Here is a 115,343-nt window from a genome sequence, read left to right on the forward strand (position 1 = left end):
CCGGCACCGACCGCACCGGTCCACGTGAACTCGGTCCGACGCGCACCGTCCTGCGCGGGCTGGTCGAGCCACGAGAAGTTCACGGCGCGGTTCATCGCGCGACCTGCTGCCCATTCGACGTGCGGGCAGAGCGCGCGGGGTGAGGAGTGCACGTAGAGCACTCCTGTCGTCGTTCCGTTCACGGTTCCTCCGATACGTCAGGTGCGACTTCCCCATCGACCTGGTGCGGAGGATCCTGACCCGAGGGGCCACGGAACCATCGGTATGCGATTGTGATGTCCCGACGGGACACGCCCATTATGCAGCGCCACGCCTGGGAACGGCAAGGACCCGACCGGGTTCAGTGCAGGACGGCACCGCTCGCGTCGACCGGGTGCCGCTCCCCCGCCGTGATCGGCACGGGGACACGGTTCTCCTCCGGAGGGATCAGGCAGGCGTACTGGTACGAGAACGCGCACGGCGGCAGGACCAGCAGGTTCCAGTCGAGCTCGACCGTGGACTCGGCGCCGGGGTCGTCGAGGTACAGGAACCGACCCATCGAGTAGCTGCTGCTCGGGTCGTCCTCGGCCAGGGCACTCGTGGCGTCCTGCACGATGAGCTGCAGTCTCGCGACTCCGCGGAACGCGGCCGACCGGACAGCGACGAACCGCACCGTGGCGCCATCAACGACGGTCTCGACGTGTCCGGCAACCGGCAGGGCGTCGCCGGCGGCGTCGCGGACGCTGCCACGGGCCTCCTGACCGTCGTCCACCAGCGGGACGTACGTGCCGGACGTCACCCGGTCGCCGGACCGCGCGAAGCGGGCGATGTGCGCGAAGCGGGCGATCGCCTCGGACGACGGGTCCCAGACACGCAGGGTGTCGCCGGTGACGGTGCCGGCGAAGCCGTCCGGCAACGCGACGGTGGACGGGACGACGGCGGTGTCCCCCGCGACCAGGACCGTCCCGTCGACCGGCACGCCGTCCACGATGACGCCGTCGGACGCCTCGGCCGTGACGGTGAGTCCGCCGGGCGCCGGAGCCCAGGTGCCGGGGACCGGCCAGACCGGCTGCGGGTGGTCGACGTGTTGCGCGTTCACCAGGGCGAGCGGTCCGCGAGCACTGCGCGCCCAGCGGTCACGTTCGTCGACGTGCTCGGCGAAGGCGGCGACCGCGGCGTCGGCGGTCGCGCCGTCGCCGCGCGTCACGACTGTTCCTGGCGGGGGTAGATGACCTTCTGCACGATGATGATGACCGACGCCGCGACGGGCAGGGCCACGAGTGCGCCGAGCACACCGCCGATGGTGCCGCCCGCGACGGCGGCGATGACCACGAGCGCACCGGGTACCTGGACCGCTCGCGACATGATGCGCGGCGAGATCAGGTAGGCCTCGACCTGCATGTACACCAGGTAGTAGATCGCCGCGGCGAGGGCGGTCGCCGGTGACGCGAAGAAGCAGAGCAACGAGATCACGATCGCGGCGGCCAACGTGCCGACGAGCGGGATGAGCGAACCGAGGAACGCGAACGACGCGAGCAGCACCGGCAGCGGCGCCCCGATGATGAGCAGGAAGAAGAAGCTGAGGATGCCGTTGATGAGCGCCTGGGACACCTGCCCGACGACGTAGCGACCGACCGCCTGCGTGATCTGCTCGCTCACGTCGATGAAGTTCTGACGACGCGACGCCGGGACGAACCGGTACGCCGCACGCTTCATGCCCCGCATCGACGCGAGGAAGTAGAGCATCAGGATGATGACGATGAGCGCCCCGGTGACCCCGGACAGGATCCCGCTGCCGACCGCCAGGATCCCGCCGCCGACACTGAGCAGGTTGCCCGGCTTCTCGACGAAGGACTGCAGCGACTGCAGCGCGTGGTCGATGTCGAACGACCCGGCGAACTGCTTCGACAGGTCCTGCACCCACTGCTGCTGCGAGATGTCCTGCACGATCTCGGGGAAGTTCTGGATCAGGTTCGACGCCTGGTCTACCAGGATCGGCACCACCGCGAACACGATGCCGGCGAAGGCCCCGAGCACCCCGACCACGACGATCGTGATGGCCGCCCACCGCGGGATGATCCGCTCGAGGAACGACACGAGCGGGTCGATGCCGAGCGCCAGGAACAGCGCGACCCCGATGTAGACCAGGACCGTGCTCAGCTCGTTGATGATCGACCCGGCGAGCAGGGCGACGAGGACCCCGATGGCGCCCATGAACCCCAGCCGGAACGCGTTCACGCGCACGCCGGTACCGCCACGGGTCACCTCGAAGGTGACGTTCGGTGTCGGTGCGTGGTCGTCCTGCGACGTGTCGCGCTTCCTTGGCATGTGCACGTAGGGCGGGCGGGACTCGAACCCGCGGATCGTTCGGTTATGAGCCGACTGCCTTGACCAGCTTGGCTACCGCCCCTCGCCGGAGGCCCTCAAGCCACCGGCTCACCACGATACAGCGACTCGAACGTCGACAGCGTGCGGTTGATGTCGTGTGCCTCGATCATGGCCAGACTGCGTTCCCGCATCGCGACGTAGTCGGACTCCGGGGCGGTGAGCACCGTCGTGAGCTTCGCTGCCAGGTCGTCCACGTCGCCCGGGGTGAACAGGTACCCGTTGCCGTCGATCAGGTGCGGGAGCGCCATCGAGTCGGCTGCGACCACGGGGAGCCCGGACGCCATCCCCTCGAGCGAGGAGATGCTCTGCAGCTCGGCCGTCGACGGCATCGCGAACACCGTCGCGTTGGTCAGGGCCTCCTGCTTGCGCTCGTCCGAGACGAAGCCCAGGAACCGCACGCGGTCCTCGAGCCCGAGCTCCTTCGCCAGTGCGGTGAGCTTCGGGATCATCTCGCCGTCGCCGACGATGGTCAGGGTCGTGGCCAGCTCGGCCGGCAGCAGCGCCACGGCACGGACCAGGACGTCGAGGTTCTTCTCCGGGGCGACCCGGCCCACGAAGACGATGTCGTTGTTCACCGGGCGCCCCTCGCGCGCGACGTAGCGGGACGCGTCGATGCCGCACGAGATCGCCAGGACCTGCTGGCCGGCGATGGCCTTCCGCAGGTAGTCGGCGGCCAGGTTGGTCGGCGTCGTGATCGTGTCGGCCAGCCGGTAGGTCTTGGCGGCGTCGCTCCACGCGATCTTCAGCGCGAGGGGCAGTGTCCACTTGCCGAACGGCGTGTACTCGAGCAGGTTCTCCGGCATGAAGTGGTTCGTCGCGATGACCCGGATGCCGCGGTCGTTCGCCTCGTGCACGATGCCACGACCGATGACCACGTGCGACTGGATGTGCAGCACGTCGGGCTTGACCGCGTCGAGGATCGGGGCGGTCCACTTCCGGACGCTCCACGGCCACACGAAGCGCAGCCACGGGTGCAGCGGCCACTTGTACGACTTCAGGCGGTGCACGACGAGGGTGACGCCGTGGTGCTCCTCGTCGAAGGTGCCGTAGTGGCGGCTCGACGCCGGGGCCACGATGTGCACCTCGTGCCCGCGCTCGGCCAGTCCGACGGCGAGCTGCTCGGCGAAGGTCGCGGCGCCGTTGACGTCGGGGGCGAAGGTGTCCGCTGCGATCAGCACGCGCAGCGGTCGGTGACCGCCCGTCGCACCCGTCGGTCCGGCGGTGGCGGTGGTGGCGTCTCCTGACACGGCTGAGTTCGTCCTCTCGTGGGCGATGGCTGGTCGGCTGTGACGCTATCGCACCAGGATCGACGGTCGCGTCAGCCGCGCGGATGAGCGCCGCGACCACCGGGCGCCGAGCGCCGAGCGCGCCGCGGCCGTCAGGTCCGGGTCTGGGGGTGGTGCTTGGCGAGCAGGAACACCCCGGTGATGGCGATGCCCGCGGCGACCACGAACCCCGCCACCGCGAACCACGGCGCCCCCGTTGCCTCGCCGAGCACGATCACGCCGATGCCGACCGCGACGATCGGGTCGATGACGGTCAGCCCCGCGATCACCAGGTCGGCCGAGCCGCTGGAGTACGCGTTCTGCACGAAGTACCCGCCGAGCGACGCCGCGACGACCACGCCGACGATGGCGAGCACGGTCAACCAGTCGAAGGTGTGGTTCACGAACCGGTTCAGCACCACCTTGGCCAGCGTCGCCACGAAGCCGTAGAGCACGCCGGCGCCGACGATGTAGTACAGGGCGTTCCGGCGCTTGGCGACCAGGCGGAACGACACGAGCACCAGCACCAGCACGACCGCCAGGATCACCAGCACGGTGACGAGCTGCTGGCGGGTGATCGCGCTCTCGTGCCCGACGAACGCCGCGATCCCGACGAAGATGCCGACACCGATGATGCACGTCCACACGGCACGACGAGCACGACGGCCGAGCGGGATCCCCGACGCACGCGACGAGAACCACGTCGTGATCACCAGCGCCACGGCACCCAGCGGCTGCACGACGATCAGCGGCGCGAACGTGATGCTGATGAGCTGCAGCACCACCGCGATGCCGAGCATGAGCGTGCCGAGCACCCAGTAGCCGCTCGAGACGAGCCCCACCACGTGGCGGACGCTCAGCCCCTTCGACTGCCGACCGAGACGCGCTTCGACCCGCTGCACCCCACGGCTCTGGAACTGCGCCCCCAGCGACAGGAACACCGCACCGACCAGGGCCACCGGGATCATCAGCGCCTGGAACGGCGTGAGGTTGCTCACGGCGTCGGGCAGCTGGAGGTCCGTCGTCACGCGTCGAGGCTACCGTCCCCCGCCGGATAACCTGGGTGAATGGCCGTTCTCCCGATCCGCATCACCGGCGAACCCGTCCTGCACGAGCGTGCAGCCGAGGTCACCGCGTTCGATGACGACCTCCGTTCCCTCGTCGCCGACATGCTCGAGACCATGGACCTGGCACCGGGCGTCGGCCTGGCCGGACCGCAGGTGGGCGTCGGCAAGCGCCTGTTCGTGTACTCCTACACCGACGACGACGACGTGCTGCACCGGGGCGCCGCCGTGAACCCCGTCCTGTGGACCACGCCCCCGGTCCCCGAGTCCGTCGAGGAGCTCGACGAGGACGAGGAGTCCGAGGGCTGCCTGTCGATCCCGGGCGAGCGCTTCCCGCTCCGCCGCTCCGAGGGCGCCCTGCTGCGCGCCTCCGACGAGCACGGCACCCCGTTCGAGGTCGAGGCGCACGGCTGGCTGGCCCGCATCTTCCAGCACGAGTACGACCACCTGGACGGCTGGCTCTACGCCGACCGTCTCGTGCACCCCTACGGCAAGCAGGTCGCCAAGGCGATCCGCAAGAGCAGCTGGGGCGGCCCCGGCCAGTCCTGGCTGCCCGGTCGCGACCACCCCGAGGGCTGACGCCCGTCCCGCGGCCGTCGGTCGGTCGTGGGTCAGGCGGTCGGTCTGGAGGCCCGGGTCAGCCCCGGTACGCCGCCAGCGCGTCCCGCAGGCGGTCGGTCTCCGGGTGGCCCGGGCAGTACCGCAGGAGCCCCTCGGCCACGTGGGCACCGCGCTCGTCGGCGACCGCCGACGTCCACGGCGCCGAGTCGCGCACCGCGCAGGCGCTCGCGAGCTCGACCAGGGTCGCGTCACCGCGCGCCGCCGTCACCGCGGACTGCTGCTGGCTCGACGGCACCGAGCCGGTCAGCCGCTTCGCCGAGCAGTCGGCACGCGAGGCTTCCCACACCGCTGCGTAGGTCGTGTAGCTCGCGCGGTCAGCGCCGTCCCCGCCGCAGACGAACGCGAAGACGACCGGTGACGCGCCTGAACCCAGTCCGGTGTCCGAGCTCGTCGGGTCCTCGGACGCATCGGTGTCCGGACCGACGCTGCTGCAGCCGGTGAGCACCGCCGTCACCGCCACGACGACGCCCAGCAGGGCGGATCGAGGGGAACGAGAACGGGGCACCTGTGAACGCTAACAGCATCCGCCGGGTACCAGCCGCACGAGCGACGTCGGTCAGGGTGTCGGGCCGGTGACCGTGATCGTCGCGCGCTGGTCGAGCCGACCACCGCGGTCGGCATCGGTGCTCATCCGGCAGCGCACCTGGGTGGTGCCGACCGGAGCCTGCACGTCCTGTCGGACGCAGCTCGTCGACGACACCCCGCGCGGCAGGTCGAGCCGGATGGGCACGGTCACCGGCTTGCCGTCGGGGCTCTGCAGCGTCCGGTCGGCGAGTTCCAGTGGCGTCCCCGTGACGGTCAGACCGGCCAGCTTCGCCTTGCTCAGGTCGATGCCGTCGATCTGCGCCCCGCTGATGTCGGCGACCGTCAGGTCCGCGCTGCCCAGGTCGGCGTCACGCAGGTCCGCCCCCCGCAGGTCCGCGCTGTACAGGTCGACACCACGCAGGTCCGCTCCGCGCAGGTTCGCCCCCTGCAGGTCGGCGCCGTAGAGCACGCTGTCACGCAGGTCCGAACCGCGCAGGTCCGCGCCGTGCAGGTCGGCCAGACGCAGGTCGACGGTGGCGAAGCGCACACCGGCGAGGTCCTGTTCCGGGCAGGTCGTCACGGCACCCGGCTCGGGCGCCGTGCGGACCGTGCACGAACCGATCTGGCGTTCCCCGGCGCTGGTCCCCCCGGTTCGCGCGAAGGCCGCGACGCCGATGACGACGAAGAACAGGATGGTCAGGGCAGCCACGACGACGCCGCGGAACCGTGCGGCGCGGTTCACGAGCGCACCCCCGTGAGCCACTGGGGCAGGACGTCGCGGGCCCAGCTCGAGTACCAGGCCGCCGAGTTGGCGTACGGGAAGAAGGCGCTGATCGGGTTGTAGAAGACGAAGAGCACGACACCCACCACGATCACGACGACCCACGCCACGGTGGCTGCGCGTCCGTGCAGCCGTCGGATCCACGAGGCGAGACCGAGCAGCACCACGGCCGCGATCATCGGCAGCACCGGCAACAGGTAGCGGCCCGAGAACGCGAAGTCCTGCCGGAGGTTCACCGCGGTCGCGGCGTTGAAGCACAGCACCGCCACCGTGTAGGCGACGGGGACGGCTGCCAGCCACCACATGGCCGCGTTCCGGAGCACCCGGCGCATCTGGGTCATCGCGATCGCCACGGCACCGACGCTGGCGACGGCGCCGAACAGCACGACGGCGGTGTTCGGGCGCCAGGGCAGCGACGGACCCCAGAAGAAGAAGAGCGACCGGAAGTAGGTGGTGATCCACATCCAGAGGAAGGAGACCGGCCGGAACGGTTCGAGCGTGCCGGCGGCGACCTCGAGGTCGTGGGTCCGGACCGCGTTGTAGTTCCGACGGAAGATGCCGAAGTTCATGCACGCGTCGCGGCTGTGGATCTCGGCGCAGTCGGGGTTGAGTGCCCGGTAGACGAGCAGGTTCACACCGAAGCGCTCGAGCACCAGGGCGAGCAACGCGCCGCCGATCACCACCAGGACGACGGACCGCCACGGCCGTTCGCGGAAGCCCGAGACGGCTCGACGCACGGGGTGCCGGAGCCACGAGAAACCGTCGACGCGGTACCGGAACAGCACGGCGAAGAAGGCTCCGGCCAGCACGAGCGGCGCCTGGGAGTACTTGAACATGAGCGCCAGCATCGCGGTGACGACCAGCCACGCGAGCGTCCGCAGTCCACCGCCACGGGCGACCTTGACCGCGACGGCGGCGAAGAGGAAGAAGGCGGCCATCGACGGCGCGTCGTAACTGATGGTGGCGGCCTGCCAGGCGTAGCGGCCGGTGGAAGCGGTCACCACGGTGGCGAGCAGGCCGATCGCCGTCGGGACCCCGGCGTTCCGGAACATCGCACGGAGGGCGTACAGACCGGCCCCGGCAGCCAGGACGTCGATGCTCCGCAGCACCATCACGGTCTGTTCCAGGTGGAGCCCGAGCGCCTGCGTCCCCTTCGCCGGGAACGACATCAAGTAGTAGTAGAGGTACGCCGGGAACCGCGTGACCTCGCCGAGCCACAGCTTCGACGCGTCGACGTCCTGCAGGAACGGGCCGGCGTTCCACGGGCGAGCCGCGTAGAGCATGATGTTGCCGATGTGCCGACGCTCGTCCGGGGCCGCCGAAGCAGGGACGTGGATCGTGACGGCGAACAGGAAGCCGACGAGCAGGAACGCCACGAGCACGACCACGAACGCGGTGCGTGAGGACAGCACGCGGTTGGCCCGGTCCAGCAGACCCGTGGACCGGTCACCGGTCACACGTCCGGTGGCGGACTCGTGGGTCAACGACATCGAACAGTGGCCTTCCGTGGTTCTGGGTGCGCCCGCCCAGGCTAGCAGCGCGCCCCGCTGGGCCCGACGAGGGCATTCGGACCGTCGGGAACACAAAAGGTCCTCACCCCGAGGGGTGAGGACCTGTCGCTCCCCGAGTTGGACTCGAACCAACAACCTGCCGGTTAACAGCCGGCTGCTCTGCCAATTGAGCTATCGAGGATCACTGTCCGCTGGCGAATGACGTGCGAACAACGGGTAACAGCATAGCAGGACCCTGAGGCCCGCCACCGCATCGGACACGCCGCCCGGGCGCGCCGCGCGGTGGGCGCCCGGAGTCAGTACCCGGCGACCGGGTCGACGACGCCGACGAAGCCCTCGCCGGCACCCCCGAGGAAGGCGGTGGTGTTGAGCCGGACGCGCTCGGCGAGCAGGGGCGCGACCATCTCCGGGGTGTCGGCCTGGTGCGGGGTGATGACCGCGCCGGGCTCGGACCAGAGCGGGTGGCCGTCGGGCAGCGGCTCCGGGTCGGTGACGTCGAGTCCCGCCGCAGCGATCTCCCCGGTACGCAACGCGGCGACCAGGGCATCGGTGTCGACGAGTCCGCCGCGCGCGATGTTCACGAGCCGAGCGGACGGCTTCATGAGCCGGAACTGCCGCTCGCCGAAGAGCTTCGCGGTGCCCGAGGTCATCGCCGCCGCGATCATCACGACGTCGGCGTCGGGCAGGACCTGGTCGAGTTCGTCGGTGGTGACGGTCCGAGCGGCTCCCGGGACGGGGTCGGGCGAGCGACGCACCACGGTGGCCTCGACGTCGAACGGCGCGAGCAGCCGGAGGTACTCGAGCGCGATCCCGCCGGCACCGATGACGACGACGTTCCGCCCGTACAGCGAGACGCCCTCGGGCTCGGTCGCCCACGACGACGCACGGGCACGCTGCTGCAGGACCCGCAGCGTGCCGAGGGTCAGTGCCAGTGCGTGCTCGGCGACGGGCTCCGCGTAGGCGCCCTTCGCCGAGGTGAACAGCACGCGGTCGCCGTGCTCCTGGATCAGGTGCGCGAAGGCGTCGACGCCGGCGAACGGCAGCTGGACCCAACCGACGCCGGGCACGGACGACAGGGCGTCGGCCAGGCCGGACGGGTCGTGGGGGTCGAGCCAGACGATCCCGCGGGTGTCGGCGTCGAGCGGCGCGACGGTCCCACCGGCCGCGGTGACGGCGTCCACGTGCAGGTCGGTCGGCTCGGGCAGCACGGCGACGGGACCGGCCTGCGGGGCCTCGACCGGCAGCGGCGCACCCGAGGTGGGGACGACGGCACGGTGGCCGCGCGGGCCCTGGGTCGGGGTGCTCATGCGTTCTCCTGACGGTCGGTGCGCGGGCCGGTGCCGGCGGCGAGCGGACGGCGCGGCGCGGACGAGCGGCGGGCCGTCGTCGGCGTCGGACGGCGCTTCACACCACGCGCCGAGGTCGACGCGAGGGTCTTCACGTAGGGGTCGACGGGGTTGTCGAGGACCTCGTCGAAGGTGCCGAGGCCGACGAGCCGGGCATCGGCCATCACGGCGACGCGGTCGGCCAGCGCACGGGCCTCGCGCAGGTCGCTCGACACGACGACGGCGGAGAACTGTCGTCCGCGCTGCAGGGTCGCCAGGGCCTCGAGCACCGACTGCCGCACCAGGACGTCGACGCCGCGCGCGGGCTCGTCGGCGACCAGCAGCTGGGGTTCGAGCACGAGCGCCTTCGCCAGCGCCACCCGCTGGCGCTGACCGCTCGAGAGCTCCCACGTGTTCAGGCGCATCGTCCCGAGCGGCAGGTGCACGGCGTCGAGCAGCCGGGCCACGATGAGCCCTGCTTCACGCCGGTCGAACCGGCGGTCGCGTGCGTAGATCGGTTCGGCGACGGCCTCGCCGACGGTCAGGTCCGGGCTGAGCCGGTCTGCGCCGTCCTGCGGCAGGTAGCCGATCCGGCCGCTCAGCCGTTCGAGCTTGCGCGACGAGGGACGCAGGCCCCGGGTCTTCTGCCCGAGCACGGTCAGCTCGCCGCCGACGATGTGTCGGCGCAGCGCACCCTCGCCCTCGCCGTGGGATCCGAGCTGACCGGCGATGGCGGCGGCGAAGGTCGACTTGCCCGACCCCGACTCGCCGAGCAGGGCGAGGATCTCCCCCTGCCGCACCGACAGGCTCACGCCGTCGACGGCCCGGATGGACTCGCCCCCGCGTCCGCCCCGGTACTCGATCGACACGTCGTCCGCGACGACCGCCGGTCCGTTGACCGCGATCATGGGTCCCCTTCCACGCCGCCCCCTGGCGACGGTTCGCGACGGGCCGCCCTGGCAGGCCCGTCGTGCGTACAGCAGTGGAGGTGACCACCCTGGAGGCGCGGCGTGCGTCGACGACGTCGGCCGGGCCTCCGGGGCGGGTCACGTCGGGTCAGGACCCGACGTTCTCCAGTCGCTCCAGCGTACGCCGTCGCTCCGCCTGCTCCGCTGGGTCGGGCACCGGCAGCGACGCGAGGAGTCGCTGCGTGTACGGGTGCTGCGGGGCGCCGAGGACCTCGGCCGTCGTGCCCGTCTCGACCAGGTCGCCGCGGTAGAGCACGGCGATCCGGTCGGACAGCGCGCCCACGACCGCGAGGTCGTGGCTGATGAACAGCGACGCGAAGCCGAGGTCCTGCTGCAGTTCGAGGAAGAGCTCGAGCACCCGAGCCTGCACCGAGACGTCGAGCGCGCTCGTCGGCTCGTCGGCGATGAGCAGCTTCGGCCGGAGCGCCAGCGACCGGGCGAGTGACGCGCGCTGGCGCTGCCCACCGGAGAGCTCGTGCGGGTAGCGGTCGCCGTACGCTGCCGGCAGCTGGACGGCCTCGAGCAGCTCGTCGACCCGCTTGCGCGCGGCGCGGGGGCTCGAGACCTCCTTGTGCACGACCAGCGGCTCGGCGACGCACTCGGCGATCGTCAGCAGCGGGTTGAACGAGGTCGCCGGGTCCTGGAACACGAACCCGATGTCCTTGCGCAGGTGCTTGAAGTCGCGTTCGCGGTACCCGAGCATCTCCGCACCGAGGACCGTGAGCGAGCCGCCCGTGACCTTCGTCAGACCGGCCATGGCGCGGCCGATGGTGGTCTTGCCCGAGCCGGACTCCCCCACCAGGCCGAGGACCTCACCAGGACGGATCGCCAGGTCGATGCCCTTGACGGCCTTGAACGCCGGCGAGCCGAGCCGGCCGGGGTACTCGATCTCGAGCCCCTTCGCCTCGACCAGGGGCGTGACGTCCTCGGAGATCGCGGCACGCCGGGCCACCCCGGTCGACGCTTCGAGCCGCGGCACCGCTGCGAGCAACCGCTTGGTGTAGTCGGCCTGCGGCGTCGCGAAGAGCGCCGTCGCCGTGGCCTCCTCCACGATCTCGCCCTGGTACATCACGGCGACGCGGTCGGCCAGGTCGGCGACGACGCCCATGTTGTGCGTGATGACGACGATCGCCGTGCCGAACTCGTCGCGGCACCGGCGCAGCAAGTCGAGGATCTCGGCCTGCACCGTGACGTCGAGCGCGGTCGTGGGCTCGTCGGCGATGATGACGCTCGGCTCCAGGGCCAGGGCGCTCGCGATCACCACGCGCTGCTTCTGCCCACCGGAGAACTGGTGCGGGTAGTGGTCGACGCGGGTCTCGGGGTCGGGGATCCCGACGCGACCGAGGTAGTCGATGGCCCTCGCCCGTGCTTCCTTCCTGGACACGCCGCCGTGGGCACGGAGCCCCTCGGCGATCTGCCACCCCACGGTGAAGACCGGGTTGAGCGCGGTCGACGGTTCCTGGAACACCATCGCCCCGGCCGTTCCGCGCAGGCTGCGGAGCTTCTGCGCGCCGACGCTCACCACGTCGGTGCCGTCGAGCAGCACCGCGCCGCCGAGCGTCGCCGTCTCCGGCATCAGCCGCAACATGCTGCGCGCCGTGACGGACTTGCCGGAGCCGGACTCGCCGACCAGGGCGAGGACCTCGCCGGGGCGGACGTCGAGGCTGACGCCCTTGACCGCGTCGACGGCGCCGCCGTCGGTCGCGAAGGTGACCGTCAGGTCGTCGACGACGACGACGGGTTCGGTGGTGGTGTCGCCCGGTTGCAGGCGGGTGGTCGGGGTCATGCGCCCGTCCCTTCCGTGTCGTTCCGCGTGTCGGGCGCTGCGTCGGCGTCGGGCGATGCCTTGCCGTCGGGGGTGTGGCGCGCGTCGCGCGCTGCCTCGGTGCCGCGCGCGTCGCTCGTCGACACCAGCTGCTTCAGCCGTCGGCGTGCACGCAGGCGGGGGTCGGAGATGTCGTTCAGGCTCTCGCCGATGAAGGTCACGCCGAGCACGAGCACCACGATCGCGACACCCGGGTACACCCCGGTCCACCAAACGCCGCTCGCGACGTCGGAGAGTGCGCGGCTGAGGTCGTAGCCCCACTCGGCGCCGGACGTCGGGCCGATGCCGAACCCCAGGAAGCCGAGCCCGGCCAGGGTCAGGATCGCGTCGCTCGCGTTGAGCGTCAGGATGAGCGGCAGGGAACGCGTCGAGTTCCGCAGGACGTGGCGCGTCATGATGCGCCACGGGTTCGTGCCCATCACGCGCGCCGACTCGACGAAGGCGTCGTTCTTCAGCCGGACGGCCTCGGCACGGACCACGCGGAAGTACTGCGGCACGTAGACGACGGTGATCGAGATCGCCGCGGCGATGATGCCGCCCGAGTAGCTCGAGTTGCCGCCGGAGATCACGATGGACACGATGATCGCGAGCAGCAGCGACGGGAACGCGTAGATGGCGTCGGCCACGACCACCAGGACGCGGTCGAGCCAGCCGCCCAGGTACCCGGAGACCATGCCGAGCAGGACGCCGACGATGATCGAGACGATCACGGCGACGATGACGACGAGTACGGCCGTGCGGGCGCCGTAGAGCACGCGGCTGAACACGTCGAAGCCGCCGACCGTGGTGCCCCAGATGTGCTCGGCGCTCGGTTCGCCAGTGCGGGGGAAGCTCTCGCCGTCCGCGCCCTGCAGCTGGCCGAAGCCGTACGGGGCGAGGAGCGGGGCGAACACCGCGACGAGCAGGTACAGGGCGCAGATGACGACGCCGACGATGAGCATCGCGCGCTGCCAACCGGTGCTCTTGCGGAGCTGGACCACCACCGGGAGCCGCTTCCAGAGCGGCTCGTGGCGGTCGACGAGGGTGGTGTCGGCCATCGTCAGAACCTCACTCTCGGGTCGATCAGGGCGGCGACGACGTCGACGATGAAGTTGGTCACCGCGACGATCACCGCCAGCATCGCGACGATGCCCTGCACCGCGACGAAGTCACGGGCCGACAGGTACTGGTTGAGTTCGAAGCCCAGGCCGCGCCACCCGAAGGTCGTCTCCGTGAGCACCGAGCCGCCCAGGAGCATCGCGATCTGCAGCCCCATCACGGTGATGATCGGCACGAGCGCCGGACGGAACGCATGGGTGCGCACCAAGCGCGACTCGCGCACACCGCGGGACCGGGCGGCGTCGACGTACTCGGAGCCGAGCGACCCGATCATGTTCGCGCGCACCAGGCGCAGGAAGATGCCGGCGGTGAGCAGGCCGAGCGTCAGCGCGGGCAGGACGGCGTGCTGGAGCACGTCACCGATGACCTCGGCGTTGCCGGTGCGGAGCGCGTCGACGATGTAGATCCCGCTCGCGCCGGGGATGCCGTCGAGGATGAGCGACACCCGGGTCGACGCGCGGTCGCCCAGGGGCAACCAGTCGAGCCACACCGAGAAGACGAGCTTGAGCAGCAGGCCGCCGAAGAACACCGGGGTGGCGTAGGTCAGGATCGCCAGCGCACGGAGCAGCACGTCCGGCCACTTGTCGCGGGTGTACGCGGCGAGCATGCCGAGCGGGATGCCGAGCACCAGCGCGACGATGAGCGCGTAGAACACGAGCTCCGCGGTCGCGCCGCCGTACGTGACGATGATGTCGGTGATCGGACGGTTGTCCGTCGACGAGGTGCCGAAGTCACCGCGCAGGATGTTGCCGAGGTACTCGAAGTACTGCACGAGCACCGGTCGGTCGTACCCGGCGGCGTGCAGGCGTTCCTGCAGCTGGCTCGGCGTGAGCCGGCCGCCGACCGACGCGGTGATCGGGTTCCCGATGACGCGCATCAGGAAGAACACGAGCGTCACCAGGATGAAGACGGTCGGGATGATGAGGAGGAACCTGACGAGGATGTACCGGCCGAGTCCGCCGCCACTGTTCTTGGCACTGCGTTGTGCCTGTGGCTTGGTGGGATCGGTGCCGTTCACGTCCTGCGTTGCCTCGGGAGTGCTGAGGGTCACGGGGTGGGTGCCTTTCGTCGCCGTTGCACAGGCACGCGGGCGTCCCTCGTGGGAACGCCCGCGGCCTGCACGTGGGGCTTGGTGCTACTTGCTCAGGGTGGCGTACCGGAACTTGAACGAGGCGTCGAGGGTCAGGCCCTTGACGTCCTTGCCGGCGACCGCGACGGACTTGCCCTGCAGCAGCGGCAGCGTCGAGATCTGGGTGGCCTCGCGTTCCTGGGCCTGCTCGATCAGGTCAGCACGCTTGTCCGGGTCGGACTCGGCCTGCTCCTTCGCGATGAGGTCCTGGATCTCCGGGTCGTCGTAGTGGTTCTGGACGAAGTTCTCCTTGGTGAAGAACGGCGACAGGTAGTTGTCGGCGTCGGAGAAGTCCGGGAACCAGCCGAGCTGGTAGACGGGGTAGGCGTCCTTGGTGCGCTCCTGGGCGTAGGTCGTGTAGACCGTCGACTGGATGTTGACGGTGAACAGGCCGGAGTCCTCGAGCTGCTGCTTGAGCAGCGCGTACTCGTCGTCCGACGCCGAACCGTAGTGGTCGGGCGCGTACTGGATGTCGAGCTGCACCTTGCCCGTGACGCCGGCGTCCGACAGCGTCTTCTTCGCCTTGGATACGTCTGCGCCGCCGTCGCCGTCGCCGTACATCTCCTTGAACGGCTGGACCGCGCCGGTCAGGCCGTCCGGGACCATCGAGTACAGCGGGGTGAAGGTGTCGTTGTAGACCTCCTTCGCGAGCTGGGCACGGTCGACGACGTCGGCAGCGGCCTGACGCACGGCCAGGGCCTTCGCCTCGTCGGCGTCGTCCTGCCCGGTGCCGAACGGCTGCGTCTTGAAGTTGAAGACCACGTAGCGGATCTCGCCGCCGGGGCCGTCGGTGACCTTGAGGGAGTCGTCTCCCCGCAGGTCAGAGATGTCGGTCGGCGTCAGGGAGCGGTACGCCACGTCGACGTCGCCCTTCTGCACGGCGAGCTTGAGGTCGGTCTCCTTGGTGTAGTAGCTGGCGGTGACCTCGTCGGTCTTCGCCTTGCCGAGCAGGCCGTCGTACTTCGGGTTCGTCTTGTACTGGATCGTGTCGTTCTCCTTGTAGGAGCTGATCTGGTACTGCCCGGCGAAGGCCTTGCCCTTGACGATGTCGTCGGCGCTGGTGAGCTTCGTGGCGCTGAAGACGTCCTCGTCGACGATCGGACCCGCGGGGCTCGAGAGCACCTGCGGCCAGGTCTGGTCGGCGTGGTCGAGGTTGAACACCACGGTGGTGTCGTCCGGGGTGTCGATGCTCTTGAGGTTGGCCAGCAGCGACTGCGGACCGTTCTCGTTGTTGATCTTCAGTTCGCGGTCGAACGAGAACTTCACGTCGCTCGACGTGAGCTTGTTGCCGTTGGCGAACTCGAGCCCGTCCTTGAGGGTGACCTCGTAGGTGGTCGGGTTCGTGAACTCCGCCTTCGTGGCGATGTCCGGCTCGACGTCCGGGCTCCCCACGGGTGTGTTCATCAGGAACGGGAACACCTGGTTCTGCACGGCGAAGGAGCCGTTGTCGTAGGAACCGGCCGGGTCGAGGGACGTGATCTTGTCCGTCGTCCCGATGCTCAGGCCGTTCAGTTCGGTGTCACTCACGCTGCTGCTCGCGCAGCCGGTCAGCACCAGCGCCGTCGCTGCTGCACCGGCGCCGAGCGCGATACCGCGCTTGCCCCACTTGGTCACGGATGCCATGTCCGCTGCCTCTCTGGTCATGATTGCAAGAGTCCTGTGCCGGAGGGTCGAACGTCTGTGTGCCCGGCCAGGAACGCTCATTGGTATCACCCTGTCACGGAACAGAACGAACCGGGGGCGATTTGTTTACACCGCTGTAATGCACGGGCTGATCGCGTGATGCATGATTCCGCCGGAGTCGAGCGGCGCGTCACGCACGAAAGTTGCGCGGTGCAACCTGGGTGTTCGGGCGATCGAGGTCGCACGGACTGCCGGTTGTTGGTCCGTCGTGCACCGGTTCGCGCGACCTCGTCGAGGTGCCCGCCCGCCCCACCCCGCGCGGTCACGTCCCGTCGGCCGGACCCCGCCCAACCGACGGTCTGCGACCACTCGACGCCTCACAAGCGGCACGTCCTGACCACGCAAGAACCTCCGGGGCCGCACGGACCGCCGCACGCAGGCCCGCCGCGCGACAGTTCGTGCGACCACGGCGACGCACGCGCGGCGTGTCGTGCGATCGGACGCGGGCACGTCGGCTCGCCCCGGCCACAAGCCGCGCGACGAGCGGCTAGGACGCCTCGGCGTCAGCGCGCAACCGCATCCGCTGCCCGTCGATGTCGACGAGCTGCCGCTGGATCTCGGCGCGACGCTCGGCCTGCTCGTGCGGGTCGGCCCGCTGCAGCTGCCCCAGCAACGAGGCCTTGCGGGCGAGCAGGTCGCGCTCGACCAGGGCCACGACGATGCTCCGGCAGTACGCCGCCAGGTCCTCCGCGTTGCGCGCTGGGATCGGCGCGAGAGCGAGCTCGTGGGTCAGGGTGCGCAGCGGCGCGGGCACGTCGGCGAGCAGCCGGTCGAGCCAGTCCCCCGCACCGATGACGTCGACGTTCGCGACGACGGCGTCCCGCACCGCGGCGAGCATCGGGGTCGAGAACGTGGCCGACGCAGCGAGTCCGAGCATCGGTGCCCCGACGGACGTGGGCTGCTGCACCATCGCCATCACCGCGTCGCGCTCCATGCGGCTGATGGGGTCGTTCGGCAGCGAGCGGATCCCGGCGACGGGCTCGTCGGGGGTGTCGGCTGCGTCGGTGCCGGTTCCGGCACGGCCGTCGCGCCCCGAGCCTGCGGACCGATCGTCCTGCCCGGACCCCGCACGGCGTCGAGCGGTCTCGACCGACCGACGGACCTCGGGGATCTCCATGCCGAGCCACCCGGCGAGTTCGCGCACGTAGCCCTGCGTCAGCGAGCGGTCACGGATACCGGCGAGCACGGGCGCGGCCGCACGCAGGGCACCGACGCGCCCCTCGACGGTCTCGAGGTCGTGGCCGTCCAGAGTGCGGCGGATCATGAACTCGAACATCGGGCGCTTGTTCGTGACCAGTCGGCGGATGGCGTCGTCACCGCGCGCCAACCGGAGGTCGCACGGGTCGAGTCCGCCGGGCGCGACGGCGACGTAGGTCTGCGCCGCGAAGCGCTGTTCCTCCGCGAAGGCACGCGAGGCGGCACGCTGCCCGGCTTCGTCCGGGTCGAACGTGAACACGACCTCGCCGTTGGCGTTCGGGTCGGCGCCCGCCAGGTCACCGAGCATCGGCCGCAGCACCTTGATGTGGTCGACCCCGAACGACGTGCCGCAGGTGGCGACCGCGGTCGTGACGCCCGCGACGTGGCAGGCCATCACGTCGGTGTAGCCCTCGACGATGACGACCTGCTTCTGCTTCGAGATGTCGCGGCGGGCGAGGTCGAGGCCGTAGAGGACCTGGCTCTTGTGGTAGATCGGGGTCTCGGGCGTGTTGAGGTACTTGGGGCCCTTGTCGTCCTCGAGCAGGCGGCGCGCGCCGAACCCGATGGTGGCTCCGGTGACGTCCCGGATCGGCCACATCAGGCGCCCGCGGAACCGGTCGTACGGCGAGCGGTCGCCCTGGCTGACGAGACCGCCGGAGACGAGTTCTTCCATCGTGAAGCCGCGCCCGCGCAGGTGGTCCTTGAGCATGTCGTAGGACTTCGGGGCGAAGCCGACGCCGAAGTGCTGGGCGGCCGAGGGGTCGAACCCGCGCTCCCCCAGGAACCGGCGGGCGGGGTCGGCGGCAGCCGTGGTGAGCTGCCCCGTGAAGTACTCGAGCGCGGCTTCGTTCGCGGCGATCAGCCGTGCGCGGGTGTTGTAGTCGGTGCGCGGCCCGTCGCCCTCTTCGTAGTGCAGGGTGTAGCCGATCTTCGCGGCCATGCGCTCGACGGCCTCGGCGAAGGTGGTGTGGTCCTGCGCCATGATGAAGCTGAAGACGTCGCCGTCCTCGCCACAGCCGAAGCAGTGGTAGCGGCCGACCTGGGGCCGGACGTGGAACGACGGGGAGCGTTCGTCGTGGAAAGGGCAGAGGCCCTTCATCGACCCGACGCCCGCGTGCTTCAGCGTGACGTAGTCGCCCACGACGTCGGCGATGTTGACACGCGAGCGGACCTCGTCGATGTCGTTCCGCGCGATCCTGCCAGCCACCCCTCGATCCTAGTTCGTGGGACCGACGTCGGCGGACCGGTCAGACGGCGATGTGGACCGGTTCACGGTCACCCACCACCAGACGTCGGTGCCAGGCGAAGGCGCCCTGGTCGGTCAGGCTCGCGACCTGGTCGACGACGGCGCGCAGTCGGCCGGCGTCGTCGTCCGCGGCGTGCCAGTCGGCGGCGAACCCCGGCTCCAGGTCGGACGCACCGGTGGCCGCCAGTGCGTCGAGCAGTTCGGTGAGCACGCGGCGCTGGTCCTCGTACACGGGCTGACGGTCGCCCTGGGTCATCACGAAGGCCGCGACGATGCCCTTGAGCACCGCGATCTCCCCGATGATCTCGGGTGGGGTGACGACCGACGCGGCGAAGCGCACGAGCGACCCCGAGGCGTAGGACTCGCGGGTGGCGGCCGTCGCGGTGCGCGCGAAGCGTCCGATCAGCTGCGACGTCAGGTTCTTCAGGCGTGCGGCGTCACGGCGGGAGCCGTCGTACGCGGTCATCCACAGGGGCAACGCACGCAGGCGGTCGAACGCCTCGAGCAGCTCGTCGCGGCTCAGGTCGTCGCCGACCCAGGCGTGCATGGCGGTCACGATGTCGTTCTCGCCGACGCGGTCCCCCAGGGCCGCGACGTCGATGAACCCGGCGACGACGGCGTCCTCGAAGTCGTGCACGGAGTACGCGATGTCGTCGGCGAGGTCCATGACCTGCGCCTCGATGCACCGCTGACGACGCGGAGCACCGGCGCGGAGCCACTCGAAGGCGTCGTGGTCGTCGTCGTAGAAGCCGAACTTGGTGCGCCCGGACGACGACTCCGACACCCCCTGCGCAGCGGGCCACGGGTACTTGCAGCTGGCGTCCAACGATGCGCGGGTCAGGTTGAGCCCGAACGGACGGTCGATGTCGGCGCCGGGCCGGACGCCGTAGACCTTCGGCTCGAGCCGCGTGAGCAACCGGAGCGTCTGCGCGTTGCCCTCGAACCCACCGATGCCGCTCGCCCAGGCGTTCACCGCGGTCTCGCCGTTGTGCCCGAAGGGCGGGTGCCCGATGTCGTGCGCCAGGCAGGCGGTGTCGACCACGTCGGGGTCGAGCCCGAGCGAGTCGGCGAGCTCGCGGCCGACCTGCGCGACCTCGAGCGAGTGGGTCAGCCGGTTGCGGGCGAAGTCGAGCCCCGCGGTCGGGCTGAGCACCTGGGTCTTGGCGGCCAGACGCCGGAGCGCGCTGGAGTGCAGCAGTCGGGCGCGGTCACGGGCGAAGTCCGAGCGGCGGCTGCCGTGCTCCTCGGGGAGCCAGCGCTCCGCGTCGGCCGGGCCGTACGAGGCGGTGGCGCTCATCCGCCGCTGTGGTGCAGTTCGGCGGCGGCCAGGACCTTGCGGAACTCGGAGTCGACGTCGCGGCTCTCGAGCCAGCGGTCGGGCAGGGCGGTGCGCTTGGGGTGACCGGCACGACCGCGCGGCCCCTCGGCGTCGGCACCCGGGTACGGCGCGTCGTGGTCGAGCTGGCCGAGGAAGTCGTCGATCTCCTGCAGGCTCGACGCCATCGCCAGGCCGGACCGGACGTCGCTGCCGATCGGGTACCCCTTGAAGTACCAGGCCACGTGCTTGCGGATGTCGCGGCAGGCGTGCTCTTCGTCGCCGAAGAACTCGACGAGCAGCTCGGAATGCCGGCGGAACCCGTCGGCGACCTCGCCCAGGGACGGCATGTAGCGCAGGCCCTCGCCACGGAACGCCGCGGCCAGGTCGCCGAACAGCCACGGGCGGCCGAGGCAGCCACGCCCGACGACCACGCCGTCGGCGCCGGTCTCGTCGATCATCCGGAGGGCGTCGGCGGCCGACCAGATGTCCCCGTTGCCGAGGATCGGGATGTCGGTCACCGTCTCCTTCAGCGTGGCGATCGCCGACCAGTCGGCGTGCCCGGAGTAGTGCTCGTTCGCGGTGCGGGCGTGCAGCGAGACCGCGGCGACCCCGGCGTCACGCGCGATGCGGGCGGCGTCGAGGTAGGTCAGGTGGTCCTCGTCGATGCCCTTGCGCATCTTGACGGTGACGGGGACGTCGCCTGCGGCGCGCACGGTCTTGGTGACGAGTTCGCGGAACAGGTCGAGCTTCCAGGGCAGGGCCGCGCCGCCGCCCTTGCGGGTGACCTTGGGCACCGGGCACCCGAAGTTCAGGTCGATGTGGTCGGCACGGTCCTCGCCCACCAGGATCGACGCCGCTTCGGCCACGGTGTTCGGCTCGACGCCGTACAGCTGGATCGACCGCGGAGTCTCGGACTCGTGGTGCTGGATGAGCTGCATCGACACGGGGGTCCGTTCGACGAGCGCCCGCGAGGTGATCATCTCGCACACGTACAGCCCGGCGCCGTACTCGCGGCACAGCCGGCGGTACGCCATGTTCGTGATCCCGGCCATCGGCGCGAGCACGACCGGCACGTCGACCTCGATCGGGCCGATGCGCAGGGGGCCGCCGACTCGCGAGGCGGGTGCTTGTGTGATCGTCATACCTGACCCATCTTCCCACGTCGGTGCACGCCGGTAGCGTTCTCCACATGACGACCGACGCCAGCACCCGGTTCGACGCCGACGCCCAGGCCCGTGGCCTGCCGGTCGAGGTGGTGGAGCGACCGGCCGCGGACTCCCTGCACCAGGCCGCCGAACTGCTCGGCATCGAACCCGGCGACATCGTCAAGACCCTGGTGGTGAAGCGCCACGACGGCGGGTTCCTGCTCGCCCTGGTGCCGGGCGGGCGCAGCATCGCCTGGAAGAAGCTGCGCACCGTCGTCGGGGTCAACAAGCTCTCGATGCCCGACGCTGCCACCGCGCTCGGCGCGTCCGGCTACGAACGCGGGACCATCACGCCGATCGGCGCCACGGGTGACCTGCCGGTGTACGCCGACGAGCGCATCGTCGGACGCAGGGTCGCCCTGGGCGCCGGACGCCACGGCGCGAGCGCCTTCGTGGACGCGGAAGCACTCGTCGCCGCCTACGGCGCGACCGTCGCGGACATCACCGACGAAGAACCGCAGCGCGACTGATCGGTCTGGCGACCGACGGATCGCGCCCCCGCACAGCCGTCGCGCCCCGCAGGGTCGGGGCACAACGACCGCACGGGGGCGCGGGACCACCGGCGCGCGACGCGCGACCGACGGAAGCGTCAGTCCGGCACCTCGGTCCAGTCGCCCTCGGCACCGGCGAACGAGCCGGCGTCGATCAGGCACGAATCACCGTCGCAGACCGGCGCACCGCCGGCCGTGACCAGCGTGAGCAGGCCGGGGCGCGCCTCCAGACCGGAGATCGCATCCGGGACCGACGGGGCGGACGGGAGGCCCGCCCCACCCCCGACGGTGGCCGTCGCGTCCGTCATCGGGTCGCCGCCACGTCCGCGCTCGCGTCGTCCGCAGCGCGCTCGGCCGCCGAGGCGACCTCGTCCGGCGTGGTCTCGCGGAGCGCGACCACCTGGCGGAGCACCTGCTCGAACGCCGAGGGGTCCTGGGCACCGGAGACGCCGTACTTGCCGTCGATCACGAAGAACGGCACGCCGTTGATCCCGTAGGCCTGCGCCTGGGCCTGGTCGGCACGGACGGCGGCGAGCTGGGCGTCGTCGCGCAGGGTGCTGAGGACCTCGTCGCGGTCCAGGCCGATCTCCGCCGCCAGGTCGGCCAGCGAGGACTCCTGGCCGACGTGCTCGCCGCGCTCGAAGTAGGCGGTGAACAGGCGCTCGACCATCTCGAGCTGCTTGCCGTGCTGCTTGGCGAGGTGGATGACCTGGTGGGCCTTCACGGTGTTGGTGTGGTGCATCGCCTCGAAGTCGTAGTCGAGCCCCACGCCTGCGGCGATGCCCGTGACCTGGTCGAGCATCTGCTGCGCCTGGTCGACGGGCATGCCCTTGTGGCCGGACAGGAACTCGGCCTCGGTCCCCTCGAAGTCGACGGGGGTGTCCGGACTCAGCTCGAAGGAGTGGTACTCGACCTCGACGGGACGGCCCTCGGTCGAGGCGCCGAACGCGGCCACACCGGCCTCGAACTTGCGCTTGCCGATGTAGCACCAGGGGCAGGCGATGTCCGACCAGACATCGACCTTCACGGAGTCGTTCATGCTGACCCCAACGCGCTCGTGCGCCGCGCATTCCCGTCGCCGGCAGCAGAACACCGGTGTTCGCAGGTCGAACACCCGATTGCGGGTGTGCAACGCACGAACACCGGTGTCTTGCGGAGCCGCGGAACCCCTACGCGCCGAGCAACCGCTGCGCGAGGTACCCCTGCAGCTGGTCGAGCGAGACGCGCTCCTGGCCCATGGTGTCGCGCTCGCGCACCGTGACGGCCTTGTCCTCGAGCGTGTCGAAGTCGACCGTGATGCAGAACGGCGTGCCGATCTCGTCGTGGCGACGGTAGCGACGGCCGATCGCGCCGGCGTCGTCGAAGTCCACGTTCCAGTTCTTGCGCAGGTCGTCGGCCAGGCCGCGGGCGACGGGCGAGAGCTGCTCGTTGCGCGACAGCGGCAGGACGGCGGCCTTCACCGGGGCCAGGCGCGGGTCGAGCCGCAGGACGGTGCGCTTGTCGACGCCGCCCTTCGCGTTGGGCGCTTCGTCCTCGTGGTAGGAGTCGAGCAGGAACGCCATGAGCGCACGGGTCAGGCCGAACGACGGCTCGATGACGTAGGGCACGTACTTCTCGTTGGCGGCCTGGTCGAAGAACCGGAGGTCCTGGCCGGACGACTCGATGTGGTTGTTCAGGTCGAAGTCGGTGCGGTTCGCGACGCCCATCAGCTCGCCCCACTCCGAGCCGGTGAAGCCGAAGCGGTACTCGATGTCGGCGGTGGCGTCGGAGTAGTGCGCCCGCTCGCCGTCCGGCACGTCGAAGCGACGCAGGTTCTCGGGGTCGATGCCGAGGTCGGTGTAGAACGCGACCGAGTCGGCGATCCACTGCTCGTAGTGCTCCCCCGCCTCGGCCGGCGGCACGAAGTACTCGATCTCCATCTGCTCGAACTCGCGGGTGCGGAAGATGAAGTTGCCGGGCGTGATCTCGTTGCGGAACGCCTTGCCGACCTGGCCGATGCCGAACGGGGGCTTCATGCGGCTGGTCGTCACGACCTGCGCGAAGTCGACGAAGATGCCCTGCGCGGTCTCGGGGCGCAGGAAGTTCAGGCCCTCTTCGGACTCGACCGGGCCGAGGTACGTCTTGAGCATCCCGGAGAACTCGCGGGGCTCGGTCCACTCGCCGCGGGTGCCGCAGTTCGGGCAGGCGATCTCGGCCATGCGGCCCTCGGGGTCGCGGCCCTTCTTGGCGACGAACGCCTCGATCAGGTGGTCCTCGCGGAAGCGGTGGTGGCAGTGCAGGCACTCCACGAGCGGGTCGGTGAAGGTCGCGACGTGGCCGGAGGCCTCCCACACCTTGCGGGGCAGGATCACCGCGGAGTCAAGGCCGACCATGTCCCCGCGGCCGCGGACGAACCGCTGCCACCACTGGCGCTTGATGTTCTCCTTGAGCTCCACACCGAGGGGCCCGTAGTCCCACGCGGAGCGGGAGCCTCCGTAGATCTCACCCGACTGGAAGACGAAGCCGCGGCGCTTGGCCAGGGCGATGACGCTGTCGAGACGGGAGGGCTGTGCCAAAGGGTGCTCCAGAGGTCGCCGAGCTGGGTGCTCGGTGCGGAAACGGTCCGGGCAAGACTACCGGCGATCGTCGGCCGGGAGGCCCGCCCCGCGTCCGCCCGCCGCGCTCACCTGGCCGACGTGGTCGGCCCCACCCCGCCGAGCGCGGCCGCGACGTCGGTCACGTCCGACTCGTCGTTCCACAGGTGGAACGCGATGCGCAGCCGACCGGCACGCCCCGAGGCGGTGAGCCCGGCGGCGGTGAGGGCCCGCAGGGCCGAACCGTCGGCGTCCGCGAACGTCACGATCGCCTGCCCGTCGCCCTGCCCGTCGCCCTGCCGAGGCGACCCCAGGGCGTCGCACAGCCGGTCCGCGAGACCGGTGGCGTGCCTCCAGACCGCATGCTGGTCGAGCGCGACCGCGTGCTCGAGCGCGGCCACGGCGCCGGGCCACGCCTGCCAGGCCGGGGAGACGTCGAAGCGGCGGGCGTCGTCGGCCAGGTGCATGGCGGGTCCGTAGCAGGAGGACCACACGTCCGCTCCCGCGTACCAGCCGGCCTGCACCGGGCGGAGCCGGCCGAGGGCGGTGTCGGAGAGCGTCATGAAGGCGACGCCGCGCGGTGCGCAGAGCCACTTGTAGGTGTGCGTGAGCGTCACGTCGAACGGTGCGGCGTCGACGGGCAGGACGCCGGCGGCCTGCGTGAGGTCGCAGAGGGTCAGGGCACCGACGCGTCGCGCGGCGGCGACGACCGGGTCGGGGTCTGTGACCACACCGGTGGCGGACTGCACCGCGGACCACGCGACCAGGGCCGTGTCGGGTCCGACCGAGGCGGCGAGCCGGTCCAGCGGGACGCTCCGGACCCGGATGCCGCGGTGCGCCTGCGCGAGGAACGGGAAGACGACCGAGCTGAAGTCGCCGTCGGGGACGACCACCTCGGCACCGTCCGGCAGCGCGTCGGCGACGACGGCGGCCATCACCGAGGTCTGCGAACCGGTCGCGACACGCTCCGCGGGGACGCCGACCAGCGCGGCGAAGAGCGTGCGGCCTTCCTCGACCAGGGCCCCGTACCGGGCCGGTGAGGTCTCCGCACGGGACCACGCGTCGAGGTCGGCTCGCTGGGCGGCGAGGGTGCCGCGGGTCGGCAGGCCAGCGGTGCACGCCGCCAGGTAGCCACGGCCGGCCGGGAAGGAGTCCATGCGGACAGCGTCCCGGTTCCCACCCCATCACACCAGGGCCGGCTCGTTGTGCCACCGATAACATTGCGTGATGGACGAGATCGATCCCCAGCTGCTCCGGGTCCTGCGCGCCGTGGCCGACGGCGGGTCGATCACCCGCGCCGCCGCCGCGATCGGGTCGAGCCAGCCCGCCGTCAGCCAGCTGGTGGCCCGGGCCGAGCAGCGCCTCGGGCACGCGCTGGTGCTGCGGGGCGGACGCGGGGCCACACTCACCCACGCCGGCCAGGTGCTCGCGGACCACGCCCTGCACGTCCAGGCCGCACTCACCGCCGCGCGCGAGGACCTGGACGCCGTCGGCGGGCTCAGCCGCGGTCGGGTGCGCCTCGCCGGGTTCCCGAGCGCGTCCTCGGCGCTCGTGCCCGCCGTGCTCGCCCGGCTGGCAGCGACGGCACCGGGCGTGACGACCTCGTACGTCGAGGTCGAACCGCCCGAGGCGCTCGACCTGCTGCGCGGCGGTGCGGTCGACGTCGCCCTCACGTTCACCTACGTCGGGGACGAGATCGGGTCGGCGCCGGACCCCGGGCTCGTCACCCGGGCGCTCGGGCGCGATCCGCTCGCCCTGGTGACGCCGGTCGAGCCGGGAGGCGCGGAACGACGCCGCCCCGTCGGCTCCACCGTCGTGGACCTCGCGTCCCACCACGACGCCCGGTGGATCGGAGGCTGCCCGCGCTGCCGAGGCCACCTGCTCGCCTCGTGTGCGAGCGCGGGGTTCACGCCGGACATCGTGCTCGAGACGGACAACGCGGCCGCGGTGGTGGGACTCGTCGCCGCGGGGCTCGGGGTGGCGCTGCTCCCCCGGCTGGCACTCGCGACGACGGTCATCCCCGCCGGCGTCGCGATCGATCCGGTGGACGACGACCTGGCCCGACGCGTCGAGGTCGTCGTGGCACGCGGGGCCGAGCGGGTCCCCAGCGTGCTGGCCGCGCTGGACGCCGTGCGGTCGGCGGCGCACCTGCTCGACGGGCCGTTGCCGGGTTGAGGTGTGGCGCGCAGCCGAGTCTCGGCTGCGCGGACATTCCGCGCCGCTCAGACGGCGCAGCCTGTCCGCGGATCCGAGACTCGGCCCCGGCCCGGCGTCCGCCTCGGCTCGGGCTACGCCGTCGGGGTGTCGACCGCGCCGCCGTAGCGACGGTCGCGGCTGGCGTACTCCTCGATCGCACCCCACAGGTCGGTGCGGCGGAAGTCCGGCCAGAGCCGGTCGAGGAACACCATCTCGGCGTAGGCGGACTGCCAGAGCAGGAAGTTGCTCGTGCGCTGCTCGCCGGAGCTCCGGAGGAACAGGTCGACGTCGGGCATCTCGGGCACGTAGAGCCGCTTCGCCAGGGCCTTCTCGGTGACCTGGCTCGGCTTCAGGCGACCGGCTGCGACGTCCTCGGCCATGCCCCGCACCGCGTCGACGATCTCGTTCCGGCCACCGTAGTTCACGCACATCGTCAGCGTGAGGACGTCGTTGCCCGCCGTCATGCGCTCCGCGGTCTCGAGCTCGTCGATGACGCTCCGCCACAGCCGCGGACGCCGGCCCGCCCACCGCACCTTGACGCCCCACTGGTGCAGTTGGTCGCGGCGCCGACGGATGACGTCGCGGTTGAAGCCCATCAAGAACCGGACCTCTTCCGGGGAGCGCTTCCAGTTCTCCGTCGAGAACGCGTACGCCGACACGTGCCCGACGCCGATCTGGATGGCGCCCGCGACGACGTCGAGCAACGACGCCTCGCCCGCCTTGTGCCCCTCGATCCGCGTCAGACCGCGGCCGTTCGCCCACCGGCCGTTGCCGTCCATGACGATGGCCACGTGCTCCGGCACGAACCGGGCCGGGATCGCCGGGGGCGTCTCGCCGGTCCAGTCGATCGGGCGGAACGGTTCGACGTCGTCGGGGCGGCGGGGGCTCATGCGGCGGGGGCTCATGCGGTGGGGGCTCCTTCGACAGCGGGATCGGGGTCGGGCACGGCGGGTGCCGGGGTCGAGGCCACCGCGCGCGCTGTCGCCTCGGGTCCGCCGTGGGTCTGGGGCACGGGCATCGGGTGCTCGGAGCGGTCGACGTGCGGCAGGGACCGGAGCGATCGTTCCAGGTGCCACTGGGCGTAGGCCGCGACCACGCCGGAGGCCCGCGAACGCGTCCGCTCGTCGGTGGCGTCCACCATCGCCCAGTCACCCGCCAGCAGGGAGCCGAGCACACCGAGCGTCGCCGGGTCGAGCCGGGGAGTCCCCGGGGGTGCCGCGCGGTCGGCGACGACACCACCGAGCTGCACCACGAAGGCCGAGTGCGGGCCGGGCTCCCCCGTCACCGCGCAGTCGCTGAACGAGGGCGCCCACCCCGCGATGCTCATCGCGCGCAGCAGGTACGAGTCGAGGGTCGCGCTGGACTGGTGTTCGCCGCGGGACAACGAGCGGAGCGCCCCGACGAGCAACAGGTACTGCTGCAGCCCGGCGTCGGCCTCGCTCAGTCGGTCGGCGGTCTCGACCATGGCGCTGGCCGCCGTGTACGCACCGTAGTCGGCGACGATCTGGGCCCCGTACGCACCGAGGGACTCCGCCTGGGTGACGATGTCGAGCGACCGGCCCTCGTAGAACTGGGCGTCCACGACCATGAACGGCTCGAGCCGGCTGCCGAACTTCGACGCCGTCCGCCGCACGCCCTTGGCCACCGCGCGGATCTTGCCGTGCTGCCGCGAGAGCATCGTGACGATGCGGTCGGCTTCACCGAGCTTGTGGGTGCGCAACACGACGCACTCGTCCCGGTACAGCGGCATGACCCCAGTATCCCCCGCCCCGCCGACAGCCGCGTGCGGTGCCGGGCTGGGCGTTGCGACAAGACGCCGTCGTCTTCGCCGGACGCCGCGCACTCGTCGAGACGCCGCGACTTCCGGAGGCGCCTCGGCAACACGACGGCGTCTTGCGTCAGGCAGTGAACGTGCGCACAGACGGGAGGCGCGGTGCGGGACGGACCCACACCTGGGCCCACACCGGCCGGTACCTGGTCGACGCGCCAGCGGCGATCAGGCCGTGCCCGGTGGGGAGCCTCCTGTCTGGTTGCGTCTCAGGCGGAGACGAGCTCCGGCGCGTCTGCTCCGGCCGCGGCACCCGCGCGCACCGCGCGGTTCACCGCGGACACGATCGCCTTGAGCGACGCCGTCGAGATGTCGGCGTCGATGCCGACGCCCCACAGGCGCACGCCGTCGACGTCGAGCTCGACGTAGGACGCGGCCTTGGCGTCACCGGAGGCGCTCATCGTGTGCTCGGAGTAGTCGTACAGGGTGACCTGGACGCCCTGCTCGGCGAGCACCTTCAGGAACGCGTCGATGGGACCGGTGCCGACGGCCTCGGCCGTGACCGCGCCCTCGTCGACCCGGAGAGCCACGGACAGCGAGGTCGTGCCCTCGAAGTCGCTCGACGTCGCCGTCTTGGTGAGCTCGTAGCGGCCCCACTTCTCGTCGTCGATCGACGCGGGCAGGTACTCGTCCTGGAACACGTCCCAGATGCGCTGCGACGAGAACTCGCCACCCTCGGTGTCGGTGTGCCGCTGGACGACGCCGGAGAACTCGATCTGCAGCTTGCGGGGCAGGTCGAGGGCGTGGTCGGTCTTGAGCAGGTACGCCACACCGCCCTTGCCGGACTGCGAGTTGACGCGGATGACGGCCTCGTACGACCGGCCGATGTCCTTCGGGTCGACGGGCAGGTACGGCACCGCCCACGCGATCTCGTCGATGTCCTTGCCCGCGGCGGCGGCCTTCGCCTTCATCGCCTCGAAGCCCTTGTTGATGGCGTCCTGGTGCGAGCCGCTGAACGCCGTGTACACCAGGTCACCCGCCCACGGCTGGCGCTCGGGCACCGGCAGCTGGTTGCAGTACTCGACGGTGCGCTTCACCTGGTCGATGTCGGCGAACGAGATCTCCGGGTCGATGCCCTGCGTGAACAGGTTCATCCCGAGGGCGACCAGGTCCACGTTGCCGGTGCGCTCACCGTTGCCGAACAGGCAGCCCTCGATGCGGTCGGCGCCGGCCAGGTAGCCGAGCTCGGCGGCGGCGACCGCGGTGCCGCGGTCGTTGTGCGGGTGCAGCGACAGGATGACGTCCTGGCGGTGGGCGAGGCGGCGCGACATCCACTCGATCGAGTCCGCGTAGACGTTCGGCGTGGCCATCTCGACGGTGGCGGGCAGGTTGATGATGACCTTGCGCTCGGGCGTCGGCTCGAAGACCTCGAGCACGGCGTTGCAGATCTCCAGCGCGACCTCGAGCTCGGTGCCCGTGTAGGACTCCGGCGAGTACTCGTAGTAGATCGTCGTGTCGTGCTGCAGCGTCGCCTCGGCAGCCTTGCACAGCTTCGCGCCGGTGACCGCGATGTCCACCACGCCCTGCACGTCGGTGCGGAAAACGACCTCGCGCTGGACGATGCTCGTGGAGTTGTACAGGTGGACGATGGCCTGCTTCGCGCCGTCGATCGCTTCGTAGGTGCGCTGGATGAGGTGCTCACGCGCCTGGGTCAGCACCTGGATCGTGACGTCGTCGGGGATCGCGCCCTCGTCGATCAGCGACCGGACGAAGTCGAAGTCGGTCTGCGAGGCGCTCGGGAACCCGACCTCGATCTCCTTGTAGCCCATCCGGACGAGGAGGTCGAACATCGCGCGCTTCCGCTCGGCGTCCATCGGGTCGATGAGGGCCTGGTTGCCGTCACGCAGGTCGACGGCACACCAGCGCGGGGCCTTGTCGATGCGCTTCGTGGGCCACGTGCGGTCCGGCAGCTCGACGGCGATCTGCTCGTGGAAGGGGACGTACTTGTGGATCGGCATCCCGGAGGGCTGCTGCGTGTTCTGCATCGTTCTTCGCTTTCGTCGCGGGTTCGTGAGCCGGTGTTCGTGGGCTCTGGTCAGTGCGGCCACGACGGACTCCGCGACGAGGTGGGCCGGAGTGTCAGGCCTCGTCGCGGCAGCGAAGGAGGAGCAGTGCGGAGTACATCGGGACCCACGGTAGCACCGGAGCAGCGGGCAGGCGCAAGCGTGTGACGCAGGACCTCGGCGCGCTCGAGCGGGGATGCAGGCTGGCGTGCCGAGCGGGGTGCCGAGTGGCTCCGAGCGGTCACGACATGCCGCGGGTCGGTCGCCGAGTGGTCACGTTCTGTCGCCCGGACCGCGTCCAGACGACAGTTCGAGACCACTCGGCGGACGTGAGCGGCGTGGCCGCGCCGTGCAGAGGACGTCGGCGTGACGCCACGACGACACGGGAGGCCCGGTGCCAGCTGGCACCGGGCCTCCCGTCTCGTCGTGTGGTGCGCCGAGGGCGCCGGGTCAGTCGACCGCGAGCGCCTCGGTCGGCGGGACGCGCATCGCGCGGCGCACCGGGGCGATGGTCGCGACGACCGCCAGGACCAGCGCGCCGACCACCACGATGCCGATCGTCAGCGGCGGGAGCACCGGCGACACGGGAGTCCCGAGCGAGCCGAGGAGCGTCTGCCCGCCGACCCAGCCGTACAGGGTGCCGAGCGCGAGACCCGAGACGACGGCCGCGACGACCATCTGCACCGCCTCGGTGACGATCATCCGGCGCACCTGGGCACCGGTCAGGCCGAGCACGCGGAGCAGCCCGAGTTCGCGTCGACGCTGGAGCACCCCGAGTGCCAGGGCGTTCACGACCCCGACGGCGGCGATCACGGCGGAGAACCCGACGATCACGCTGACGACGGCGTTGATCTGCACGAACAGGTCACGCTGCGCCTCGATCATCGCCGGTGTGGCACTCCCCTCGCTCAACGCGCGCATCTGGGTCTCGAGCACGTGCTGCATGATCCCGAGCGCCACCGCGAAGGTGACGAGCAGGGTGACACCGATGACGAGCCCGATGGTCGCCCGCGAGGACCGCCCCGGCGCCCGCATCGCGTTGCGCCCGGCGAGCAGGACCACCGGGTCGTGCGAGCCGATGCGCCCGATGAGCTGCAGCACGGGCGGCATCACGATCGTCGCCCCGACCGCGACCCCGGCGAAGGAGACGAACCCGCCCAGCGCCGCCGGCAGGACCGCGACCGGGGACACCGAGCTGACGGCGAGCCCGAGCGCCATCAGCAGCGCACCGCCGGCCATGAGCACGATCGCCCAGACCTTGCGGGCGGTACCGGACCGGACGTCGTCGTGGCTGGGCTCGACGGACGACGAGAGCGCTTCGAGCGGGGTGACGGTGAGCACGCGACGCGACCCGGAGGCGAAGGCGCCCCAGGTGGCGAGGACGACGGCAACGACCGGTAGCACGAGCTCCCACGGCACGTACGTGTACTCGGTGTCGGGCAGGACACCGTTGCCCCGCAGGACGACGACGAAGAGTGCCGAGAGTGCGGTCCCGACGACGGCACCGATGACCCCGCCGAGCACGCCGACGACCAGACCGGTCCGGGTGATCCGCGCACGGAGCGTGGCTCCGGTCGCCCCGACGAGCCGCTGCAGCGCGATGATCCGGGTCTGCCCGGCGATCAGGGTAGCGCAGGTGTTCGCGGTGACGATCGCGCCGACGTAGAGCGCGATGCCGAGGAACAACCACCCGACCACGGACAGGATCGCCTTGATCGGCCCGAGGTCGGCGACGCCGGCTGCTCGGAGCGCTTCGGTGACGATGCCCGGTGCGATGACCAGGGCGGAACCGAACGTGGTGCCGAGGGCAGCGACCAGGACGGTGGGGGCGAAGGAGCGGACGCCGTTCACGCTGCCGCCTCCATCCCGAGCATCGTGGTGGAGATCGCGCCGGCGTCCATCGCCGGGCGGTCGGCGACGATCCGGCCGTCGGCCAGGAACAGGATGCGGTCGGCGTTCGCGGCGGCCACCGGGTCGTGCGTGACCATGACGACGCTCTGGCCCCATTCCTGCACGGCACCGCGCAGGATCGACAGGACGTCGCGACCCGTGCGGGAGTCGAGGGCACCGGTCGGCTCGTCGGCGACGACCACCGCCGGTCGCGAGGCGAGGGCCCGCGCGATGGCGACGCGCTGCTGCTGCCCGCCGGAGAGCTGGTGCGGCCGGTGGGTCAGCCGGTTGCCGAGTCCGAGCATCTCGACCAGACGGTCGATCCAGGCGGTCTCTTCGCGCGAGGGCTTGTGCCCACCGAGCAGGAACGGCAGCCGGATGTTCTCGCTGACATCGAGCGTCGGGACGAGGTTGAACGACTGGAAGACGAAGCCCAGTCGGCGACGGCGCAGCTCGGTGAGGTCCTTGTCGCCCAGGGCCGTGATGTCGACGCCGTCGATGTGGATCCGGCCGGTGGTCACGGCGTCGAGGCCGGCCGCGACGTGCATGAGCGTCGACTTGCCGGACCCGGACGGCCCCATCACCGCGGTGAACTCCCCCGCGCCGATGTCAACGCTGACGTCGTCGAGCGCGGTGACGCGTCGGGCGGCGTCGCCGTAGTGCTTGGACACGTGGTCGAGGCGGATGATCGGAGCGTGGCTGGTGGTCATGCATCCACGATGGCCGCCGCCGGCCCCGTCACGCGTCGCTCGGACGGCTCCTGTGGATCGTCCGCTCGGCTCGGTTGTCTGTGGAGGGGTCATCCGTCGGGATGACCCGGCGTCACTCGGCCTTGGTGACGAGCCCGTGTTCGTGGGCGAAGACGACGAGACGGACCCGGTCGCGGAGCTCGAGCTTCGTCAGGACCCGCGAGATGTGCGTCTTCACGGTCGCCTCGCTGACGTACTCGTGCTGGGCGATCTCGCTGTTGCTGAAGCCGCGGGCGGCCAGGTCGAAGATCTCGCGCTCACGCGGGGTGAGGTCGGAGAAGGCTGCGGGCACCGCAGCGGCGCGTCCGACCGAGTCGTCGTACCGTCGCAGGAGCTCACGGGTCGCCGAGGCGGCGAACACCGCGGTGCCGGCGTGCACGGTGCGGACCGCGGCGAGCAGGAACTCGGGGTCGGCGTCCTTGAGCACGAACCCGCTCGCTCCGGCACGGATGGCCTTGGCGGCGGCTTCGTCGAAGTCGAACGTCGTCAGCACGAGGACCTTCGCGCCGTCGGTGCCGGACTGCTCGACGATGTGGCCGGTCGCCGTGATGCCGTCCATCACGGGCATCCGGACGTCCATCAGCACCACGTCGGGGCGGGTCCGGCGGACGAGCTCGACCCCCTCGGCCCCGTCGCCGGCCTCGCCGACGAACCGCAGGTCGGGCTGCGAGTCGATGAGCATCCGGATGCCGGTACGGAAGAGCGCTTGGTCGTCGACGAGGGCAACGCGGATCGCATGATCGTCGGTCGGGGTCGTGGTCATCGGGCGCTGCGCTCCTGCTCGGTGGGGGTGATGCGACCGCGGGGCATCTGCCCACTGGCCGGGACGGTCGGCATCCGGACGGCGACCGCGAAGTCGTCGCCCCGGGCTCCTGCGGTCATCGTGCCACCGGTCATCACGGCGCGCTCGCGCATGCCGACCAGTCCGTGGCCCGTGCCCGGGCCGCGGACGCCGTCGTCGGCTCGGCGGTTCACGACGGCGATCTCGACCGTGTCCGGTCGGTAGGTCAGAGCGGCGTGCACCGGACTCCCCGGCTCGCCGTGCTTGTACGCGTTCGTCAGGCTCTCCTGCACGATCCGGTACACCGCGAGCTGCGTGGTGGTCGGCAGCCCGCCGGGGTCGCCCTCGCGCTCCACCCGGACGTCGAGCCCGAGTTGACGCATCTCGTCGACGAGCCGGTCGATGTCGTCGATCTCGGGCGTCGGCGCGGTCCCCTGCTCGTGCCGGAGCGCGCCGAGGAGTTCACGGACATCACCGAGCGCCCGCCGGGCGGTGGTCGAGATGGTGCTGAGCGCTTGATCGGCGACGGCGGGGTCGGCCTTCAGCGCGTACCGGGCGCCGTCGGACTGCGCGATGACGACCGCGAGCGAGTGGGCGACGATGTCGTGCATGTCGCGGGCGATCCGGACACGCTCCTGCTCGACGGCCACGGCCCGGTCGGCCCGCGCGGCGTCCCGCTCGGCGAGCAGCTGGGCTTCGCGGCTCATGCTCGCCGACCGACGGGTCCGGACCACGAGCCCGGCAAGCCAGGGCAAGAGGAGCAGGAGCAGGACGACGGCGAAGAACGAGAACGTGACCTGCAGCGACTCCTGCAGCGGGGTCGAGGCGGTCTCGTACGTGAGCCGGTTCTGGTAGTCGTCGAAGCCCAGGTAGGCCGCCGCGGTCACCGAACCGACGATCGCCGACACGAGTCCGGCCAGCCGCACACGACGGCTGCCGTACGCACTCGTCGTGTACATCACGCCGGCGATGAACGCGTTCGAGACGTCCGGCACCTGCAGGGTGACCATCTCGAAGACCGCGAACACCCACGCCACGGCCAGTGCCAGCCCCGGTGACAACCGACGGAGCGCCAGGGCGGCGGTCATGCCGACGACCGTGATCACCGACAGCGGACCGTCGATCCCGCGCCCGCTGGCGATCAGCACGAGGCCGCCGAGCAGCACGGCGATCACCAGGTCGGTGATGACCTGCGCACGGAGCATCGGACGGAACACCCGTCCACGGTACGGCGGACCGCTCACCAGCGCGTCCCTCGCCCGGATGACCCGGGCTGCAGGGGTCCGACGATCAGAAGCCGAGGCGTCCGAGCTGCTTCGGGTCACGCTGCCACTCCTTGGCCACCTTCACGCGGATGTTCAGGTAGACGTGCCGGCCACCGAGCAGCGACTCGATCTCGACGCGGGCCCGCGAGCCGACGTCCTTGAGACGCTCGCCCTTGTGCCCGATGACGATCGCCTTCTGGCTGTCGCGCTCGACGAACAGGTTCGCGAAGATGCGCAGTGGCCCGTCGGCGTCGTCGTCCTCGTCGGGTTCGACGATGTCCTCGATGACGACGGCCAGCGAGTGCGGCAGCTCGTCACGGACACCTTCGAGCGCCGCCTCACGGATGAGTTCGCCGATGCGCTCCTCGTCGGTCTCCTCGGTCACCGCACTCGAGTCGTAGAGCTGCGGGGACTCGGGCAAGAGGCTCGTGACGACGCCCAGCAGGTCTTCGAGCTGCATGCCCCGTGTGCCCGAGGTCGGCACCACGGCGTCCCAGTCGCGGAGCTTCGAGACGGCCAGCAGCTGCTCGCCGACGCGGTCCTTCGAGGTGCTGTCGATCTTGGTGACGATCGCGATCTTCTTGGCGCGCGGGTACTGGTCGAGCGTGTCGTTGATGAACCGGTCGCCGGGACCGACGGGTTCGTTCGCCGGCACGCAGAACCCGATCACGTCCACGTCGCCCAGCGTGGACTGGACGAGGTCGTTCAGCCGTTCGCCGAGCAGCGTGCGCGGACGGTGCACGCCCGGCGTGTCCACGATGATGACCTGGCCGTCGGGCCGGTGCACGATCCCGCGGATGGCACGCCTGGTGGTCTGCGGCTTCGACGACGTGATCGCGACCTTCTCGCCCACCAGGGCGTTGGTCAGCGTCGACTTGCCGACGTTCGGACGGCCGACGAACGAGACGAAGCCCGCGCGGTAGGGCTTGTCCGAGCCGGCTGGGGTGGTGTCGGGGTCGGTCATGCGTGCGTGGTTCCCGTCGTGGTGGTTTCGGCGTCGTCGAAGGCGTCCTCGACGTCGGCCAGGGCGTGGGTGCGCTCGGCGAGCACGGTGATCAGGTGGCGGCGCTTGCCCTCGACACGGTCGGCGGTCAGGACGACGCCGGACACGGTGACGGTCTCGCCGGAGACGGCCAGGTGTCCGAGCTCCTTGGTGAGCAGCCCACCGGCGGTGTCGACGTCGTCGTCGTCGAGCTCGATGCCGAACAGGTCGCCGAGCTCGTCGACCGGCAGTCGGGCGGAGATCCGCCACACGCCCGGTTCGACCTCGGTGCGGTCGACGACGGCGCGGTCGTACTCGTCGGAGATGTCGCCGACGAGCTCCTCGATGAGGTCCTCCATGGTCACGAGTCCGGCGACTCCGCCGTACTCATCGACCACCAGCACCAGGTGGTTCTTGGCGAGCTGCATGTGCCGCAGGGTGTCGTCGGCGTGCTTCGACTCCGGCACGAACTCGGCGGGGCGGAGCAGCCGGCTGACCCGCTCACCACGGGACGCCGGCCGCTCGTACAGCGACCGCGCGACGTCGCGGAGGTACAGGACACCGCGCACGTCGTCGCTGTCCTTGCCCGTGACCGGCATGCGGGAGACACCGGCGGCGAGGAACTGCTCCATGGCCACGCCGAGGGTGTCCGCGCCGTCGACGGTGAGCATGTCCGTCCGCGGCACCATGACCTCACGCACCAGGGTGTCGCTGAACTCGAACACCGAGTGGATGAGCTCGCGGTCCTCGTCCTCGAGCACGTTGCTCTCGGTGGCCTCGTCGACCAGGGAGAGCAGCTGTTCCTCGCTCGACACCGTGGACGCGCTCCGGCCGCGGCCGGGGGTGACCCGGTCGCCGATGTGGACGAGCAGCCCGGCGAGCGGTCCGAGCACGATGCGCACCCCGCGGACGATGCCGCCGGTGGCACCGATGAGCCGCTCGGCGTGGGCCCGCCCGACACTCCGCGGGCTCGACCCGACCAGCACGAACGACACCGCGGTCATGATCGCGGCGGAGACGACGAGCGCCACCCACCAGCTGTCGAAGGCACGCACCAGGGCGATCGTGACGAGCACAGCAGCGGCCGTCTCGGCCAGCACCCGGAAGAAGTTCAGCGCGTTCACGTGCGCGCCGACGTCGTCCGCGATCGCCTCGATCGACCGACGGCGCTTGTTGCCCCTGGCGATCTCCTCGAGGTCGGCTCGGGACACCACGGAGAGCGCGGCGTCGCTCGCGGCGAGGAGCCCGCCGAGCACGACGAGTCCCAGCGCCACCGCGAGGAGTCCGGCGACGACGACCATCGGCTACCGCCCTCGGTGCTGGGCGGCGAAGGCGGTCAGGATCTCGCCCTGGATGCCGAACATCTCGGCCTTCTCGTCGGGTTCGGCGTGGTCGAAGCCGAGCAGGTGCAGGATGCCGTGGCAGGTGAGCAGGAGCATCTCGTCGGTGCTCGAGTGCCCGGCGGTCTTCGCCTGCTCCTCGGCCACCTGCGGGCAGAGCACGATGTCGCCGAGCAGTCCGGCCGGCGTCGGGTCGTCCTCGGTGCCGGGCCGCAGTTCGTCCATCGGGAAGCTCAGGACGTCCGTCGGGCCGGGCTCGTCCATCCACCGCACGTGCAACTGCTCCATCGCGCCCTCGTCGACCAGCACGATCGCGAGCTCAGCGTCGGCGTGGACGTGCATGGCGTCCAGGGCGAACGCGGCGAGCCGCTGGATCGCGGCCTCGTCCACCTCGACGCCGGACTCGTTGTTGAGCTCGATGCTCACCGGTTGCCTCCTCGGGCGTCGTTCTGGGGGTACGGGGGCCGTGCGCGGTCCTGCGGCGGGCGCCCACGACGCTCGGCGCGGTTGGCGCCGTCGGGGTTGCCGACCGGAGCGGTTCCGCGGCCGCCGGGGCGCTGGCCGGCCTGCTCGGCGAGGCGCTCTTCGTCGTAGACCGTGTAGGCGTCGACGATCCGACCGACGAGGGTGTGGCGGACCACGTCCTCGCTGCCGAGACGGGCGAAGTGGATGTCCTCGACCTGGTCGAGGATGCGGGTCACGAGCCGGAGACCGGACACGTTGCCCGGCAGGTCGACCTGGGTGATGTCACCCGTGATGACCATCTTCGAACCGAACCCGAGACGGGTCAGGAACATCTTCATCTGCTCGGGCGTGGTGTTCTGCGCCTCGTCGAGCACGACGAACGAGTCGTTCAGGGTCCGACCACGCATGTACGCCAGCGGGGCGACCTCGACGGTGCCGGCCGCCAGGAGCTTCGGGACGAGCTCCGGGTCCATCATCTCGTTCAGGGCATCGTAGAGCGGCCGCAGGTAGGGGTCGATCTTGTCGGTGAGCGTGCCCGGCAGGAAGCCGAGCCGCTCGCCGGCTTCAACCGCGGGACGCGTCAGGATGATCCGGTTGACCTCGCGCCGCTGCAGCGCCTGCACGGCCTTCGCCATCGCCAGGTAGGTCTTGCCGGTCCCGGCCGGGCCGATGCCGAACGTGATCGTGTGCTCGTCGATGGCGTCGACGTAGGCACGCTGCCCGTCGGTCTTCGGCCGGACGGACTTGCCGCGGCTCGAGACGATGGGGGTGCCGAAGGTGTCGGACGGCTTGCGGTCGTCGTCGAGGATCCGTGCGGACATCGGGATGTCGGACGGGCCGATCTCCTGCCCGCGCTTGACCATGCCGACGAGCTCGTCGACGAGCGCCTTCGCGCGGGCGACGTCGCGTTCGGGGCCGGTCAGCGTGACCTCGTTGCCACGGACGACCACCCGGACACCCGGGTACTGGCGCTCGACGGTCTTGAGCAGTCGGTCCTGGGGGCCGAGCAGCTGCACCATGGCGATGCCGTCGACCTGGAGCGAGACGGAGACGGGCTGTTCGTCGGCGGCGGTGGGCTGTGCTGGTTCGTTATCCGGCAAGGGTGCCTTCCTGCAGTTCACCTGCGAGTACGTGCGCGTGCACGTGGAACACGGTCTGACCGGCGGCTTCGCCGGTGTTGAAGACGAGTCGGAACTGGCCGTCGGCGCGCTCGTCGGCGATGCGCTGCGCCGTGGCGACCACGTGGGCCAGGAGGTCGGGGTCCCCCGCGGCGAGCTCCGCGACGTTCGCGTACTGCTCCGTCTTGGGCACGACGAGCACGTGGACGGGGGCCTTGGGCGCGATGTCCTCGATCGCGATGACACGGTCGTCCTCGGCGACGATGGTCGCCGGGATCTCGCGCGCGATGATCTTGGAGAAGACGCTGGGCGTGCTGGTGCTCATGGCTCCATCGTAGGACGCGTCCGACGGCGGGGTCCGGCTCACCAGCGGCCCAGTCGCGCCTGCAGGACAGCGAGTGCCGCCGGTCCTGCGGTGGAGGTGCGGAGCACGCTGTCGCCGAGTCGGACACGCACCGCACCGGCGGCCTCGAGCCGGTCGAGCTCGGCACCGTCGATGCCGCCTTCGGGTCCGACGACGAGCGCGATGTCCTCGGCGTCCGTCGGTGGTTCCCAGGTGGCGAGCCGCACGGTCGCGGTGGGGTCGAGCAGGACGAGTGCGGTCCCTGCTCCGAGGGCCGACACGAGCTGGCCCGTCGTCGCGAGCGGTGCCACCGCAGGGACGCGCGGACGGATTGCCTGCTTCGCCGCCTCGTGCGCGATGGCGGCCCACCGCGCACGACCCTTCTCGACCTTCGCGCCGTCCCACCGGGAGACACTGCGCACAGCCGACCACGGCACCACCCGGTCGACACCGATCTCGGTCGCCGCCTGCACGGCCATCTCGTCGCGGCCGCCCTTCGCCAGTGCCTGCACCAGCGTCAGCGACGGACGCGGTGCGTCCTTGTGCTCGAGGGTCTCGACCGCGAGCTCCAGCGTGTCCTTGCCGAGTGCCGTGACCGGTCCGGACACCACGGTGCCCCGACCGTCGGCGATCCGCAGGACCTCGCCGACCCGGACCCGCGCGACGGAGACCGCGTGCCGGCCCTCGGCACCGTCGAGCGACACCGTGTCGCCGACGACCACGTCGAGCGAGTCGACGAGGTACAGCGACGCCATCAGTGGTTGAAGAACCGGTCGCGGAGCTTGCCGAACATGCCCTGCTGGAACCGGGCGAGCTGCGGAGCCGTCGTCTTGTGCGACTTCGCCAGCTGCTCGACCAGCTGCCGTTCCTTGTGGGACAGCTTGGTCGGGGTGACGACCTGCACGCCGACCCGCAGGTCACCGCGGCCGTTCCCGCGCAGCTTCGTGATGCCGCGGTCCTTGATGACGAGGACGTCGGCGCTCTGCACACCGGGTCGGATCTCGAGCTCGACCGGACCGTCGAGGCCGTCGATGGTGGTGGTCGTGCCGAGGACGGCGTCGGTCATGCCGACCTCGAGCGTGGCCAGCAGGTCGTCACCGTCGCGGCTGAAGACGTCGTCGTGGCGCACGCGGATCTCGAGGTACAGGTCGCCGGACGGGCCACCGGCCGGACCGACCTCGCCCTGGCCCGGCATCTGCAGCCGCAGTCCGGAGTCGACGCCGGCGGGGACGTCCACCGGCACGGTGCGACGGGCGCGGACGCGGCCCTGGCCCTGGCAGGTCGGGCAGGGGCTCGGGATGACGGTGCCGTACCCGCGGCAGGTGCCGCACGGGGCGCTCGTCACGACGTTGCCGAGGAGCGACCGGACCTGGCGCTGGATGTGCCCGGACCCGCCGCAGATGTCGCACGTGCGTGGGCTGGTGCCCGGTGCGCAGCAGGAGCCGTGGCAGGTCTCGCACAGCACGGCCGTGTCGACCTCGACGTCCTTGTGGGTGCCGAAGACGACCTCGTCGAGGTCGACCTCGATGCGGAGCAGGGCGTCCTGCCCCCGTTCGGCACGGCTGCGCGGGCCGGAGCCACGTCCGCCGCCACCGCCACCACCGAAGAAGGCGTCGAAGATGTCGCTGAAGCCGCCAGCACCGCCTCCGAAGGGGCTGTCGGCTTGCGGTCCGGCGTCGTACCGGCGTCGCTGCTCCGGGTCGCTCAGCACGTCGTACGCGTGCGTCACGTCCTTGAAGCGCTCGGCGGCGTCGGGTGCCGGGTTCACGTCCGGGTGGAGCTCACGCGCCAGGCGGCGGTAGGCCTTCTTGATGTCGGCATCGGAGGCGTCTCGCTGGACGCCGAGGACGTCGTAGTGGTCTGCCACGTATCCCTCAGTCGGTTGGGTTCGGTCGGTTGGTCAATGTTCGCCCAGGAGTTTGGACAGGTACCGGGCGACGGCCCGGACGGCCGCCATGTTCGTGCCGTAGTCCATCCGGGTCGGTCCGAGGACGCCCAGTCGGGCCACCTCGCCACCGGCCAGGTAGCCGCCGGCGACGATGCTCGTGGCGTCGAGCCCGTACTCGGCGTTCTCGACGCCGATGCTGGCCGCCACCGCGATGTCGTCCACCTGCATCTCCCCGAACAAGCGGAGCAGGGTGACTTGTTCCTCGATCGCTTCGAGCACGGGGAAGAGGCCGCCGGAGAAGTCCTGCTCGCTCTTCGCCAGGTTCGCCGCACCGGCCATCAGCAGGCGGTCCTGCCGGTTCGCAGCGACCTGCTCGATGAGCGTGGCGACGACGACCCCGCCGAGCGTCTGGGCGTCGGGGCGGAGCTGCTGCGGCACGGCCCGGAGTGCGGTCGGGACGTCCTGCAGCAGGAGCCCCACCGTCGCGCCGTTCACCACGGTGCGGAGTTCGCCGAGCGAGTCCTCGTCGAGCGCGACGTCGGTCTCGACCACGCGCTGCTCGACCCGGGCGGTGTCGGTGATGAGCACCACCATCAGCCGGGCGTCACCGAGCCGCACCAGCTCGACGTGCTGCACCCGGGCGCGCACCATCGACGGGTACTGCACCAGGGCGACCTGGTTCGTGAGCTGGCTGAGCAACCGGACGGTGCGCCCGAGGACTTCGTCGAGGTCGTTCGGGGCGCCGAGGAAGGTCTCGATGGCGTGCCGCTGCGCGCTGGAGAGCGGACGGGCACCGGCGAGGTGGTCCACGAAGAGGCGGTAGCCCTTGTCGGTCGGTACGCGACCGGACGAGGTGTGCGGGGCCGCGATGAGCTGTTCGTCCTCGAGCAGGGCCATGTCGTTGCGGATCGTCGCGGCGCTGACCTCGAAGGCGTGCCGCTCGACGATGGTCTTCGACCCGACGGGTTCACGCGACGCCACGTAGTCGCGCACGATGGCCTTGAGGACCTCGAGGCTGCGTTCACTGACCACGAGCGTCTCCTTCCCGATCGACCTGGCACTCGGACGTGTCGACTGCTGATCCTACGCCCGACCGCTGACGGCCCGGGACTTCCGGGCGGTCGGCCGATACGCTTCCGCCATGACCTACGGACAGCAGCCCGGCGGCCCTTCCGACCAGCAGCCCGGCGGGCCGCAGCAGCCCGGCGGGCCGCAGCAGCCCGGCGGGCCGCAGCAGCCCAGTGGCCCCCAGCAGCCCGGGGGCCAGTACGGCCCCGGCCCCGGCGGGCCGCAGCAGCCCGGCGGCCCCCAGTACNATCTGCTGCTGCGTGCAGCCAGCCAGTGCGATGACCAGACCGACGGCCACCGGGACGGCCGCCCAACGTATACGGCGATTCGAACGCACTGTTACCTCTCGCAAAAGACGTGAGCTTCGGAAGTCAGTCCGTCGTGTCCGACGGCGAGCCGCACGAAGGCGGCGCTTGGCTGGCTCCCAGCTTGATTGGAACACTCCTAGCTTACTCGCAGCTCGCCGCCGCTCGCGTGTCGGATCGCTGGCGATCAGTGGAAGCTGTCACCGCAGGCGCAGCTGCCCTGCGCGTTCGGGTTGTCGATCGTGAAGCCCTGCTTCTGGATCGTGTCCTCGAAGTCGATCGTCGCGCCGTCGAGGTACGGGACGCTCATCTTGTCGACGACGACCTCGACCCCGTCGAACTCGGCGGTGACGTCACCGTCGAGCATGCGCTCGTCGAAGTACAGCTGNCCAGTACCCCTCCGGGTACACCCCGCCCCAGCCGATGAGCCCCGAGGACCAGCGCCTCTGGGCGACGCTGACGCACATCGGCGGCATCTTCTTCACCGTGGTCGCACCGCTGGTGGCCTACCTGGTCCTGCGCGACCGCGGCGGCTTCATCCGCGAGCACACCCGGGTCGCCCTGAACTTCCACATCACGATGGCGATCGCCTACGTGGTCGGTTCCCTCACCTCGGTGTTCGGGGTCGGGCTCCTGATCATCTTCGCCGCGGGCATCGTGTCGCTGATCTTCAGCATCATGGCCGCGATCGCCGCGAACCAGGGCCAGTTCTACCGCTACCCGCTCTCGATCGAGTTCATCAAGCAGTAAGCGGCACGCACTCGGCAGCAAGCAGTGCGCACGCCGCTCAGTCGAGCAGCTCCCGCACCACCGCGTCGGCGAGCAGCCGACCCTGCAGGGTCAGGTCGATGCGTCCCCGCACCGCGGCCGACCCGTCCACGAGCCCGCGTGCGATGAGGCCGGCGACCCGGCCACGGGCCTCCTGGCGGATCTCGCTCGTGGCGAGCTCCCCGCGGACCCGCGCGGCGAGCAGCAGGCGCTCGACGTACCGCGTCTCGTCGTCGATGGTCTCGCGGCCGGCGGCCGGCGACTCCCCCGACAGCACCCGGTTCGCGTAGGCGGCCGGGTGCTTGACGTTCCACCAGCGGGTACCGGCGACGGCGGAGTGCGCACCGGGGCCGACGCCCCACCAGTCGTGGCCCTTCCAGTAGGACAGGTTGTGGCGACTCGCGTGCCCGTTGCCGCGCGCCCAGTTCGAGACCTCGTACCAGGAGTAGCCGGCGTCGCCGAGCACCTGGTCGGCGAGCTCGTACATGTCGGCGGCCAGGTCGTCGTCGGGGGCGGGGAGCTCACCGCGGGCGACCATGCGGCCCATCGCGGTGCCGTCCTCGACGATGAGCGAGTAGGCCGACACGTGGTCGGGCTCGCACGCGATCGCGGCGTCGAGCGAGGTCCGCCAGTCGGCGAGCGACTCCCCAGGCGTGGAGTAGATCAGGTCGAGCGAGACGTCGAGCCCCTGCTGCTTCGCGAGGTCGACGACGACGGGGACCCGCAGGGGGTCGTGCGTTCGGTCGAGCGTGGCGAGCACGTGCGGCACCGCGGACTGCATCCCGTAGCTGATCCGGTTGAACCCGCCGGCCCGCAGGGTCTCGAGCGACGCCGCGTCGACGGAGTCGGGGTTCGCCTCGGTGGTGACCTCGGCCCCGGGCAGGATGCCCCACGTGTCGTCGATCGCCCGCAGGATCATCGCCAGGTCGGACGCCGGCAGCATGGTCGGGGTCCCGCCGCCGAAGAACACGGTCGACACCGGGCGCCGCGGCACGCCGGAACGGTCGAGCACCGTCGCGGCCCACTCGATCTCGCGCACGGCGTGGCCGGCGTAGTCGTCGCGACGGACGCCGCGGAGCTCGGAGGCCGTGTAGGTGTTGAAGTCGCAGTAGCCACAGCGCACACGGCAGAACGGGACGTGCACGTAGACGCCGAACGGGACGTCACCGGCGGCGGGAGCAGCGCCGGGGCCGGTGGCGGGGCCCGCTGCTGCCCACGGCGTGATCAGGCCGTCCGCGGGTGCTGGATCGGCGATCGGGAGAGCACTCGGCATGGAGTCCATTGTCCGTCATGATGGGAGCCATGGAGCACCATCCCGTCCCCACCACGGTCCTGTGGGACATCGACGGCACCCTCGTGATGAACGCGTCGTCCCCGGGCAACCTCTACCACCTGGCCCTCGAGCGGGCGGTGGGCCGCGACCTCACCCTGCGGGTGGGGCACCAGCACGGCCGGACCGACGCCGGGCTCATCGCCGAGCACGTGCGCGCCCACGCGTTCGAGGACACCCTGATCCCCACGGTCAGTCGGCACCTGCACGACCTGACCGCCGAACGGCACGCCTCCGGCGACCACCGCAGCCCCGTCCCCGGAGCGAAGGCGCTCCTGACCCGGTTCGCCGAGCTCGGGTGGCGCAACGGGCTGCTCACCGGCAACTCGGAGTACCGCGCCCGGGTGAAGCTCACCGGCGCCGGGTTCGACCCCGACAGCTTCGACTGGGAGCACTCGTACTTCGGCGACACCGAGGTCGAGCGGGCGGGGGTCACCCACCGTGCCGCCGCCGACCTGGTCGGCACCCGGGCGGTGATCGTCGGCGACACCCCGCGTGACGGCGAGGCAGCCGACGCCGCCGGCATCCCGTTCCTCGCCGTGGCGACCGGCATCTACGACGTCGACGCGCTCCGGCACACGAACGCCGTGACGGTCGCGCGCGACTGCCAGCAGGACGCGACGCTCATCGAGGACGCGATCGCCGCGCTCCCGCCGCTGCGCTGAGCAGTGGCCGGACGCGCCCGGCGCGACGGCCACGACCCCCGCGCGACAGGCGCGGCCCCGGCGCGACAGGCGCACCCCGGCGCCTAGTCGCCCCGCAGCGCCGCCAGGTACTTCTCCGCCATGACCTTCTGCTGCCGGCGCACGAACGGCGCGACGAAACGCCACTTCGCGCTCGACGGCTGCGAGAACTGCCGGATCTGCAGCCACACCGAGCCGTCCTGGGTGCGCTCGACGACGAACGACTCCTCGCCGGAGAGCGGATGCCCCTCGAGCGTGCCGTACGCGAAGCCCTTGCGGTCGTGCTCGTCGATGATCGACACGACCCGCACCGGTGCCAGCACGGTCTGCCCGAAGGCGTGGATCGTCAGGGTCGCGCTCGTGCCCGCAGTCAGCAGCGGTGTGCCGTCCGGTGCGAACTTCTCGACCCGGGGCGTCCCGATGGACGCCGGAGCGATCGGCACGCCGTCGTCGTCGAAGGTCACCGGGTTGTACCGGACCTCGTCGTCGTCGGGCTGCTCCTCGACGCGGACCCGCACGCCGCTGCGCTCCTGGATCTGCCACGTCAGTGCCTGCACCACGGCGGTCTCGAACCGCTGGTCGCCGTGTCCGATCCGCGCGCGCGACTCGGCCGGGGTGAAGCCCTCGGGCGGGTAGGTCATGAGGTCCGACGCCTGGGTCGCCCCCACCGCGCCGTACGTCAGGGCGGTCCGGTAGCTCCCGCGGATGCTCATGCCGCCATGCTACTTGGGCGGGCCGCCCCGGATCGAACCGATCCCCTCTCAGCTCCGCCCGACCGGCGCGGCACCGGTGCGCCCCGAACTGGAGGCCCGACAAGCGCCCGCCACGCGGCTATCGTCAGCAGGTGCCCCACACCACCCCCACCCGCCCGCGGTCCGTCGACCGCCGGACCGCTGCCCTCGCCGTGCTCACGCTCGTCGCGTTCGGCCTGGCGGCCGCCGCCCGGGTGCTGGTGGACGTGACGACCTCGGCTGCGGCGTCCCCCGCCCGGTACGCCGCCGTCGCACTCGCCCCCGAGGCGTGGACCGGCTTCGACACCGCGAACGTCATCGCCGCCGTCGGGGCCAGCTGTGCCGGCGCCGGGGTGCTGCTGTTCGGTGCCGCGCTGGTGTCCGCGGTGCGTCGTCACCCGGGCCGACGGCTCCCGCTCGCCCTCGCGGTGGTGACCCTCGCGATGGTGGTCGGCGCCGTGGCCGCCGGGGTCACCTCGGGCCGACAGAGCGACTTCGACGCGGCTGCCCACTGGGCCATCCTGCGGACCGCACTGGCGGGACTGGCCGCGGCGAGCCTCCCGGCTCTCGGCCTGGCCGCCCTGCGGGCCCGCGCCCGCCGCACCGGCTGAACCGGCGCTACTTCTTCTTCTCTTCGACGTCGCCGGAGAGCGCCGCGATGAAGGCTTCCTGCGGGACCTCGACCCGACCGATGGTCTTCATGCGCTTCTTGCCCTCCTTCTGCTTCTCGAGGAGCTTGCGCTTGCGGGTGATGTCACCGCCGTAGCACTTGGCCAGGACGTCCTTGCGCATGGCGCGGATGCTCTCGCGGGCGATGATGCGGGCACCGATGGCGGCCTGGATCGGCACCTCGAACTGCTGGCGCGGGATGAGCTTGCGCAGCCGCTCGGTCATGAGCGTGCCGTAGGCGTACGCCTTGTCGCGGTGCACGATCGCACTGAACGCGTCGACCTGGTCGCCCTGCAGCAGGATGTCGACCTTGACGAGGTCGGCGGCCTGGTCGCCGGTGGGCTCGTAGTCGAGTGACGCGTACCCCTGGGTCTTGCTCTTCAGCTGGTCGAAGAAGTCGAAGACGATCTCACCGAGGGGCATCTCGTAGCGGATCTCGACGCGGTCCTCGCCGAGGTACTCCATGCCGAGCAGGGAGCCACGGCGCTGCTGGCAGAGCTCCATGATCGCGCCGACGTAGTCCTTCGGTGCCAGGATCGCGGCGCGCACCATCGGCTCGCGGACCTCGACGATGCGCCCGGTCGGGAACTCCGAGGGGTTCGTGACCTCGGTCACGGCGTTGTCCTCGGTCGTGACCTCGTAGATCACGCTCGGGGCGGTGGTGATGAGGTCGAGGCCGAACTCGCGGGACAGCCGCTCGGTGATGATCTCGAGGTGCAGCAGCCCGAGGAACCCGCAGCGGAACCCGAAGCCGAGCGCGACCGAGGTCTCCGGCTCGTAGACCAGTGCGGCGTCGGAGAGCTTGAGCTTGTCGAGCGCTTCGCGGAGCACCGGGTAGTCGCTGCCGTCGATCGGGTACAGGCCCGAGAACACCATCGGCTTCGGGTCGGTGTAGCCGGGCAGTGCCTGGGTCGCGGGCTTCTGCGCGCTGGTGACGGTGTCGCCGACCTTCGACTGGCGGACGTCCTTCACGCCGGTGATCAGGTAGCCGACCTCGCCGACCGACAGGCCCTTGGTGGGCTTCGGCTCCGGGCTCGAGACCCCGATCTCCAGGATCTCGTGCGTCGACTTGGTCGACATCATCTGGACCTTCTCGCGGGGCGAGATGGTGCCGTCGATCATGCGGACGTAGGTGACGACGCCGCGGTAGCTGTCGTAGACCGAGTCGAAGATCATCGCGCGGGGCGCGGCCTCGGCGTCGCCGACGGGGGCCGGCACGCGGCGGACCACCAGGTCGAGGAGCTCGGACACGCCGACGCCCGTCTTGCCGGAGACCCGGAGGACGTCCTCGGGCTTGCCACCGATGAGCTGCGCGAGCTCGGCGGCGTACTTGTCCGGCTCGGCCGCGGGCAGGTCGATCTTGTTGAGGACCGGGATGATCTCGAGGTCGTTCTCGAGCGCCAGGTACAGGTTCGCGAGCGTCTGCGCCTCGATGCCCTGCGCGGCGTCGACGAGCAGGATCGCGCCCTCGCACGCTGCCAGGGACCGCGAGACCTCGTACGAGAAGTCGACGTGCCCGGGGGTGTCGATCATGTTCAACGCGAAGGTCTCACCGTCGAGTTCCCACGGCATGCGGACGGCCTGCGACTTGATCGTGATGCCGCGCTCGCGCTCGATGTCCATGCGGTCGAGGTACTGCGCACGCATCGCGCGGTCCTCGACGATGCCGGTGATCGACAGCATGCGGTCGGCCAGCGTCGACTTGCCGTGGTCGATGTGCGCGATGATGCAGAAGTTGCGGATCGCGTCGGCCGGGGTCGCTGCGGGCTCCAGCGGAGCGGATGCTTGTGGGCTCACGGTTCCTCAGGTGGGTCGGACGGTCGCAACAGTCTCCCACGCTTCACCCGCCCTGGAGGCACGGCGCGCGTCCGCCACGCACGGTGCGCGGTTGATCCGCTTCCGGTGCGCTCTCGCGTCGGCGTGCCGGACCCCGCACGGTGCGAGGTCGGCGGGTCCGTGCGCCGTTGACCCCCCGGTGACCGGATGCTGCGTGGCACGGGGCGAGCATCCTCGCACCAGGTGGAGGACCGCGCACCGTGCGCCGTCCTGCCGACCGGCACCGGGCCTCCCCGCCGTGTGGACCGCGTCAGACGGCCGCGTGCGCCGGAGCCGGCAGCGCGCCCAAGCCGCGCCGCAGGTCGTCCGCGGTGGCTGCGAGGCAGACGCGGATCCACCCCTCGCCGGAGCGTCCGAAGGCGCTGCCCGGCGCGACGGCGACCCGTTCACGCTGCAGGAACCCGAGCGCCCACTCGGCGATGTCGCCGTCGGAAGCGTGCGACATGTCGATCCACAGGTAGAACGCCCCGCGCGGGTCGAGGTACCGGATGCCGGCGGCGTCGAGCGTCTCCTTCGCGACCTCGAGGTTCGCGCGGTAGTGCTCCCGGGCGTCGCGCACCGCGGAGTGGTCCCCCACGATCGCCGCAAGGGCCGCGTACTGGTCGGGTTCGGCGACGCAGCTGATCATCGCTTCCTGCGTGGTCCGCATCGTCGCGCCGAGGCCCTTCGGGGTGACGAGGTACCCGACACGGACACCGGTCATCGCGTACGTCTTGCTCAGCGAGAACGCCGAGAACACGCGGTCGTCCTCGTCGAGCGCGGCCAGGCTGACGTGGCGGGTGCCGTAGGTGAAGTACTCGTAGACCTCGTCGCTGATCACCCAGAGGTCGTGCCGCTTCGCGAAGGCGAGGAGCGCACGGAGGGTCTCCTCGCCGAACACCGAACCGAGCGGGTTCGACGGCGAGTTCACGACGAGCACCCGGGTGCGTTCGGTGACGCTCGCCTCGAGGGCCGGCAGGTCGGGCTCGAACCCGTGCTGCGGCTCCAGCCGGTACGGCACCGGCGTCGCCCCGATGATGTGGGCGTTCATCGTGAACGTCGTGTAGCCGGGGTCCGGCACGAGCACCTCGTCACCCGGGCTCAGGGTGAGCGTCATCGCCTGGAACAGCGCCTGCGTCGCGCCGATCGTCATCCAGATCTGCTCGAGGTCGGCCTCGATCCGGTTCTCACGGCGGAGCTTGTCGCGGACGGCCTCGCGGAGCGGCGCGATCCCGCCGTTCGGGGTGTACCCGGTGCGGTCCTCGGTCCACGCACGACGGGCCGCCTCGCCGATGTGCGGCGCCACCGGGACGTCCGGCTCGCCGATCACGAGCATCGTGACGTCGGTGCCGCTCGACTGCAGCAGGGCCGCCTGCTCGAAGACCCTCCGGATGCCGGAGGCGGGCACGGTGTCGATGCGCGGTGCGAGGGAGGGCATGTCCGTCACGCTATCCGCTGCGTGTTGCCACGGCGTTTCGGCGCGGTCTGCCGCGGGCTTCCGCCGATCCGGCGGTGTTTCGTGCTTTGGTGGCGGCCCCGCGGCCTGGTAGTGTTGGTGGCTGGCTTCCGCGTTCCCCGCCCACGGGTGGAACGCGATGCGACCAAGGGCCCCTCTACCCTGCGGTCGCGCCCACCCGTACGAGACGAGCAGGAGCAATTCATGGCGAACATCAAGTCGCAGATCAAGCGCATCAAGACCAACCTCAAGGCCACCGAGCGCAACAAGGCGTACAAGTCGGAGCTCAAGACGCACATCCGTCGTGCCAACGACGCCGTCGCCGCCGGTGACAAGGACAAGGCCGTCGCGGCCCTGGCCCTGGCGTCGAAGAAGCTCGACAAGGCCGTGAGCAAGGGTGTCATCCACAAGAACCAGGCCGCGAACCGCAAGTCGGCCATCGCGAAGAAGGTCTCGTCGCTCTGACGCCCTGACCCTTCTGGTCCGAAGGCCCCGCACCGTTGGTGCGGGGCCTTCGTCGTGCGTGGGGCGCTGTGCGTTGGGTGCGTGCGCGGTGTGGGGTGCGTTGGGTTCGTTTCGTGAGCAGAAAGGGTCGGGTCGCGATGACGGACCCGACCCTTTCTGCTCACGAAACGCCGGCCGATCGGCGCGGGAAATCCGGGAGGCGCGACTCGCCTCAGCGGGGCTCGCCGCGTCGGGCGATGGTGCGGACCATGACCTCGAGCGCGTAGTGCGCGTCGCGCGAGCCGCCCTTCACCGCGGTGTCCGCCTCGGCGATGCTGATGATCGCGTTCGCCAACCCGGACTCGCTCCAGCCGGCGACGTCACGCTGTGCGCGCTGCACCTGCCACGGCGCCATGCCGAGCGCCGAGGCCGCCTGCCCGCTCGGGCCCCGGAACGCGCTGACCTTCGCCATCGTGCGGATCTTGCTCGCGAACGCGGCGACGATCGGCACGGGGGCTTCGCCGGTGGCCAGGGCGTGGCGCAGCTCGACGATCGCAGGTGCCGACCGACCCGCGAGCGCGATGTCGGCGACCTTGAACGCGTTCGTCTCGACGCGGCCGCCGTAGTACTTGTCGACGACCTTGTCGGTGATCTCCTCGGCCTCGTCCGCCAGGAGCTGCCGGCACGCCGCGGCCAGTTCGGCGAGGTCGTCGGCGAACGCGGTCACCAGGGTACGGACGGCGGACGGGGCGATCCGGCGTCGTGCGGCCCGGAACTCGGCGTTCACGAAGTCGATGCGGTCGGTCTCGCGCTTGAGCTCGTCGCAGAGCACCTCGACCCCGCCGCCGACGCCGCTGCGGATCGTGTCGAGGAGCTTCTTGCCGCGCATGCCGCCGCCGTGCCGGAGCACCAGGGTGACGTCGTCGGCGGGGGCCTGCAGGTACGAGATCGTCTCGGTGATGAAGGCGTCGGTGCACTTCTCGACGTTGGTCACCTGCACCAGTCGCGGCTCGCCGAACAGCGACGGGCTGGCGAGGGTGGCGAGCAGCCCGGGGGCGTACTGGTCGGCTTCGAGGTCGTGCACCTCGAGCGCGGGGTCCTCGCCCTGCAGCAGGTCCTTCAGCACACCGCGGGCGCGGTCGGCGAGGAACGCTTCGGGCCCGGTGATGAGCACGACGGGCGCCGGACGGATCCCCGACCAGGGCACCTGGTCGATCTTCGCTGCGGCGCGCGCGGGCTTCTTGGCGGCCATGTGGTCCTTCCGGTGGTGCCGGCCCGGACGGTGCCGGGTCGAGTGGTGCACCGTCGATCCTACGGGCGGCCGCCGACGGCGAGCGTTCCGTCCACACCCGCACCTCGTCGGCGCCGGACCGAGCGAGCACGACGGTTCCGCGCTGATCGGTGCGGAGCGGCAGCGTGCCGGCGGCATCGAGCACGTCGAGGGCCGACGCGGTCGGGTGCCCGTACGTGTTGTCCGCGCCGACCCCGATCAGCCCGACGCGCGCGGCGAGCCCCCGGTAGAGCTGCGGGTCCTGGTCCGCCGAGCCGTGGTGCGCCACCTTCACGACGTCGATCGGCCCCGCCGGCAGTCCCCCGGAGTTCCGGAGCCGGCGTTGCGACGACTCCCCCAGGTCACCGAGGAAGACCCCGGTCAGACACGTGGCGCAGGCACTGCCGTCCGCCGGCCCGGTGACCAGCACGATGCTCGCGTCGTTGCCGGCGTCACGGGTGCCGGCCAGGGGCCACGCGACCCGCCAGGCGAGCGGCCCGAGGGTGCCGGAGACCCGGTCGTCGGCCGTCCGGACGTCCACGCCCGCACTCAGCAGGTCGTCGACCACCCGGCCGTCCGACGCGCGGCCGACGGGTCCGACCAGGGCGGTCTCGACCGTGTCCGCCACGGCTCCCACCGCGCCGACGTGGTCGCGGTCGAAGTGCGTCAGGACGAGCAGGTCGATCCGGCTGATCCCGAGCAGGTCCAGGCACGCCAGGAGCCGTTCCTCGTCGTCGCCGGTGTCCACGAGGGCAACGGCGTCGCCGCCGCGGAGCAGCACGGCGTCACCCTGCCCGACGTCGCACGCGGCCACCGACCAGTCGCCGGGGACGGAGCCGCGCACCACGAGCACCGGGACGGAGACCGCTGCGACACCGACCACGAGCACGGACCCTGCGGCGAGCAGCATTCGGGAGCCGATCCGGCCCCGGACCAGCACGGCCGTCGCGATGCAGCCGCACACCAGCACGGCGGCTGCCACACCGAGCACTCCGGCCGGCCACGGCGCCGAGGCGTGCGGCAGGGCGGCCGCCCCGTGCGCGATGCCCCCGACGGCAGCAGCGGGCACCCACGCGACGGCCGCGAGCGCCTGGGCACCCGCCGGCCACACCGGTGCGACGGTGCACGCGGCGAGTCCGATCACCGTGACGACCGGCGCGAACGGCTCCGCCAGCAGGTTCGCCGGCACCGCGTAGGTCGGGAGCGCTGCCGACAGTGGGATCGTCACGGGCCAGCACGCCACCTGGGCCGCCACGGGGATCGCCAGTGCGGCGGCGACCGGCGGCCACACGCGACGCGCCAGCAGCTCGGTGAGCGGTGGGCCGAGCACCACGATGCCGCTCGTGGCGAGCACGGACAGGGCGAACGCGAACGACCGCGCGAACCAGGGATCCACCACGAGCATGCCGATCGCGGCGAGTGCGATGAGCGGCACGCCCCGCACGGGTCTGCCGGCGAGGTGCACGACCAGCACCACGATCGCCATCACCGTCGCCCGGACGATCGAGGGGTCGGGCCGCACCAGGACGACGAACGCCAGGAGCACCACGACGGCCACCGCGGCCCGGAGCCCGCGCGGCAGCCCGCAGGCACGGCCGAGGACGACCACCAGCCCGACCACCACGGCGCAGTTCGCCCCGGACACCGCCGTCAGGTGCGTCAGCGCCGAGGTCTCCATCGCCGCCTCGGTCCCCGGGTCGAGGCCGGAACGGTCGCCGATCGCCAGCCCCCGCAGCAGTGCCGCCCCCGGCTGCGGCAGGTCGGCCGTGGCCCGGACGAACGCCTGTCGGGCGGTGTCGGTGGCGCCGAGCAGCCCGGTGGGGGGCTCCGATGACGGTGTCCCGCGCAGGAACGCCACGAAGGCGGTCGCCGATCCCGGTTGGTCGGGCTGCACGGCGGCGGACCCGGTGACCCGAGCCCCGGCCGCCAGCACGGCACCGGGTGCGTCACCGTGCAGGTCGGGCACGAGCCGGACCGGCGCGCGGAGCCCGTCGAGCCCGTCGGCACGCACGAGCGTGGCGGTGACGGAGCGGTCCCCCGGCACGAGGTCGCGGGACAGCACCGCCTCGACCTCGACGCGCCCGGCGTCCGGACCGGCGACGAGGGCACGCAGTCCCTCCGGGGCCCGTCGGGAATCCCCCACGGTGACCGACACCGCGAGCAGCGTGGCCAGCGCCCCGGCGACGAGGACCAGCCCGGCGACGCCCCGCACGGCCCCGCCGCAGCGTCGCGTGCGGAGCGCGATGCCGCTCACACCGGTCACGAGCACGGCGACCCCGGCGACCACCGGGGCGACGTGGGGCGCTCCGGTGAGCAGGGCGGTCAGGATCCACACGACGGCGACGGGCGCCGCGACCCGCAGGTCGATCGCGCTCGGTGCGAGCTGCACGCGCGCCTCAGACCCGCACGCGATCGCGCAGCTCGGCGAACCGCACGTCACCGATCCCGCTGACGTCGAGCAGGTCCTCGACCGAGCCGAACCGACCGTGCTCGTCCCGCCAGGCGATGATCCGTCCGGCCAGCCCGGGGCCGATGCCGGGCAGGGTCTCGAGGGCGGCCTGGTCGGCGGTGTTCAGATCGACGACCGACCCCTCGGCCCCGGTCTCGCCAGCCCCGGTGGCGGCGTCGGTGTCGCCTGCTGACCCGGCGGTGCCACCTCCCGTCACCGGTCCGAGCGCCTCGGGCACCTCCTGCTGGCCGACCCGCGGCACGTACAACCGCTCGCCGTCCGTCAGCACCCGGGCCAGGTTCAGGCGGTCGAGGTCGGCGTCGTCCGTCGCCCCACCGGCACGTCGGACGGCGTCACCGACACGACTCGCTGCCGGCAGCTCGACCACACCGCTCCGCCGCACCGCACCGAGCACGTGCACCACGACGCGCCCGGCACCAGGAGCGGACGGAGCAGCACCGGCAGACGCACCGGCAGACGGTGACGGCGCGCCTGACGCCCCACCCGCGCTGGCCGTCGGCGCCCCACGCACGACGACCCCACCGGTTCCCCCGGTCCCCTCGCCGCCACCCGACACCAGCGCCCCGACGAGCACCACGACGACGGCGACCACCACCACGACCGCCGCCAACACCACGGCTGCCCGTGGTGACAGCGCAAGGCGGGACCACCAGGGTCCGGAGGGCGACGGGGACGACATGCCCCGAACGCTACGGAGCCCGGCGCGTCGGCCGGGCTCCGGAGGTCGCACCCGTGGACGGGTGCCGCGAACGCCCCCGCTGTGAGGGACGATGCCAGCGACGGTCGCTACCCCTTGATGGCGATGTTCACGAGCTTCGGAGCCCGGACGATCACCTTCACGATCTCGCGGTCACCGATGTACCGCTGCACGTTCGCCGAGGACCGCGCCAGCTGCTCGAGCTCGTCCGCCTCGATCGACTTCGACACCTCGAACGAGTCACGCACCTTGCCGTTGACCTGCACGACGGCCGTCAGGGTCTCCTGCACGAGCAGCGTCGGGTCGGCCTTCCGCCAGCCGTACGTGGCGACGGTGGCCTCGTAGCCCAGCCGCTCCCACATCTCTTCGCCGGTGTACGGCGCGAAGACGCTCAACGCGAGGGCGATGGTCTCGACGGCCTCACGCACGGCGGGGTCACCGGCGCCGGGGCCGCTGTCGATCGCCTTGCGGGTGACGTTCACCAGGTCCATCAGTCGTGCGATCACGACGTTGAACTTGAACGCCTCCATCATGCCGGGGGCGTCGGCGAGGAACCGGTGGGTGACCTGGCGGAGTGCCCGGTCGCCGTCGGCCCACACGGCGTCGCGCGACGACGTGACGTCGAGCGCCAGCCGGTACGCGCGCGCCAGGAACCGTGCCGACGCGGACGGGGAGACGTCCTCCCAGTTGATGTCGTCCTCGGGCGGACCGGCGAAGCCCATCACGAGGCGGATCGCGTCGACGCCGTTCGCGTCGAGCTCGTCACCGAGCGAGACGCCACCCTTCGACTTCGACATCTTCGAGCCGCCGGACAGCACCATGCCCTGGTTGAGGAGCGCCGAGAACGGCTCGGTGAAGTCGAGGTACCCGAGGTCGAACAGGACCTTCGTGACGAAGCGGGCGTAGAGCAGGTGCAGGATCGCGTGCTCGATGCCGCCGATGTACTGGTCGACCGGGGCCCAGCGCCGCGCGGCAGCCGGGTCGAACGCCTGGGTGTCGTCCTGCGCCGACAGGAACCGCAGGAAGTACCACGACGAGTCGACGAAGGTGTCCATCGTGTCGGTGTCGCGGAGGGCCGGGGTGCCGTCGACGGGGTTCGGGACGTTCACCCAGTCGGTCGCGCCGCCGAGGGGCGAGGTGCCCTTCGGCTTGAGGTCGAGGCCCTCGGTGTCGGGCAACACGATCGGCAGCTGGTCCTCGGGCACCGGGTGCTCCGTGCCGTCGGCGCCGTGGATGATCGGGATCGGGGTGCCCCAGAAACGCTGGCGCGAGATGAGCCAGTCGCGCAGGCGGTAGGTCTTGGCGGCACGGCCGGTGCCGCGCTCCTCGAGCAGGGCGATGGCCGCGGTGATGGCGTGCTGCTTCGACATGCCGTCGAGCGGCCCGGAGTTGATCATCCGGCCCTGGCCGGTCAGCGCTTCGCCGGTGGCGACCGGGTCGAGGGTCGGCACGTCGAAGTCGTCGAGCGTCGCACCCTCGGGGATGACCGGGATCGCGCCGGTGACGGCGGCGTTGGTGTCGACGACGACCTTGACGGGCAGGTCGAACGCCCGCGCGAAGTCGAGGTCGCGCTGGTCGTGTGCGGGCACGGCCATCACGGCGCCGTGCCCGTAGTCGGCGAGCACGTAGTCGGCGGCCCAGATCGGCAGGCGCTCCCCCGTCAGCGGGTGGACCGCGGAACGGCCGAGCGGCACACCGGTCTTCGGGCGGTCGGCGTTCTGCCGGTCGATCTCGGACGTCTTCTGTGTCGCCGTCAGGTAGGCGTCGAAGTCGTCACGGACGGAGGACGGCACCGACGGGTCGGCGACCAGCTCAGCCGCCAGGTCGGAGTCCGGTGCGACGACCAGGAACGTGGCCCCGTGGATCGTGTCCGGGCGGGTGGTGAAGACCGTGACGGGCTCGTCACGGCCCTCGATCACGAAGTCGACGTCCGCGCCGACCGAGCGTCCGATCCAGTTGCGCTGCTGCGCGATGACCTTCGCCGGCCACCGCCCCTCGAGCTGGTTCAGGTCGTCGAGCAGCCGGTCGGCGTACTCGGTGATCTTGAAGTACCACTGCGTGAGCTTCTTCTTGACGACGACGGCGCCGGAGCGGTCCGAGGTGCCGTCGGCGAGGACCTGCTCGTTCGCGAGCACGGTCTGGTCCACCGGGTCCCAGTTGACCCAGCTGTCCTTGCGGTAGGCCAGGCCCTTCTCGTACATCTTCAGGAACAGCCACTGGTTCCACTTGTAGTACTCGGGGTCCGAGGTGTGGATCTCGGTGGTCCAGTCGAACGACGGCGCGTAGCGCTTGAAGGACGCCTTCTGCTGCTCGATGTTCGCGTAGGTCCAGTCCTTCGGGTCCACCCCGCGCTTGATCGCCGCGTTCTCGGCGGGCAGCCCGAACGAGTCCCATCCGATCGGGTGCAGCACGTTGAAGCCCTGCTGGCGCCAGTAGCGCGCGACGAAGTCACCGAGCGCCCAGTTCTCGGCGTGCCCCATGTGCAGGTCGCCGGACGGGTACGGGAACATCTCGAGGATGTACTTGCGCGGACGGGTGTCGTCGAGGTCCGTGGTGAAGAGCCCGAGCGCTTCCCAGCGGGGCTGCCACTTCTCCTGGATACGACGGAAGTCGTAGGCGTTCGGGTCCTCGGCGTGCTGGTCGGTGGTCACGGTCGTCAACGATACAAGCCGGGAGGCCCGTCCCGCGTCCGCCCGTCGGCTCACCCGGCGAGCAGGCGTCCGTCCCGCATCCGCAGGGTGCGGTCGACCAGGTCCGGCGCCACCGGGACGTGCGACACGATGACGACCGACCGACCCGCTGCGCGGGCGGTGGTGACGAGGTCGCGGAGCACCGAGTCGCCGAGGTCGGGGTCGACGTCGGCGGTCGGTTCGTCGAGCACCAGCACCGGGAACGCGTGCAGCAGTGCTCGGGCCAGGGCGAGCCGGTGCGCCTGCCCGCCGGACACGAGCACGCCGCGTTCCCCCACCGAGGCGTCGAGCCCACCCCGTCGGACGACCCAGTCCCCCAGGCCGACCCGGTCGAGCACGGCGAGGAGCTCGTCGTCGGTGGCGGTCTCGCGGGCGAAGAGCAGGTTCTGCCGCACCGACTGGTCGAACACGAACGGGTCCTGTTCGATCAGGCCGACACGGGCCCGCACGGCGTCCGGGTGCATCGTCCGCGCCTCGACGCCGTCGAGCGTGTAGGAGCCGTCGTGCTCCACGAACCGGACGAGCGCGTCGACGAGCGTGGACTTGCCGGCGCCGCTCGGCCCCTGCAGGACGACGACCTCGCCGGGGGTGAGCGTGAACGAGACCCCGTCGACCGCCGGCTCGGCGGCCCCGGGCCAGCGGACGGTCAGGTCCTGCACGGCGAGCGTGACCGACCCCTCGACCACGAGCGACGCCGGGTCGGCGTCCTCGTCGGGCTCGGGGACGATGCCGGCGGGCACCTCGGCGGGCACCACCTGCTCGACCCGGTCGGCGGCAGCACGTACCCGGCGGAGCGTCAGGACGGCGAGCGGGACGGTCCCGACGACCTCGAAGAGCGCGAGCGGCACGAAGACCGCCAGGGCCCAGAGCGGACCGACGAGCGCACCCGACACGACGGCAGGGGCACCGACGGCGAGGATCCCGATCACCGCACCGCCACCGACCAGTCCGACCAGGGCACCGACGAGCGACTCGACCGTGCCGCGGCGCCGGACGGCCCGGGTGACGCCGGCATCGAGCCGGGCGATGTGCGCGAGCCGTTCGTCGAGGGTGCCGTAGGCGGCGAAGACGTCGAGCGTGCGGACGGTGTCGAGCACGAGGTCGGCGACACGACCACGATCGGCGGCGGTCTCGCGGTCCGAGCGCTCGGCGATCGACCGGGTGACGATCGTGCCGATCAGGGCAGCGACCGCCAGCGCGAGGACGAGCACGAGCGCGGCCGGCACCGACACGAGCGCCACGGCGACGACCGACAGCACCGCGACGACCCCGGCGGACACGAGCGGGCCGACGACGCGGATCGGCAGGTCCTGCAGCCGGTCGGTGTCGGTCACCAGGCGCGTCATGAGGTCTCCGCGACCGGTGCGGCCGAGCCCGGCGGGCGCGATCGACGCGAGCCGCCGGTACATCTCGGTCCGCACCACGGCCAGTTGCCGGAACGAGGCGTCGTGCCCGGCGAGCCGGTCGACGTAGCGCAGCACGGCGCGCCCCAGCGCGAACGCACGCACGCCGACCATCACGAGCGTCAGGTACAGGATCGGCGGGTGCTCGGCGGCGCGGGTGATCAGGTAGCCACTGGCGGCGAGGAGCGCGACGGCGCAGACGGCGCTGAGCGAGCCGGCGGCGACCGCCTTCGCCCAACCCGACCCGTGCGGCATCGCGAGCCGCAGGACGGAGCCGCCACGGGCCTCCCGGCTCATGCGCGCACCCCCCTGCGGACCGTCACGGATCCGCCGACCGCGATGTCCACGCGGACGTCGGCCGCGGCGACGACCGCCGGTCGGTGGCTGGCGACCACGACGACGGCGCCGCCGGCCGCCAGGCCACGGACGGCAGCGACGACGCGCGCCTCGGCCTCGGCGTCCAGTGCGGACGTCGGCTCGTCGAGCAGCACGAGGGGTGTGGCGGCGCGGCGTACGCGGTACAGCGCGCGGGCGACGGCGACGCGCTGCGCCTGGCCACCGGACAGTCCGCTGCCACCGGCGCCGACCGGGAGGCCCGGGTCGAGTCCCAGCCCCGCGTCGCCCAGGGCGGTGCGCACGTCGGCGTCGTCCGGGGTCGCGCTGAGCGCGACGTTCTCGGCGATCGTCCCGCGCACGAGACGTGGCCGCTGGTCGGCCCAGGTGGTGCGCTCGGCGACGGATGCGCTGGCCGGGCCGGGCACGGTGACGGTGCCGTCGTGGGGCAGGACACCGCGGAGTGCGGCGATGATGCTGGACTTGCCGGAGCCGCTCGGGCCGGCGAGCACGACGACGGTGCCCGGTTCGGCGTGCAGGTCGAACGGCCCGATCACGACGTCGGGGCGGCGGACGGTGAGCCCGCGGACGTCCAGGGCGGTGGCGGCTTCGGCGCCGTCGGTGTCGGTCTCGCTCCCGCCGCTGTGCACCCGGATGCTGCGGCCCGGGGCCGGGGCCGGGGCGTCACCGTCGTCGGCGTCGTCCGCCAGGACGTCGAGCACCGCGGCCGACGCCTCGACGCCGTCCTGGGCGGCGTGGAAGTCGGCGCCGACCTGGCGGATGGGGGCGAAGGCCTCGGGTGCCAGGACGAGCACGAACATCGCGGCGCCGAGGCCGAGCGAGCCGTCCACCAGGCGGATGCCGATCGAGACGGCGACCAGTGCGACGGACAGGCTCGCGGCGAGCTCGAGCGCGAAGCCGCTCACGAACGACAGCCGGAGCACGCCGATCGTGCCGCGGCGGTACTCGTCGGTGACCGCCCCGATGCGACCGACCTGGCGGCGCGCACGACCGAAGACCTTGAGCGTGGCGAGTCCCTCGACCGCCTCGGTGAAGGCGCCACCCAGCTTCGCGAGGGCGTCCGACTGCTTCCGCTGCAGCGACTGCGTGGCCAGGCCGATCAGGATCATGAAGACCGGGATCACCGGCAGGGCGAACAGGATGATGAGCCCGCTGGTCAGGTCGCCCACGCCGATCGCGACCAGGAGCACCGGCGTCGCGATCGCGGTGAGCGCGAGCTGCGGCAGGTACCGGCCGAAGTAGGCGTCGAGGGCGTCGAGTCCGGGGCCGAGCGTGGTGGCGAAGCCAGCGCTCGACCGGCCGGCGAGCCACGACGGACCGCGCTCGGCGGCACGGGCGAGCACCGTCGTGCGCATCTCGCTCTTCACCTTCGCCGCGGCGCGGGCTGCCAGGTCGTCGGTGGCCCACGCCGCCACTGCCCGCAGGACGAACGCCCCGCCGAGCAGGGCGAGTGCCTGCCCGAACGCGGCCGGCACCGTGCCGTCGTGCACGGCGTCGACCCCGAGGGTGACGGCCGCGGCGATCCCCCACGCGATCCCGATGGTCGCGAGCGTGCGCAGGACCCCCGTGCCGGCGGCCGCGACGATGAAGCCGCGCGCGGTCCGGGACAGCCGCAGGAGTCGGGGGTCGAGGGGCTTCATCGTCGGATGCCTAGTGCGCTGCCGCGGTGATCTGGGCGCGGGAGACGCGCTTGCGGAAGATCCAGTAGGTCCAGGCCTGGTAGGCGAAGACCAGCGGCACGAAGATCAGCGCGACCCAGCTCATCACGCTCAGCGTGTACGACCCGGACGAGGCGTTGTACACGTTCAGGCTGTTCGCGACGTCGTTCGAAGCGGGCATCACGTCGGGGAAGATCGCCGTGAACATCGCGAGCACGATCGCGGCGATGGTGACCGCCATCAGGGTGAAGGCGCGTCCCTCCTTGCCCCAGGCGTTGCAGAGCACCGCGAGCACCAGGGCCAGGGCGGCGACCACGGAGAGCACCAGCGAGGCCGGGGTGGCGCGGACGAAGGCCATCGACACCAGGAACGTGGCGCCGACGACGATCGTGACGATGCCGGCCCGGGTCGCCAGGCGCTTGGCGCGTTCGCGGATCTCGCCCTCGGTCTTCAGCGCGACGAAGACGACACCGTGGGTGAAGAACACCAGCAGCGTCGCGGCACCGGTCAGCAGGGCGAACGGGTTGAGCAGGTCGAAGAACGTGCCGGTGTAGTTGTGCCCGGCGTCCATCGGGATGCCACGGACGACGTTGCCGAACGCGACGCCCCACAGGAACGACGGCACGGCGCTGCCGACGATGATCATCAGGTCGAAGCGGCGCTTCCACTCGAGGTGCTTGTTCTGGTGCCGGTACTCGAACGACACCCCTCGGGCGATGAGCGCGGCGAGGATGAGCAACAGCGCCAGGTAGAACCCGGAGAACATCGTGGCGTACCACTCCGGGAACGCCGCGAACAGGCAGGCGCCGGCCACGATGACCCAGGTCTCGTTGAGGTCCCAGACCGGGCCGATGGTGTTGATCAGGACCCGACGGTCGGTGTCGTCCTTGCCGAGGAACGGCAGGGACATGCCGACACCGAAGTCGAATCCGTCGAGGACGAAGTAGCCGACGAAGAAGACGCCGACGATCGCGAACCAGAGAACGGGGAGATCCATCAGGCAGCGTCCATTTCTAGTAGACCGTCACTTCGTGCTTGACCTCGCCGGTCTCCTCGTCGACCTCGTCCGGGTCGGCGGGGCCTTCTTGCGCGACCTTCTTGATGAGCTTGAACTCGACGACGGCCAGCGTGCCGTAGATCGCGGTGAAGACCAGCAGCGAGATGAGGACCTCGAGTCCGGTCACGTTCGGGGAGACGCCGTCCTTCGTCCGGAGCAGCCCGAACACGAGCCACGGCTGGCGGCCCATCTCCGTGAAGACCCAGCCGACGATCATCGCGGCCATCGGCAGCGGCGCCGTCCAGGTGGCGATGCGCCACACCCAGCGCTGCGTCGGGAACCGGCCCTTGCGGGTCAGCCAGAGTCCGACGAGCGAGACCATGACCGCACCGACGCCCAGGGCGATCATCCAGCGGAACGACCAGTAGGTGACCCAGATGATCGGCTTGTAGTCGCCGGGGCCGTAGACCTGGGTGTACTGCGCCTGCAGGTCGTTGATGCCCTCGACCGTGCCGTTGAACGTGTGCGTCGACAGGAACGACAGCAGGTACGGCACCCGGATCGAGAACAGCTCGTGGACGCCGTCGGGGGTGCCCAGCGTGAAGATCGAGAACGATGCGTCCTTGCCGGTGGCCGTGTTGTACAGCGCCTCGGCCGACGCCATCTTCATCGGCTGCGTGTCGACCATGGTCAGACCGAGCTGGTCGCCGGTCAGGACGGTGAGCGCCCCGGCCGCGAGCATGGTCCACATGCCGAACTTCAGCGCCGGCATCATCGTCTCGAGGTTCTGGTTGCGGGCCAGGTGGTAGGCAGCGACCGAGATGATGACCGCCGCGGCGACCATGAAGCAGGCGAAGAGCGTGTGCGGGAACGCGGCCAGCGCGACCTTGTTGCCGAGCACCGCCCAGATGTCGGTGAGCTCGGCGCGCCCCTTGGCCTCGTTCATCGCGAAGCCGACCGGGTGCTGCATGAACGCGTTCGCCGCGATGATGAAGTACGCCGACATGATCGTGCCCGCGCTGACGCACCAGATGCTGGCCAGGTGCAGGGCCTTCGGCAGGCGGTCCCAACCGAAGATCCAGATGCCGATGAACGCCGCCTCGAAGAAGAACGCCAGGATGCCCTCGAGCGCGAGCGGTGCGCCGAAGACGTCACCGACGAAGCGCGAGTAGTTCGACCAGTTCATGCCGAACTGGAACTCCTGCACGATGCCCGTCACGACGCCCATGGCGAAGTTGATGAGGAAGATCCGCCCGAAGAACCGCGTGAGCTGCAGGTAGTGCGCACGGCCGGTGCGGTACCAGGCGGTCTGGAACACGGCCACCACGGCCGCCATGCCGATCGTCAACGGGACGAAGAGGAAGTGGTAGATGGTCGTCAGACCGAACTGCCACCGCGACAAGAGGAGCGGATCGAGGAGGTCGTTCATGCGGCGTTTCCGAGACGGGTGGCCGCGCGCTGTTCGTGCACGTCAGTTGCTTCCTGTGGAACGGATACATCAGGTGTCACAGCCCTTGGGACACCCCAACGCTATCGCGACGTCCGTCGATTCGACAACTTGTAGAACCCTCGCGTGCACAAACGTGCAAAGCCCCTGCACGGCACAACCGTGCGGCACGGATGTTCGCTTCGCCCGGTCCGGAAACGACGACAGGCGCCGGGTGGACACCCGACGCCTGTCGCTTCGTTCGTGGAGCTGTGGCTACAGCAGACCCTCGGCCTTGAGCCAGTCCTCGGCGATGGTGGACGCCTTCTCCTTGTCGGCCGTGCTCTTGGTGTTGAGCTCGATCAGGGCATCCGTCGTGAGCTTCTCGTTGACCGAGTCGATCGCGTCGGCAGCCTTCTCGTTGACCTTCTTCGAGACGACCGGCACCACGTTCTGCGGCAGGATCAGGTTCTCCGGGTCCTTCAGCGTGACGAAGCCGTTCGCCTTGATGCTCGGGTCGGCCGTGTAGATGTCAGCCAGCTGGACGGTGTCGTCCTTGAGCGCCTTGACGGTCAGGGCGCCACCGCCGTCCTCGATCGCCTTGAAGTCGACGTCGACGCCGTAGACCGACTTGAGCCCCTTCGGCCCGTACGGCCGGGTCTGGTTCTCAGAGTTGGCACCCACGGTGAGCTTCTCGTCGACGTTCTTCAGGTCGGCCAGGCTCGTGACGTCGTTGTCCTCGGAGAACTTCTTCGTGACGGTGTAGCTGTCCTGGTCGGTCGCCTCGGCCTCGTCGAGGACGCGGAGGCCCTTCGGCAGGGCCTTGTCGAGTCCGTCGTCGATCTGGTCGGCGGTCTTCGCGTCGGAGTCCTTGTCGAAGTACTGCAGCAGGTTGCCGCTGTACTCGGGCATGACGTCGATGGCGCCCTTCTCGAGCTGCGGGATGTAGACCTCGCGCTGCCCGATGTTGAAGTTGCGCTTGACCTCGAAGCCGTCCTTCTCGAGGACCTGGGCGTAGAGCTCGGCGATGATCTCGTTCGAGTAGTACTGCTGCGAGCCGACGACGATGGTCTTCGAGTCGGACGAGTTGCTGGAGCCGCTGTCGAGCGGGTCGCTCGACGCGCAGCCGGCGAGGGCGGCGACGACGCCCACCGCCATCGCGGCGGCGACTCCGGCGCGGATCTTGGGTGCTGTGATCACGAGGGATTTCCTTCCGGGAGTGGATTGCGGGCTCGCTCTCGCGACCCCTGACGCTGTCGGGCCGACGGGTCCGCGGTGCCCTTCGGCACCGCCGCCCGCTGCAGCACGGCGAACACGATCTCGAACGCGATCGCGAGGGCGATCACGAGGATGGAGGCGCCGAGCATCTCGGCGTAGTCCTGGGTCTTCAGGCCGAGGAAGAAGTAGCCGCCGAGGCCACCGGCCCCGACGTACGCGGCGAGCGTGGCGGTCGCGACGACCTGCAGCACCGCTGCGCGGATCCCACCGATCAGGAGCGGGAGCCCGAGTGGGATCTCGACCTTCCACAGGATCTGCCACCCGGTCATGCCCTGGGCCTTCGCGGCGTCGACGACACCGGGGTCGACGGACTCGATGCCGGAGTAGGCACCGGCGAGCACCGACGGGATCGCCAGGATGACGAGCGCGAGCAAGGGTGCCTGCAGCCCGATGCCGAGCAGCAGGCCGAAGAGCGAGAGCACACCGAGCGTCGGGAGCGCACGCACCCCGCCGGAGACGGCGATCGAGACGCCGCGTGCTCGGCGGGTGTGCCCGATCGCGTAGCCGACCGGCACCGCGATGACCGCCGCGATGAGCACCGCGAGCAGGGTGATCCACACGTGCTCCCACACGCGCGTGGGGATGCCGTTGTAGCCGCCGTAGTTCGTGGGGTCGAACACCCACGCGAAGGCCTGTCCGATGATCACGAGGAGACCTCCGCTGCTTGCAGGACCCGACGGGACTGACGACGCGACACCGAGCTCGTGCGGGTCCACGGCATCACCAGTCGCCCGAGCAGCACCAGCAGGCCGTCGATGGCGAACGCGAGCACGAGCACCATGACGATGCCGGAGAGGATCTCTTCGTAGATCCCGCGCCCCAGGCCGTCGGTGAAGAGCAGGCCGAGGCTCGGGATCCCGAGGACCGCGCCGACCGTGGTCAGCGAGATCGTGGAGACCGCGACGACCCGGAGCCCGGCCAGCAGCACCGGACCGGCGAGCGGGAGTTCCACCCGGAAGAAGCGCTGCGCCGGCGAGTAGCCCATGGCGGTCGAGGCGGACTTGGTCTCGGCGTCGACCGAGGTCAGCCCGTCGACCGTGGACCGCACCATGAGTGCGAGGCCGTACAGGGTCAGGCCGATGACGACGTTGATCGGGCTCTGCAGGCCGGTGCCGATGATGCCCGGCAGCGCCACGAACAGGGCGAGCGACGGGATCGCGTACAGCAGACCGGCGAGGGTCACGATGCTGCTCCCCACCCCGGACGCGAAGCGCGACCCACCGGGCCGCTGCAGTCGGACGACCAGCCACCCGATGGGGATCGACAGCAGGAACGCCACGATGATCGGCGGGATCGCGATCGCGAGGTGGGAGACCGTGTTGTCCCAGATCGTGTCGAGGTTCGCCAGCACCCACTTCACCGGGTGCCCCCACCCTGCGCCGGAGCACCCGGTGCGTCGTGCGACGCTCCGGCCTCTGCTGCTCGGGTGTCGGACTGGGGCACGGCCTGGGCGGCGTCGACGACCCCGACGGGGCCCGTCAGCACACCGGCTGCACGCCCTTCGCCGTCGACGACGATCGGACCGGTCGGGGTCTGCTCGACCCGCAGCGCACGGCGCCCGCGGCCTGCGCCGATGAACGTCGCGACGAAGTCGTCAGCGGGTGCGGCGAGGATCTCGGCCGGCGTCCCCTGCTGGGCGATCTCGCCGCCCTTCTTGAGGATGACGACCTGGTCGCCGAGCTTGAACGCCTCGTCGATGTCGTGCGTCACGAACACGACGGTCTTGCCGAGCTCGCGCTGCAGCCGGATGAGTTCGTCCTGCAGGTCGTTGCGCACCAGGGGGTCGACGGCCCCGAACGGCTCGTCCATGAGCAGGATGTTCGGGTCGACGGCGAGCCCGCGGGCGACCCCGACGCGCTGCTGCTGGCCGCCGGAGAGCTGCGACGGGTAGCGGTCGGCGAACGCGCGGTCGAGTCCGACGGTGTCCATGAGTTCGAGGGCACGCTTGCGGGCATCGGCCTTGGAGACGCCGGTCAGCAGCGGGACCGTCGCGATGTTGTCGACGACCTTGCGGTGCGGCAGCAGTCCGGAGTTCTGCATGACGTACCCGATGTGGCGACGGAGCTCAACGGGGTTGATCCCGGCGACGTCCGACCCGTCGATCTCGACGGTGCCGGAGGTGGGGTCGACCATGCGGTTGATCATGCGGAGCAGCGTGGTCTTGCCACAGCCGCTGGATCCGACGAAGACGGTGGTGGTCCGGGACGGGATGACCAGATCGAAGTGCTCGACCGCAGTCGTGCCGTCCGGGTAGGTCTTGCGCACCGAGCGGAACTCGATCATGGGGTGCCCTTCTGTTCGGAGGTAGCCCGACTTCGGATGAGAGTACCCGGGGGTGCCGACATCGGTTCGGTCACGACGCCGCGTGACGGGTTCCGGACGACCGGGAGATCGTGGGACCACCACCGGTTCAGCGCGATGTGTCGGGGGACGACGACGCCCGCGCCTCCTGTTCGGAGGACACGGGCGGGTCGGTTCGGTCACCGGCGTGTCGCGCCGGTTCGACGGGGTCGTCAGGAGGCGGCGATCACCGATTCGAGGTGGGCGCGGTTCATCCGGCGGTACTCCTCGATCAGCTCGGTGTCGGGGTGCTCACGGTCGCGGTGTGCCCGCGCCAGCACCGCGTGACCGGACTCGGCGAGGACGACCCAGGCACGGGTGACGTGCTCGTCGTCCGGCAGACCGAAACGGTCGCGCATGATCTGGCCCACGGCTGCGCCGAGCGCACCCATGCGGTCTTCCGCGTCACCGGTCCCGGTGTCCGCCGGGTCGCCGAACCGGATCGCCCGGAAGCCGGGCTCGGTGCGGTACATCTCGGCGGTCAGGTCGATGAGCGCGTCGTTGGCGTCCTGCCAGGTCTCGGCGCCGCTGGCGTCGAGCGCCTCGACGAAGCGGGCGGCGAGCCGCTGGGTGCAGCGGATCGCGAGCGCCTCGACCACGGCGATGCGGTCCGGGAAGTACCGGTAGACGGTGCCGATCGACGCCCCCGCGCGCTCGGCCACCATGGCGGTCGTGAGCCGCTCGAACCCGATCTCGTCGATCACCGCGGCAGCGGCATCGAGGAGGCCGGCGAGGCGCGCCGAACTGCGGGCTTGGACCGGCTCGTTCCTGAGCAGTGATGATCCCCCCGGCAGAGCGTTCGTTACCTCGGTGACGAGCACGTGTTCTCCTCTTGCGCTCCAGCGCGGTTCGTTGGCGTGACGGGGACAACTTTCGCAGAACGGACCTGGAACGTGGCTGCGACTCACCAGTTGCGACGCACCAGTTCTGTCCAGCGCGCGGGTTTCGTCAGCCGCCCGTGGGAGGATGACGCCATGCCCGACCCGACGCCCCACGAGCCGTCGTTGGCCGAGCCGCTCCTGCACCGCGCGGCCCGCATCGAGGACGCCGTCCAGGAGTTCCGCGAGCACCGTGCACGCCGCCGCGGCCTGGTCCCCACGGTGGTCCCGTACACCGGCTACGGCGCACCCGGATGGGTCCGCATCCTCTGCCGCGTGCTGCTGACGCGCCGCGGTCTCGCCTCCGACGTCTCCTACGCCGGCGTCCGCGGCTGGAAGAGCTTCACGAGCGTCGCCGTCGACCACGCCGAGGTCACCGTCACCGCCGGCGGGGTTTCGCACGTGGTGCAGACCGACCGTGGCGGCGTCGTCGACACTATCGTCCCGATCGACCTCGAGCCCGGCTGGCGCACGGTGCGACTCTCGGCGGGTGGCGGGCGTGACGTCGAGGCCGACGTGTTCGTGGTGCACCCGGACACCCGCTTCGGGCTGCTGTCCGACATCGACGACACCGTGATGGTCACCTCGCTCCCCCGCCCCATGCTGGCCGCCTGGAACTCCTTCGTGCTCACCGAGCACGCCCGCCGCCCCGTACCCGGCATGTCCGTGCTCTACGAGCGGATCCTGGCGCAGCACCCCGGTTCGCCGACCGTGTACCTGTCGACCGGGGCGTGGAACGTCGCGCCGACGCTGCAGCGCTTCCTGTCGCGCAACATGTACCCGTCCGGCACGCTGCTGCTCACCGACTGGGGCCCCACCCACGACCGGTTCTTCCGCAGCGGCCAGCTGCACAAGCAGCAGAACCTGCGGCGGCTCGCCCAGGACTTCCCGGACATCCGCTGGCTCCTGGTCGGCGACGACGGGCAACACGACGAGAGCCTCTACGGCGACTTCTCGCGGGAGCACCCGGACAACGTCGCGGGCGTCGCCATCCGGCAGCTGTCCACGAGCGAAGCGGTCCTGGCCGGTGGTCGTTCGCGGGCGCAGGAACGCTCCCGCGACTCCTCGGCGCCGTGGGTCTACGCCCCGGACGGCGCCGGGCTCTGGAGCGAGCTCGCGCGCATCGGCATCATCGATTCCGACGCCTCCGAACCGGCCTGAGCGACCCCTCACAACGGTCTCGGCCAGGGCCACCCGTCGCGGACCGCGGCGCACGGCCAGCGGGTGTTCGATCGGTCCATGAGCACCGAGCCGGAAGCACCGCCCACCCCGCCGAACCGCATCGAGGACCACGCCCTGATCGGCGACACCGGGACCGCTGCCCTGGTCGGCCGGGACGGCACGATCGACTGGGCCTGCCTGCCGCGCTTCGACAGCTCGTCCACGTTCGCCTCGCTGCTCGGCACCGAGGACCACGGACACTGGACCCTGCGCCCCGTCGACGGTGACGCCACCGCGCGGTGGCGGTACCGCGGGGACACGCTCGTGCTCTCCACCGTCTGGACCACCCGTGACGGCGTGGTCGAGGTCACCGAGTTCATGCCCGTCGGGGCGCACCGGCCGTCGATCGTGCGCCGCGTCCGCGGCCTCCGCGGCACCGTCGAGATGCGCCAGACCCTGCGCATCCGGTTCGACTACTCACGCGCCCTGCCGTGGATCCGGCAGATCGGGGACGACGACGAACCGGCGCTCCTCGCGACAGCCGGCCCCGGCTCGGTGATCGTGCGCGGGCCGCGGTTCCGTGCCGACGACCACCGGCACACCGCCGTCACGACGATCCACGACGGCGAGGTGCTCGACACCGTGCTCACCTGGTACCCGTCGCACCGCGAACCGCCGGAACCCCTCGACGTCGACGCGGCCCTCGCCCACACCCTGTCGTGGTGGACGGGATGGACCGCGCCCGCACAGACCACCGGCCGGTACGCGGCCGCCACCCGCCGGTCGCTGGTGTTCCTCCGCGCGATGACCCACGGTGAGACCGGTGGCGTCGTCGCCGCCGCGACCACGGGCCTGCCCGAGGACCCCGGCGGCGAACGCAACTGGGACTACCGCTACGTGTGGCTCCGCGACGCGTCCCTCGCGCTCGCCTCGCTCATCGCCCACGGGTACCGGGACGAGGCCACGCACTGGCGGGGCTGGCTGCTGCGGGCCATCGCGGGCGACCCCGCGGACGTGCAGATCATGTACGGGATCGCCGGCGAACGCGAACTGCCCGAACGCGAGATCCCCGAGTTGCCCGGGTACCTCGGGTCGACCCCGGTCCGCATCGGCAACGGTGCCTCGACGCAGTACCAGGGCGACGTCTTCGGCGAGGTCCTGTCCGCGCTGCACGACGCCCGCGAGCTCGGGGTCGAGGAGAACGCCGACTCATGGGCGCTGCAGCGGGCCCTGCTCGGCTACGTCGAGGAGCACTGGCAGGAGCCGGACAACGGCATCTGGGAGATGCGCGGTCCGCGCCGCAGCTTCACACACTCACGGGTGATGATCTGGGCCGCCTTCGACCGTGGGGTCGCCGCGGTCGAGGAGTTCGGCCTCGAGGGTCCCGTCGACCGTTGGCGGACGTTGCGCGACACGGTGCGCGCCGAGATCGAGGAGCACGGCTGGAACGCCGAGCGCGGATCGTTCCGCCAGCACTACGACACCGACGAGGTCGACGCCAGCCTGCTCGTCCTGCCGCAGGTCGGCTTCTGCCGCGCCGACGACCCCCGGATGACCGGCACGGTGCGCGCGATCGAGGAGGACCTGCGGGTCGGGGACGACGGCCTCGTGCTCCGCTACCGCACGACCGCGGGCTTCGACGGCCTGTCGGGCGCTGAGCACCCGTTCCTGGCGTGCTCGTTCTGGCTGGTGGAGCAGTACGCCGCCTCGGGCCGCGTGGACGACGCCGAGCGCCTGATGGACGTGCTGGTCGGGTACGCGAACGACGTCGGCATGCTCTCCGAGGAGATCGACGTCGCCACGGGCCACCACATCGGCAACACCCCGCAGGTGCTGTCGCACCTCACCCTGGTGTCGGCGGCCGACGCCATCGAGCGCGCCCGGGGAGCCGCCGTCGGACACCGCACACGGTTGTCCGTGCACGACGGGGGCACCCGCTCGTGGACCGGCGAGGGTGAGCGAGCCGGCTCCCCCGCCTGACGCGTCGCTCCACCCCGCGAAGACGCCGTCGTCGTCGCACCACGCCTCGACAACGTCGAGACGCCGCCGGATCTGGCGGCGTCTCGCCGACACGACGGCGTCTCGCGGTGCTCTGCACGCGACCCACAGACGGACGGGAGGCCCGGTGCCAGCTGGCACCGGGCCTCCCGTCCGTCAGGGCGTCCGTTCAGGACGTCGAGGACGCGTCCGTCAGGACGACGACTCCCAGTCCGCCGGGCCGCGCGAACCGGCGCGGTACTCCTCGAGCGGGACCTCGTCGGCCTTCCAGGCGGCGACGACCGGCTCGACGATCTCCCAGCAGCGCTCGGCCACGTCGCCGCGGATCGAGAGCAGCGGGTCGTCGTGGAAGATGCCGTTCAGGACCTCGCCGTACGGGGTGAGCTCGCCGTCGCTGAACGACGACGACAGGGTGACCTGCCCCATCTCGAACGGGTTGCCGCCACCGTTGGCCGACACCGTCAGCTCGATCTCGTCCGGGTTCAGGACGATGCGGAGCGTGTCGGTCTTCGGGCGACCACTCAGGCCGGAGGGCAAGCGCGTGACCGGCTTGAAGGTGATCAGCACCTCCTTGCGGCTGGCGCCGAGGGCCTTGCCGGAGCGCAGCGTGAAGGGGACGCCGGCCCAGCGGGCGGTGTCGACCTCGACCGAGATCTCGGCGAGGGTCTCCGTCTGGCGCGACGGGTCGACGCCGTCCTCTTCCTGGTACGAGGGCAGTTCCTTGCCGTCGATGGTGCCGGCCGTGTAGACCGCACGGCGGGACGCGATCTTCGCGTCGTCGCCCTTCAGACGCGTGGAGCGCAGGACCCGGGCGAGCGACGAGCGGAACTCGACCGCGTCGATCGCGGACGGGGCGTCCATCGTGACCAGGCCGAGGATCTGCAGCAGGTGCGACTGGATCATGTCGACCATCGCGCCGGCCTCGTCGTAGTACTGGGCGCGGTTCTCGAGACCGAGGGTCTCGTCGTAGAAGACGTCGACCTTCTCGATGTTCTCGGCGTTCCAGATCGGCTCGAACAGGCGGTTCGCGAAGCGCAGACCGATGATGTTCAGCACCGTGGTGCGGCCGAGGAAGTGGTCGGTGCGGTGCACGCGGTCCTCGGGGACGAGCTTGAGCACCGTCTCGTTGAGGGCCTGGGCACTCGCGACGTCGGTGCCGAAGGGCTTCTCGAAGGCCAGGGTCGTGCCCTCGGGGAGCTCGACGTGCTGGAGCGCCTCGCAGATGTCGGAGGCGATCTGCGGCGGGAGCGCGAAGTACAGGATCGGCTCGGAGTCGGCCGCGGCCAACAGCGCCTCGAGGTGCTTCGGGTCGGTGGGGTCGCCCTGGATGAACTGCGTCGACTCGATGGTCGCGTCGACCTCCGGCCCCTTGACGTCCTGCGACGCGAAGGACTGCGTGACGATGTCCTTCCACTTCTCGGGGCTGCGCTCGCTGCGGCCCGTGCCGATCAGCTGCACGGGGACGGCACGGCCGCTCTGCAGGAACGTGCCGAGGCCCGGCAGGAGCAGGCGGGAGGCGAGGTCGCCCGTCGCGCCGAAGATGATGAGGGTGCGCTTGTCGGTCACCTGAGGTGACTCCTTTCGCTGTGGTGGGAGGTCCGCTCCAGTCAAGTCGCGGGCGGGCCCGTTTGTTCCGGATCCGAACCGGAGATCTGTGCCCGGACGCACTTCGGGCGGCACCGTTCTGGTGCCGCCCGAAGTGTCAGGTGCGCTGCAGCGCCGGGTCAGTGCCCGAAGTTGCCGCGGTAGTACTCGTAGACCCAGCCGACCAGGGTGATCGCCACGAGGACGAGACCGATCGGGACGATCCAGAGGCCGGCTGCCACGCCGAGGAAGCACACGGCCACCGCGGCGGCCAGCAGGATGGGCCACCAAGACCAGGGGCTGAAGTGCCCGAGTTCGGCGTCGCCGTCCTCGATGTTGGCGTCCGGGCGGTCCTCGGGCAGGACGCCGCCCTGCGACGACATCACCTTGCCGAGGTAAAAGGCGATGAACGCCGACATGATGCCCGTCAGGCCGATCGCCACGGTGCCGACCCACTCCGGGTGACCGTAGTAGAGCATCGCCCAGATCGTGTACGCGGCGTCCGCGAGGATGAAGAACCCGAAGAGGATCCAGAACAGGTTGGTGTTCGCGCGCATGGCGTTACTTCACCTCGCCCTTCGCGGCGTCGTAGGTCGGGGCATCGGGGGCGTCCTTCGCGGGACCGACACCGATCGGCACACCGGCCTCGGGGTGGTTCAGGTCGAACGCCGGGGACTCCGAACGGATGCGCGGGATCGACGTGAAGTTGTGGCGCGGCGGCGGGCAGGAGGTCGCCCACTCGAGCGAACGGCCGTAGCCCCACGGGTCGTTCACGGCGACCTTCGGTGCGTTCCGAGCGGTCACGTAGACGTTGAAGATGAACGGCAGGAACGAGATCGCGAGGATCATCGAGCCGATCGTCGACAGCTGGTTCATCCACGTGAAGCCGTCGTTCGGCAGGTAGGTCGCGTACCGACGCGGCATGCCGATGACGCCCAGCCAGTGCTGGATGAGGAACGTGGTGTGGAACCCGACGAACAGGAGCCAGAAGTGGATCTTGCCGAGACGCTCGTTGAGCATCTTGCCGGTCCACTTCGGCCACCAGAAGTAGAAGCCGGAGAACATCGCGAACACGACGGTGCCGAAGACCACGTAGTGGAAGTGCGCGACGACGAAGTACGAGTCGGACACGTGGAAGTCGAGCGGCGGCGACGCCAGGATGACGCCGGTCAGACCACCGAACGTGAAGGTGATCAGGAACCCGAGGGCCCAGAGCAGCGGGGTCTCGAACGTGACCGAACCGCGCCACATCGTGCCGACCCAGTTGAAGATCTTCACGCCGGTCGGGACCGCGATGAGCATCGTCATGAGCGAGAACCACGGGAGCAGGACGCCACCGGTGACGTACATGTGGTGTGCCCACACCGTGACCGACAGGGCCGCGATCGAGATGGTCGCGTACACCAGGGTCTTGTAGCCGAAGATCGGCTTGCGGCTGAACACCGGGAAGACCTCGGACACGATGCCGAAGAACGGCAGCGCGATGATGTACACCTCGGGGTGCCCGAAGAACCAGAACAGGTGCTGCCAGAGCAGGGCCCCGCCGTTGGCCGGGTTGAAGATCTGGGCGTTGAACACACGGTCGAGACCGAGGCCGAAGAGCGCCGTCGCGAGGACCGGGAAGGCCATCAGGACGAGGAGCGCGGTCACGAGGGTGTTCCACGTGAAGATCGACATGCGGAACATGGTCAGACCAGGGGCACGCATCGTGATGATCGTGGTGATGAAGTTCACCGCACCGAGGATCGTCGAGAAGCCGGTCATGCCCAGGCCGAAGACCCAGAGTGTCCCGCCGAGCCCTGGTGTGAACGTCGTGTCACTCAGTGGCGCGTAGGCGAACCAGCCGAACGAGGCAGCGCCCTGCGGGGTGAGGAAGCCGCCGACCGCGATGAGCGAACCGAACAGGTAGAGCCAGAAGGCGAACCCGTTGAGTCGCGGGAAGGCGACGTCGGGCGCACCGATCTGGAGCGGCATGATCGCGTTCGCGAAGCCCGAGAACAGCGGCGTCGCGAACATCAGCAGCATGATCGTGCCGTGCATCGTGAACAGCTGGTTGTACTGCTCCTTCGTCGCGACCACGTGCAGGCCGGGTTCGAAGAGCTGGGCACGGATCACGAGGGCCATCACACCTGCGAGCAGGAAGAAGACGAACGACGCGATCAGGTACATGTACCCGATGGTCTTGTGGTCGGTGGAGGTGATCCACCGGACGACGATGTTGCCCTTCCGGCCCACCTTCGACGCCTGGAAGTCCGGCGAAGCGGTCTGGGTCGGTTGGCCGACGAGTGACGTTGTCATCTGACGAGCCCCTACTTGTTCTCGCTGGACGCCTCGACCGGCGCCTTGTTGTTCGGTTCGTTGGTGTTGGTGTTGTACTCGTTGCCGAGCAGACCGACCTTGCCCTGGTCCTTCAGGGTGCCGAGGTACGCCTCGTACTGAGCGGGCGTGACGACCTTCACCTGGAAGAGCATCAGCGAGTGGTACTCACCGCAGAGCTCCGCGCACTTGCCCTGGTACGTGCCGAGCTTCTCCGGGATGAAGTACTCCCAGTTTGTCTTGCCGGGGAGCATGTCCTTCTTGTACAGGAAGTCGATGACCCAGAAGGAGTGGTCGACGTCGCGCGACGAGAGTTCGATCGCGACCTTCTTGCCCTTGGGCAGGTAGAGGGTCGGCAGCTGCGACTCGTCGATCGCCCCCTTGGCGTTCTCTTCTTCCTGGGCCTGGATGCCCTGGTAGTAGACGCTCTCTTCGGGGTTGTCCTTGTTGATGTAGTTGAAGTCCCACGCCCAGCGCTTGCCGTACACGTGCACGGTGGCGTCGGGGTCGGCGAAGGGCTTCTCGATCGCGGCCTGGTCCTTCGCGGTGAAGGCGAAGAAGCCGAGCACCAGGATCAGCGGCACGATCGTGTAGAAGATCTCGAGCGGCATGTTGTACCGCATCTGCACGGGCAGGCCGGTCTGGCCCTTCCGGCGGCGGTAGACGATCGCGGCCCAGATGATCAGGCCCCACACGATCAGACCGACGGCGAGGAGCACGACCCAGCTGGTGGTCCACAGGCCGACGATGCGGCTCGTGTGGTTGGTGACGTTCTTCGTCTCCTCCGTGCCGGGGAGCCATCCGTTCATCTGCTGCTGCGTGCAGCCAGCCAGTGCGATGACCAGACCGACGGCCACCGGGACGGCCGCCCAACGTATACGGCGATTCGAACGCACTGTTACCTCTCGCAAAAGACGTGAGCTTCGGAAGTCAGTCCGTCGTGTCCGACGGCGAGCCGCACGAAGGCGGCGCTTGGCTGGCTCCCAGCTTGATTGGAACACTCCTAGCTTACTCGCAGCTCGCCGCCGCTCGCGCACACACGCCACGGTTCTGGCCTCGATCCGCACGTCGGCGGGCACGATTCCCCCCGGTTCCGCCGCGCCCCGGCGCGCCACGTCCGGTCACACGAACGCGAGCGGGAGCGACCGTTCCGGTCGCTCCCGCTCGCGTGTCGGATCGCTGGCGATCAGTGGAAGCTGTCACCGCAGGCGCAGCTGCCCTGCGCGTTCGGGTTGTCGATCGTGAAGCCCTGCTTCTGGATCGTGTCCTCGAAGTCGATCGTCGCGCCGTCGAGGTACGGGACGCTCATCTTGTCGACGACGACCTCGACCCCGTCGAACTCGGCGGTGACGTCACCGTCGAGCATGCGCTCGTCGAAGTACAGCTGGTAGATCAGGCCCGAGCAGCCACCGGGCTGCACGGCGAGGCGCAGGCGCAGGTCATCGCGGCCCTCTTGCTCGAGCAGGCTCGCCACCTTGCCGGCAGCGGCGTCGCTCAGGAGGACGCCGTGCGACGGGGTCTCGGTCGCCGGTGCTTCGGTGATGGTGTCGCTCATCGCGCGTCTCCCTCCGGGCGGTGCTGGTCACCGCGCCTGGCCTCGATTGTAAGCACCCTCAGCTGCGCGTCGCGAGCCTGGCGAGCAGGATCGTCTCCGACGCGATGGCACGGTGCAGGACGCCGAGGTGCTGCGACTCGTTCGGGCTGTGCGCGCGGGTGTCCGGGTCCTCGACGCCGGTGACCAGGATCTGCGCGTCCGGGAACTCCGCAGCCAGGTCCGACACGAACGGGATCGACCCGCCGATGCCCTGCTCGACCGCCTCGGCACCCCAGCCCTCGCGCATGGCCGTGCGGGCCTCCTGCACGGCCCAGCCGGCGGTGTCGACGAGGAATCCGTCGCCGCTGTCCGGCTCGGTGACCTCCATCCGTGCGCCGAACGGGACGTGCTCGCGCAGGTGCCGTTCGACGGCAGCGGCGGCCTCGCGGGCGTCCTGGCCGGGGGCGACGCGGACCGAGACCCGTGCCGAGACCGTGGGCAGCAGGGTGTTCGAGGCGTTCGCGACGCTCGGCACGTCCATGCCCGTCACCGTGATCGACGGCTGGAACCACATGCGGGACAGCACGGCGCCGGTACCGATCGGGCGCACACCGGGAACGAGTGCGGCGTCAACGGCGAGTTCGTCCTCGGTGCGCTCCGGCACGTCGGCTTCGTACGAGGCCAGCCCCTCGACGGCGACCGACCCGTCGGCGTCGTGCAGCGAGGCGAGCAGCCGCACCATCGGGATCATCGCGTCCGGGGCCGCTCCCCCGAACATGCCGCTGTGGCTGGCGTGCTCGAGCGTGGTCAGGGTGAGCTTGAAGGTGACGTTGCCGCGCAGCGACACCGTGATCGACGGCACCTCGGTCGACCAGTTGTCGCTGTCCGCCACGACGATGACGTCGGCGGCCAGGTGCTCCTTCTGCTCGCGCAGGAAGGTGCGGAACGAGCGGGAGCCGAACTCCTCCTCGCCCTCGACGAACAGCACGATCCCGAGGTCGAGGTCGTCGCCGAACTGGGCGTGCACCGCGCGGAGCGAGGCGATGTGGGTCATCACGCCGGCTTTGTCGTCCGAGGCGCCGCGACCGTACAGGCGGTCACCGCGGAGCGTCGGCTCGAACGGCGGGGTCTCCCACAGGGCCTCGTCGCCCTGCGGCTGCACGTCGTGGTGGGCGTAGAGCATCACCGTCGGCTTGCCGTTCCGCGCCGGGCGCACCGCGAGCACCGCCGGCTGGCCGAGCTCGGTCTCGGCGTCCGCCTCGGCGACGTCGGCGGTCGAGCCGGACACTGCCGACCGCACGATCCGGACGTCGTCCGGGCCGAAGACCCCGGTCGACCGCGCCAGGTCCGCGACGGCCTCGGCACTCGCGCGCACGTTCGACGGGTCGAAGGCCGACCAGGAGACCGACGGCAGGCGTACCAGGGCGGACAGGTCGGCGATCGTCGTGGGCAGGGCCCCCTGGACGTGTTCGCGCAGGGCGTCGAGGAGCGCAGGGTCGGTCGCGGGGCTGTGCTGTTGGCTGTCGGTCATGCCCGGTAATCTAGAGGAGATCCCGCACGCACACCGCCGTTAGGAACGCACCGTGGCGAAGGCAGCCCCCAAGACCAACACGACCGTCAACCCGACCGAGGCCGAGCTCCTCGAGCAGGGCAAGGGCCGCCCGACGCCGTCCCGCCGCGAGCGAGAGGCAGCGAACCGCCGCCCCCTCGTCGGCAACACGCCGGTCGACAAGAAGGCAGCCCGTGCACGCCTCAACTCCGAGCGCGAGCGCGCACGGGTCGGCATGGCCAACGGCGAGGAGCGCTACCTGCCGGCCAAGGACCGCGGTGAGCAGCGACGCTTCGTCCGCGACTGGATCGACGCCCGCTGGAACGTCGGCGAGGTCATGATGCCCGTGCTCGTGCTGTTCCTCATCGTCGGGTTCGCCGCCGCGCAGACCGTGGTCGCGTCCTACTCGCTCCTGCTGGTGTGGGCGTTCGTGGCGCTGTTCGTCATCGACTGCGTGGTGCTCTGGCTGTCGCTCCGCCGCAAGCTCACCACCAAGTTCGGCGACTTCCAGCGCGGCACGTTCCTCTACATCCTGACGCGGGCGTGGCAGCTGCGGTTCCTGCGGCTGCCGAAGCCCCAGGTCCGGCGCGGCGAGTACCCCACGCTCTAGCCACACGCACACGAACCAAGCGCCGCCCGGCCTGCCGGGCGGCGCTTCGTCGTTCCCGCTCCCCTGTTCCCCGCTCCCCCGCTCCGCATCGGTGATCGAGTGAGCAGAACACGACGGGTCGACTGGCGAGCCACGGCGTGTTCTGCTCACCCGATGCGCAGGCGCGCCCCAGGACGGACGGGAGGCCCGTGGCGGCGTCGCCACGGGCCTCCCGTCCGGATGGTGGTCGCGACTAGCGCGCGGCGCGACGCAGCCGACGTCGGCGCAGCCGGTTGATGCGCGCTGCCCAGGTCGGCCCCTCGTAGAGGAACGCCGTGTAGCCCTGCACCAGCGTCGCCCCGGCGTCGATGCGGTCCTGCACGTCCTGCTCGGTGGTCACGCCACCGACGGCGATGACGCAGAAGTCCGCCGGCACGGCGGCGCGGACCCGACGCAGGACCTCGAGCGAACGCGCGGCGACCGGCGCACCGGAGAGTCCACCGGCACCCATCGCCTCGACGTCGGACGGGTCGGCCGTCAGTCCCTCGCGCGCGGTGGTCGTGTTGTTCGCGATCACGCCGGACAGGCCGAGCTCGACCGCCAGGCCCGCGATCGCGTCGATCTGCTCGTCGGTCAGGTCCGGTGCGATCTTGACGAGCACCGGGGTGCGCCCCGCGCCGTCGCGCACCGCGGAGAGCAGCGGTCGGAGCTGGTCGAGTTCCTGCAGTCCGCGCAGACCGGGCGTGTTCGGCGAGCTGACGTTGACCGCCAGGTAGTCCGCGAACGTCGCCAGGCGGCGGGTGGACTCGAGGTAGTCGTCGATGGCGTCCTCGACCGAGACGACCCGGCTCTTGCCGATGTTCACGCCGATCACGGGCCGGCCCGGGTTGCGGCGGGCGCGCTCGAGACGTCGGGCGGCCGCAGCCGCGCCGTGGTTGTTGAAGCCCATGCGGTTGATCAGGGCGCGGTCGCCGATCAGTCGGAACAGGCGCGGGCGCTCGTTGCCGGGCTGCGGCTTTGCGGTGATGGTGCCGACCTCGACGTGGCCGAAGCCGAGCAGGCCGAGCCCGGCGATGCCGCGGGCGTCCTTGTCGAAGCCCGCCGCCAGGCCGAAGCGCGACGGGAAGTGGATGCCCATCGTGGTGATGCCGTCGGCTGCCGACGGGCGGCAGTACCGCTCGACGACCCCGCTCAGGAACGGCACGCGAGGCAGCCCAGCGATGACGGCGAAGGCCAGGTGGTGGGCGCGTTCCGGGTCCATGTTCGCGAACACGGAGCGGAACACGACGCGGTACCCGCCGCGCACGATCCGTTCGGCGATGCCGCTCACGCGCGTGTGCCGGACGGTGCGGACGAGCCGGCGGCGCTGTCGGCCGTCCCGTGGTGGTCGCGACGGAGCTGGCCGATGGCGTCCTCGAAGTCCTCGAGCGAGTCGAACGCCTGGTAGACGCTCGCGAAGCGCAGGTACGCGACCTCGTCGAGCTCCCGCAGGGGCGCGAGGATCGCGAGGCCGATGTCGTTCGCGTCGATCTGGCTGGACCCGGAGGAGCGCACGGTCTCCTCGACGCGCTGCGCGAGGACGGCCAGGTCGCCGTCGGTGACCGGGCGCCCCTGGCACGCCTTGCGCACACCGGAGACGATCTTGTCGCGGCTGAACGGCTCGGTGACGCCGTTGCGCTTCACGACGTTGAGCGATGCGGTCTCGGTGGTCGAGAACCGTCGACCGCAGTTGGGGCACTGTCGACGGCGGCGGATGGAGGTTCCGTCGTCGCTCGTCCGTGAGTCGACGACGCGGGAGTCCGGGTGGCGGCAGAAGGGGCAGAACATGTCGTTCCCCAGGCTATCGGTTCGTGCGCTCCGTCACGGCGGCCCCGTGCGCGGGGAGCTGCTCCTCGGTGGACAGGGCGACGATGTGCGGCGCCACCTCGGCCAGGGCCTCGGGCGTGTACCGGACGATCTGCTGGGGTCGCAGGAACGTCGACGCGGACAGTCCGGACCCGAAGCGGGCCTGGCCGCCGGTCGGCAGCACGTGGTTCGACCCGGCCAGGTAGTCCCCCAGGCTCACCGGCGTGCTCGGTCCGACGAACACCGCACCGGCGGCGTCGATGTCGGCCAGCACGGCGTCGTCGTCGACCGTCTGGATCTCCAGGTGCTCCGGACCGTAGGCGTTGCTCACGGTCGCGGCGTCGGTCAGCGAGTCCACCAGGACGATCGCGGACTGCGGTCCGTCCAGGGCGGTCTGGAGGCGCGCAGCCGTCCCGAGCACCGCCGTGCGTTCCGGGATGGCGGCTTCCACCGCGTCGGCGAACGCCGCGGACGTCGTCACCAGCACGCTGCCGGCCTGCTCGTCGTGCTCGGCCTGGCTGATCAGGTCGGCAGCCACGAACCCCGCGTCGGCGGTGTCGTCCGCGATCACGAGGATCTCGGTCGCGCCGGCCTCGGAGTCGATGCCCACCACGCCGCGCACCAGGCGCTTGGCGGCGGCGACGTAGTTGTTGCCCGGCCCGGTGACCAGGTCGACGGGCTCGAGGTCGAGCTCGGCGACGCCGTACGCCAGCGCGCCGACGGCTCCGGCACCACCCATCGCGTAGACCTCGTCGATGCCGAGCAGCCCCGCCGCGGCGAGGATCGTCGGGTGCACCGCGCCGCCGTGGTCGCGCTGCGGCGGCGACACGAGGGCGATCGAGGGCACGCCCGCGACCTGGGCGGCGACCACGTTCATCACGACGCTGGACGGGTAGACGGCCTTGCCGCCGGGCACGTAGAGCCCGACACGGCGCATCGGCTGCCAGCGCTGGTGGACCTCGGCGCCGTCGGCCAGGGTCGTCACGGACGGAGCGGGGATCTGCGCGGCACTCGCGGCACGGACGCGGCGGATCGCCTCGTCGAGGGCCGCCCGGACCTCGGGGGTGAGCCCGGCCACCGCGGCGGTGATCTCGGCGGCCGGCACCCGCACGTTCGCGGGGGCCCCACCGTCGAAGCGCTCGGCCTGGTCGCGCAGGGCCGCGGCCCCACGGTGTCGGACGTCCTCGATCAACTCGCGCGCGGCGTCGACCGCGTGCGACACGTCACCCGCGGCACGGGGCATGAGTCGGAGGAGTTCGGCACGGGCGGGGAGGCCGCCGCGGAGGTCGATTCGCTGCATCATGAGGCTTCCAGCGTACCGGCGGCGTGCTGCACGACCGCGTCGACCACGGGCCGGTGGCGGGCGACCTGGTCGGTGTCCCACGCGTCGAGCAGGTGCAGCGTGGCGATCCGGAACGCCAGCGCACGGACGAGCAGCTGCGGCCACTCCGGCACGCCGGTCCCGAGCACGCCGAGCCGGCCGACGTCGACCCGGTGCCAGGTCACGGCGTCGACCGCCGCGATCGCGGCACCGAGGCCCGCCGGACGCCAGTACGGCGCCCAGTCGAACACCGTGGGTGGCTCCCCCGGCGTGAAGAGCACGTTGCCGAGCAGGTCACCGTGGACGAGCTGGGACGGGGACGTCACCGGCCGGAACGTCGCCGCCAGGCGGTCCAGCGTCGGATCGTCCGGCAGGGGTTCGCCACCCCAGACCATCCGGTCCGCCCGGCTCCAGGGGTCCTCACGCTGGTCGAGGACTTCGGGACGCGGCAGGTCCGCGACGGCCCGGTGGAAGGCAGCGCCCGCGGCGATGACGTCGTCCACGCGGGTCGGGTCGGTCCAGCCGTCGACCCATCCCCAGGCCTCCCACCCGCCGTCGCCGGTGCCGGTGCCGGAGCCGGAGCCGGAGCCCACGATCCAGTCCCCGGACTCGGCGGCGACCGGACGCGGGGTCCGGAACCCGGCCGTGTGGACGAGCCGGGCCAGCGTGGCGGACCGCCACCGGGCCTCCAGGGGGTCGCCGGACGGCCGGAGCACGACGTCCCCGGCGCGCCACGTCAGCCCGCGGCCGCCGCCGAGCCGCTCGAGCGGGCGGTCGTGCACGCCGAACGCCCGCAGCACGTCCGGGCCCGGCGGCAGCGGCGGACCAGCCATGGCGACGCTCCTAGACCAGGCAGCGGGGTCCGAGCAGGCTCTTCAGCTCGCCGAACAGGTCCGGGGTGAGGTTCACCGGGAACGGCAGCTCGAAGGTGCGTGCCACGTCGTCCTTCAGCAGCTTCAGCCGGACCTCGGTGTCGCCCTGGTGACGGCCGAGCACGGCGGCGAGTTCCGTCACCGTGGTCGTCGTGGCCTGCCGTTCGGGCAGTGACAGGGTGAGCGGGCCGGAACCCATCGCGTCGCCGACGTTCGGCTGGAACATGCTCACCGCGTGCAGGGCCTTGCCGTCGTCGCGGACGTTGACGCGGCCGCGCAGGACGACGATCGAGTCGGCCACCAGGGACGGGCCGAACTCCTGGTACGTCTTGCCCAGGAACATCACCCCGATCTGCCCGCCGAAGTCCTCGATGTCGACGATGCCGTACGGGTTGCCGCTCGTCTTCGCCACCCGGTGCTGCACGCTCGTCAGCAGGCCGGCGACGGTGACCGTCTCACCCTCGATCGAGTCGTCGGCGGTCAGCAGGTCGGCGATGGTGATCGACTGGTGCTTCGCGAGTTCGATCTCGAGCCCGGCGAGCGGGTGGTCGGACACGTAGAGCCCGAGCATGTCCCGCTCGAACGCCAGCTTGTCGCGCTTGGACCACTCCGGCCGGTCCGGCACCTGGGACACCGCGGCGCTCGGGGTGTCCTCGGCGGCCTCGGCGAAGAGCGAGTCGAAGTCGAACCCGACGTTGCCGTGGGCCTCGTCACGCTTGACCTTCACCGCGCCCTCGACGGCGCCCTCGTGGATCTCCACCAGGGCACGGCGGGTGTCCCCGAACTCGTCGAACGCACCAGCCTTGATGAGCGACTCGACCGTGCGCTTGTTCGCCGACGAGATCGGGATCTTGCGCAGGAAGTCGTGGAAGGACTCGAACGCACCCTTCTCGGTCCGGGCCTTGACGATGTCGTCGACCACGTTGAACCCGACGTTGCGGATGGCACCCATGCCGAAGCGGATGTCGTCACCGACTGCGGCGAAGAAGCCGATCGACTCGTTGACGTCCGGCGGCATGACCTTGATGCCCATGCGCCGGCACTCGTTCAGGTACAGGGCGAGCTTGTCACGGGCGTCACCGACCGAGGTCAGCAGGGCCGCCATGTACTCAGCCGGGTAGTGCGCCTTGAGGTACGCGGTCCAGAAGGACACCACACCGTAGGCCGCCGAGTGCGCCTTGTTGAACGCGTAGTCGGAGAAGGGCAGCAGGATGTCCCACAGCGTCTTGATCGCCGCGTCGGAGTAGCCGTTGTCCTTCATGCCCTGCTGGAAGCCCGCGTACTGCTTGTCGAGCTCGGACTTCTTCTTCTTGCCCATCGCGCGGCGGAGGATGTCCGCCTGGCCGAGGGAGAACCCGGCGACCTTCTGCGCGATGGCCATGACCTGCTCCTGGTAGATGATCAGGCCGTAGGTCGTGCCGATGATGTCCTTCAGGGGCTCTTCGAGCTCCGGGTGGATCGGGGTGATCGGCTGCTCGCCGTTCTTGCGGAGCGCGTAGTTCGTGTGCGAGTTCGCACCCATGGGCCCCGGACGGTACAGGGCGATGAGCGCGGAGATGTCCTCGAAGTTGTCGGGCTTCATCAGCCGCAGCAGGCCGCGCATGGGCCCGCCGTCGAGCTGGAACACGCCGAGGGTGTCACCGCGCTGCAGGAGCGCGTACGCCTCGGGGTCCTCGAGCCCCATGTTCTCGAGGTCGAGCTCGGTCCCCCGGTTCGTCTTGATGTTGTCGAGGGCGTCGCTGATGATCGTGAGGTTGCGGAGCCCCAGGAAGTCCATCTTGATCAGGCCGAGCGACTCCGCCGCCGGGTAGTCGAACTGCGTGACGATCTGGCCGTCCTGCTCCCGCTTCATGATCGGGATGATGTCGATCAGCGGGTCGCTCGACATGATGACGCCGGCCGCGTGCACGCCCCACTGGCGCTTCAGCCCCTCGAGCCCGAGCGCCGTGTCGAAGACGGTCTTCGCCTCGGGGTCGGTCTCGACCACGGTGCGGACGTCGACGGCTTCCTTGTAGCGCGGGTGGTCCTTGTCGAAGATCCCGGTGAGCGGGATGTCCTTGCCCATCACGGGCGGTGGCATCGCCTTGGTGAGCTTCTCGCCCATGCCGAACGGGAACCCGAGGACGCGCGAGGAGTCCTTGAGCGCCTGCTTCGCCTTGATCGTGCCGTACGTGACGATCTGCGCCACGCGCTCCGACCCGTACTTCTCGGTGACGTACTTGATCGCCTCACCGCGGCGCCGGTCGTCGAAGTCGACGTCGAAGTCGGGCATCGAGACGCGGTCCGGGTTGAGGAACCGCTCGAAGATCAGACCGTGCCGGATCGGGTCGAGGTCGGTGATGCGCATCGCGTACGCCACCATCGAGCCGGCACCGGAGCCACGCCCCGGACCGACGCGGATGCCGTTGTTCTTGGACCAGTTGATGAAGTCCGCGACCACCAGGAAGTAGCCCGGGAACCCCATCTGGTTGATGATGCCGACCTCGTAGTCGGCGCGGTCCTGCACCTCTTTCGAGATGCCGTCCGGGTACCGGTAGTCCAGCCCCTTCGCGACCTCTTTCTCGAACCAGGAGTGCTCGGTCTCGCCCTCGGGCACCGGGAACTTCGGCATGTAGTTGGCCGAGGTGTCGAACTCGACGTTGCAGCGCTCGGCGATGAGCAGCGTGTTGTCGCAGGCCTCGAGGTTGTCGCGGAAGACGTGCCGCATCTGCGCCGGGGTCTTCAGGTAGAACTCGTCCGCGTCGAACTTGAAGCGGTTCGGGTCGTTGAGGGTCGAGCCGGACTGCACGCAGAGCAGTGCCGCGTGCGACTTGGCGTCGTGGGCGTGCGTGTAGTGCAGGTCGTTCGTGCCGACCAGCGGGATGTCGAGGTCCTTCGCCAGGCGGATCAGGTCGCTCATGATCCGGCGCTCGATCTCGAGCCCGTGGTCCATGACCTCGGCGAAGTAGTTCTCCTTGCCGAAGATGTCGCGGTAGTCGGCGGCGGCCTGCACCGCTTCGTCGTACTGGCCGAGGCGCAGGCGCGTCTGGATCTCCCCCGAGGGGCAGCCCGTCGTGGCGATGATGCCCTGGTGGTACTCCTGCAGGAGCTCGATGTCCATGCGGGGCTTGAAGTAGTAGCCCTCGAGCGACGCCTTGGACGACAACCGGAACAGGTTGTGCATGCCGGTGGTGTTCTCGGCGAACATCGTCATGTGCGTGTACGAGCCCGCACCGGACACGTCGTCGCCGCCGCCGTCACCCCAGCGGACACGGGTCTTGTCGGAGCGGTGCGTGCGGGGCGTGATGTACGCCTCGGTCCCGATGATGGGCTTGACGCCACCGGCCTTGGCGGCCTTCCAGAACTCGAAGGCGCCGAACATGTTGCCGTGGTCGGTCACCGCCACGGCGGGCATCCCCTGCGCGGCGGTCTCCGCCACGAGGTCGGAGAGCCTGGCGGCACCGTCGAGCATCGAGTACTCGCTGTGCACGTGCAGGTGGACGAAGGAGTCGGAATCCGACACGGAACCTCCGGTTCGTACGGTGTGCTGCGGGGTGGGAACAGCCTAACTGCGGCCGCCCACATTCCCGCGCGCGTCGTGGCGGACGGGAGGCTCGGGGCGGGGCCGCACCGCGCCTCCAGACCGGCATCGGGTCGCGACACGCGCAGGGCGCGCCGCCGAGCGGGCAGGACACGCCACACGCGCGCCGCCGCGGGTGCAGAACGCGTCGCCTGACGGCTCCGCAGCCGACAGTTCGCGACCCCTCGGCGAAAGAGACCGGGCGGGGCGGACGGCAGGCTCGGGGCGGGCCCGCACCGCGCCTCCAGACCGGCATCGGATCGCGACACGCGCGGCGCGCGCCGCCGAGCGGGCAAGACACGCCGCATGCGCGCCGCCGCGTGTGCAGCAGGCGTCGCCTGGCGGCGCCGCAGCCGACACGTCGTGACCCCTCGGAACGAGCGGCCGGGTGTGTCAGAGCGACGCGCTCCGGATCTGCTCCAGCGCTGCCTGCAGGTCGTCCGGGTACTGCGCCTCGAACGACACCCACTCGCCCGTGCGGGGGTGGTCGAAGCCCAACCGGACGGCGTCGAGCCACTGGCGGGTCAGCCCGAGCTCGGCCGCCAGCACCGGGTCGGCACCGTACATCGTGTCGCCGACGAGCGGGTGGCGGGTCGCGGCCATGTGCACCCGGATCTGGTGCGTGCGCCCGGTCTCCAGGTGCACCTCGAGCAGGGTCGCGGAGCGGAAGGCCTCGAGCGTCTCGTAGTGGGTGACGCTCGGCTTGCCCTCCGACGTGACCGCGAACTTCCAGTCGCTCGACGGGTGCCGACCGATCGGGGCGTCGATCGTGCCGGAGGTCGGGTCGGGGTGGCCCTGCGCGAGCGCGTGGTAGACCTTCTCGACCGTGCGCTCCTTGAACGCCCGCTTGAGGTGTGTGTACGCCAGCTCGGTCTTCGCGACGACCATCAGGCCCGAGGTCCCGACGTCCAGCCGGTGCACGATCCCGGCGCGTTCGGCGGCCCCGGAGGTCGCGATGGTGAACCCGGCGGCGGCGAGGCCCCCGGGCACGGTCGGCCCGTCCCACCCCGGCGAGGGGTGCGCGGCGACCCCGACGGGCTTGTCCACGACGACGATGTCCTCGTCGTCGTGCACGATCGTCATGCCAGGCACGGCTGCCGGCACGATGCGCGGCGGCTCCTTCGGGGTCCACTCGACCTCGAGCCAGGAGTCGGCGTGCAGGCGGTCCGACTTGTCGACGGGGACGCCGTCGACGCGGACGCCGCCCGCGGCGACGACGTCGGCCGCGAACGAACGGCTGAAGCCGAGGAGCTTCGCGATGGCTGCGTCGACGCGCTCACCGGCGAGCCCGTCGGGCACGGGAAGAGAACGCGATTCGGTCACGTGGCGTCGTGGCCCAGCGTGTCGCGACGGTCGCCGTCGTTCGGCCTGGAGGCACGGGTCGGCTCGTCGAGAGCCGCATCGGTCGACGAGAACGCGGCCCCACCGTCGAGCGGCTGCGCCGGGTCGGCCGGCTCCGCCGCGTCGAGCTGCGCCTGGCGCTTGGCCGAGAGCGTGCGGGTGCCGTCGAGGTTCACCCCGAGGATCACCAGCAGCACGAAGACCACCATGCTGATGCAGATGAAGGAGTCGGCGACGTTGTAGATCGCCGGCATCATCCAGGGGGTCGAGATGAAGTCGACCACGTGCCCCCGACCGAACCCGGGTTCACGGAAGAGCCGGTCGAGCAGGTTGCCCAGCGCACCGCCGAGCAGCATGCCGAGCACGATCGCCCACCACATCGACCGGATGCGACGCGAGTACACGATGATCGCGACGACGACCGCGGCCGAGATGACCGAGAACACCCAGGTCATGTTCACCGCGAACGAGAACGCGGCCCCCGGATTCCGGACGTACAGGAACTGCAACACCCCGCCCAGGACCGGCACGGGGGTGCCGTACGGCAGGTTCGCGACGACCAGCGTCTTGGCGACCTGGTCGAACGCCACCACCACGACAGCGGCGAAGGCCAGTGCCGCGATAGCGCGGACACTGACCTTCGCTCGTGATGCTGGTCGCGACAACGTCAGTTGCCGAAGCCCTGCGCCGAAGCCGGCGCCGGGGTGAGACCGGACTGCTCGCCCGAGGAGTCGAGCTCGGAGAGCTGCCCCTGGATGTAGCTCTTGAGCTGCGCACGGTAGTCGCGCTCGAACGTCCGGAGCTCGTCGATCTTGCCCTCGAGCTGGCGCTGCTCCTGCTCGAGCACCGCGACACGCTGACGGTTCGTGTTCTCGGTGTCGGCGATGATCTGGCGCTGCTTCGCCTCGGCCTCGGAGACCAGGCGAGCCGCCTGGGCGGTGCCCTCGGCGATGAGCGCGTCGCGCTTCTCGATGCCCTCGCGCACGTGCTCCTCGTGGAGACGACGCGCCAGGGTCAGGAGGTTCGTGGTGCCCTCGGTGTCCTCGTCGGCGGGGACCGTCGTGACCGGAGCGGCCGCGGCGACCGGAGCGGGCTCCGGTGCTGCCTCGACCGGTGCCGGCGTGGGCTCCGGTTCCGCTGCGGGAGCGGGCTGCTCGGCCTGCGCCGACTGCGGGGCCGACTCGGCCGCCTGCAGGCGCTGGCGGAGCTCGTCGTTCTCCGCGGTCAGGCGACGGAGCTCGACCACGACCTCGTCGAGGAAGTCATCGACCTCGTCCTGGTCGTAGCCCTCGCGGAACTTCGTCGGCTGGAACCGCTTGTTGACTACGTCTTCCGGCGTCAAAGCCATTGCCGTCACCTCAATAGAACTGCTGAACGTGTGGAACCGCATGCGGTGCGACCGAACTTACCAGTCGTACCGTGCGGTGCGGATGCGCCACCGGAGCGGGCATCGATCCCGACCACCGTACACCGACGATGGGGCGGAACCGTGCCGCGCGCCTGGCGTGGCGCGTGTCGCGGACGGGAGTCCGCTCAGATACCGCGTGCCAGGGCGGCGACCACGAACCGGGCGATGATGACGACGAGCATCACGATCGTCCAGCCGAAGTCGAGCGCCACCGGCCCCAGGCGGAGCGGCGGGAGGACCCGTCGCACCGCTCGGATGGGCGGATCCGTGATCGTGTAGACGAACTCGGACACCACGAGCATGCCCCCGCGCGGACGCCAGGAGCGGTTGAAGCTCTGCACGAGGTCGAGCGCGAAGCGCCCCCACATCACGAAGAAGTACAGGAGCAACGCGAGGGAGATGATCCCTAGGATCACGGACACGATGGGGCTCGCTCGTCTCGGGCGAGCGTCGTCAGACGACGCTCAGGGGCGGGTGTGCCGGGTACGGCTCAGGACTGGGCGAAGAAGTTCGCCTCGATGTCGGACTCTACCTCAGCAGGCTCACCGCTCACTGCGACGTGCGCCGGCGACAGGAGGAAGACCTTGTTGGTGACGCGCTCGATCTTGCCGAACAGCCCGAGCGACAGACCGGAGGCGAAGTCGATCATGCGTCGAGCGTCACCCTCGGTCATCTGCGAGAGGTTGATGATGACGGGGATGCCGTCGCGGAAGCTCTCGGCGATGGACTGGGCGTCCTTGTACTCGCGCGGGTGGACGGTGAGGATCTCGTTCATTTCCTGGACCGGGGTCGCCTTCTGTGCGGTCGTGTGCGAGCGGCGGAGCGGAGTGACCTGGGCGCCGCGCTGGTGGGTGTGCGTCTTGGTGGGAGCCGGCACCGCTGCGGGAACGGCCACCGGGGCTGCTGCCGCGGCGGGGGTCTCCTGCGGTTCGGCGGCCGCCGGAGCAGCCGCTGCGGCCTGGCGAGCAGGGGCTGCCTGCTGGCGCGCGGGCTCGGCCTGCTGCTCGTCCTCGTAGTCGAGTTCCTCGTCGGCGAGGCCGAGGTAGACCATCGTCTTCTTCAGCGGGTTGGCCATGGTTCCTCCGGGGTTCGTGCTCGTGGTGCCCTGCAACGAGGCTAGGGTGCGAGCGGCCGGTTTCCCGTGATTGCGGTGCCGATCCGCAGGTGTGTCGCGCCCTCGAGGATCGCCTCGGCGTAGTCCCCGCTCATGCCGGCCGAGATGTCGGTGGCACCGGGCTCGAGCGCCACGACCCGCTCGGAGATCGAACGGAGCCGGGCGAAGGCTGGACGGGGTTCCTCGTCGAGGGGTGCGACGGCCATCACACCCCGCAACCGGATCGTCCCGGTGGCCAGCACGCGCTCCACCATCGCCTCGACGTCGTCCGGCTGCACCCCACCACGGCCGGGGTCGTCGGTCAGGTTCACCTGCACGAACCCGTCGATGACCGGCGGTTCCGGCTCGGCCTCGGTCGGGGCGAACGCGTCGACGACGGAGCCACGGTCGAGCGACTGCACGACGTGGGCGTACCGACGGGCCTGCCGGGCCTTCTTCGACTGCAGCTGCCCGACGAAGTGCCAGGTCAGGTCGAGGTCGGCGAGTTCCGCAGCCTTGGCCTGTGCCTCCTGGTGGCGGTTCTCCCCCACGTCCGTCACGCCGAGTGCGGCCAGCTCGCGCACGAGGGACGCCGGGTGGTACTTCGTGACGACGACGAGCGTGAGTTCGTCGGGCGAGCGCCCTGCGGCGCGCGCCGCGCCGGCGATGCCCCTCCGGACGGACGCAACGCGCGCCTCCAGTCCGTCGTCGTGAGACGAGGCCTGGAGGCGCGTGTCGGCTACCACGGGCGGGTTACTTCAGGAAGTCGGGGACGTCGAGCTCGTCGTCGTCGTCGAACGCCGGGTCGGCGGCGCGCTGCACCGGCGGCTGGTGTTCCTGCGAGGCCCAGGACGGGCTCGACGTGGTGGAGTCCTCGATCGCGCCGGTCGAAGCGGCGACGGGTGCCGAGACACTCGACTCCGGGTCGACGTAGCTGGAGCGACGCTCCTTCTGCTGCTGCGCCGGCTCGCCACCATCGAAGCCCGCGGCGATGACGGTGACGCGGACCTCGTCACCCAGGGTGTCGTCGATGACCGCACCGAAGATGATGTTCGCCTCGGGGTGCACGGCTTCCTGCACCAGACGAGCGGCGTCGTTGATCTCGAAGATGCCGAGGTTCGAGCCGCCCTGGATCGAGAGCAGCACGCCGTGCGCACCGTCGATCGAGGCCTCGAGCAGCGGCGACGCGACGGCGAGCTCGGCCGCCTTGATCGCACGGTCGGCACCGCGCGACGAACCGATGCCCATGAGCGCGGAACCCGCACCCTGCATGACGCTCTTCACGTCGGCGAAGTCGAGGTTGATCAGGCCGGGGGTGGTGATGAGGTCGGTGATGCCCTGCACGCCGGCCAGGAGCACCTGGTCGGCCGTGGCGAACGCCTCGACCATGGAGATGCCACGGTCGCTGATCTCGAGCAGGCGGTCGTTCGGCACGACGATGAGCGTGTCGACCTCGTCCTTGAGGCCAGCGACGCCGTTCTCGGCCTGGGACTGGCGGCGCTTGCCCTCGAAGCTGAACGGCTTCGTGACGACACCGATGGTCAGTGCGCCGATGGACTTCGCGATGCGCGCGACGACCGGAGCACCACCGGTGCCGGTGCCGCCGCCCTCGCCCGCGGTGACGAACACCATGTCGGCGCCGGCCAGGGCCTCTTCGATCTCCTCGGCGTGGTCCTCGGCGGCACGACGGCCGACCTCGGGGTCCGCGCCGGCGCCGAGCCCGCGGGTGATCTCGCGGCCGACGTCGAGCTTGACGTCGGCGTCGCTGAGCAGCAGTGCCTGGGCGTCGGTGTTGATCGCGATGAACTCGACCCCACGGAGACCGAGCTCGATCATGCGGTTGACGGCGTTGACGCCGCCGCCGCCGACACCGACGACCTTGATGACGGCGAGGTAGTTGTGGTTCGTGGTCACGTCAGTCAGGCCTCCGGTAGAACCCTCAACCTCTACTTGAAGTTCAGGGGCAATGCTGGTAGATGTGGTGCTGGCTTCGACGCTACGGGTGCGTTCGGCGCACTGTCGCCCCGCCACGCCGCGTGTCGCCGATCAGGTCCGGCAATTCAGTCCTTCGCGCGGATCACGCCGTTGTCCGGTGCCGACACGTCGTACTCGACGACGACGCCCGGGTTCCGCGCCTCGTGATCCTTGACCAACGCGGCGAGCAGCGCGGCCTTCGCGTCCGAGTCGTCCGGGCTCCCCCACACGACGGTCGAGCCGTCCTTGAGGGTCAGGGTGACGTCGTCGGCGGTGGACCCGGCGACGCGGGTGACCTGGGACCGGACCGTCGACGGCAAGGCCAGCACGACCTCGGTCATCGTGCGGAAGCTCGAGGAGCCCAGGCGTGCACGGGCGATGTCGGCGAGCGGCATCGTCGCCGGACGCTTCGGCGACGACTGCACGACGATGCCGGCGGGGTCGACGAGGTCGAACGTGCTGCCGGACCGCACGGCGACCACCGGCGTGCGCTCGGTGACCGTGACGACGAGCGTGTGCGGCGGCGCCTCTTCGGTCACGTAGCTCTCGATCAGCGGGAACCCGGCGACGTCGCGCTTGATCGCGGCGAAGTCGAGCCGGGCCAGGGGTGTGCCGATCTGGTCGGACAGCGCCTGGCGCAGGGCCGTCTCGTCGACGCGGTTGGTCCCCTTGACCTCGATCGTGCGGAGCGCCATCAGCGGCGAGAACACCGCGACCAGGATCGAGACCCCGAGCACCAGGACGACGCTCGCCGCCGTGATCCAGGCGGCGCGACGGTGCCGGCTGCGCCGGGTGAACCGGCGGACCTCGGCACGCTCGAGCAGGCGACGGCGACGCTTCGCGATGCGCGCCTCGCGGGCGGTCTCCGCGGCGCGCACCCGCGCCCCGATGGGCGCCTCGGCGTGCTGCTCCGTCCGGGAGGCACTGCTCGCGTCGAGGACGTCGGTCACGGTCGCGTCGTGGTCGCGTCCACTGCCCGCCGCGCCCCCGGACGGTCGTCGCGCCCCGTCTCCTCGGGGCGCGTTGCCCGCGTCGGGGCGCGGGTCGCGGTGGTCCTCGTCCGGCGTGTACTCGCGCAGGCGGTCGGCGACGGCCCCGAAGCCGGCGCCGACGCGGCGGCCGGCCGCGCCCGCGAGGGCGCCGACGCGGTCGCGCGTCGAGTCGGCGGCATCGGTGGTCGGATCTGCGCCCGCGGACGGCCGTCGCGCCCCGACACTCGGGGGCGCACCGACCGCTGGGGGGCGCGTGCCGGAGGCACCGGGTGCCGGAGTGCTGCCCGGGGTGGTGGGGGCGGGGGTCTCGACGGCCGCAGCCGACTCGTCGGACGCGGGACGGGCCTCCCGGTCGTCGGCGACACGGCCGCGGAACGGCAGCCGCGGCTTCGAGGGACCACGACGCTGCCGGGGCGCTTCCGCGGCCTCGGCCGGGGCGTCCTGGCGGGCGTCCCCCTCGTCGAACCCCTCGGGGCGCTTCACCGGGACGACGCTCCGTCGGTGCCCAGGGCGTCGAGCACCTGCGGGATGATCCGGTACACGTCGCCGCAGCTGAGGGTCATGATGATGTCGCCGTCCCGGGCGACCGCGGCCGCACGGGCCGCAGCGTCGTCCCAGTCGGGCAGGAACTCGACGCGCGACTGGTCGGCGAAGCGCTCCTGCACCAGGGCACCGGTCACGCCGGGCTCCGGGTCCTCGCGGGCGCCGTAGACGTCGAGCACGACCGTGTGGTCGGCGAGTTCCTCGTACACCTTGGCGAAGTCGCCGGCCATCAGACGGGTGCGGGAGTACAGGTGCGGCTGGTGGATCGCGATGATGCGGCCGTCCCCGACCACGTTGCGGGCGGCCTTGAGCGCGGCGGCCACCTCGGTCGGGTGGTGCGCGTAGTCGTCGTAGACCGAGACCCCGCGCTCGACCCCGTGCAGCTCGAAGCGGCGCTGGGTGCCGCCGAACGCCTCGAGCCCGCGGATCGCGTCGACCGGGGCGACGCCGAGACCGGTCAGCACCGCGAAGGCACCGACGGCGTTGATCGCGTTGTGCCGGCCGGGCACGCGGAGGGTCAGGTGGTACGCCTGACCACCCGCGCGGAAGTCGACCTCGACGCCGGCGGACTCGGTGATGCCCTCGATGCGGACGTCCGCGTCGGCGGCCTCGCCGAAGGTGACGATCTCGGGGGCGTCCGGGCGCTGGCGGATGCCGGCCGTGACCGTCTTCGCACCGGCGTCGTCGCTCGAGATGACGACGCGCTGGCTCGCCTTCGCGGCGAACTCGACGAAGGCCTCGGTGAAGGCCTCTTCGCTGCCGTAGTGGTCCAGGTGGTCGGCGTCGACGTTCGTGACGAGGGCCACCGCGACGTCGTAGAGCAGGAACGAGCCGTCGGACTCGTCGGCCTCGACGACGAACAGGTCGCTGGACCCCGGGGCCGAGCTGGTGCCGAGGGACTGGATGACGCCGCCGTTGACGAAGCTCGGGTCGAGACCGAGCTCGACCATGGCGGTGACGATCATGCCGGTCGAGGTGGTCTTGCCGTGCGCACCGGCGACCGCGACCAGGCGGTGCTCGGCGATCAGGGCGGCGAGGGCCTGCGACCGGTGCAGGACCGGCAGGCCGCGGCGCTGGGCCTCGAGGAGCTCGGGGTTGTCCGGCCACAGTGCGCTCGTGACGACGATGCTGTCCGCCTCGCCGACGTTCGCGGCGTCGTGCCCGATGTGCACCGTCGCACCGAGGTCGCGCATCGTGCCGGTGGTCTCCGTCTCGCGGGAGTCACTGCCGGTCACGCGGTGGCCGGCCGCGAGGAACATCCGGGCGATCCCGCTCATGCCCGAGCCGCCGATGCCGACGAAGTGCACCGTGCCGAGGTCGTCCGGGATCGGCTGGGTCAGGTCCGGCTTGATGGTCATCGTTCCTCCGTGGTGCTGGGGGCCGCCTTCGCGGCGTCGAGGACCAGGTCCGTCATCCGGTCGGCGCCGTCGCGGTGGCCCACGCTGCCCGCCCGCACGGTCATGTCCGCGATGCGGGAGCGGTCCTGCAGGATGCTCAGCAACTGGAACGTCACCCAGTCGCGGTCGAATTCCCCGTCGGCCACCAGGACGGCTCCCCCGGCGTCGACGACGTCCTTCGCGTTGTGACGCTGCTCGCCGTTGCCCACCGGGTACGGCACGAGCACGCTCGGCAGTCCGACGGCCGTGAGCTCGCAGACCATGCCGGCGCCGGCGCGCGACACGACGAAGTCGCTCGCCGCGTAGGCCAGGTCCATCCGGTCGCAGTACGGCAGCACGTGGTAGCCCTCGAGGTCGCTCGGGCCGATGGCCGACGCGGCGCCCACGACGTGCAGGACCTGCCAGCCGGCACCGACGATCGCGGCGGCCGACTGGTTGATCGTCCGGTTGATGCTCCGCGCGCCCGAGGACCCACCGGTGACGAGCAGGACCGGCCGGTCCGGGTCCAGCCCGAACTCGGCGAGCCCCTCGGCACGGGAGGCACGGCGGTCGAGTGACTCGATCTCGCGACGGAGCGGCATGCCCACGACGCGGCCGTGGCGCAGGCGCGTGTTCGAGAAGGTCAGGCCGACGTGCTCGGTGAGGAACGCGGCGAGGCGGTTCGCCAGCCCGGGCTTCGCGTTCTGCTCGTGCACGACGATCGGGGTGCCGGTGCGGCGGGCGGCGATGTACGCCGGAGCGGCCGCGTAGCCACCCACACCGAGCACCACCTCGATCTCGTGGTCGCGGATGATCTGCTCGGTCCGCTTGACCGCCGCCGCGAAGCGCTGCGGGAAGCGCAGGGCCGCACTGTTCAGCTTCCGCGGGAACGGCAGGCGCGGGATCGTCAGCAGCTCGTAGCCGCGCATCGGGACGAGGCGGGACTCCAGGCCCTCGGCGGTGCCCAGCACGAGGACCTCGGCGCCGGGCTCCCGCTCGGTCAGCCGGTCAGCGACCGCGAGCAGGGGGTTGACGTGGCCGGCGGTGCCGCCGCCGGCGAAGAGGTACTTGCTCACCGCAGTGATCCGTTCGTGGAGGTCCGGCCGAGTGGGGCGTTCGTCAGGCCGGGGTCGTTCTTGCCGGGCAGGTCACGGGCGAAGGAGAGCACGACGCCGATCGCCACCAGGGTCATGATGAGGGCCGAACCACCGGCCGAGATGAGTGGCAGGGGCACACCGAGCACCGGCAGCAGGCCGAGCACGACCGCGATGTTGATGAGTGCCTGGCCGATGATCCACGCGAGGATGCCGCCGGTGACCGTCTTGACGAAGGGGTCGCGGGACTGCCGGATGATCTTGATCATGCCGACGGCGAGCACGACGAACAGGCTCAGCACCACGACGGCACCGATCAGGCCGAGCTCCTCGCCGATGATCGCGAAGATGTAGTCGTTGTCCGCCTCGGGCAGCCACGACCACTTGGCCTTCGAGTTGCCGAGGCCCACGCCGAACACCCCGCCGGACGCGAGCGCCCACATGCCGTGCACGGGCTGCCAGCAGATGTCCTGGTACTGGCTGGAGTCGGTGCACCCGGACAGCCATGCGCTGATGCGCGTCGACCGCGAGGCCGACGCCATCGTGACGAAGGGCAGCATCACGGCGAACGCAGCCAGGCCGACGAGCAGGTGCCGGGCGCGGACACCGCCGATGTACAGGGCGCCGAACACCAGGATGAGCATGACCATCGCCGTGCCCTGGTCGCCACCCAGGACCACGAGCCCGAGTGACAGCATCGAGGCGATCCCGATCGGGATGAAGACCTCTTTCCAGTCGTCGAGCTTCTCCCGCTTGACGTAGAGGATCGCGCCGATGCCGAGCACCAGGCCGAGCTTGACGACCTCGGACGGCTGCGCGGTGAACGACCCGAGCTTGATCCAGTTCCGGTTGCCCTGGATGTCGAGACCGAGCGGCGTGAACACGAGCAGCTGCAGCACGAGCGCCGCACCGAGCAGCCGCATCGCCCACTTCCGCCAGATCCGGGTCGGGACCCGGCTCGCGATGAGCATGAGCGGCACGCCGAGCACGGCGTACAGGCCCTGGCGGGAGGCCGCCCCGAAGAAGTCGTGGGTCGCCGCGTACTCCTCGACGCTCGACGAGGACAGCACCATGACGACGCCGAAGACGACGAGGAACAGCGTGACGCCGAGGATCGTGTAGAAGGTGCTGGACTCCGCGACGAAGACGTTCTTGACGGCGACGATCGCGCCGTTCGTCCGTCGTGGGGTCGACGCGGTCCGGCCGTTACGCCTGTTCGGAAGATCCGTCGGTGTCGTCGCCATCGACTTCTCCTCCCAGGTGTTCGTTGACCGCGGCCGCGAAACGCTGCCCCCGGTCGGCGTAGGAGCCGAACTGGTCGAACGACGCCGCCGCCGGGGCGAGGAGGACCGTGTCGCCCGGCCTCGCGACCGATGCGGCATGCCGGACCGCCTCGCGCATGACCTGATCAGTGTCCGTCGTCTCGACCTGGAGCACGGGGACCGCGGACGCGTGTCGCGCGAATGCCTCGAGCACCGGGGCCCGGTCGGTCCCGATGACGACGACGGCGCGGACGTCCGGACCGAAGCGCTCGACCAGGCCGTCGATGTCGACGCCCTTGAACAGGCCCCCGACGATCCACACGACGGTGTCGAAGGACGCCAGGGACGCGGTGGCGGCGTGCGGGTTCGTGGCCTTGGAGTCGTCGACCCAGGCGATGCCCTCGGACTCTGCGACGAGCTCGGTGCGGTGGTGGTCGGCACGGAAGGCCCGGACGGCCGTCTGGATGGCGCTCGGCTGGACGGTGCCGGCACGTGCCAGCGCAGCGGCGGCCAGGACGTTCATGGTCATGTGCGGGCTGGCGAGCCCGGCGGCCTCGAGGTCGGCGACCGTCGAGAGCTCGAGTGCACTGTTGCGGCGGTCCTCGTTGAAGGCCCGGTCGCACAGGACGTCCTCGACGATGCCGACGTCACCGGGGGCGGGGACACCGGGGGTGAAGCCGACCGCTCGGCAGCCCTCCACCACGTCGGCCTCCTGCACCATCTGCCGGGTGACCTCGTCCGAGGTGTTGTAGACGCACGCCATCACGGTGCGCTCGTAGACCTTGGCCTTCGCCGCGCGGTACGCCTCGGCGGAACCGTGCCACTCCAGGTGGTCGTCGGCGATGTTCAGGCAGGCACTCGCGAGGGGCACCACGGCACCGTCGCCGGAGGTCGCCATGTAGTGCAGCTGGTGACTCGACAGCTCGACGACGAGCACGTCGTATCCGACCGGGTCGCGGACGACGTCGAGCACCGGCACGCCGATGTTCCCGCACGCCACGGCACGCAGGCCGCCGGCCTCGTACATCGCGGTCGTCAGCTGCGTCGTCGTGGTCTTGCCGTTCGTGCCGGTGATCGTGATCCACGGGGCCGCGACCGGGCCGCGGACGACCTTGTCGCGGACACGCCAGGCGAGCTCGATGTCACCCCAGACGGTGCTGTTCACCACCGACCACTGGACGGTGGCGTTGTGCGGGGGCAGCCCCGGCGACACGACCACGACGTCGGGCGCCTGCGCGACGAGCGCGTCCGGCACGGTGTCGAGCGGCGTCTGCAGGAACCGGGCACCGATGACGTCGAGCAGCTCGACGCTGTCGGCCGGGGCGTCGGACGAGTAGACCGTCACCTCGCTGCCGAGCTCGACGAGGGTGTCGGCGACCGAGAACCCGGTGGCACCCAGGCCGAGGACGGCGACGTTCAGCCCCTTCCACCCTTCGGCGTGCCAGCTGTCGAGGGACTCGAGACGGGACGACGAGGACACCGGGTCAACCAACGCTTGCGATCCATTCGAGGTAGAAGAGCCCGACCCCCGCCGCGACGAAGAGTCCGGCGATGATCCAGAAGCGGACGACGACCGTCACCTCGGCCCACCCCTTCAGTTCGAAGTGGTGGTGCAGCGGACTCATCAGGAAGATGCGCTTGCCGTGGGTGATCTTGAAGTACGCACGCTGCAGGATGACCGAACCGGTGACGATGAAGAACAGGCCACCGATGAGGACCAGCAGCAGCTCGGTGCGGCTGAGGATCGCGAGGCCGGCCAGGGCACCGCCGAGGCCGAGCGAACCGGTGTCGCCGAGGAAGATCTGTGCCGGCGAGGTGTTGTACCAGAGGAACCCGATGAGCCCACCGCAGACCGCGGCCGCGACCACGGCGAGGTCGAGCGGGTTCGCGACGGTGTAGCAGGCGTGTGCGGTGTCCGAGTCGAGCCGGGTCCCGCCGCAGATCTGGTTCGACTGCCAGAAACCGATGATGACGTACGAGCCGATCGCCAGGATGCTCGATCCCGTCGCCAGGCCGTCGAGGCCGTCGGCGACGTTCACGCCGTTCGACGTGGACACCGTCAGCAGGACGATCCAGCCGAGGAACAGCACCGTGCCGATGACGGTGCCGAGCGCCATGAAGTCGAGCCACGGCACGTCGCGGACGGCCGAGATCATCGTGGATGCCGGGGGCTTGCCGTTCGACGTGGGCACGACCAGTGCGATCGTGGCGAAGATGACGCCGACGATGACCTGGCCGAGGATCTTCGCCCAGCCACCGAGCCCGAGGCTCCGCTGACGCCGGACCTTGAGGAAGTCGTCGATGAAGCCGACGAACCCGAGCCCGACCATCAGGAACAGCACGAGCAGGCCGGACAGCGTGATCGAGTCGCCTCCGATCAGGTGGCCCACGAAGTACCCGATCACCGCACCGATGATGAGGACGATGCCACCCATCGTGGCGGTGCCGCGCTTGGTGTGGTGGGACTGTGGGCCGTCGTCACGGATGAACTGCCCCCACCCGAGACGGTGGAAGAGCTTGATGAAGAACGGGGTGAGCAGCAACGTGAACACCAGCGACGTGGCGCCGGCGATGAGGAGCGCGATCATTCGGTGACACCTCCGAGGCGGTCGCCGAGGAATCGCAGTTCGGCAGACTTCGAGGACTTGACGAGGACGACGTCGCCGGGGCGGAGCATCTCCTGCATGGCACGGACGGCGTCGTCGACGTCCTCGATGTACACGGACTCGCCGTCCCACGATCCCTCGAGGGTGGCGGCCTGGTGGATGGGCATCGCGCCGCGGCCGACGACCACGAGCTGTCCGATGCCGAGGCGGACGACGAGCCGACCGATGCGGTCGTGCTCCTCGACGGAGAACTCACCGAGCTCGGCCATCTCACCGAGCACGGCGACGGTCCGCTCGCCCGGGCGCACGATCTGCGCCAGGGTCCGCAGCGCCGCCGCGGTGGAGTCGGGCGACGCGTTGTACGCGTCGTTGATCACGGTGACGCCCTCGGGGCCGCCCTGGAGCAGCTCCATGCGCCAGCGCTCGGCGCGCGTCATCGACGCGAGCGCCGCGGCGCCGTCGGCGAGCGGCACGCCCCACAGGTGGGCGACGGTGAGCGCGGCGGACGCGTTCATCGCGTGGTGCTCACCCAGGATCGCGAGGCGCACGTCGACGTGATCCGGGCCTCCAGACAGGGTTGCGTCCGTCGGACGGTCGCCTTCGGGGCGGACGGGAGGCGCGGTGAGGGTGAAGCGGGTGCCGCTGCGGTCCGTCTCGATGCCGGTGATGCGGTAGTCGGCCTCGGCCGACGTGCCGAAGCCCACCACGCGCGCGGCCGTCAGGTCGCGCATCGACGCGACGCGGTCGTCGTCGACGTTGAGCAGGGCCGTGGCGGTCTCGGGCAGGTCGGTGACCATCTCGGACTTCGCGCGCTGCGTCGCCTCGATGCCGCCGAACTCGCCGGCGTGCGCGAGGCCCACCTTGAGGACGACACCGAGGTCGGGCTCGGCGATCGACACGAGCTTGGCGATGTGGCCGACGCCGCTCGCGCCCATCTCGACCACCAGGTACCGGGTGCCGTACGTGACGCGGAGCATCGAGATCGGTGCGCCGACGTGGTTGTTGAACGAGCCCTCGGGTGCGATCGTCGCGCCGTGCTGCTCGAGGATCGTGCGGAGCATGTTCTTCGTGCTCGTCTTGCCGTTCGAGCCGGTGATGCCGACGACCCGCAGGGGTGCCGGGCGACCGTCGGCGTCGACGCGGTCCGCGGTGCTCATCCGGACGCGGGTGACGACCTCGTGCGCGAGCGCAGCGAGGGCCTCGTAGCCGTCGGTGACGACGATCTGCGGCGCGGTGGTGTCGACACGCTCCGGCGTGATCACCAGGGCGGCACCGGCGTCGACCGCGGCGGGCACGAAGCGCCGGCCGTCGGTGACCTCGCCGGGCAGGGCGAAGAAGACGCTGCCGGGACGGACCAGGCGGGAGTCGGTCTCGACCGAGCCCTCGACGACCAGGTCGCCGGGCTCGACGACGTCGGTCGCCTGGGCGCCGCCGATCAGCTCGCCGCTGACCGCGGTGGCGATCTCGGCGAGCGTCATGGCGATCATCGGACGTCCTCCGCCGGACCGGAGTTCGGCTCCCAGCCGGCCTCGCGGAGGGCCGCACGGGCCTCGTCGCGGGCGGAGTACGGCGTGCGGACACCCTGGATGTCGCGGTAGTCCTGGTGGCCCGGGCCGGCCCAGAGGATCGAGTCCCCTTCACCGAGCAGGCCCACCGCGGTGCGGATCGCGGCCTCGGGCGGGCTGACCTCGTGGATCTCGTGGTCCGGGTAGGCGGCGCGTGCAGCGTCGACCAGGGTCTTCCGGATCGACGCGGCGTCCTCGAAGCGGGGGTGGTGGTCGGTGACGACGAGGATGTCGCTGCCGGCGGCGGCCACGCGGGCCATGTCGCCACGCTTCGTGGTGTCGCGGTCACCGTCGGCGCCGAACAGCATCAGCACCTTGCCGGCGGTGAACTGCCGGACCGCGGCGAGCGTGTTCTCGAAGGCGTCGGCGCTGTGGCCGAAGTCGACGTAGACGCTCGGCCCGTGCTCGCCGGAGACCCGCTCGGTGCGACCGGGCAGGTAGCACTCGATGGCGGAGACGCGCTCGGACGCACCGTCACGCTCACGGTCGCCCGATCCGTCCTCGTCGGGGTAACGGCGGTGGTTGCTCTCGAGCGCGTGCGCGATGGCACCGAGCTCGAATCCGCCCTCGACCAGCATGACGATCGCCAGTGCGGCGTTCGCGGCCATGTGCCAGCCGATCAGGGGCACACGGGTCGTGAGCTCGCGACCCTCGGGACCCGTCAGGCGGAACTCGGTGTAGGCGGCGTGTGCCTCGACGATGTCGACGTGCCACTCGGCCTCGACGTCGGGGTGCACCGTGATGGTGGTGACCGGGATGCGGGAGTCCTGCACCACGCGGTGGCCCCAGTCGGTGTCCAGCGAGACGACGCCGCGGCGGGCGTGCTCGGGCTGGAACAGCGGGAGCTTCGCCTGGTAGTACTCCTCCATGTCGGCGTAGTCGTCGAGGTGGTCGTGCGACAGGTTCGTGAAGGCCGCGACGTCGAAGACGATGCCGTCGACGCGGTGACGGCTGAGGGCCTGGGCACTGACCTCGACGGCGACGGCGCGGACCTCGCTCTCGCGCATGCGAGCGAGGAGCGCGTGCATCTCGCTGGCCTCGGGCGTGGTCAGGCGGCTCGTCACGCTGAGCGAGCCGATGTGGCGCTCGGCGGTGGAGCTCAGGCCGGTCACCAGGCCGAGCTGCTTGAGGATGCCCTCGAGGATGTAGGACGTGCTCGTCTTGCCGTTCGTGCCGGTGACGGCGAACAGCTGCGGCAGGTCGGTGGCCTCGTCGGGGTGGGTGCGGTAGACCCACGCGGCGACGTCGCCCAGGGCTGCGCGGGGATCGTCGACGACGAGCACCGGCAGGCCGGACGGCTCGACGAGTGCGACGCCGTCCTGGTCGGTCAGGACGGCGACCGCGCCGCGCTCGGCGGCCTCGGTCGCGAACTGGGCGCCGTGCCGGTTCGCGCCGTGCACGCCGACGAACAGGTCACCCGGCTGCACCTCGGTGGCACTCAGCGTGACGCCGGTGGTCTCGAGGGTGTCGACCGAGCCGACGACACGCAGACCGAACGCGTTCGCGAGTTCGGCGACGGCCCTCGGGGTCGGGTGTTCGGGTCGGAGGACCGGGGGGATCCGTGCGGACAAGTGTTCCTTCTTCCTCACCACGTGGACGGGTAGAGCTTCGCCTCGGACGCGGAGGGGGCTACTCGGTACTTCTCGAGCACCTGGGACATGAGTGTGCGGAACGCCGGAGCCGCTCCGCTGGACCACTTGTTGGTCTGCGGCTTCGTGAACGTCACCGTGACAACATACTGGGGGTCTTCGGCGGGTGCCATTCCGGCCACCGACGTGATGCGCTGACCGCCGTAGCCCTGCGACCCCTCGGCCACCTCGGCGGTGCCGGTCTTCGCGGCGATGTTGTAGCCCGAGATAGGCTTCATGCCCACCAGCGTGCCGCCCGTGACGACGCTCTGCAGCATGTCGGTGACCTGCGTGGCGGCGGCTGCGGACACGACGCGCTGCTTCTGCACGTCGGGCGCGTCGATCGTCTTGCCGTCGGCCGTGGTGCAGCCCTTGACGAAGTGCAGCGGGATCCGGACGCCGTCGTTCGCGATCGTCTGGAACACGCTCGCGACCTGCACGGCCGTCGTCGAGATGCCCTGGCCGAACATCGAGTTGATGTTCGTCTGCTGGTCCCAGTTCGGGCTCGTGCCGTAGTCCATCGAGGGCTGGCCCGGGTAGTCGATGGCCGTCTCCGGCTCGAACAGCCCGAACTTCTTCATGTAGTCGAAGCGCTGCTGGGCCGTCAGCCGTGCCCCGAGCTCGGTGATGCCGACGTTCGACGAGTTCTGCAGGATGCCGGTCAGCGTCAGGTTCTCGGTGGGGTGGAACTCCGAGTCGTGGATCGTGCCGCCCCAGGGGAACGTGCGCGAGTACGGCACGACGGCCTGGTCGGTGGGAGTCGACTTGCCCTGGTCGATCAGCGCGGCGGCGATCGCGGCCTTGATCGTGGAACCCGGCTCGTACGACGCCGTCAGGGCCCGGGAGCCGAAGGCACCCTTGTCGGTCGTGGCATCGACGTCGTTCGGGTCCACGGTCGGGTAGTCGGCGACCGCCAGCAACTCGCCCGTCTTGACGCTCGTGACGGTGGCCGTCGCGGACTCCGCCTGCAGGGTCTTGGCGGCGGACGCGATGGTCTGCTGCGCCATGTACTGCAGGTCGCTGTCGATCGTCGTCTCGAGCGTGCCGCCGTCCTTGGCCTTCTTCGTGGTCACGGTGCTGCCGGGCAGCTGGACGCCGTCCTCGCCACGCTCGTAGGTCTCCGAGCCGTTGGTGCCGGCCAGGCACTGGTCGTAGGCGTACTCCAGGCCGGCCTGGGCGCCGTCGGTCCCCATGAACCCGGTCAGGTTGCCCGTCGTCGCAGCGGTCGGGTAGACCCGCGACGCCTGCTGTTCCTTGTAGATCCACGGGATGCCGAGGTCGACCACGGCCTCGTAGTGCCGGACGTCGAGGCCCTTGATCAGGTACGCGAAGTCGGACTTCGGGTTCGCGGCGATGTTCTTCCGCATGGTCGCGACGTCACCGCCGGAGGCCTTCGCCAGGGCGTCGAGTGCGGTGCTGACGCTGACGTCCTTGATGCGGGTGCCGCCGAGCTTGCCCTTGAACTGCTTGACCAGGCGCGGCGAGGTCGTGATGTTGTACCGGGTCACGCTGTCGGCGAGTTCGGTGCCGTTGCGGTCCACGATCGCGCCACGGGTGCCGTAGATCGTCACGGGGATGCTGCGCTTCTGGGCCGACGCCTCGTTCAGCACCGATGCCTGGACGACCTGGATGTCGACGAGCCGGACCACGAACACCCCGACCAGGGCGATCACGGCGAGCATCACGATGCTGTAGCGCAGGCGTCGGTTGCGGATCGTCTTCGTCACGCGGTGCGGTCCTTCCCGGGCGGTGCTGAGGGTGCGGCGGACCCGCCGGTCACCGGGTGGAGGGTGCCTGGAGCGGGTTCGCGTCGGACTCTACGGACGACTTCGCCGTCCCCTGGTCCGACGCGCTGGCGCCGCTGGTCTTCTCAGACGCGGCAGGTGCGGACGTGTCCGCGGCGGTGCTGCCTGCGGCGGCACTGCCTGCGGCGGGGTCGCCGGGGTTGCCCGTTTCCTTGCTCGTCGACGTGGCGCCCGGCTGGGTGGCCAGCGGCACGTCGTTCAGCAGAGAGTTCGGCACCTGGTTCTCGGTGGACGCGGTTGCCTCGTCGGGCTTCGCCGGGGTCGGCGTGCCGTACACCCGGCCGGTCTTCGGGTCCAGGTACACCGGCGTGGAGTTCGCGATCATCCCGAGCGCCTGCGCGTTGCGGGCCAGGTTCTGCGGCGAGTCCAGCACCCGGAGTTCCTCGGACAGCGACTGCTGCGTGCGGGACAGGTTGGTCTGCTCCGTCGACAGCGAGTTGAGCGTGTAAGCGCCCTGGCTGAGCACCATGCTGATGCCGAGCTGGGCCAGCAGCAGGATCCCGAGCGCGGCGACGGCCACGACGGCGTACCCGATGCGGGGACGGGCCCGGCGCTGGGCCGCGGTGGGGGTGACCTCGACCAGCTCGGGGCGGTGCTGACGGTCGGGGCGCGGGGCCCGCGACGGGACGACCGCAGGGTCGACGAGTGCGAGGTTCGTGCTCATGTCAGTTCCGGATCCGCTCGGCCGCGCGCAGTCGCACGGGGGTTGCTCGGGGGTTGGCGGCGCGTTCGGCCTCGTCGGCCAGCTCAGCGCCCTTGACGATCAGGGAGAAGGTGGGGGCGTGCTCGGGCAGCTCCACCGGCAGGTCGGCGGGGGCGCTCGACTTCGTGCGCTCCACCAGGGCCCGCTTGACGATTCGGTCCTCGAGGGACTGGTAGGACTCGACGACGATGCGGCCACCGACCGCGATGGCGTCGAGGGCCGCCGGGATCGCCCGCTCGAGCACGCTCAGTTCGGCGTTCACCTCGATGCGGAGCGCCTGGAAGACGCGCTTGGCCGGGTGCCCCTGGCGCTGGACGGCGACCGGGGTCGCGTCGTGCAGCACCTGGACCAGGTCGCCGGACATCTCGAACGGCTTCGTCGCCCGCCGCTCCACGATGGCTCGTGCGTAGCGGCCGGCGAGCTTCTCCTCGCCGTAGCGCTGGAAGATGCGACGCAGTTCGCCCTCGTCGTAGGTGGCCAGGACGTCGGCGGCGGTCTGCCCCTCGGTCCGGTCCATCCGCATGTCGAGCGGGGCGTCCTGGCTGTACGCGAACCCGCGCTCGGCCCGGTCGAGCTGCAGCGAACTCACACCGAGGTCGAACAGCACGCCGTCGACCTTCGTGAAGCCCTCGCCCTGGATCGCGTCGACGATGCCGTCGTACACGGTGTGCACGAGCCGGACGCGGTCACCGAAGCGGGACAGACGGTCCCCCGCGATGCCGAGGGCGTCGGTGTCGCGGTCGAGTCCGATGAGCGTGAGCTCCGGGAACCGCTCGAGCAGGCCCTCGGAGTGACCACCCATGCCGAGCGTGGCGTCGACGACGACCTTGCCCGGGCCCTCGAGCGTCGGCGTGAAGAGGTCGACGATGCGCTGGAGCATCACCGGCGTGTGCGGGAAGCGTGGCGTCTCGTTGTCGTTGTCGGCCATGTGCAGCCCCTCGTCTCCTGGGCCGTGGGTCCGGATCCCCATCCATGCGACCTGACACCGGGGAAGTGATGTCAGGGCTTCACGGCTGGGAGTCCCGATCCGCGGATCAGAAGATCCCCGGGATCACCTCCTCGTCGTTGTCGGCGAATGCCTCTTCGGCTTCGGCGTAGTAGGCCTCCCACGCGGGGGTGGACCAGATCTCGGCACGGTCACCGCTGCCGATGACCGTGAGGTCCCGCTCGAGCCCCGCGTACTCGCGGAGGTTCTGCGGGATCGTCACGCGGTTCTGCTTGTCGGGCTGTTCCGCGCTGGCCCCCGAGAGGAACAGGCGCATGTAGTCCCGGGTGCGCTTCGACGTCATCGGGGCGGTCCGGATGCGCTCGTGGAGTTCCTCGAACGTCCGGGCGCTGAAGACCACGACGCAGCGTTCCTGGCCGCGGGTCATGACGAGCCCGCCGGACAGTTCGTCCCGGAACTTGGCGGGGAGGATCACGCGACCCTTCTCGTCGAGCTTCGGGGCATGAGTACCGAGCAGCACGTCGGGCCTCCCCTCCGCTCCACCGGACCGTTGCAAGCCCCACTTTACTCCACTCCCCTCCCCCGGACCAGGATTCCGCACCCTTTTCGGCCCTCGACACCCCTACTGGGGGCATGCGCCCAGGAATGCATCCCGCAGATGCAGCCCGAGAAGCCCGGATCCATGCGGTTCTGGGCGGCAGGAGCGTGTGTGGAGGAAAGTGGAGGACTTTCGCAGCCGGTGGAGCACGTCGGGGCGCGCCGCGGTCGCACAGTCGGCTCCACCACGCCCGGCCGCCGGTCGGCGTGTGGTCGCGACGTGCCGCCGCCGCGACGCCGAGTGGTCACGAACCGTCGCTCACGCGCTCCCCAGCCGACAGTTCGTGACCCCCCGGCGACCTCCGCACGGCATGTCGTGACCACTCGCGCGCACACCCCGCGTGCGGCGTCGGTCCACCCCGGCCGGGAGGCCCGCCCCACCTCCGCCGCGGCGCTCCCGCGGGCGCACGGCCGGCTCCACCACGCCCGGCCGCCGGTCGGCGCGTGGTCACGACGCGCCGCCGAGGCGACGGCGAGTGGTCACGAACCGTCGCTCGCGCGCCCCCCAGCCGATAGTTCGTGACCCCCCGGCGACCTCCGCACGGCATGTCGTGACCACCCGCACGCACACCTCGCGCGCACACCCCGCGGCTCCGGCTCCGCCCCGCGGCCCCGGCCCCGGCCCGAACCCGCCCGCGCCCGGGAACACGAAACGGGGCCGGCCCGAAGGCCGACCCCGTGGAGGAGTGTGGAGGGAGCCCGACCGGCTCCGGTCAGCTACTGACCCTGGTCGTTCCGCTTGTCCCAGCGGTCGTTCATGCGGTCCATGAAGGACCCGCCGCCACCACCACCGCTGGCAGACGGACGCGCCGACCCACCGGATGCGGGCTTGCCCGGCCGAGCGGGCTTCGCCTTCGGGGCACGCATGCCCGGGCGCAGCGCGAACAGGACACCGGCGAGCATCACGACGAAGCCGAGGATGCCCAGCAGCGGCGCCTTGATGACCAGGCCGACGATGACGACGGCGATCCCGGCGAGTGCGCCGAGGACCCCGAGGGTGATGGCTGTGTACGTCGGACGACCCTGTCGACGTGTGACACGAGCCACGAAATCGGAATCGTTCTGGTAGAGGCTGCGCTCCATCTCTTCGAGAAGGCGCTGCTCCTGTTCCGAGAGCGGCATCTTGGTTCCCTCTGTTCCTGGGATCGACGCGGGGTTGAAAAACGCGGGTTGGGTGGACCGATTCTATGCCTCGACCACTCCACTAGGGTAGGGATCGTGGCTGAGAGTACGCGATTAGTGGACCTCGTATCGGCGCGTATCGACCGGGCACTCGACGAGCAGCGTGAGCGGCTCCTCGCGATCAGCCCCGACCTCGCGCCGTTCGACCGGTACGCCCGAGACCTGTTGTCCGGCGGCAAGCGCTTCCGGGCCCTGTTCTGCTACTGGGGATGGCAGTCGGTGGCGGGCCGTTCCGGTTCGTTCGACCCGCTGGCCGAGGGGTCCCGGCAGACCACCGCCGAAGCGATCGTCACGGTCGCCGCCGCGCTCGAGGTCTTCCACGCCGCCGCCCTGGTGCACGACGACATCATGGACCGCTCGGACACCCGTCGTGGGCGTCCGGCCGCGCACCGCCGCTTCGAGTCCCTGCACGAGGAGTCCGGTTTCGTCGGCGACCGCGGGCAGTACGGCACGAACTCGGCGCTGCTCCTCGGCGACCTGCTGCTCTCGCTGAGCGACTCCGTCTTCGACGAGGGCCTCGCGCTCCTCGACCCGGTGCGGGCCCGCATCGTCCGCCAGGAGTTCCACGCGATGCGCCTCGACGTCACGGCGGGGCAGTACCTCGACGTGCACGAGGAGACCGCCTGGCCCGTCATCGACGAGTCCGAGCACCTGCTCCGCGCCCAGCGCGTCATCGTCTTCAAGTCGGCGAAGTACTCGATCGAGGCACCCCTGGTCATCGGTGCCCTGGTCGCCGGCGCGAGTGACTCCCAGCTCGAGGGCCTCCGCGCCTTCGGACTCCCCCTCGGCGTGGCCTACCAGCTGCGCGACGACATGCTCGGCGTGTTCGGTGACCCCGGGGTCACCGGGAAGCCCGCGGGCGACGACCTGCGCGAGGGCAAGCGCACCGTCCTCATCGCCTCTGCGCGCAAGACCCTGGCGAGTGGGCCGCGGCAGCTCCTGGACGAGCTCCTCGGCGACCCGGACCTCGACGAGGAGCAGGTGCGGATGCTCCGGGCGACCCTCACCGAGTCCGGCGCCGTGGCCGCCGTGGAACGGTCGATCGATCGGCACGTGCAGCGCGCCAAGGCGGCGCTCGACGCGTCGCCGCTGACGCCGTCGGCACGCGAACAGCTCGCGTCGCTGGCCGACACGGTCAGCCGCCGGTCGTCCTAGACACCTCTCGATCCACCGGCCTCGCAGGCTCGCCCGGCGCTGGCGCCGCGCGCCGCTGGCGCGTCGCACATGCGGGGCGGACAGGAGGCCCGGTGCCAGCTGGCACCGGGCCTCCTGTCCGACCGGAACGCGTCTAGAGCAGCGACTGGGCGACGCGGCGCACCTCGGCCTTGCGACCGGCGCGCAGCGCCGCGATCGGCGTGGTGCCCATCGCGTCGTCGACGGTGAGCATCCAGCGCACCGCCTCGTCGTCGGTGAAGCCGTTGTCGCCGAGCACGATGAGCGTGCCGCGGAGTTCGGGCATCGGCTCGCCGTCCTCGAGGAACTCGACCGGCACCCGCAGCACACCGCCGACACGGGCGGCGAGGAGGGTCTTCTGCTCGAAGAGTCGGTGGATCCGTCCGGGGCTCGTGCTGAACATGTCCACGAGCTCGGGGACGGTCAGCCAGCGTTCGGAGAGGGTCAGGTCGTCGGCGGGTGCGGCACTCACACTCCCATGGTGCCAGAGTGACCGCCCGGGTGAATCCGTAACGTTCGTCACATTCGTCACATCCACCACATCTGACTCTCTGGTTGACTTGGGAATCAGGCCATGCCAGCGTTGTGGCACCTGTGAGTGCGCGCACGCGTGCGCACGCCTCAGTCGAGATCAGGAGAGACCCGTGGACCACGCTGCAGACGAAGTCGCCCGGCGCGCACGATCCGCCCGGTTCGCCACCATGCCCATCGTCCTCGCGGGCACGATCGCCGTGACCGCCGGCCTGACCGGTCCGGTCGCACACGCCGAGCCGCGGCACGACGACGCCGACGCGAACCACAAGCGTCACGTCGACCAGGACCGCGTCCTCACCGACCGCCCGGTGTTCGGCACCGCGGTCGCACGGCCGTCACAGACCGTCGTCCGGACGGTCGCCGCCACCGCGAAGGCCCCCACGACCGCTGTGCCCACGAACTACACCGTCCACCACGGCGACACGGTCTCGGGCATCGCCGCCCGGTTCGGCCTGTCGGCGCAGGAGATCCTCGTGCGCAACGGCCTCGGCTGGAACACGATCATCCACCCGGGCCAGACGCTGCACCTGGCGTCGACCCCCGCCGTCACAACCGCTGCCGTCCGGACGTCCGGGGCCACGAGCGGCTCTGGGACGAACACCTCGAGCTACCACGTGAAGCAGGGCGACACGGTCTCCGCCATCGCCTCCCGCGTCGGCGTGTCGACCACGGCGCTCCTCCGCGCGAACGACCTGTCACAGCGCAGCGTCATCTACCCGGGGCAGACGCTCCGGGTCCCGCACGGCACGTCCTCGTCGACGTCGGTGTCCACGGCGTCGGCGCCGTCGACCGGGTCGAGCGTCAAGATCAGCGCCGGTGACACGGTCGCCTCGATCGCCGCCGCCCACCACGTCTCCGTCAAGTCGCTCCTGTCGGCGAACGGCCTGTCGTACACGAGCACCATCTACGCCGGCAAGACACTCGTCATCCCGTCGTCGAACGCCACTGCCGCACCGGCGGTCGCCGCCAGCGCAGCGGTCAGCGGTGCCGTGGGCCTGAGCGCCGAGCAGCGACAGAACGCGGCGACCATCGTCGCCGTCGGTCGCTCCATGGGCGTCCCCGACCGCGGCATCGTCGTCGCCCTCGCCGCCGCGATGCAGGAGTCCAGCCTGCGGAACATCCCACACGGCGACCGCGACTCGGTCGGTCTGTTCCAGCAGCGCCCGAGCCAGGGGTGGGGCCCCGCGGCGACGCTGCAGGACCCGGTGCACGCCACCAAGCTGTTCTTCGGTGGTCGGGACAACCCGAACGCCGGCAAGACGAGTGGGCTGCTCGACGTGCGCGGCTGGTCCTCGATGAGCATCACCGATGCGGCCCAGGCCGTGCAGCTCTCCGCCTACCCGAAGGCCTACGCCAACTGGGCGACGGCCGCCGAGGGCTGGCTGGCGACCCTCTGAGCCTCATCCGGAAGATCGAGATTGGGTCACGACCGGTGCGCCGGTGCGTCCGGCTGCCGTCTCGATTCGTAGAATGCCGCCGATGACCACCAACGCCGCCACGGACCCCATGATCGGTCGCATGATCGATCAGCGGTACCGCGTCCGCTCGCGCATCGCGCGCGGGGGCATGGCGACCGTCTACCTCGCGACCGACGTGCGCCTCGAGCGACGCGTCGCCATCAAGATCATGCACGGGCACCTGGCCGACGACCAGGCCTTCCGTGAGCGCTTCATCCAGGAGGCCCGGTCGGCCGCCCGGCTGTCGCACCCGAACCTGGTGGGCGTGTACGACCAGGGCGCCGAGGGCGAGACCGCCTACATCGTCATGGAGTACATCCCCGGCATCACGCTGCGGGACCTGCTGCAGGAACACCACGCCCTGACCCCCGAGCAGGCCACGGACATCCTGCGCGCCGTGCTGGCGGGCCTGGCGTCCGCGCACCGCGCCGGCATCGTGCACCGCGACCTGAAGCCCGAGAACGTCCTGCTCGCCGACGACGGCCGCATCAAGCTCGGCGACTTCGGCCTGGCCCGGGCCACGACCGCGAACACGGCGACCGGCGCGGCCCTGCTCGGCACGATCGCCTACCTGTCCCCCGAGCTCGTGACCCGCGGCGCCGCCGACTCGCGCAGCGACATCTACGCGCTCGGCATCATGCTCTACGAGATGCTGACCGGCGAGCAGCCCTACAAGGGCGAGCAGCCGATGCAGATCGCGTACCAGCACGCCAACGACTCCGTCCCGGCCCCGAGCGCCGCCGTGTCCGGGGTGCCGCCGGAGCTCGACGAGCTGGTCGCCTGGTCGACCGCGCGCGACCCCGAGGACCGTCCCCGCGACGCCCGCGAGATGCTCGACCACATGTCGGGCAACCAGCAGCGGGCGACCGGTCAGTACCGCACCGCCGTGCTCCGCCCCGAGAACGGGACCGCGATCCTGCCCTCCGGCGGCGGGGGAACGCTCGGCGCCGCAGCGGCCGCCGCCTCGGTCGGAGCCGCAGGTGCCGGTGCTGCCGACGAGACCGCCATCATCGACCGGGCGGGTGACCGCGACACCGGTGACCGCGTTCGGACGCCCGCGCGGGCCCGCACCAACGCCCCGGGGCCCCGTCGCACCGGTGCCCAGCCCGGCGTCCTGTCCCCCGCCGGCCAGCGGCTCGCCGACCAGTCGGCGAAGCGTCGGAAGCGCGGCTGGATCGCCCTGTCCGTGGTCGTCGTGCTCGCGCTGATCGGAGCCGGCTTCGGCTGGTACTTCGGCCCGGGGCCCGGTGGCAACGTGCGCATCCCGGAAGTCGCGGGCAAGTCGGTCTCGCAGGCCCGACAGCTGCTCGAAGCACAGGGCCTGCAGGCGGCGTCGAAGACCGGGACACGGTTCGACGCCGTCGTCGCGAAGGGGCAGGTCTCCACGACCGAGCCGGCTGCGAGGCGCGAGGTGCAGAAGGGCACGGCGGTGCAGATCGTCGTCTCGAACGGCCCCCGGATGATCCCGCTGCCGGCGATCGTCGGGCAGCCGCTCTCCACCGTGACGGCCGCGCTCGACGACGACTTCGAACTGCAGGACGACCGGTACCAGTTCTCGGCAGACGCGCCGAAGGACACCGTGATCGCGGCGACCGGTCGGGCGTCCGGCGGCAAGGCGCTCGACCTGACGACGGTGAAGGCGTACGGCGAGACCGGGCGGATCACCCTGACGGTGTCGCTCGGCCCCGTGCCCGACGTGGTCGGGAAGACCGTCGACGAGGCCTCCGCCGAACTCGACGACGTCGGGCTCGTCCTCGGCGCCCGGACCGAGGAGTACAGCGAGACCGTCCCGACGGGGCAGATCGTCTCCGCCGCCGTGCAGGAGTCCCCCGCCGTGCGCGGGTCGGCGGTGGACGTCGTCGTGTCGAAGGGCCCGACGCCGATCACCGTGCCGAAGGACGGAGTGGTCGGCAAGACCATCAACGAGGCGACGAAGACCCTCGAGGACCTCGGCCTCAAGGTCTCCGTGCCCGACTGCACGAACATCCTCTGCGGCTTCTACGACTGGAAGTCGACGCTGCCCGTCACCGGCACCGATCCGGGCGCCGGCGCGACCGTGTACCGCGGCGACACGGTCACCCTGTCCTACGACCAGTAGGGCCGGCGCAGGCGCTGCATGGGCGGTGTGTGTCGCCAGAGCGACATTGTCTCGCCCGATCGCGCCGACACCGTCAGGACGGACGGGAGGCCCGTGGCGGCGCCGTCACGGGCCTCCCGTCCGACACGCGAAAGCGACAGAACCCCGCGAACGTGCCGCGGGGTTCTGTCGCTTCGTCGAGATGGTTCCTGCCCTACGAGCGGTCGGGCTGGTGCGCGCCGAGTTCCTCGGCCACCAGGAAGGCGAGCTCGAGGGACTGCATGTGGTTGAGGCGCGGGTCGCAGAGCGACTCGTAGCGGGTGGCGAGGGTGGCCTCGTCGATGTGCTCCGAGCCGCCGAGGCACTCGGTGACGTCGTCACCCGTGAGCTCGACGTGCATGCCACCCGGGTACGTGCCGACCTGGCGGTGCGCCTCGAAGAAGCCGAGGACCTCGTCCACGACGTCGTCGAACCGGCGGGTCTTGTAGCCCGTCGGCGTGGTCAGGCCGTTGCCGTGCATCGGGTCGGTGACCCACAGCGGGTTGGCGTCCATGCCCTTGATCGCCTCGAGCAGCTTGGGCAGCTCGTCGCGGATCTTCCCGGCACCCATCCGCGTGATGAAGGTCAGGCGACCCGGCTCACGGTTCGGGTCGAGCTTGTCGACGAGCGCCTTCATGTCGTCGACGCTCGTCGTCGGGCCGAGCTTCACGCCGATCGGGTTGCGCACCCGCGACAGGAAGTCCACGTGGGCACCGTCGATGTCACGCGTGCGCTCACCGATCCAGATGAAGTGGCCGGACGTGTCGTACGCCAGGCCCGAGCGGGAGTCGATGCGGGTCATCGGGCGCTCGTAGTCCATCAGCAGCCCCTCGTGCGAGGCGTAGAACTCGACGTGCTTGAGCGCTTCGAAGTCGGCGCCGCAGGCGGCCATGAACCGGATCGCGCGGTCGATCTCCTTGGCGAGGTGCTCGTACCGGGCGTTCGCCGGGTTCGAGGCGAAGCCCTTGTTCCACGAGTGCACCTGCCGCAGGTCGGCGAAGCCCCCTTGCGTGAACGCTCGGACCAGGTTCAGCGTCGACGCAGCGGTGTGGTAGCCCTGCACCAGGCGGCGCGGGTCGGCTTCGCGGCTCTCCGGCGTGAAGTCGTAGCCGTTCACGATGTCGCCGCGGTAGGCGGGCAGCGTGACGTCGCCGCGGGTCTCGAAGTCGCTCGAGCGGGGCTTGGCGAACTGTCCGGCCATCCGGCCCATCTTGATGACGGGCGTCGAGGCGCCGTAGGTCAGCACCACGGCCATCTGCAGGATCGTCTTGACCCGGTCGCGGATGGAGTCGGCGGTGGCACCGGCGAAGGTCTCGGCGCAGTCACCGCCCTGCAGCAGGAAGGCCTTGCCCTGGGCGGCCGCGGCGAGCCGTGCGCGCAGCTCGTCGACCTCGCCCGCGAACACGAGCGGCGGGAGCGTGGCGATCTCGGCCGACGCCGCCTCGGCAGCGGCGGCGTCCGGCCAGGTCGGCTGCTGCTTGATCGGGAGCGTCCGCCAATAGTCGAGCCCCTCGATGACGTCCGGATCCTGCAGGGCGACGAAGTCGGTCGACTCGGGCAAGGGCGTTACCTCGGTGTTCTGTGCGGGCGGCCCGGCGACGCTGACCGGCACGTGGCCGCGCGTCGGCGATGGGCGTCCTGGCGGGGTGCCGGGACCATCAGAGCCTAACGTGCAGGCGTCGACTTCCGTTCCCGCATGACGGCCTCGCGCGCAGAGCTCGCGCGCTCCTTCACGCTGGTGGCGTAGACGTCGACGTACTCCTGACGGCTCAGCCCGGCGAGCTCGTGCATGACCTCGTCCGTGACGCTGCGCAGGATGAAGCGGTCCGTCTCGAAGCCCTGGAACCGCG

100 protein-coding genes, 2 tRNA genes and 1 pseudogene (2 of these 103 only partly in view) are annotated in these 115,343 nt (G+C 70.8%); 13 read left to right on the plus strand and 90 right to left on the minus strand.

Translation table 11 applies throughout. The features are described 5' to 3' along the window. The 6 genes from BOSE127_RS05185 to BOSE127_RS05210 all read right to left on the minus strand — a co-directional run. Nucleotides 1-182, minus strand: partial view of a DUF3145 domain-containing protein gene (locus tag BOSE127_RS05185; RefSeq protein ID WP_031259468.1) — the beginning only. Its footprint begins 319 nt before the window's first position; 182 of the gene's 501 nt are visible here — the first part of the coding sequence; the start codon lies at nt 180-182; its stop codon lies beyond the left edge, outside the window. Nucleotides 183-340: 158 nt separating this feature from the next. After that, the gene (locus BOSE127_RS05190) at nt 341-1,186 is read right to left on the minus strand and encodes a DUF1684 domain-containing protein (RefSeq protein WP_159556450.1); all 846 of its coding nucleotides are present in this window, start codon (nt 1,184-1,186) and stop codon (nt 341-343) included. Beyond that, on the minus strand, nt 1,183-2,307 hold the full coding sequence (locus BOSE127_RS05195; protein WP_017886706.1) for an AI-2E family transporter: 1,125 nt from the start codon (nt 2,305-2,307) through the stop codon (nt 1,183-1,185). The genes BOSE127_RS05190 and BOSE127_RS05195 overlap by 4 nt, the downstream gene beginning before the upstream one ends. A 7-nt stretch (nt 2,308-2,314) precedes the next feature. After that, nucleotides 2,315-2,389, minus strand: a tRNA-Ile gene (locus tag BOSE127_RS05200). A 13-nt stretch (nt 2,390-2,402) separates the two neighbouring features. Next, nucleotides 2,403-3,614 carry a glycosyltransferase gene (locus BOSE127_RS05205; protein WP_042539008.1) on the minus strand — a complete coding sequence of 404 codons (1,212 nt, stop codon included), beginning with the start codon at nt 3,612-3,614 and terminating at the stop codon, nt 2,403-2,405. 131 nt (nt 3,615-3,745) lie between these two features. Beyond that, on the minus strand, nt 3,746-4,660 hold the full coding sequence (locus tag BOSE127_RS05210; protein WP_017886704.1) for a hypothetical protein: 915 nt from the start codon (nt 4,658-4,660) through the stop codon (nt 3,746-3,748). 39 nt (nt 4,661-4,699) lie between these two features. On the opposite strand from BOSE127_RS05210, the gene def reads away from it, so the two are divergent. Then, nucleotides 4,700-5,275 carry a peptide deformylase gene (def, locus tag BOSE127_RS05215; RefSeq protein WP_017886703.1) on the plus strand — a complete coding sequence of 192 codons (576 nt, stop codon included), beginning with the start codon at nt 4,700-4,702 and terminating at the stop codon, nt 5,273-5,275. A gap of 58 nt (nt 5,276-5,333) precedes the next feature. On the opposite strand, the gene BOSE127_RS05220 is transcribed toward def, so the two are convergent. The 13 genes from BOSE127_RS05220 to dusB all read right to left on the minus strand — a co-directional run bounded on the left by BOSE127_RS05220 (nt 5,334) and on the right by dusB (nt 21,065). Beyond that, nucleotides 5,334-5,822, minus strand: coding sequence for a hypothetical protein (locus BOSE127_RS05220; RefSeq protein WP_159556452.1), 489 nt, complete (start codon nt 5,820-5,822; stop codon nt 5,334-5,336). 51 nt (nt 5,823-5,873) lie between these two features. Next, complete coding sequence (locus tag BOSE127_RS17420) at nt 5,874-6,584, minus strand: pentapeptide repeat-containing protein (protein ID WP_262117457.1); 711 nt, start codon at nt 6,582-6,584, stop codon at nt 5,874-5,876. Then, entirely contained in the window at nt 6,581-8,113 is a 1,533-nt protein-coding gene (locus BOSE127_RS17310; protein ID WP_159556454.1) for a hypothetical protein, read from the minus strand. The genes BOSE127_RS17420 and BOSE127_RS17310 overlap by 4 nt, the downstream gene beginning before the upstream one ends. Nucleotides 8,114-8,242: 129 nt before the next feature. Further along, nucleotides 8,243-8,315: transfer RNA gene (locus BOSE127_RS05230), tRNA-Asn, on the minus strand. A gap of 115 nt (nt 8,316-8,430) precedes the next feature. Next, nucleotides 8,431-9,441 carry a D-isomer specific 2-hydroxyacid dehydrogenase family protein gene (locus tag BOSE127_RS05235; protein ID WP_236559505.1) on the minus strand — a complete coding sequence of 337 codons (1,011 nt, stop codon included), beginning with the start codon at nt 9,439-9,441 and terminating at the stop codon, nt 8,431-8,433. Next, nucleotides 9,438-10,367, minus strand: coding sequence for an ATP-binding cassette domain-containing protein (locus tag BOSE127_RS05240; RefSeq protein WP_159556456.1), 930 nt, complete (start codon nt 10,365-10,367; stop codon nt 9,438-9,440). Before BOSE127_RS05240 ends, BOSE127_RS05235 begins: the two co-directional genes overlap by 4 nt. A 148-nt stretch (nt 10,368-10,515) precedes the next feature. After that, complete coding sequence (locus BOSE127_RS05245) at nt 10,516-12,213, minus strand: ABC transporter ATP-binding protein (protein WP_071251414.1); 1,698 nt, start codon at nt 12,211-12,213, stop codon at nt 10,516-10,518. Continuing rightward, the gene (locus BOSE127_RS05250) at nt 12,210-13,289 is read right to left on the minus strand and encodes an ABC transporter permease (protein WP_042539014.1); all 1,080 of its coding nucleotides are present in this window, start codon (nt 13,287-13,289) and stop codon (nt 12,210-12,212) included. The genes BOSE127_RS05245 and BOSE127_RS05250 overlap by 4 nt, the downstream gene beginning before the upstream one ends. Nucleotides 13,290-13,291: 2 nt before the next feature. Continuing rightward, the gene (locus BOSE127_RS05255; protein WP_082046916.1) at nt 13,292-14,368 is read right to left on the minus strand and encodes an ABC transporter permease; all 1,077 of its coding nucleotides are present in this window, start codon (nt 14,366-14,368) and stop codon (nt 13,292-13,294) included. Between the two features lie 117 nt (nt 14,369-14,485). After that, nucleotides 14,486-16,102 (minus strand): ABC transporter substrate-binding protein, encoded by a 1,617-nt coding sequence (locus BOSE127_RS05260; RefSeq protein ID WP_017886694.1) that lies wholly within the window; start codon nt 16,100-16,102, stop codon nt 14,486-14,488. Nucleotides 16,103-16,649: 547 nt separating this feature from the next. Continuing rightward, nucleotides 16,650-18,566, minus strand: coding sequence for a DNA primase (gene dnaG / locus BOSE127_RS05265; RefSeq protein ID WP_017886693.1), 1,917 nt, complete (start codon nt 18,564-18,566; stop codon nt 16,650-16,652). A 40-nt stretch (nt 18,567-18,606) separates the two neighbouring features. Further along, nucleotides 18,607-19,902 (minus strand): deoxyguanosinetriphosphate triphosphohydrolase, encoded by a 1,296-nt coding sequence (locus BOSE127_RS05270; RefSeq protein WP_159556458.1) that lies wholly within the window; start codon nt 19,900-19,902, stop codon nt 18,607-18,609. Then, complete coding sequence (gene dusB / locus BOSE127_RS05275; RefSeq protein WP_159556460.1) at nt 19,899-21,065, minus strand: tRNA dihydrouridine synthase DusB; 1,167 nt, start codon at nt 21,063-21,065, stop codon at nt 19,899-19,901. The genes BOSE127_RS05270 and dusB overlap by 4 nt, the downstream gene beginning before the upstream one ends. A 47-nt stretch (nt 21,066-21,112) precedes the next feature. Here dusB and BOSE127_RS05280 point away from each other — a divergent pair, with 47 nt between their 5' ends. Further along, nucleotides 21,113-21,598, plus strand: coding sequence for an aminoacyl-tRNA deacylase (locus BOSE127_RS05280; protein ID WP_159556462.1), 486 nt, complete (start codon nt 21,113-21,115; stop codon nt 21,596-21,598). A 119-nt stretch (nt 21,599-21,717) separates the two neighbouring features. On the opposite strand, the gene BOSE127_RS05285 is transcribed toward BOSE127_RS05280, so the two are convergent. The 4 genes from BOSE127_RS05285 to BOSE127_RS05300 all read right to left on the minus strand — a co-directional run bounded on the left by BOSE127_RS05285 (nt 21,718) and on the right by BOSE127_RS05300 (nt 25,349). After that, entirely contained in the window at nt 21,718-21,927 is a 210-nt protein-coding gene (locus tag BOSE127_RS05285) for a hypothetical protein (RefSeq protein ID WP_071251407.1), read from the minus strand. Beyond that, complete coding sequence (locus tag BOSE127_RS05290; protein ID WP_017886688.1) at nt 21,924-22,658, minus strand: DsbA family oxidoreductase; 735 nt, start codon at nt 22,656-22,658, stop codon at nt 21,924-21,926. Before BOSE127_RS05290 ends, BOSE127_RS05285 begins: the two co-directional genes overlap by 4 nt. 130 nt (nt 22,659-22,788) lie before the next feature. Next, a complete protein-coding gene (locus BOSE127_RS05295; RefSeq protein WP_017886687.1) occupies nt 22,789-24,174 on the minus strand; it encodes a glycine--tRNA ligase in 1,386 nt (461 codons plus the stop codon). Between the two features lie 107 nt (nt 24,175-24,281). After that, on the minus strand, nt 24,282-25,349 hold the full coding sequence (locus BOSE127_RS05300; protein ID WP_071251403.1) for an aminotransferase class V-fold PLP-dependent enzyme: 1,068 nt from the start codon (nt 25,347-25,349) through the stop codon (nt 24,282-24,284). Nucleotides 25,350-25,419: 70 nt separating this feature from the next. Here BOSE127_RS05300 and BOSE127_RS05305 point away from each other — a divergent pair, with 70 nt between their 5' ends. Then, on the plus strand, nt 25,420-26,367 hold the full coding sequence (locus BOSE127_RS05305; protein WP_159556464.1) for a LysR family transcriptional regulator: 948 nt from the start codon (nt 25,420-25,422) through the stop codon (nt 26,365-26,367). 113 nt (nt 26,368-26,480) lie between these two features. On the opposite strand, the gene BOSE127_RS05310 is transcribed toward BOSE127_RS05305, so the two are convergent. From BOSE127_RS05310 to BOSE127_RS05385, 16 genes are all read right to left on the minus strand, one after another. After that, entirely contained in the window at nt 26,481-27,293 is an 813-nt protein-coding gene (locus tag BOSE127_RS05310) for an isoprenyl transferase (protein WP_159556466.1), read from the minus strand. Beyond that, nucleotides 27,290-28,138 carry a DNA repair protein RecO gene (gene recO / locus BOSE127_RS05315; RefSeq protein WP_159556468.1) on the minus strand — a complete coding sequence of 283 codons (849 nt, stop codon included), beginning with the start codon at nt 28,136-28,138 and terminating at the stop codon, nt 27,290-27,292. Before recO ends, BOSE127_RS05310 begins: the two co-directional genes overlap by 4 nt. Nucleotides 28,139-28,425: 287 nt before the next feature. Then, the gene (leuA, locus tag BOSE127_RS05320) at nt 28,426-30,201 is read right to left on the minus strand and encodes a 2-isopropylmalate synthase (RefSeq protein WP_017886682.1); all 1,776 of its coding nucleotides are present in this window, start codon (nt 30,199-30,201) and stop codon (nt 28,426-28,428) included. 468 nt (nt 30,202-30,669) lie between these two features. Next, on the minus strand, nt 30,670-32,070 hold the full coding sequence (locus BOSE127_RS05325) for an ABC transporter permease (protein ID WP_017886681.1): 1,401 nt from the start codon (nt 32,068-32,070) through the stop codon (nt 30,670-30,672). After that, entirely contained in the window at nt 32,067-32,819 is a 753-nt protein-coding gene (locus BOSE127_RS05330) for an ABC transporter ATP-binding protein (RefSeq protein ID WP_017886680.1), read from the minus strand. The genes BOSE127_RS05325 and BOSE127_RS05330 overlap by 4 nt, the downstream gene beginning before the upstream one ends. Before the next feature lie 112 nt (nt 32,820-32,931). Continuing rightward, nucleotides 32,932-33,621 (minus strand): response regulator, encoded by a 690-nt coding sequence (locus tag BOSE127_RS05335; RefSeq protein WP_017886679.1) that lies wholly within the window; start codon nt 33,619-33,621, stop codon nt 32,932-32,934. After that, nucleotides 33,618-34,856, minus strand: coding sequence for a sensor histidine kinase (locus BOSE127_RS05340; protein WP_042540161.1), 1,239 nt, complete (start codon nt 34,854-34,856; stop codon nt 33,618-33,620). Before BOSE127_RS05340 ends, BOSE127_RS05335 begins: the two co-directional genes overlap by 4 nt. A gap of 73 nt (nt 34,857-34,929) precedes the next feature. After that, nucleotides 34,930-35,868 (minus strand): GTPase Era, encoded by a 939-nt coding sequence (gene era, locus BOSE127_RS05345; protein WP_042540163.1) that lies wholly within the window; start codon nt 35,866-35,868, stop codon nt 34,930-34,932. Next, entirely contained in the window at nt 35,865-37,187 is a 1,323-nt protein-coding gene (locus BOSE127_RS05350) for a hemolysin family protein (RefSeq protein WP_017886676.1), read from the minus strand. The genes era and BOSE127_RS05350 overlap by 4 nt, the downstream gene beginning before the upstream one ends. A 3-nt stretch (nt 37,188-37,190) precedes the next feature. Further along, a complete protein-coding gene (gene ybeY, locus BOSE127_RS05355) occupies nt 37,191-37,652 on the minus strand; it encodes an rRNA maturation RNase YbeY (RefSeq protein WP_017886675.1) in 462 nt (153 codons plus the stop codon). Next, nucleotides 37,649-38,791: a PhoH family protein gene (locus BOSE127_RS05360; protein WP_042540165.1), complete on the minus strand. Its 1,143-nt coding sequence runs from the start codon at nt 38,789-38,791 to the stop codon at nt 37,649-37,651. The genes ybeY and BOSE127_RS05360 overlap by 4 nt, the downstream gene beginning before the upstream one ends. Continuing rightward, complete coding sequence (locus tag BOSE127_RS05365) at nt 38,781-39,134, minus strand: histidine triad nucleotide-binding protein (RefSeq protein ID WP_017886673.1); 354 nt, start codon at nt 39,132-39,134, stop codon at nt 38,781-38,783. Before BOSE127_RS05365 ends, BOSE127_RS05360 begins: the two co-directional genes overlap by 11 nt. Nucleotides 39,135-39,172: 38 nt before the next feature. Then, nucleotides 39,173-39,907, minus strand: coding sequence for a 16S rRNA (uracil(1498)-N(3))-methyltransferase (locus BOSE127_RS05370; RefSeq protein ID WP_159556470.1), 735 nt, complete (start codon nt 39,905-39,907; stop codon nt 39,173-39,175). Then, nucleotides 39,907-41,019, minus strand: a complete 1,113-nt coding sequence (gene dnaJ, locus BOSE127_RS05375) for a molecular chaperone DnaJ (protein ID WP_017886671.1) — start codon at nt 41,017-41,019, stop codon at nt 39,907-39,909. Before dnaJ ends, BOSE127_RS05370 begins: the two co-directional genes overlap by 1 nt. Before the next feature lie 33 nt (nt 41,020-41,052). Then, nucleotides 41,053-42,072, minus strand: coding sequence for a heat-inducible transcriptional repressor HrcA (hrcA, locus tag BOSE127_RS05380; protein ID WP_159556473.1), 1,020 nt, complete (start codon nt 42,070-42,072; stop codon nt 41,053-41,055). A gap of 528 nt (nt 42,073-42,600) precedes the next feature. Continuing rightward, nucleotides 42,601-42,801 (minus strand): HesB/IscA family protein (locus BOSE127_RS05385; RefSeq protein ID WP_159558089.1); only part of this gene is annotated, 201 nt, incomplete at its 5' end. A 35-nt stretch (nt 42,802-42,836) separates the two neighbouring features. On the opposite strand from BOSE127_RS05385, the gene BOSE127_RS05390 reads away from it, so the two are divergent. Beyond that, nucleotides 42,837-43,163 carry a DUF4870 domain-containing protein gene (locus BOSE127_RS05390; protein ID WP_031259454.1) on the plus strand — a complete coding sequence of 109 codons (327 nt, stop codon included), beginning with the start codon at nt 42,837-42,839 and terminating at the stop codon, nt 43,161-43,163. A gap of 37 nt (nt 43,164-43,200) precedes the next feature. Here BOSE127_RS05390 and hemW read toward each other — a convergent pair whose 3' ends face one another. Then, nucleotides 43,201-44,454: a radical SAM family heme chaperone HemW gene (gene hemW, locus BOSE127_RS05395; RefSeq protein ID WP_159556475.1), complete on the minus strand. Its 1,254-nt coding sequence runs from the start codon at nt 44,452-44,454 to the stop codon at nt 43,201-43,203. A 29-nt stretch (nt 44,455-44,483) separates the two neighbouring features. Between hemW and BOSE127_RS05400 the strand changes: the two genes are divergently transcribed. Next, nucleotides 44,484-45,176, plus strand: a complete 693-nt coding sequence (locus BOSE127_RS05400; protein WP_159556477.1) for an HAD family hydrolase — start codon at nt 44,484-44,486, stop codon at nt 45,174-45,176. A gap of 83 nt (nt 45,177-45,259) precedes the next feature. Here the strand turns inward: BOSE127_RS05400 and BOSE127_RS05405 are convergent, their stop codons facing one another. Further along, nucleotides 45,260-45,907 carry a DUF1990 family protein gene (locus tag BOSE127_RS05405; protein ID WP_017886666.1) on the minus strand — a complete coding sequence of 216 codons (648 nt, stop codon included), beginning with the start codon at nt 45,905-45,907 and terminating at the stop codon, nt 45,260-45,262. A gap of 131 nt (nt 45,908-46,038) precedes the next feature. On the opposite strand from BOSE127_RS05405, the gene BOSE127_RS05410 reads away from it, so the two are divergent. Further along, nucleotides 46,039-46,536 (plus strand): hypothetical protein, encoded by a 498-nt coding sequence (locus BOSE127_RS05410; RefSeq protein WP_056068285.1) that lies wholly within the window; start codon nt 46,039-46,041, stop codon nt 46,534-46,536. Between the two features lie 7 nt (nt 46,537-46,543). On the opposite strand, the gene lepA is transcribed toward BOSE127_RS05410, so the two are convergent. Together lepA and BOSE127_RS05420 are read right to left on the minus strand one after the other, a co-directional pair. Beyond that, nucleotides 46,544-48,391, minus strand: a complete 1,848-nt coding sequence (lepA, locus tag BOSE127_RS05415; protein WP_056068283.1) for a translation elongation factor 4 — start codon at nt 48,389-48,391, stop codon at nt 46,544-46,546. A gap of 289 nt (nt 48,392-48,680) precedes the next feature. Next, on the minus strand, nt 48,681-49,847 hold the full coding sequence (locus BOSE127_RS05420) for a pyridoxal phosphate-dependent aminotransferase (RefSeq protein WP_017886663.1): 1,167 nt from the start codon (nt 49,845-49,847) through the stop codon (nt 48,681-48,683). 222 nt (nt 49,848-50,069) lie between these two features. On the opposite strand from BOSE127_RS05420, the gene rpsT reads away from it, so the two are divergent. Beyond that, nucleotides 50,070-50,330 carry a 30S ribosomal protein S20 gene (rpsT, locus tag BOSE127_RS05425; protein WP_017886662.1) on the plus strand — a complete coding sequence of 87 codons (261 nt, stop codon included), beginning with the start codon at nt 50,070-50,072 and terminating at the stop codon, nt 50,328-50,330. A 211-nt stretch (nt 50,331-50,541) separates the two neighbouring features. Here rpsT and holA read toward each other — a convergent pair whose 3' ends face one another. The 13 genes and pseudogenes from holA to BOSE127_RS05495 all read right to left on the minus strand — a co-directional run bounded on the left by holA (nt 50,542) and on the right by BOSE127_RS05495 (nt 67,596). Further along, nucleotides 50,542-51,561: a DNA polymerase III subunit delta gene (gene holA, locus BOSE127_RS05430; RefSeq protein ID WP_017886661.1), complete on the minus strand. Its 1,020-nt coding sequence runs from the start codon at nt 51,559-51,561 to the stop codon at nt 50,542-50,544. Between the two features lie 304 nt (nt 51,562-51,865). Further along, nucleotides 51,866-53,257, minus strand: a pseudogene (locus BOSE127_RS17480) (ComEC/Rec2 family competence protein); the annotation flags it as partial. A 718-nt stretch (nt 53,258-53,975) separates the two neighbouring features. Beyond that, nucleotides 53,976-54,728 carry a ComEA family DNA-binding protein gene (locus BOSE127_RS05445; protein ID WP_159556479.1) on the minus strand — a complete coding sequence of 251 codons (753 nt, stop codon included), beginning with the start codon at nt 54,726-54,728 and terminating at the stop codon, nt 53,976-53,978. 107 nt (nt 54,729-54,835) lie between these two features. Continuing rightward, complete coding sequence (gene leuS / locus BOSE127_RS05450) at nt 54,836-57,397, minus strand: leucine--tRNA ligase (RefSeq protein WP_159556481.1); 2,562 nt, start codon at nt 57,395-57,397, stop codon at nt 54,836-54,838. A 50-nt stretch (nt 57,398-57,447) separates the two neighbouring features. Next, complete coding sequence (cydC, locus tag BOSE127_RS05455; protein WP_042537310.1) at nt 57,448-59,136, minus strand: thiol reductant ABC exporter subunit CydC; 1,689 nt, start codon at nt 59,134-59,136, stop codon at nt 57,448-57,450. Further along, nucleotides 59,133-60,833, minus strand: a complete 1,701-nt coding sequence (gene cydD, locus BOSE127_RS05460) for a thiol reductant ABC exporter subunit CydD (RefSeq protein ID WP_042537312.1) — start codon at nt 60,831-60,833, stop codon at nt 59,133-59,135. Before cydD ends, cydC begins: the two co-directional genes overlap by 4 nt. Nucleotides 60,834-60,843: 10 nt before the next feature. Further along, nucleotides 60,844-61,848 (minus strand): cytochrome d ubiquinol oxidase subunit II, encoded by a 1,005-nt coding sequence (gene cydB / locus BOSE127_RS05465; protein ID WP_017886655.1) that lies wholly within the window; start codon nt 61,846-61,848, stop codon nt 60,844-60,846. 16 nt (nt 61,849-61,864) lie between these two features. Beyond that, on the minus strand, nt 61,865-63,277 hold the full coding sequence (locus tag BOSE127_RS05470; RefSeq protein WP_017886654.1) for a cytochrome ubiquinol oxidase subunit I: 1,413 nt from the start codon (nt 63,275-63,277) through the stop codon (nt 61,865-61,867). A gap of 273 nt (nt 63,278-63,550) precedes the next feature. After that, nucleotides 63,551-64,474, minus strand: coding sequence for an ABC transporter substrate-binding protein (locus BOSE127_RS05475; RefSeq protein WP_017886653.1), 924 nt, complete (start codon nt 64,472-64,474; stop codon nt 63,551-63,553). After that, nucleotides 64,471-65,199: an ABC transporter permease gene (locus BOSE127_RS05480; RefSeq protein ID WP_017886652.1), complete on the minus strand. Its 729-nt coding sequence runs from the start codon at nt 65,197-65,199 to the stop codon at nt 64,471-64,473. Before BOSE127_RS05480 ends, BOSE127_RS05475 begins: the two co-directional genes overlap by 4 nt. Next, nucleotides 65,196-65,912 carry an ABC transporter permease gene (locus tag BOSE127_RS05485; RefSeq protein ID WP_017886651.1) on the minus strand — a complete coding sequence of 239 codons (717 nt, stop codon included), beginning with the start codon at nt 65,910-65,912 and terminating at the stop codon, nt 65,196-65,198. The genes BOSE127_RS05480 and BOSE127_RS05485 overlap by 4 nt, the downstream gene beginning before the upstream one ends. After that, nucleotides 65,909-66,835, minus strand: a complete 927-nt coding sequence (locus BOSE127_RS05490; RefSeq protein ID WP_017886650.1) for an ABC transporter ATP-binding protein — start codon at nt 66,833-66,835, stop codon at nt 65,909-65,911. The genes BOSE127_RS05485 and BOSE127_RS05490 overlap by 4 nt, the downstream gene beginning before the upstream one ends. 230 nt (nt 66,836-67,065) lie before the next feature. Then, a complete protein-coding gene (locus BOSE127_RS05495) occupies nt 67,066-67,596 on the minus strand; it encodes a TetR/AcrR family transcriptional regulator (protein WP_052481628.1) in 531 nt (176 codons plus the stop codon). A 270-nt stretch (nt 67,597-67,866) separates the two neighbouring features. On the opposite strand from BOSE127_RS05495, the gene BOSE127_RS05500 reads away from it, so the two are divergent. Both BOSE127_RS05500 and BOSE127_RS05505 read left to right on the plus strand, forming a co-directional pair. Then, nucleotides 67,867-68,931, plus strand: a complete 1,065-nt coding sequence (locus tag BOSE127_RS05500; protein WP_042537314.1) for an App1 family protein — start codon at nt 67,867-67,869, stop codon at nt 68,929-68,931. A gap of 78 nt (nt 68,932-69,009) precedes the next feature. Beyond that, nucleotides 69,010-70,911: a glycoside hydrolase family 15 protein gene (locus BOSE127_RS05505; RefSeq protein ID WP_017886647.1), complete on the plus strand. Its 1,902-nt coding sequence runs from the start codon at nt 69,010-69,012 to the stop codon at nt 70,909-70,911. 210 nt (nt 70,912-71,121) lie between these two features. Here the strand turns inward: BOSE127_RS05505 and BOSE127_RS05510 are convergent, their stop codons facing one another. The 6 genes from BOSE127_RS05510 to BOSE127_RS05535 all read right to left on the minus strand — a co-directional run bounded on the left by BOSE127_RS05510 (nt 71,122) and on the right by BOSE127_RS05535 (nt 77,894). Next, nucleotides 71,122-72,495, minus strand: coding sequence for a glucose-6-phosphate dehydrogenase (locus BOSE127_RS05510; protein WP_017886646.1), 1,374 nt, complete (start codon nt 72,493-72,495; stop codon nt 71,122-71,124). 158 nt (nt 72,496-72,653) lie between these two features. Next, nucleotides 72,654-73,070: a cytochrome c oxidase subunit 4 gene (locus BOSE127_RS05515; RefSeq protein WP_017886645.1), complete on the minus strand. Its 417-nt coding sequence runs from the start codon at nt 73,068-73,070 to the stop codon at nt 72,654-72,656. Between the two features lie 4 nt (nt 73,071-73,074). Beyond that, entirely contained in the window at nt 73,075-74,811 is a 1,737-nt protein-coding gene (ctaD, locus tag BOSE127_RS05520; protein ID WP_201300432.1) for an aa3-type cytochrome oxidase subunit I, read from the minus strand. Nucleotides 74,812-74,822: 11 nt separating this feature from the next. Then, nucleotides 74,823-75,725 (minus strand): aa3-type cytochrome oxidase subunit II, encoded by a 903-nt coding sequence (gene ctaC, locus BOSE127_RS05525; RefSeq protein WP_031259441.1) that lies wholly within the window; start codon nt 75,723-75,725, stop codon nt 74,823-74,825. Nucleotides 75,726-76,015: 290 nt separating this feature from the next. Next, entirely contained in the window at nt 76,016-76,384 is a 369-nt protein-coding gene (locus tag BOSE127_RS05530) for a HesB/IscA family protein (RefSeq protein WP_017886642.1), read from the minus strand. 58 nt (nt 76,385-76,442) lie between these two features. Beyond that, on the minus strand, nt 76,443-77,894 hold the full coding sequence (locus BOSE127_RS05535) for a dipeptidase (RefSeq protein WP_017886641.1): 1,452 nt from the start codon (nt 77,892-77,894) through the stop codon (nt 76,443-76,445). Nucleotides 77,895-77,946: 52 nt separating this feature from the next. Here BOSE127_RS05535 and BOSE127_RS05540 point away from each other — a divergent pair, with 52 nt between their 5' ends. Beyond that, nucleotides 77,947-78,522, plus strand: coding sequence for a DUF3043 domain-containing protein (locus BOSE127_RS05540; RefSeq protein WP_017886640.1), 576 nt, complete (start codon nt 77,947-77,949; stop codon nt 78,520-78,522). 232 nt (nt 78,523-78,754) lie between these two features. On the opposite strand, the gene BOSE127_RS05545 is transcribed toward BOSE127_RS05540, so the two are convergent. From BOSE127_RS05545 to BOSE127_RS05665, 25 genes are all read right to left on the minus strand, one after another. Beyond that, nucleotides 78,755-79,831, minus strand: a complete 1,077-nt coding sequence (locus tag BOSE127_RS05545; RefSeq protein ID WP_082046807.1) for a quinone-dependent dihydroorotate dehydrogenase — start codon at nt 79,829-79,831, stop codon at nt 78,755-78,757. Beyond that, the gene (gene nrdR, locus BOSE127_RS05550; RefSeq protein WP_017886638.1) at nt 79,828-80,328 is read right to left on the minus strand and encodes a transcriptional regulator NrdR; all 501 of its coding nucleotides are present in this window, start codon (nt 80,326-80,328) and stop codon (nt 79,828-79,830) included. The genes BOSE127_RS05545 and nrdR overlap by 4 nt, the downstream gene beginning before the upstream one ends. 13 nt (nt 80,329-80,341) lie before the next feature. Next, nucleotides 80,342-81,649: a histidinol dehydrogenase gene (gene hisD / locus BOSE127_RS05555; protein WP_071251372.1), complete on the minus strand. Its 1,308-nt coding sequence runs from the start codon at nt 81,647-81,649 to the stop codon at nt 80,342-80,344. After that, nucleotides 81,646-82,500 (minus strand): hypothetical protein, encoded by an 855-nt coding sequence (locus BOSE127_RS05560; protein WP_159556483.1) that lies wholly within the window; start codon nt 82,498-82,500, stop codon nt 81,646-81,648. The genes hisD and BOSE127_RS05560 overlap by 4 nt, the downstream gene beginning before the upstream one ends. 10 nt (nt 82,501-82,510) lie before the next feature. Continuing rightward, complete coding sequence (dnaE, locus tag BOSE127_RS05565) at nt 82,511-85,990, minus strand: DNA polymerase III subunit alpha (protein ID WP_236559583.1); 3,480 nt, start codon at nt 85,988-85,990, stop codon at nt 82,511-82,513. Nucleotides 85,991-86,491: 501 nt separating this feature from the next. Then, a complete protein-coding gene (locus tag BOSE127_RS05570; protein WP_031259437.1) occupies nt 86,492-87,421 on the minus strand; it encodes an RluA family pseudouridine synthase in 930 nt (309 codons plus the stop codon). Further along, complete coding sequence (lspA, locus tag BOSE127_RS05575; protein WP_236559507.1) at nt 87,418-88,104, minus strand: signal peptidase II; 687 nt, start codon at nt 88,102-88,104, stop codon at nt 87,418-87,420. Before lspA ends, BOSE127_RS05570 begins: the two co-directional genes overlap by 4 nt. A 2-nt stretch (nt 88,105-88,106) precedes the next feature. Beyond that, on the minus strand, nt 88,107-88,787 hold the full coding sequence (locus BOSE127_RS05580; RefSeq protein ID WP_031259434.1) for a DivIVA domain-containing protein: 681 nt from the start codon (nt 88,785-88,787) through the stop codon (nt 88,107-88,109). Between the two features lie 185 nt (nt 88,788-88,972). Then, nucleotides 88,973-89,269 (minus strand): YggT family protein, encoded by a 297-nt coding sequence (locus BOSE127_RS05585; RefSeq protein ID WP_017886631.1) that lies wholly within the window; start codon nt 89,267-89,269, stop codon nt 88,973-88,975. A 68-nt stretch (nt 89,270-89,337) separates the two neighbouring features. Further along, nucleotides 89,338-89,922 carry a cell division protein SepF gene (locus BOSE127_RS05590; RefSeq protein WP_042537332.1) on the minus strand — a complete coding sequence of 195 codons (585 nt, stop codon included), beginning with the start codon at nt 89,920-89,922 and terminating at the stop codon, nt 89,338-89,340. 41 nt (nt 89,923-89,963) lie between these two features. Beyond that, on the minus strand, nt 89,964-90,686 hold the full coding sequence (locus BOSE127_RS05595; RefSeq protein WP_042537334.1) for a YggS family pyridoxal phosphate-dependent enzyme: 723 nt from the start codon (nt 90,684-90,686) through the stop codon (nt 89,964-89,966). 7 nt (nt 90,687-90,693) lie between these two features. Then, a complete protein-coding gene (ftsZ, locus tag BOSE127_RS05600) occupies nt 90,694-91,854 on the minus strand; it encodes a cell division protein FtsZ (protein WP_017886628.1) in 1,161 nt (386 codons plus the stop codon). Nucleotides 91,855-92,000: 146 nt separating this feature from the next. Then, complete coding sequence (locus BOSE127_RS05605) at nt 92,001-93,389, minus strand: FtsQ-type POTRA domain-containing protein (protein WP_159556487.1); 1,389 nt, start codon at nt 93,387-93,389, stop codon at nt 92,001-92,003. Next, the gene (gene murC, locus BOSE127_RS05610) at nt 93,386-94,807 is read right to left on the minus strand and encodes a UDP-N-acetylmuramate--L-alanine ligase (protein ID WP_017886626.1); all 1,422 of its coding nucleotides are present in this window, start codon (nt 94,805-94,807) and stop codon (nt 93,386-93,388) included. The genes BOSE127_RS05605 and murC overlap by 4 nt, the downstream gene beginning before the upstream one ends. Next, nucleotides 94,804-95,901, minus strand: a complete 1,098-nt coding sequence (gene murG, locus BOSE127_RS05615; protein WP_159556489.1) for an undecaprenyldiphospho-muramoylpentapeptide beta-N-acetylglucosaminyltransferase — start codon at nt 95,899-95,901, stop codon at nt 94,804-94,806. Before murG ends, murC begins: the two co-directional genes overlap by 4 nt. Then, nucleotides 95,898-97,163: a putative lipid II flippase FtsW gene (gene ftsW / locus BOSE127_RS05620; protein WP_159556491.1), complete on the minus strand. Its 1,266-nt coding sequence runs from the start codon at nt 97,161-97,163 to the stop codon at nt 95,898-95,900. Before ftsW ends, murG begins: the two co-directional genes overlap by 4 nt. Then, entirely contained in the window at nt 97,126-98,661 is a 1,536-nt protein-coding gene (gene murD, locus BOSE127_RS05625; RefSeq protein WP_159556493.1) for a UDP-N-acetylmuramoyl-L-alanine--D-glutamate ligase, read from the minus strand. Before murD ends, ftsW begins: the two co-directional genes overlap by 38 nt. 4 nt (nt 98,662-98,665) lie before the next feature. Beyond that, nucleotides 98,666-99,769 (minus strand): phospho-N-acetylmuramoyl-pentapeptide-transferase, encoded by a 1,104-nt coding sequence (mraY, locus tag BOSE127_RS05630; protein ID WP_017886622.1) that lies wholly within the window; start codon nt 99,767-99,769, stop codon nt 98,666-98,668. Further along, complete coding sequence (locus BOSE127_RS05635; protein WP_159556495.1) at nt 99,766-101,274, minus strand: UDP-N-acetylmuramoyl-tripeptide--D-alanyl-D-alanine ligase; 1,509 nt, start codon at nt 101,272-101,274, stop codon at nt 99,766-99,768. The genes mraY and BOSE127_RS05635 overlap by 4 nt, the downstream gene beginning before the upstream one ends. Beyond that, nucleotides 101,271-102,923, minus strand: a complete 1,653-nt coding sequence (locus BOSE127_RS05640; protein WP_017886620.1) for a Mur ligase family protein — start codon at nt 102,921-102,923, stop codon at nt 101,271-101,273. Before BOSE127_RS05640 ends, BOSE127_RS05635 begins: the two co-directional genes overlap by 4 nt. Before the next feature lie 14 nt (nt 102,924-102,937). Continuing rightward, nucleotides 102,938-104,707 (minus strand): peptidoglycan D,D-transpeptidase FtsI family protein, encoded by a 1,770-nt coding sequence (locus tag BOSE127_RS05645; protein WP_017886619.1) that lies wholly within the window; start codon nt 104,705-104,707, stop codon nt 102,938-102,940. Nucleotides 104,708-104,756: 49 nt separating this feature from the next. Next, entirely contained in the window at nt 104,757-105,449 is a 693-nt protein-coding gene (locus tag BOSE127_RS05650) for a hypothetical protein (RefSeq protein WP_159556497.1), read from the minus strand. A 1-nt stretch (nt 105,450) separates the two neighbouring features. Then, entirely contained in the window at nt 105,451-106,416 is a 966-nt protein-coding gene (gene rsmH, locus BOSE127_RS05655) for a 16S rRNA (cytosine(1402)-N(4))-methyltransferase RsmH (protein WP_017886617.1), read from the minus strand. Nucleotides 106,417-106,522: 106 nt separating this feature from the next. Beyond that, nucleotides 106,523-106,954, minus strand: a complete 432-nt coding sequence (mraZ, locus tag BOSE127_RS05660; protein WP_017886616.1) for a division/cell wall cluster transcriptional repressor MraZ — start codon at nt 106,952-106,954, stop codon at nt 106,523-106,525. 794 nt (nt 106,955-107,748) lie between these two features. Beyond that, nucleotides 107,749-108,153: a DUF3040 domain-containing protein gene (locus tag BOSE127_RS05665; protein ID WP_031259427.1), complete on the minus strand. Its 405-nt coding sequence runs from the start codon at nt 108,151-108,153 to the stop codon at nt 107,749-107,751. A 96-nt stretch (nt 108,154-108,249) separates the two neighbouring features. On the opposite strand from BOSE127_RS05665, the gene BOSE127_RS05670 reads away from it, so the two are divergent. Further along, nucleotides 108,250-109,368 (plus strand): polyprenyl synthetase family protein, encoded by a 1,119-nt coding sequence (locus BOSE127_RS05670; RefSeq protein WP_159556499.1) that lies wholly within the window; start codon nt 108,250-108,252, stop codon nt 109,366-109,368. 133 nt (nt 109,369-109,501) lie between these two features. Here BOSE127_RS05670 and BOSE127_RS05675 read toward each other — a convergent pair whose 3' ends face one another. Beyond that, nucleotides 109,502-109,858 (minus strand): Rv2175c family DNA-binding protein, encoded by a 357-nt coding sequence (locus tag BOSE127_RS05675; RefSeq protein WP_017886613.1) that lies wholly within the window; start codon nt 109,856-109,858, stop codon nt 109,502-109,504. A 172-nt stretch (nt 109,859-110,030) separates the two neighbouring features. On the opposite strand from BOSE127_RS05675, the gene BOSE127_RS05680 reads away from it, so the two are divergent. Together BOSE127_RS05680 and pknB are read left to right on the plus strand one after the other, a co-directional pair. After that, nucleotides 110,031-111,317 carry a LysM peptidoglycan-binding domain-containing protein gene (locus tag BOSE127_RS05680; protein ID WP_236559509.1) on the plus strand — a complete coding sequence of 429 codons (1,287 nt, stop codon included), beginning with the start codon at nt 110,031-110,033 and terminating at the stop codon, nt 111,315-111,317. A gap of 82 nt (nt 111,318-111,399) precedes the next feature. Beyond that, the gene (gene pknB / locus BOSE127_RS05685) at nt 111,400-113,475 is read left to right on the plus strand and encodes a Stk1 family PASTA domain-containing Ser/Thr kinase (protein ID WP_159556501.1); all 2,076 of its coding nucleotides are present in this window, start codon (nt 111,400-111,402) and stop codon (nt 113,473-113,475) included. Between the two features lie 193 nt (nt 113,476-113,668). Here the strand turns inward: pknB and BOSE127_RS05690 are convergent, their stop codons facing one another. Both BOSE127_RS05690 and BOSE127_RS05695 read right to left on the minus strand, forming a co-directional pair. Further along, a complete protein-coding gene (locus tag BOSE127_RS05690; RefSeq protein WP_159556503.1) occupies nt 113,669-115,054 on the minus strand; it encodes a class II 3-deoxy-7-phosphoheptulonate synthase in 1,386 nt (461 codons plus the stop codon). A 104-nt stretch (nt 115,055-115,158) separates the two neighbouring features. Beyond that, on the minus strand, nt 115,159-115,343 hold the 3' end of the coding sequence (locus tag BOSE127_RS05695) for a lysophospholipid acyltransferase family protein (RefSeq protein ID WP_017886609.1). Its footprint extends 541 nt past the window's final position; the window shows 185 of its 726 coding nt (coding positions 542-726); its start codon lies off the right edge, out of view; it ends in the stop codon at nt 115,159-115,161.

It is taken from the genome of Curtobacterium sp. 8I-2, assembly GCF_902506155.1.
Taxonomy (GTDB): Bacteria; Actinomycetota; Actinomycetes; order Actinomycetales; family Microbacteriaceae; genus Curtobacterium; species Curtobacterium poinsettiae.

Coding starts and splice junctions, on each gene's coding strand:
- BOSE127_RS05350 (WP_017886676.1), bottom strand. CDS start 37,187: ATGGTCGTCGTCGCCGGACTCCTCGCGGTGGCGCTGGGACTCGTCGTG.
- BOSE127_RS05250 (WP_042539014.1), bottom strand. CDS start 13,289: ATGGCCGACACCACCCTCGTCGACCGCCACGAGCCGCTCTGGAAGCGG.
- BOSE127_RS05365 (WP_017886673.1), bottom strand. CDS start 39,134: ATGAGCACCAGCACGCCCAGCGTCTTCTCCAAGATCATCGCGCGCGAG.
- BOSE127_RS05470 (WP_017886654.1), bottom strand. CDS start 63,277: ATGAACGACCTCCTCGATCCGCTCCTCTTGTCGCGGTGGCAGTTCGGT.
- BOSE127_RS17310 (WP_159556454.1), bottom strand. CDS start 8,113: ATGTCGTTGACCCACGAGTCCGCCACCGGACGTGTGACCGGTGACCGG.
- BOSE127_RS05420 (WP_017886663.1), bottom strand. CDS start 49,847: ATGCCCTCCCTCGCACCGCGCATCGACACCGTGCCCGCCTCCGGCATC.
- dusB (WP_159556460.1), bottom strand. CDS start 21,065: ATGACGATCACACAAGCACCCGCCTCGCGAGTCGGCGGCCCCCTGCGC.
- mraY (WP_017886622.1), bottom strand. CDS start 99,769: ATGATCGCGCTCCTCATCGCCGGCGCCACGTCGCTGGTGTTCACGTTG.
- hisD (WP_071251372.1), bottom strand. CDS start 81,649: ATGATGCAGCGAATCGACCTCCGCGGCGGCCTCCCCGCCCGTGCCGAA.
- BOSE127_RS05310 (WP_159556466.1), bottom strand. CDS start 27,293: ATGAGCCCCCGCCGCATGAGCCCCCGCCGCCCCGACGACGTCGAACCG.
- BOSE127_RS05505 (WP_017886647.1), top strand. CDS start 69,010: ATGAGCACCGAGCCGGAAGCACCGCCCACCCCGCCGAACCGCATCGAG.
- holA (WP_017886661.1), bottom strand. CDS start 51,561: ATGGCCGCCAAGAAGCCCGCGCGCGCCGCAGCGAAGATCGACCAGGTG.
- BOSE127_RS05240 (WP_159556456.1), bottom strand. CDS start 10,367: ATGATCGCGGTCAACGGACCGGCGGTCGTCGCGGACGACGTGTCGATC.
- BOSE127_RS05490 (WP_017886650.1), bottom strand. CDS start 66,835: ATGATCGAGTTCCGCTCGGTGCGCAAGACCTACCCGGACGGCACGACT.
- BOSE127_RS05195 (WP_017886706.1), bottom strand. CDS start 2,307: ATGCCAAGGAAGCGCGACACGTCGCAGGACGACCACGCACCGACACCG.
- BOSE127_RS05515 (WP_017886645.1), bottom strand. CDS start 73,070: ATGCGCGCGAACACCAACCTGTTCTGGATCCTCTTCGGGTTCTTCATC.
- BOSE127_RS05560 (WP_159556483.1), bottom strand. CDS start 82,500: ATGGCTGGTCCGCCGCTGCCGCCGGGCCCGGACGTGCTGCGGGCGTTC.
- rsmH (WP_017886617.1), bottom strand. CDS start 106,416: ATGGCCGACAACGACAACGAGACGCCACGCTTCCCGCACACGCCGGTG.
- BOSE127_RS05400 (WP_159556477.1), top strand. CDS start 44,484: ATGGAGCACCATCCCGTCCCCACCACGGTCCTGTGGGACATCGACGGC.
- BOSE127_RS05285 (WP_071251407.1), bottom strand. CDS start 21,927: ATGACGGACGCGACGGCCACCGTCGGGGGTGGGGCGGGCCTCCCGTCC.
- leuA (WP_017886682.1), bottom strand. CDS start 30,201: ATGCAGAACACGCAGCAGCCCTCCGGGATGCCGATCCACAAGTACGTC.
- BOSE127_RS05665 (WP_031259427.1), bottom strand. CDS start 108,153: ATGCCGCTCTCGGAACAGGAGCAGCGCCTTCTCGAAGAGATGGAGCGC.
- dnaE (WP_236559583.1), bottom strand. CDS start 85,990: ATGCTCGACGGTGCCGCCAGGCTCTCCGACCTCGTGGCGGAGACCGCC.
- BOSE127_RS05500 (WP_042537314.1), top strand. CDS start 67,867: ATGCCCGACCCGACGCCCCACGAGCCGTCGTTGGCCGAGCCGCTCCTG.
- BOSE127_RS05235 (WP_236559505.1), bottom strand. CDS start 9,441: ATGAGCACCCCGACCCAGGGCCCGCGCGGCCACCGTGCCGTCGTCCCC.
- def (WP_017886703.1), top strand. CDS start 4,700: ATGGCCGTTCTCCCGATCCGCATCACCGGCGAACCCGTCCTGCACGAG.
- ftsW (WP_159556491.1), bottom strand. CDS start 97,163: ATGGCGACGACACCGACGGATCTTCCGAACAGGCGTAACGGCCGGACC.
- cydD (WP_042537312.1), bottom strand. CDS start 60,833: ATGAAGCCCCTCGACCCCCGACTCCTGCGGCTGTCCCGGACCGCGCGC.
- rpsT (WP_017886662.1), top strand. CDS start 50,070: ATGGCGAACATCAAGTCGCAGATCAAGCGCATCAAGACCAACCTCAAG.
- pknB (WP_159556501.1), top strand. CDS start 111,400: ATGACCACCAACGCCGCCACGGACCCCATGATCGGTCGCATGATCGAT.
- nrdR (WP_017886638.1), bottom strand. CDS start 80,328: ATGTTCTGCCCCTTCTGCCGCCACCCGGACTCCCGCGTCGTCGACTCA.
- murC (WP_017886626.1), bottom strand. CDS start 94,807: ATGACCATCAAGCCGGACCTGACCCAGCCGATCCCGGACGACCTCGGC.
- BOSE127_RS05590 (WP_042537332.1), bottom strand. CDS start 89,922: ATGGCCAACCCGCTGAAGAAGACGATGGTCTACCTCGGCCTCGCCGAC.
- BOSE127_RS05635 (WP_159556495.1), bottom strand. CDS start 101,274: ATGATCGCCATGACGCTCGCCGAGATCGCCACCGCGGTCAGCGGCGAG.
- BOSE127_RS05330 (WP_017886680.1), bottom strand. CDS start 32,819: ATGACCACCAGCCACGCTCCGATCATCCGCCTCGACCACGTGTCCAAG.
- BOSE127_RS05650 (WP_159556497.1), bottom strand. CDS start 105,449: ATGAGCACGAACCTCGCACTCGTCGACCCTGCGGTCGTCCCGTCGCGG.
- hemW (WP_159556475.1), bottom strand. CDS start 44,454: ATGCCGAGTGCTCTCCCGATCGCCGATCCAGCACCCGCGGACGGCCTG.
- BOSE127_RS05335 (WP_017886679.1), bottom strand. CDS start 33,621: ATGACCACGACCCCGACCGACGATCATGCGATCCGCGTTGCCCTCGTC.
- BOSE127_RS05390 (WP_031259454.1), top strand. CDS start 42,837: ATGAGCCCCGAGGACCAGCGCCTCTGGGCGACGCTGACGCACATCGGC.
- cydC (WP_042537310.1), bottom strand. CDS start 59,136: ATGAGCCGGGAGGCCCGTGGCGGCTCCGTCCTGCGGCTCGCGATGCCG.
- ctaD (WP_201300432.1), bottom strand. CDS start 74,811: ATGACAACGTCACTCGTCGGCCAACCGACCCAGACCGCTTCGCCGGAC.
- BOSE127_RS05535 (WP_017886641.1), bottom strand. CDS start 77,894: ATGACCGACAGCCAACAGCACAGCCCCGCGACCGACCCTGCGCTCCTC.
- recO (WP_159556468.1), bottom strand. CDS start 28,138: ATGCCGCTGTACCGGGACGAGTGCGTCGTGTTGCGCACCCACAAGCTC.
- BOSE127_RS05305 (WP_159556464.1), top strand. CDS start 25,420: ATGGACGAGATCGATCCCCAGCTGCTCCGGGTCCTGCGCGCCGTGGCC.
- era (WP_042540163.1), bottom strand. CDS start 35,868: ATGACCGACCCCGACACCACCCCAGCCGGCTCGGACAAGCCCTACCGC.
- BOSE127_RS05405 (WP_017886666.1), bottom strand. CDS start 45,907: ATGAGCATCCGCGGGAGCTACCGGACCGCCCTGACGTACGGCGCGGTG.
- BOSE127_RS05370 (WP_159556470.1), bottom strand. CDS start 39,907: ATGGCGTCGCTGTACCTCGTCGACTCGCTCGACGTGGTCGTCGGCGAC.
- BOSE127_RS05245 (WP_071251414.1), bottom strand. CDS start 12,213: ATGACCCCGACCACCCGCCTGCAACCGGGCGACACCACCACCGAACCC.
- BOSE127_RS05530 (WP_017886642.1), bottom strand. CDS start 76,384: ATGAGCGACACCATCACCGAAGCACCGGCGACCGAGACCCCGTCGCAC.
- BOSE127_RS05290 (WP_017886688.1), bottom strand. CDS start 22,658: ATGAACGACTCCGTGAAGGTCGATGTCTGGTCGGACATCGCCTGCCCC.
- BOSE127_RS05300 (WP_071251403.1), bottom strand. CDS start 25,349: ATGGACTCCTTCCCGGCCGGCCGTGGCTACCTGGCGGCGTGCACCGCT.
- BOSE127_RS05270 (WP_159556458.1), bottom strand. CDS start 19,902: ATGAGCGCCACCGCCTCGTACGGCCCGGCCGACGCGGAGCGCTGGCTC.
- BOSE127_RS05580 (WP_031259434.1), bottom strand. CDS start 88,787: ATGGCTTTGACGCCGGAAGACGTAGTCAACAAGCGGTTCCAGCCGACG.
- BOSE127_RS05445 (WP_159556479.1), bottom strand. CDS start 54,728: ATGTCGTCCCCGTCGCCCTCCGGACCCTGGTGGTCCCGCCTTGCGCTG.
- cydB (WP_017886655.1), bottom strand. CDS start 61,848: ATGGATCTCCCCGTTCTCTGGTTCGCGATCGTCGGCGTCTTCTTCGTC.
- BOSE127_RS05280 (WP_159556462.1), top strand. CDS start 21,113: ATGACGACCGACGCCAGCACCCGGTTCGACGCCGACGCCCAGGCCCGT.
- BOSE127_RS05260 (WP_017886694.1), bottom strand. CDS start 16,102: ATGGCATCCGTGACCAAGTGGGGCAAGCGCGGTATCGCGCTCGGCGCC.